Raw genomic sequence first — 115,343 nt, 5'->3', positions numbered from 1 at the left:
GATGGGCACCGACACCACGCCCAGCCCTTTCTCGCGCGAAGCGGCGATAAGGATGGCCGCCTCGAACACGAAGTTCTCCGCCGGCAGGTCCACCAGGTCCAGTGCGGCGCGCGGATACCAGCGCTGGCCGCTCTGCGTGTCGGCCACCGGCTGCGCGCAGGCCCACGAAATGCCCCAGTCGGCGACCGCATTGGCGCGGCGGCGCGCCTTGGGCTGCTGCTCGCGTTCGAGCAGGCGCGCGCCGATGATGATGTGGTTGGGATAGCGCTGCGCGGCGGCCGCGATGCGCGGAATGTCGCTGGCCAGATGCTGGCCGTCGCCGTCCATGGTGAGCACGGCGTCGTAGCCCTGGCGCAGCGCTTCGCGAAAGCCCGTGCGCAGCGCCTCGCCCTTGCCGCTGCGTTGCGGGTGGCGCAGCAGCGTGACGGGAAGCTCGCGCACGATATCGGGGGTGCGATCGTCCGAGCCGTCGTCGACCACGATCACGGGCACGCCAAGCGCCAGGACGGACTGGACGATCCTGCCGATCGCGGCCTCTTCGTTGAGGCAGGGAATCAGCACGCACCAGCGGACATCGGACGTATTCAAGCAGGTGTCTCCACGGCAACCCTCAACGCCAGGGTTTCGGCGGCGGCAAGGGTGCAGTCACCTTCGCCCGTAGCGAGATTTTGCATCAGCGGCCAGGCGGATGCGGCAATCGGGTTGCCTTCGTACCACGCGCCTGTGGCAGGCGCGGGGCGCAGTGCGTCGATGGCATGGGGCACCAGGTCCAGCTCAAGGCAGGCGATCGAACGGGCCGTGGCGGTGGGCGCCAGCACCAGCGCGATGCCGAACGCCTGGCGCGTGCCGGTCATCTCGCCCAGCGGGCCGTGACCGGCGATGTCGCTGCACACCAGCAGCACGGGGCGCTGCTCGGTCGCGGCGAGGGTGGCCGCTTCCAGCAGGCCGGCGCCGAAGCTGGCGTGGCCAGCGGTGATGGCGCTGGACGTCGCATGGCAGCCGGTGGCGATGGTCCAGTAACCGGCCGGCGCGTTGTGCACCGAGTTGTGGAAGCGCGTGGGCGACAGTTCCACCGGCGCGCTGGCCAAGGTCGCGCACATGTAATCGGAGATGTGCTGGTCGCCGAAGGCGGAGCTGAAGACGCACGGCAGCTCGCGCGCTTCCTGGCCGCTCATGGCCACCGCCTGCCCAGCTGCTTCCACCGCGAGCAGCACGCTTTCCGGCGCGCGGCGGCGCTCGTTCGGCGGCAGCACGGCGGCCGGCGGACGGGCGGGCGGCGCGGTCACCGGCTCGCCGGCGAGCCACGCCTTCAGCGCGGCGAAATCGGCCAGTTGGGGCGACCACAGCCCGATGCCTTCCACGTAAACCTGCAAGCCACTCATGCGGGCGCCCTCCCGAAGGCCAGGCAGGCGTTGTTGCCGCCAAATCCGAACGAGTTGCTCAGGGCCACGTTGACCGTGCGTTGCTCGCTCTGCAGCGCGAGTTGCGGTCCGCAGGCGGCGTCCGGGTGCGTGCAGCCGAGATTGCCGGGAACCAGGCCCTCGCGGATCGCCAGCAGCGCGAACGCGGCTTCCAGAATGCCCGCCGCGCCCAGCGTGTGCCCGGTGAAGCCCTTGGTGGAACTGGCCCGCGTGCTCGCGGGAAATGCGCGCGCCACCAGGGCGGCTTCGACTTCGTCGTTCTTCAGGCTGGCCGTGCCGTGCAGGTTGATGTAATCGACCTGTTCCGCGCTCAGCCCCGCGCGCACCAGCGCATCGCGCAGCGCGAGTTCCGCGCCCAGGCCCTCGGGATGCGGCGTGGACATGTGGTGCGCGTCGCTGGATTCGCCATAGCCAAGCAGGCGCGGCGCATCCGGTGCGGCGTCGACGCGCTCGAGCAGCGCAAAGCCGGCCGCCTCGCCGATGGAAATGCCGTGGCGAGCCTGGTCGAACGGGCGGCAGGGCTCCGGCGAGACCAGCTCCAACGCGTTGAAGCCGAACAGCACGCTGTCGCACAAGGTATCCACGCCGCCGACGATGGCGGCATCCGCAAGGCCGAGGCGAATCAGCCGCTCGGCGTTGGCGAACACCTTGGCGCTGGACGAGCAGGCCGTGGACACCGTCAGGCATGGCCCTTCCAGGCCCAGCGCCTCGGCCACGAAACCGGCCAGCGAATGCGGCGCATGGATCAGCGGCCGGCGCAGTTCGGCCGGCATCTGCCCGTGTTCGTCGAGGTGGCGATAGGCTTCCTCGCTGGCGCCGATGCTCGCGGTGGACGTGCCCAGCACCAGCGCCACGCGCGCGGCGCCGTAGCGCTGGCGGGCATCCAGTGCGTGTTCGAGGAAACGGTTCTGGCGCAGGCCCAGCCAGGCCAGCCGGTTGTTGCGGCATTCCCAGGCGGCGTGAGCGGCGGGCAGCTCGGCCTCTTCGACGCCATCGACACGGCCTATCCAGCACGCCAGCGGGGCGCTGCTGAAGTCGTTTTCGCGGAGACCGCCGCGGCCCGAGGACAGGGCCGCGAGATGGCTTTCAAGGCCTTGGCCAAGCGCCGACGTCGCCGTGTATGCGCTGACGGCAAGGGGGTGGATCGGTACTGACATCGCGCGAGCCTAACGACCGGCTGCCCTATTTCCTAGTCTGGACAATTGCGGGGGAGCGACCTTGTTCATCTTGCCGGCCTGCGCCATACGCCCGATTGCGCGCCATTCACGGGCTGCGCACACTGCGCTACCGGCCACCCTGGCCCTGCGCCGTACGACCGTGCCACCCTTTTTCGCTCCGTTCAAACGCGGCCCCTGGCGCTATCTCAGCGATCGTGACGTGCTGCATGCCGCCGTGGTGACCAGCGTGGCCGTCGTGCTCAGTCTCGGCCTGGTCTGGGTCGGCTACCTCGTTCATGTATGGCGGGTGGCGGCGCGCAGCCCGGTGACCCTGGCCGAGCCGATGACCACCCTCGTGTTCGGCCGCCGGTTGGTCGGCGATGCGCCGGAGAAGGACTACCAGCAACGCCTGTCGCGGGCGTTGGCGCTGATGCGTTCGCAGGCCACGGAGCATGTGCTCCTGCTGGGCGGGCGCAGCGGCGGCAGCCTCCTCAGCGAAGCGGAGGCCGGGCGGGCGTGGCTGGACCAGCACGACGTGCCGCCGGGCGTGGTGCTGCAGCTGGAGCAGGCCTCGGTCGATTCGCTGGAAAACCTGCGCCATGCACGCAGCCTGCTGCAGGAAGACGGCCCCGTGATGCGCACCTTGCCGCCGGTGGCCCTGGTGACCAGCCGCTACCACCTGGCGCGCTGCTTGCTGCTCGCGCGCCGGCTGGGCTTTCGCAGCGTACCGGTGGCGGCGGAGCCGGCCCTGGTGCTCAACCGCCGATACGTGGTGCGGTTGCTGGCCGAATCGGGTTACCTCATGTGGATCGACATCGGCTTGCGCTGGGCCAGGTTGATCGGCCACCGGCGCATCGCCGAACGCCTCAGCTGACCGCGCGACGCGCCGCCGCAGCGGGTCATCGCGCATCGCTTGCTAAGCTTGCGGCGTTTCGAACCACGATGGACCGCCCATGAGCCAGCAAGCCGACCAAGCCGAACTCTTCCTGCGCGAACTGCAGGACCGCATCTGCGCGGCGATCGAGCAGATCGACGGCAAGGCGCGTTTCGAGGAAGACGCCTGGACGCGCCCCGCCGGTGGCGGGGGCCGCACGCGCGTGCTGCGCGATGGCGCGATCTTCGAGCAGGCCGGCGTCAATTTCTCGCGCGTCTACGGCAACCAGCTACCTCCCAGCGCAACGGCGCATCGCCCTGACCTTGCCGGCGGCGGCTTCGTCGCCACCGGCGTGTCGCTGGTGCTGCACCCGCGCAATCCGCACGTGCCCACCACGCACGCCAACGTGCGTTACTTCGAGGCGAGCAAGGAAGGCGCCGAACCGGTGTGGTGGTTCGGTGGCGGCTTCGACCTCACGCCGTTCTATCCGCGCGAGGAAGACGTGGTGCACTGGCATACCGTCGCGCGCGACCTGTGCGCGCCCTACGGCGACGACGTGTACGCGCGCTATAAGAAGTGGTGCGACGAGTATTTCTATCTCAAGCATCGCGCCGAGACGCGCGGCGTCGGCGGCTTGTTCTACGACGATCTGAACGAGGGCGGCTTCGAGCGCTGCTTCGCGTTCACGCGCGACGTGGGCCAGGGTTTCCTCGACGCCTACCTGCCCATCGTCGAGCGGCGCAAGGACGAGCCCTACGGCGAGCGCGAGCGCGAATTCCAGCTCTATCGTCGCGGCCGCTACGTGGAATTCAACCTGGTCTACGACCGCGGCACGCTGTTCGGCCTGCAGTCGGGCGGGCGCACCGAGTCCATCCTGATGAGCCTGCCGCCGCGCGTGCGCTTCGAATACAACTTCCAGCCGGAACCGGAATCCCCGGAAGCGCGGCTGGCCGATTACCTCAAGCCGCGCGACTGGCTGGGGAAAAGCGAGGAGTGAGGAACTAGAAGTGAGAAGCGAGAGATGCGCGCTTGCTCCTCTCTCACTTCTCACTCCTCTTCACTCACTTCTCATTCTTTACCCACTTCTCATTCTTTCGGAGCGTCGCCGCTGAACTTCACCGGCGTGGCGCCCTTCACGGGGCCGATCTGCGCGCTGTCGCTGACCTGCAGCACCACGTCGCGGCGGAATTCCAGCGTGCCCTGCACCACGGCGTGGGGGCCGATCACCACGTGCGGCAGGCGGTTGTTGCTGTTCCAGTTGAACCAGCCGCCCGGCTTCTCCATGAGGATGCCGCCTTCCACGTGCGAGTTGGCGCCCACCAGGATGTCGCCGTTGGACGTCTGCAGGCCGCCGCCCACGTGAGCCGCGTCCAGGTTGATGGTGCCGTTCACCGTGCCGACCTTGCCGGCCACGTCGGCGCTCTTGCCCAGGTGCACGCCGCCATTGGTGGTGCTGACCGTGCCGGCGACGCGGCTGCTGGAACCCACGGTGACGCCGCCGTTGACGGTGTCGATGGCGGCGGCCTGCACGTGGTCGCCCAGCTCCACCGCGCCATTGACCGTGCTGGCCTTCTGTACCACGGCGTTGTCGCCGATGTGCACCGCCCCGTTGACGGTGCTGACATTGCCCGCGTGCTGGCCGGCATCCACGTGGACGGTGCCGTTGACCTTGTCGATGTCGCCGTCGGCGGCCTGGGCCAGGGCGGGCAAGGTCAGGGCGAGGGCGATGGCAAGCAGGTGACGACGCATGGCGAACTCCGTATCGGGTGGGTAATGCACCTAAGATGCGCCCGCGCGGGTCGGGGTTTAGCATGACCTTCGACAGGGTCGGCGGGTGATTTGACGGAGCCGGGGCGGGGCCTCACCATCACGGGTTTCCCGCCGCGAAATCCCGCCATGTACAAGCTCGTACTCATTCGTCACGGCCAGTCCCAGTGGAACCTCGATAACCGCTTCAGCGGCTGGGCCGACGTGGATCTCACCGAACAGGGCCTGGCCGAAGCCGCCGAGGCGGGCCGACTGCTCAAGGCCGAAGGCTATCGCTTCGACGTCGCGCACACCTCCGTGCTCAAGCGCGCCGTGCGCACCCTGTGGGGCGTGTTGGATGCGATGGACCAGATGTGGCTGCCGGTGGTCACCGACTGGCGCCTCAACGAGCGCCACTACGGCGGCCTCACCGGCCTCAACAAGGCCGAGACCGCGGCCAAGTACGGCGAGGACCAAGTCAAGGTATGGCGCCGCAGCTACGACATTCCGCCGCCGCCGCTGGACCGCGCCAGCAACGAGTCGGTGACCGACCCGCGCTACGCCAACCTCGATCCCTCGATGATCCCGGACACCGAGTGCCTGAAGGACACCGTGGACCGCGTGGTGCCCTACTGGCACGACGTGCTGGCCCCGGCCATCCGCTCCGGCCAGAACGTGGTGGTGGCCGCGCACGGCAACTCGCTGCGCGCGCTGGTGAAGTACCTGGACAACGTCTCCGACGAAGAAATCGTGGAACTCAACATCCCCAACGGCGTGCCGCTGGTGTACGAGTTTGACGAGAACCTCAAGCCGCTGCGCCACTACTACCTGGGCGACGCCGACGCCATCGCCGCGAAGATGGCCGCCGTGGCGAACCAGGGCAAGGCGAAGTAAGGCAAGGCCGATCGCGGATGACAGCCGTCATCCGCGATGGTTGTGGGCCGTCAGTCGTGCGGGCCACGCCAGGTCGCTAAGCTGCGCTCATCCCACGACGAGGCGACCGCGATGACCCCGAACATGATCTATGCGCTCATGATTCCGCTGATGGCCTTCGCCGTCTGGCGGCGCGTGCGCGGCAGCTTCGGGCCGCAGCCGATCCGGCGCAAGCGCATGATCGCCCGCATCGCCATCTTCAGCGTCATCGCCGCCCTGCTGGCGCTGGGCGGCCTGCACAACCTGCGCCTGCTGGAAGGTCTGATCGGTGGCGCGCTGGCGGGCGCCGCGCTGGGCGTGGCCGGCCTGCGCCTGACGCGCTTCGAGCGCGACGCCGCAGGCCAGGACCTCTACATACCCAATGCCTGGATCGGCGGCCTGCTGACCGTCCTGCTGATCGGCCGCCTGGCCTGGCGTTTCCTGGTGGCCCTGCCGCAGCTGCAGGACCCGGCGACCGCCCACGCCACGCCCGCCATGGGCAACAGCCCGCTGACGCTCGCCATCTTCGGGCTGATGATCGGCTACTACGTCTGCTACTTCGCGGGGCTGCTGGTGCATCACCGCCGCTTCGAGCGGGCGCAGCTGGCGACGTGACGCCTTAACGCCTTAAAGTGCGTCGCCGTCCATCTCACCGGTGCGGATGCGGATCACCTGTTCCAGCGGGCTGACGAAGATCTTGCCGTCGCCGATCTTGCCGGTCTTGGCCGACGCCTGGATGGCTTCCACCACGCGGTCCACCTGGTCGTCGCTGACGGCCACTTCCAGCTTGATCTTGGGCAGGAAGTCCACCACGTACTCGGCGCCGCGGTAGAGTTCGGTGTGGCCCTTCTGGCGGCCAAAGCCTTTCACCTCGGTCACCGTGATGCCCTGCACGCCCACTTCGGCCAGGGCCTCGCGCACATCGTCCAGCTTGAACGGCTTGATGATCGCAACCACCAGCTTCATGGGTTTTCCTCTCGACTTGGGGACGCCCGCCAAGGCAGCGGGTCAGGGAGCGGCATTTTGCCTGCCAGAGCCTGCAGCTGTCGCCTTTCGGTGCACTGTAGGAAAATGCCTACAAGTAGAAGTGGAGCAAGCCGATAGTGGCAGCAAAAGCTATGAACCTAAACTTTCATCCGACGAGTTCGAGGTGCTGTCCATGATGGATAGGCAGGATATCGATCAACTTGCCCAGCGTCTTGTTTCGTTGGTTCCAAATGGATTGGCTCAGGCGCATCAGGATTTGCGCACCAACTTCGGCGATGTCCTGGCGCAGGGATTGCGCCGCCTTGATCTAGTCACCCGCGAGGAGTTTGAAGTCCAGAGCCAGCTCTTGGCACGCACCCGTGCCAAGGTCGAGGCCCTGGAGAAGCGAATCGCAGATCTCGAGGCTGGTGCGGGCACCTGACTGACGAGGTGCGGCACGGGCCCACGTCCCGGGAGCCGCCCCCGATCCGTCACCCTCACCCCGAGAACGATCGGGGGCGGCTATTTTTCTTTGCAGGCTGCGTGAGGGAGTTGCTCCGTGTTTCAAACTGGCAGCTACTCCCGCGCCCGGCTTGTGCGAGCGCCATGAGCCTTGCCGTCACCCTCAGTCGAGCCCAGGAAGGCGTAGCGGCGCCCCAGGTCATGGTGGAAGTCCACCTGTCCGGCGGCCTGCCGGGCACCAATATCGTCGGTTTGCCCGAAGCGGCCGTGCGCGAAGCGCGCGACCGCGTGCGCGTGGCCATCCAGAACACCGCGTTCGAATACCCCAACCGCAAGGTCACGGTGAATCTCGCCCCGGCCGAGCTGCCCAAGGACGGCGGCCGCTTCGACCTCGCCATCGCGCTGGGCATCCTGGCGGCGGGCGGGCAGGTGCCGCGCGAAAAGCTCGACGACTGCGAATTCCTTGGCGAACTGGCTCTATCCGGCGCCCTGCGCGGGGTATCGGGCGTCCTGCCGGCGCTGTTGCGCGCCCGTGCGCGCGGCCGGCGCGTGGTGGTGCCTCGCGCCAACGCGGCCGAAGCCGCCCTGGTTTCCGATGCCGAGGTGCTGGTCGCCGATACCCTGGCCGATGTCTGCGGCTGGCTGCGCGGCGCGCAGGACCTGGCCCCGCCGGGCGAGGCGTCCGGCGTCTACGACGAAACCATCGGGCCCGACCTGGCCGACGTGCGCGGCCAGCTGCAGGCGCGCCGTGCGCTGGAGATCGCCGCCGCGGGCGGCCACCATCTATTGCTGCTTGGCCCTCCAGGCACGGGCAAGACCATGCTGGCCGAGCGCCTGCCGGGCATCCTGCCGCCGCTGAGCGAGTCTGAGGCGCTGGAAACCTGTGCCGTGCTTTCCGTGGCCGGGCAATCGGTGGACCCGAAACTATGGCGGCGCCGCCCCTTCCGCGCGCCGCACCACACGAGTTCGGCCGTCGCCCTGGTGGGCGGCGGCGCGGTGCCCCGACCCGGCGAGATCTCGCTGGCCCACAACGGCGTGCTGTTCCTCGACGAGCTGCCGGAGTTCGGCCGACACGTGCTGGATGTGCTGCGCGAGCCGATGGAGTCGGGCCATATCGTCATCTCGCGCGCGGCGCGCCAGTCGACCTTCCCGGCCCAGTTCCAGCTGGTGGCGGCGATGAACCCCTGTCCCTGCGGTTATGCGGGTGATCCGCGCAACCGTTGCCAGTGCACGCCCGACCAGATCCAGCGCTATCGGGCGCGCATTTCCGGTCCATTGATGGACCGCATCGACCTGTGCATCGAAGTGCCGCGCGTTCCCCTGGGCGAGCTTGGCACGTCGCGCGGCGCCAACGACGAGGATTCGGCCACCGTCCGCGCCCGCGTGGTGAAAGCCCGCCAGCACGGACTGATGCGCGCCGGCCGCGCGAACGCCGAGATCAGCACCCGCGAACTGGAACGCGATTGCGCGCTGGGCCAGGCCGAACGCCATTGGTTTGAAGGCGCGCTGGAGCGCCTTGGCCTGTCGGCGCGCGCCTATCACCGCACCCTGCGCGTCGCCCGCACCATCGCCGACCTGGACGGCGGCGCCGCCTTGCTGGACCGCACCCACCTAGCCGAAGCCCTGATGTATCGCCGTTTCTGAGACGGCGGCGTAGGCCTTATGGCCCTTGCGGGTAATTTTTGAACTGACGGGTATTGACTTGGTTCGAGCCAGGCGTATTATCTGTACCCGCTAGTTCTGCATTGAACTATGCCAGCCACCCCGGTATCGGTACTCCCTCCCCCCCTCCCCCGTCCGATACCGGGGCTTGGCCCTCTCTCCTTCCCCCTGTGTTCTTGGCCGATTCGCTCCATTGCCAATGGACGATGGCGCCGCGCGCGTGGTCCGATAGCTCCATTGCGATCGCTCGAAGGACCGTGCATGACGCTCGATCTCGGACTGCTGCTGGTTTGCATCCTGGGTGTTGGTTTCCTCTGCCAGTGGCTCGCCTGGCGGGTGAAGCTGCCGGCGATCCTGTTCCTGCTGCTGGCGGGCATCCTGATGGGGCCGGTCGGCGGCGTGCTGAAGCCGGATCGATTACTGGGCCCCTTGCTGTTCCCCGTCGCGGCGCTGGCGGTGGCGGTGATCCTGTTTGAAGGCAGCCTGACGCTGCACTTCAGCGAACTGCGCGAGATCGGCCGCGGCGTGCGCGGGCTGGTGACGTATGGCGCGATCATCGCCGTGTTCCTGCTGGGCGTGGCTGCCCATTACCTGGCGGGCTTGAGCTGGGAAGTCGCCTTGCTGTTCGGCGCGCTGACCTGCGTCACCGGTCCCACGGTAATCGCGCCGATGTTGCGCACGGTGCGTCCGAACGCGCGCATCGCCAACACGCTGCGGTGGGAAGGCATCGTGATCGATCCGCTGGGCGCGTTGTTCGGCGTGCTGATCTACGAGGCCATCGTGTCGCGTCACCAGGGACACACCATCGGCGTGTTTCTAGCGGTGATCGCCAGCGGCGTGCTGATCGGCCTGCTGGCGGCGGGGCTGCTCGCCTTCCTGCTGCGCCGGCAGATGATCCCGGAGTATCTGCAGAACTACGGCACGCTGTGCGCGGTGCTGTTGGCCTTCACGCTTTCCAATGCGATCACGCACGAATCGGGGCTGCTCACCGTGACGGTGATGGGCATGGCGCTGGGCAATATGCGCGGCATGCACATCGACGACATTCTCGATTTCAAGGAAAACCTCACCACGCTGCTGGTGTCGACCTTGTTCATCCTGCTGGCGGCACGCCTGCACTGGCCACTGCCGGATGGCCTGCTGTGGTCGGGCATCGCCATCTTCGTGGTGGCGCAGTTGATCGTGCGGCCGGTGACGGTGGCGATCGCCAGCGTGGGCAGCAGCCTGAGCTGGCGCGAGCGCGCCCTGATCGCCTGGATAGCGCCGCGCGGCATCGTGGCGGCGGCGGTGTCCGCGCTGTTCGCGCTGAAGCTCGAAGCGCTGGGCATGCAGGGCGCGGGACAACTGGTGCCGCTGGTCTTCATCCTGATCATCGGCACCGTGGTGCTGCAGAGCGCGACGGCGCGTCCGCTGGCTCGTTGGTTGAAGGTGGCCGAGCCCGATCCCACGGGCGTGCTGATCTACGGTGCCGACGAGGCGGGACGCGCCGTGGCGCGCGCGCTGGCGGATGCGGGTTTTCACGTGGTGGTGGCGGACGAGCACTGGGAAGGCATCAAGCGCGCACGCATGGAGGGCCTGCAGACCTTCTTCGGTTTTCCTGCGTCGTCGTATGCCGAGCGGCATCTGGATCTCACCGGCATCGGCCGGTTGCTGGCCATGTCGACGCATCGCGAGCGCAATGCGCTTGCCTGCGTGTATTACCGGCAGGAATTCGGGCGCGGCAAGGTCTATCGGCTGAGCAACGAGGATGGCCAGGACACCGGCAGCCGCGTGCGCCTGGGCGGCGATCTTTCCGCGCCCAGCCTGTTCGAGGCGGACATGACGCACGAGCGCTTCCTCGAGCGTCTTGCCGAAGGCTGGCGCATCAAGTCGACGCGGCTCACCGCCACGTTCGACTGGCCCCACTTCATCGAGCAATACGGTTCGCCGACAGTGCTGCTGTTTGGCGTGGAGGAGAAAGGCGCGCTGCGCGTGGCATCGGTGAAGCGCGAGCTGGAACCGCGTCCGGGCTGGACGGTGATCGCGCTGGTGCCGCCGGATTCGGCGTCGTAGCGAACGCATTCCCTGCGTGCATGCGTGGGGGCGCTGGACAGGGCCGCGCTCCCCACGCACGCGCCGACGTCCCTGTCGGCTTACGCGAGGCAGGCAACGATCAGGCCGCGCTGGCCTGACGCGAGGCGTGGAACTGCGCCTCTTCGGTGGAACCCTTGAGCGCGGTGGTGGACGACTGCCCCTGCTGGATGGCCTGCGTCACGGCATCGAAGTAACCCGTGCCCACTTCGCGCTGGTGCTTCACCGCGGTGAAGCCGCGCTCGGCGGCGGCGAACTCCTTCTCCTGCAGCTCCACGAAGGCGCTCATCTGACGACGGGCATAACCATAAGCCAGATCGAACATGCCGTAGTTAAGACTGTGGAAGCCGGCCAGGGTGATGAACTGGAACTTGTAGCCCATGGCGCCCAGTTCTTTCTGGAACTTGGCGATGGTGGCGTCGTCCAGGTTCTTCTTCCAGTTGAAGCTGGGCGAGCAGTTGTAGGCCAGCAGCTTGCCCGGATAGCGCGCGTGGATGGCCTCGGCGAACTTGCGTGCCTCCTCCAGGTTGGGCTTGCTGGTCTCGCACCACACGAGATCGGCATACGGCGCATACGCCAGGCCGCGGCTGATGGCCTGGTCCAGGCCGGGACGCACGCGGAAAAAGCCTTCGACCGTGCGCTCGCCGGTAACGAACGGCTTGTCGTTGTCGTCGATGTCGGAGGTGAGCAGGTCGGCCGCGTCGGCATCGGTGCGCGCCACGATCAAGGTCGGCACGCCGAGCACGTCGGCGGCGAGACGTGCGGCGTTGAGCTTGTCCACCGCCTCGCGCGTCGGCACCAGCACCTTGCCGCCCATGTGGCCGCACTTCTTGACCGAGGCAAGCTGGTCTTCGAAGTGAACGCCGGCGGCGCCCGCCTCGATCATCGCCTTCATCAGCTCGAACGCGTTGAGGACGCCGCCGAAGCCCGCTTCCGCGTCGGCCACGATGGGCACTATCCAGTCGATGTCGTCCTGCCCTTCCGCGTGATGCAGCTGGTCGGCGCGCATCAGCGTATTGTTGATGCGCTTGACCACCTGCGGCACGGAGTTGGCCGGGTACAGCGACTGGTCGGGATACATCTCGCCGGCGAGATTCGCATCGGCCGCCACCTGCCAGCCGCTCAGGTAGATGGCCTGCAACCCGGCCTTCACCTGCTGCATGGCCTGATTGCCGGTGAGCGCGCCGAGCGCGTTGACGAAATCCTCCTTGTGCAGCGACTTCCACAGGCGTTCCGCGCCGCGGCGGGCCAGCGAGTGCTCCACCGGCACGGTGCCGCGCAGGCGCGCCACGTCGTCCGCGCTGTAGTTGCGCTGGATGCCGCTCCAGCGGGGATTGTTCTTCCAGTCGAGCGCGATCTGTTCGGCGGTGGGCAGCGTGTTCTTCATGGTGATGACTCCTGCATGCGTGATGACAGAGCGGACTTCAAAGCTGCTGGTAAGCCGCCAGGGTGAGGAAGTCGCCGAGTTCGTCGGCGTGCGTAAGCTGCCTGAGCAGTGCCGCCGCCTGTTCGGCGCGATGCGCGTACGGGCCCTTGCTTTCGATCAGCCGGTGCGTGTGTTTGGTGAGCGCGTGATCGAACAAGGCAAAGTCGATCGGTGCGTGGTCGGTGAATTCCAGCGGGCCGCGATGCAGCCACTGCCAGATCTGCGAGCGCGCGATTTCGGCGGTGGCGGCGTCTTCCATCAGGTGATGGATGGGCACGCAGCCCTGCCCGTCCAGCCACGACGCGGTGTAGCGCAGCGCCACTTCCACGTTGTTGTCGAAGCCGGCGCGCGTAATCGTGCCGCTGCACGGTGCGATCAGCTGGTCGCGGCACACCTTCACGTCGCTGCGCGTCACGTTGAGCTGGTTGGGCGAGGGCATGTACTTGTCGAACACTTCCTGCGCCACCGGCACCAGCGCCGGATGCGCCACCCACGTGCCGTCGTGGCCGGCCTGCACCTCGCGCAGCTTGTCGGCGCGCACCTTGGCCAGTGCGGCTTCGTTGGCTTCGTCGTCACCCTTGATCGGAATCTGCGCGGCCATGCCGCCCATGGCGAAGGCGCCGCGGCGATGGCAGGTCTGGATCAGCAGTTCCGAATAGGCCTTCAGGAAAGGCACCGTCATCAACACCTGGCTGCGATCGGGCAGCAGGCGGTCGCGATGGCTGCGGAAGGTCTTGAGGTAGGAAAAGATGTAATCCCAGCGGCCGCAGTTGAGGCCGACCGCGCGGCCGCGCAGCGCGTGCAGGATCTCGTGCATCTGGAACACGGCCGGCAGCGTTTCGATCAGCACCGTGGCCTTCATGCAGTCGGACGGCAGGTCGAGCGCGGTCTCGGCGGCGGCCATCACGTCGTCCCACAGCGCGGCCTCTTCCATCGCCTGCAGCTTGGGCAGGTAGAAGTAGGGGCCGCGGTCGCGAGCCTGCAGCGCACGGGCGTTGTGGAAGGCGAACAGGCCGAAGTCCACCAGCGCGCCGGCCATGGGCTCGCCATCGACGGTGATGTGACGCTCCGGCAGATGCCAGCCGCGTGGACGCACGATCAGCACGGCCGGGTTGCCGTTGACGCGGTAGTGCTTGCCCTCCGGCGAGGTGTACTCGATCGAGCCGTTCACCGCGTCGCGCAGGTTGATCTGGCCGTCGATCTGGTTGTCGAAGGTGGGCGCGGAGGAATCCTCGAAGTCCGCCATGAACACCTTTGCGCCGGAATTGAGCGCGTTGATGATCATCTTGCGCTCGACCGGGCCGGTGATCTCCACCCGGCGGTCGCGCAGGGCCGGCGGGATCGGCGCCACCGTCCAGCTGCCCTCGCGGATGGCGGCGGTGTCGGCGCGGAAGTCCGGCAGCTCGCCGGCGTCGTAGCGGGCCTGGCGCGCCTCGCGGGCGGCCAGCAACTCAAGCCGCCGGGCGTCGAACTGGCGGTGCAGCTCGGCCAGAAAGGCCAGGGCCTCCGGCGTCAGGATGGCGGCATGCTCGGGGCGTATCCCGCCCGGGGCCTGGACCTGGGCCGGGGAAAGCGCAACGCGTTCCTTGGGAACGGCCATGAGGAATCTCCGTGATGACGATGGGATGACACTAGGTCACGGAAATTTGCTTTGACAAAGCAAATGTTTCAATTTTTGCTATTGTCTTTCTTAATGCAATGGGCAACTCATTGAGTTGATGGGCATTAAAATGGCCGCCAAACCCCTGAACAAGCCAAAAAAGACCCGTTCCGCCGCCGGCAAGCGCCGTACGGCAGCGCATGGTCGGGCCGACGAATCGGGCCGGTTCTATTACAAGGGCAACCGGCAGAAGCAGATGCGGGCCTTTGTCTACACCGTGAAGCTGGGCACCCTGACCCGTGCCGCCGAGGCGCTGTTCCTGTCTCAGCCCACGGTGAGCCTTCAGCTTCAGGCGCTGGAACGCGAGCTGGGCGTCAGCCTGCTGGAGCGCCGCCGCCGCCGCATCAACCTCACCGATGCCGGCGAGGCCCTGTACGAGCTGGCCCGCCCGCTGGTGGAGGGCTGGGAGAACCTGGACCGCGACTTCCACGCCAAGGTGAAGGGCATGCAGGGCGGGCGCCTGACTATCGCCGCCGGCACCTCGACCATCCAGTACCTGCTGCCGGATCTGGTGCGCCGTTACCGCGAACGCTTTCCCGAGGTGCAGTTGCAGCTCGCCAACGTGACCGGCAAGGACGGCCTGGCGCTATTGCGCGCCGATGAGGCGGATTTTGCCGTGGGCTCCATGCTCGACGTGCCCAACGACATCGCCTGGGCGCCAGTGCATCACTATGACCCGATGCTGATCATGCCGCCCGACCACCCGCTGGCGGCGAAGGCGACGATCACGCTGCAGGATCTCTCGCCCTACGGCCTGATTCTTCCGCCGCAGCGCCTGTCCACGTATCGACTGGTGGACCTTGTGTTCCAGCAGCAGCAGGTGCCGTACCGCGTCGCCATCGAGGTGGGCGGCTGGGATGTGATCAAGGAATACGTGGCGATGGGGCTGGGCATTTCCATCGTCACCGGCATCTGCATCACCGAGGCCGACCGCGGACGTCTGGCCGTCCGAAACATGAAGCAATACTTCCCCCAGCGCAGCTACGGCGTGGTGATGCGCAAGGGCAAATTCCTGAGCCCGGAGGCGAGGGCGTTCATCGATCTGGTGAAGCCGGGCATGCTCACGCATCGCGACTACGACGAGTCGGGGCATTCCGAGCGCTAGGCTCGATGCGTTTGTCAGGCTGGGCGCTGCAGTGCCAGCTTCACGCCGAAACCCAGCAGCACCGTGCCGCAGACGCGATCCATCCATTGCCCGACACGCGGGCGCGTGGTCAGCAGGTGATGGATCTTTCCGCCTAGCAGGGCGAGCACCATCGACCACACGGTTCCCGTGCCGATAAAGCTCAGGCCCAGCACCAGCAGGCCAAGCTGCGGATGCGTCGCCTGCATCGACACGAACTGCGGCAGAAACGCCAGGAAGAACAGCGCCACCTTGGGATTCAGCACATTGGTCAGCATGCCCTGGCGGAATGCGGCGCCGAGCCCACGGCCGCGCGTCTCCGCGGATTTACGCGCACCGCCAGGCGACAGCAGCATGCGCAGGCCGATCCACACCAGGTACGCCGCGCCCGCATACTTCAACACGCTGAAGGCAAGCGCGGACGTCATCAGGACCGCCGAAATGCCAAGCACCGCCGCCAGCGTATGCACGATGCATCCCGCATTGATGCCCAGCGCCGCCGCTACGCCCACGCCACGGCCCTCGCGGCCGCTGCGGGTGAGGATGTAGAACGTATCCAGCCCCGGCGTGAGGTCCAGCGCGATGCACGCGAGCAGGAAGGCGTCGAAGTGCTGGATGCCGAGTGAGCCCATGATCGATCAGTCGTTCGCGTTACGGTGTTTGCCGCGATAGGGCGTGAACAGCGCGCGGATGCGCGCCATGTCGGCATCGGGATCGTCCGTGGCGCGCACCACAGGGCCAAAGGTAAACGTCTTGGACGGGTAATCCAGGAACAGCGTCTGGATCGGCACGTTGGCGTCACGCGCGATGCGCAGGAAGCCGGACTTCCAGTTCTTGACCTTCTTGCGAGTGCCTTCGGGCGTGATGCCCAGCCACATGCGGTCCTTCTCGCGGAAGCGCTGCACCATCTGGTCCACCACGTTGAGCGCGGCGCTGCGGTTGATCGGGATCATGCCGATGGGGCGCAGGATGATGCCGAGCGGGCCGTCCAGCACCTCGCGCTTGATCATGATGTTGATGTCCACGCCGATGCCGATCTTCATCAGCAGTCCGTAGTAGCCGTCCCAATAGGAGGAATGCGGCGCGCCGATGATGATCAGCTTGGGCTCGTTCGGCAGCTGGCCGATCAGTTTCCAGCCGGACAGCCGCAGCAGGCAGCGGGCGAACCACGGCCAGAATTTGCTCTTGAGTTTGGGGGCTTCGGGTGGGGCAGGGGGGAGCATCGGCGTGCTCATTCGCGACTCCAGTCACGCGACCGTGTTTGCTTGATCTTGCCGCGCTGTTGCTTGCCGGCGAGGCGCCGTTCCTGCGAGCCGCGGGTGGGTTTGGTGGCGATGCGCGCCTTGGGCACCACGAGCGCGGCGCGGATGATCTCCACCAGCCGCTCGCGGGCGTCTTCGCGGTTGCGGCCCTGGTCGCGGAAGCGGCGCGCCTGGATCACCAGCACGCCCTCGTCGGTCAGGCGGCGGTCGCGGCGGGCCAGCAGGCGTGCGCGCAGCGGTTCGGGCAGGGAAGGCGAGCGCGCCACGTCGAAACGCAGCTCCACCGCGCTTTCGGTGCGGTTGACGTGTTGTCCGCCGGGGCCGTCTGCGCGAAGGAAACGCTCAGTCAGCTCGGTCTCGGGCAGGACGATGGATCGGCTGATCGTGAGCATGGCGCAAAGTTTAGCGGGCGCAGGTGACAGGCCGCCACGACGCAGCGCATCAGAGCGTGGGCAGCGTCCAGCCGAAGCGCACGAGCAGGGCGGCGTACGCCGCGTCCAGCGGCGCCTGCAGCCGCATCGGCTCGCCGCTGACGGGGTGCGCGAAGCTCAACCGCCAGGCGTGCAGCAGCATGCGGTGGCAGCCGAAATACTGCTTGTATAGGCGGTTGTGGTCGCTGCGGCCGTGCTGGCAGTCGCCGATGATCGGATGGTGGATATGCGCCATGTGCTTGCGGATCTGGCGAAAGCGGCCGGTGTGCGGCTCGGCCAGCACCATCGCGTAGCGCTGCTGCGGGTAGCGCCCGAGCGCGATGGGCACTTCCACCGTGGCGAGCCGGCGATAGCTGGTGCTCGCCTCGCGGCGCGGCCCGGTGTCGCGCGAGCCGGGCAGGGCGTAGTCGATCAGCGCTTCCTCCGGCTCCGGCCAGCCGCGCACCACGGCCAGGTACTGTTTGTGCACGTCGCGCCCCATGAACTGCTCGCCGAGCGCAGCGGCGATTTCCGAGGAACGGGCGACCAGGATCACGCCGCTGGTGGCGCGATCCAGCCGGTGCGCGAGATAGGTCGTGCCGCCGACCTGTTCGCGCAGCACGTCGATGAGGAACTCCTCCGCGTTGCCGACCATTTTGGAGCGGTGCACGGCCAAGCCCGCAGGTTTGTTGACCGCGATGATGGCGTCGTCTTGGTGGAGGATGTCGAGCACTGTCATTGTCCAAAGTGGCGCGCAAAGGTCTCGCGCCATACAACGAAGCCGTCATTCCGGCGTAGGCCGGAGGCGCTTTTCAACAGCCGAAAGGCTGGTCATCCAGTGGCGTAACCGCCTGTATGTGCCCTGAGGCCCTGGGTCCCGGCCTGCGCCGGGACGACGTTGAGGCAGGTTTAACGCCGCGGCCAGCCCACTACGAAAGCAATCAGACCTGCCACACCGACCACGGCCGCATGCCACGCACCATGCTCCGGCGCCAGCGCCCACACCACCGCACTACCGATCAACAGGCTGCTGCCTAGCAAGCCAAACGACACCACGCGGCGCGTGCGCTGCGCCTCGTCGCGTTGCTGCTCCAGTGCGCGCGGATCGCTGATGGTCTGGCGTTCGCCCTTGGCCACCTGCTGCAGCGCGTTGCGCACCAGTTCCGGGAATTGGGGCGCGGCGTGGAACCATTCCGGCAGATGCTTGCGCAGTTCGCGCAATGTGCGGCGCGGGCTGTAGCGTTCGCGCAGGATGCGCTTGAGCACCGGATGCGCCACGGCCCAGATGTCGATCTCCGGATCGAGCATGCGGCCCACGCCTTCGATATTGAGCAGGGTCTTCTGCAGCAGGATCAGCTGCGGCTGCAGCGTCAGCTCATAGCGCCGTGCGGTCTGGAACAGTTTCACCACCAGCTCGGCCAGCGAAATCTGCGACAGCGGGCGGGTGAAGTACGGCTCGCACACGGTGCGTACGGCGGCGGTGAGCTCGTCCAGGCGCACGGTCGAGGGCATCCAGCCCGCGTCCACGTGCAGTTGCGCGATGCGCGCATAGTCGCGCTCGAACAGCGCGATGAAGTTCTGCGCCAGCCAGTACTGGTCCTGCTCCGGCAGCGAACCCATGATGCCGAAATCCAGCGCGATGAAGCGCGCATCGTTCGGCCGCGACGTGTCCACCCAGATGTTGCCGGGGTGCGCATCGGCGTGGAAGAAGTTGTCGCGGAACACCTGTTCGTAGAACAGCCGCACGCCCTTTACCGCGAGCGCCTTGCGGTCGATGCCGGCGGCGTCGAGCGAGGCGATGTCGTCGCAGCTCACGCCGTAGACGCGCTCCAAGGTGAGCACGCGCGCGCTGGTCAGGTCCCAGTGCACCGCGGGCACGTAGAGGTCCTCGCCGCTCTGGAAATTGCGGCGCAGCAGGCTGGCGCTGGCGCCTTCGCGCTGCAGGTCCAGCTCGTTCTCCAGCATTTTCTCGACTTCGGCGACCACGTCGAGCGGGCGGATCTTGTCGGCATTCGGGTGCCAGCGCTGCGCCAGTTCGCCCAGCGAGCGCAGCAGCTTGATGTCGCGTTCGATGCGCTGGTCGATGCCCGGACGCAGCACCTTGACCACCACCGCGCTGCCGTCTTCCAGCGTGGCCGCATGCACCTGCGCGATGGATGCGGAGGCCAGCGGCGTCTCGTCAAAACTCGTGTACAGCGAAGTGACCGGCGCCTTCAGTTCCTGCTCAATGATCGCGCGTGCCTCGGCGCCCGGAAACGGCGGCACCTGATCCTGCAGTTGCGCGAGTTCGTCAGCGATATCCGCCGGCACCAGGTCGCGGCGCGTGGACAGCACCTGGCCGGCCTTGACGAAGATGGGGCCCAGCTCGGTGAGCGCCAGGCGCAGGCGCGCGCCGCGGGAAAGCTGCGTGATGTCGGTGCGCGGGCGCGCCACGAACGGGCGCACCAGCTTCAACGGGCGGAACAGGTGCGCGTCGTCCACCAGCTCGTCGAGGCGATAGGCCAGCAGCACGGAAGCCACGCGTATCACGCGCGGTACGACCTTCAGGGGAACCCTCACGCGACCGGCCCCTTCTTCAGGCGTTGCTCCAGCCGTGCCAGTCGCGCCTCGAGGCGATCGGCGCGTTCGCGCAGATCGTCCACGCCATCCAGGAAACCTTCCACTTCGCCCGGCGCTGCCGCCACGCGCGCTTCATCGCGCAGCCAGTCGGCGGTATCGGCGGTGAGGTGGCTGGCGGTTTCCTTGGCATGCGCCAGGCCTTGGCGCACGGCCTTGGCCAGCGGCACGCCGAGCACCTCGCCGAAGGTGCGCGCAAAGGCCTCTTCAAAATCGGGGGCGAACTTGCTGGCGAGTTTTTCCAGGCGGCGGGCGAGGTCCGCATCGCCCGCGATCTCCACCTTGCCCGGCGCCACGCCCTCGTCATCGCGCTTCACCAGCATGGCGAGCAGGCTGCCCGGCGTGGCGGCGACGCGCAGGTGGTTGTCGTCCTGTGCGGGGCCAACCTTCAGCCGGTCACCTTGCACCGTCACCGACAGCGCGAGTTCCGGGCCGCGCAGATGCAATTGCACGCTGCGGCCATCGAGCGCGGACAGCCGGCCCTGCGTTTCCGGGTCGAGCGACAAGGTGTGGTTAAGCGCGGTTTCCAGCGCGCGGCCGGCGAGGGCGCGCAGCGGGCGAGGGAGCAATGACTGGAGGGATGGGGCGGTCATTGGGCGATTGTAGCCGCTCGCGTTGCGCGGCCGGTGCGGGCGGTTTTGTCGATGTCGACAGCACGCGCGATCTTCGGGTGTGGGCCGCGCCCGCGCACGCCATCACCGCGCCGCGCCGACAAACCCCATCTGCCGCCACGCCTCATACACCGCCACCGCCACGGTATTGGACAGATTGAGGCTGCGACTGTCCGGCCGCATCGGCAGCCGCAGGCGCTGCGCTTCGGGAATGGCGTCGAGCACCTCGCCGGGCAGGCCGGCGGTTTCGCAGCCGAACAGCAGGGCGTCGCCTTCGGCGAAGCGGGCGTCGACATGGGCCACGCGACCGCGCGTGGAGAAGGCGAACACGCGTGGCTGGCCGATGCGCTCGAGGCAGCTGGCAAGGTCGTCATGCACGGCCAGCTGCGCGTATTCGTGATAGTCCAGGCCTGCGCGGCGCAGGCGGGCATCGTCCAGCTCGAATCCCAGGGGGCGGATCAGGTGCAACGAGGCGCCGGTGTTGGCGCACAACCTGATCGCGTTGCCGGTGTTGGGGGGTATTTCCGGTCGAAAGAGGATGACATGCAGCATCCGGCCATTATCGGGGTTCTCCCATCCCCCGCGTAGTGGCCGCCCAACGGCGAGCGTCCTTGCTCAGCCGTTGGTGATGCGGGGGCACACCACGCCATCGGGCGGCAAGGCGCACGCGGTGGCGGCGGGCGTGGCGATCAACTGGCCGGCGCTGCCGGCGGCGGCGAGGCGAATGGCCTGGGGAGTCGCGTTCACCATGGCACCCAGCACGAGTCCGCAAACCAGCAGGCAGGCAACGAAGAGGCCGCGCAGCATCAGGGTTTCGAATTTCATGATCATGTCTCCGATGAAAGTGGGGTAGGTCCTGCACGGTAGATATGGCAAGCGCCGTGCCAACGGCTGCTTGTGGCTCAAGTGGCTGTCTTTTCGGGAATTTCTGTTTTTCAGGGAAGGCGCTTCGCTGTCCGCGGACAGCGACCGGGCGTGGCCGGACAGGGCGCGGACACTGTCCGGACGGGGTGCGTTCTGGTTATGGCGCCGTGGCGACGAACGAAGCGGCCCGCGGGTGGTCCACCATGCCATTGGTCATTTGCCAAAGCCCCTGGGGCGTGGCTAGCCTCGATTCGCTCATCCATCAAAAACAGGAGTGTCGTGATGGCAAGAAAGCCCCTCGCCCTGCTCGTCGCAGGTGTACTCAGCATGTCGGCCGGCTTGCCCGCGATCGCCGCGCCCCAGGCGGCGCCCGTCGAGTCCACCCAGGCCGTGCCGGACATCGCCTTCACGCGCTTCACCCTGCCCAACGGCCTGACCGTGGTGGTGCATGAGGACCACAAGGCGCCCGTGGTGGCCGTGAGCATCTGGTATCACGTGGGCTCGGCCGACGAACCCAAGGGCAAGACCGGCTTCGCGCACCTGTTCGAGCACCTGATGTTCTCCGGCTCGGAGAACCACAAGGGCACGTACTTCCAGCCGTTCGAGCTGGCCGGCGCCACCGACATGAACGGCACCACCTGGTTCGACCGCACCAACTATTTCGAAACCGTGCCCACCACCGCGCTCGACATGGCGCTGTGGATGGAGTCCGACCGCATGGGCCACCTGCTGGGCGCCATCGGCCAGAAGGAGCTCGATACCCAGCGCGGCGTGGTGCAGAACGAAAAGCGCCAGGGCGAGAACCGCCCGTATGGCCGCGTGGACCAGAACATCCTGTCCAACACCTATCCGGCCAACCATCCGTACCAGCACGACACCATCGGCTCGATGGAAGACCTCAACGCGGCCTCGCTGGCCGACGTGAAGCAGTGGTTCCACGATTACTACGGCGCGGCCAACACCACCCTGGTGCTGGCGGGCGACATCACCGTGGCGGAAGCCAAGGCCAAGGCCGAGAAGTACTTCGGCGACATCCCGGCCGGCCCGCCGGTGCCGCGCCAGCAGGCGTGGATCACGCCGCTGGAAAAATCCACGCGCGGCATCCAGCACGACCACGTGGCGCAGCCGCGCATCTACCGCACCTGGGTGGTGCCGCAGCTGGGCACCGACGATTCCGTCCTGCTCGACCTTGCCTCCACCGTGCTCGGTGGCGGCAAGACCTCGCGCCTGTACCAGCGCCTGGTCTATCAGGACAAGCTGGTGGATGACGTGTCCGCCAGCATTTCGCCGTTCGCGCTGGCCAGCCAGTTCCAGATCCAGGCCGACATCAAGGAAGGCGTGGATCAGGCCAAGGTCGAGGCGGTCATCGCCGAAGAGCTGAAGAAGTTCCTGGCCGACGGTCCCACCGCCGACGAACTGGAGCGCGCCAAGATCGGCAACCGCGCCGGCTTCGTGCGCGGCCTGGAAAAGGTCGGCGGCTCCGGCGGCAAGGCGGTGATCCTGGCGGAAGGTCAGGTCTATCGCGGTGACCCGGCCGCCTACAAGAAAGACCTGGAGCGCGCCGACGCCGCCACGCCGGCCAGCGTCAAGGCCGCCGCCGACAAGTGGCTGATCAAGGGCGACTACCTGCTGACCGTGCTGCCGGCCGGCCCCAACGACAACCTCGACGCCGAGGACGCCAAGGTCGCCGCGCTGGGCCCGCAGGAAGGCCGCCCCGCCGCCAGGATGCCGGCCAGGCACGAGTACACCGTGGGCAAGAGCCAGGTGGACCGCAGCAAGGGCGTGCCCGAGGTGGCGCAGTTCCCGGATCTGAAATTCCCGGAGCTGGAGCACGGCAAGCTCAAGAACGGCATCGAGGTGATCCTGGCGAAGCGCCACACCATCCCGGTGACGCACATCCAGCTGCTGTTCGATGCCGGCTACGCGGCCGACCAGGGCCGCAAGCTCGGCACCGCCAGCTTCACCACCACGCTGATGAACGAGAGCACCAAGGATCTCGACTCGGTGGAAGTGGCCAAGCGCAAGCAGCGCCTGGGCGCGATCACCCGCGTCGGTTGCGGCCTCGACGCGTGCTCGGCCTCGCTCAACGCCTTGAACGACCAGTTGCAGCCCTCGCTGGCGCTGTTCGCCGACATCGTGCGCAACCCGGCGTTCAAGTCCGACGACATCGAGCGCATCCGCGGCCAGTGGCTGGCCGGCATCGCGCAGGAAAAGACCCAGCCCACCGCGCTGGCGCTGCGCACATTGCCGCCGCTGCTGTACGGCGCCAACCACGCCTACGGCATCCCGTTCACCGGCTCGGGCACGGAGGAGGCCATCAAGTCGATGCAGGCGTCGGACCTGTCCGCGTTCCAGCGCGACTGGCTGCGCCCGGACAACGTGAAGATCCTGGTCGCCGGCGACACCACGCTGCAGCAGATCATCCCGCAGCTCGATGCCGCCTTCGGTGACTGGAAGGCGCCGTCCAGCGCCGTGCCGAAGAAGAACGTCGCCACCGTGGCCGCGCAGTCCAAGCCGCGCGTGTTCCTCATCGACAAGCCGGATGCGCCGCAGTCGCTGATCCTTGCCGGCCTGCTCGCGCCTTCGAGCAAGGCGCCGAACGAGCTGGCCATCGATGTGGCCAACGGCGCCTTCGGCGGCAGCTTCACCTCGCGCCTCAACATGAACCTGCGCGAGGACAAGCGCTGGGCCTATGGCGCCTTCAGCTTCATGCGCGATGCGATCGGCCAGCGTCCGTTCCTGATGTACGCGCCGGTGCAGACCGACAAGACGGCCGAGTCCGCCAACGAAGTGTCCAAGGAAGCCAACGCCGTCATCGCCGCGCGTCCGCTCACCCAGCAGGAGGTGGACAAGATCAAGGACTCCAATGTGCGCGGCCTGCCGGGCAGCTTCGAGACGGCCTCTGAAGTGCTCGGCGCCATGACCGAGATCGTCCAGTACAACCGCCCGGAAGACTACGTGCAGACCCTCAAGGCCCGCACGGAGGCGGTGACCCAGCCGCAGGCGGAGGACGCGATCAAGGAGATCATCAAGCCGAACGCGCTGACCTGGGTGATCGTGGGCGACCTCAAGAAGATCGAAGCCCCCGTGCGCGCCCTGAAGCTGGGCGAGGTGCAGGTGATCGACGGCGACGGCAAGGCGGTGTCGGAAAAGCCGTCGAAGTAAGCGCGCGATCTTGAGCTCGAGGGGGCGGACGTTCACGTCCCCGGGTTAGGATGGAGGCCGGGCGGGAAACCGTCCGGCCTTTTCATGTTTCATGTCACCGCGGAGTAATCCATGCGCAAGACCCTGCTGTTGCTCGTTCCCATCGCGCTGCTCGGCGCGTGCACCTATGGCATCACGCTGGACGATGCCGGGAAGAACGTCCGCACGGCCTGGAGCGGCGATGTGTCTTCCTGCCGTGACCTGGGCAAGGTCACCGTGTCCGTGATGGACCATGTCGGCCCGATTGACCGCAACGACATCAAGGTGCGCGACGAGCTGGAAGTGATGGCGCGCAACGAAGCCGCCAAGATGCACGCCGACACCATCAAGCCGCTGGCCGACCCCAAGGACGGCTCGCAGCCCTGGGGCGCCTACCAGTGCGGCAGCGCCCAGCTGGCGCCGTCGGCACGTCCGGCCAATCCGGCAAACCCGGCCCCGACCCAGCCGAACACGGCGACGCCCAGCGGGTTCGAGACGTATCCGGTCAAGGGCAACTGACCGGAACCGCCGGCGAACCTGCGCCACCGCCCCGGGCTCCGCGGGCGGCGGGCGTACCACTCCCGCAGTTACCCCGAAGGCGCCCTCGTGGCGCCTTTTTCACGCGCATGGGTCGACGCTCTTGCAAGCCCATCGGTGCGGGCATAAAATTCACATGCATATATTACATATATGTACTAACTGGGCCGCGCGCCATGAGCAGCTTCCATCCCACCGAGCAGCGACTGGCGGTCACGCGCCAGCGTTATCCCGCGTTTCCGCGGGACGCTGCCGTGCTCATCCGCCTGATCAAGCACATCTACAAGCGCGTGCATGACGACGCGAACGCGATGCTGCGCCCGTACGGCATCAATCACCCGGAATACAACCTGCTGATGATGCTGTACGGCACCGAGGGCTACTCGCTGCATCCCACCGAGCTGGCCGACGCGGCGGGCGAGAAATCCGCCAACATCACGCGGCTCACCAACGAGCTGGCCGACAAAGGTCTGATTGCGCGAAACGCCAGCGAAGAGGATCGTCGCAAGGTCACGCTCACCCTCACCAAGGACGGCGTCGCGCTGATCGAGAGCTTCCTGCCCGATGTCTGCGCCTTGCTGGAGTGGCAGGTCGGTGAGCTTCCCCAGCGCGACGTCGCGCAACTCGAGCGCCTGCTCAAGAAATTCCTCGATCAACTGGAGCGCTAGGGATGCCCTGTTCTATTCAGCGCGGGTGGCATGGTGCCCAGCCGGTGCGCAGGGCATGGAGCGCGGCGCGGAGCTGCGGCCATACAGCAACGGTGACGCCTGTGCTGAATAGAACGGGGCATCCCTAACCATGTCGGCCGTACCCACCGACCTCCCGTCCTGGCGCCATCCGCCGTGGCTGCGCGAGTTCGCCACGGAAGAACGCCAGGCATGGATCTTCGTGGTCAAGTGCATGCTGGCGTTCTACATCGCCGCGTGGTTCTCCATGCTGTTCCAGCTGGAGCAGCCGTCGACTACGATGATCACGGTGTCCATCGTGATGCATCCGCACAGCGGCATGGTGCTGGCGAAGAGCTTCTACCGCGCCATCGGCACCTGCGCGGGTAGCCTGGTCGGCGTGCTGCTGATGGCGGCGTTCCCGCAGCAGCGCGAGCTGTTCCTGCCGGCGCTGTCGCTGTGGGTCGGCCTGTGCGCAGGCGGCGCGGTGCTGTACCGCAACTTCATGTCCTACGGCTTCGTGCTGGCGGGCTACACGGCGGCCATCGTGGCGCTGCCGGCCATCAACGATCCGTACAACGTGTTCGACTCGGCCATGATGCGCGTGAGCGAGGTGATGCTCGGCATCGTCGTGGCCGGCCTGGTCAGCGACGTGGTGCTGCCGGAACGCCTGCGCCAGCTGCTGCGCCGCGTCGCGCGCGAACACTATTCGCACTTCATCGATTTCGCGCGCGGCAGCCTGGGCGGCGCCATTCCCCGCGCGGAGATGGAGAAGCTGCACCTGCGCTTCGTGCGCGCGGCCGTGCAGATCGAGGACATGCGCGCCTCGGTGATCTTCGAAGATCCCGAAGCCCGCGCGCGCAGCAGCCGCATGCAGCTGCTCAACCTGCGCTACATGGCCGCCGCGACCAGCTTCCAGTCGCTGCATCACCTGATCAACCGTCTGCAACGCAACAACCATCCGCGCACGGCGGCCGCGTTGATCCGGCTGTATGCGCCGGTGGGCGTGGCGTTGTCGCCCGAACCCAGCGAACAAACCAGGCCGCGCCTGCTCGCCACGCGGCTCGAAGCCTGCGAAGCCACCTTGCCGGCGCTCGCCGCCCAGCTGCGCGAAGAGCTGCGGCAGGATCCGGAACTGCTGCTGGAATTCGACAGCGGCACCATGATCCTGCGCCGCTTCGTGAGCGAGCTGCGCGATTTCACCTCGCTGGAAGCCACCCTGCGCGAAACCCAGGGCGTGCTCGGCGGCACGGTGGAACGCGTGGATTTCAAACGCGCCAACGACTACGCCTCGCCGGCCATCGCCGTGCTGCGCACCTTCCTCACCATGATCACGCTGAGCGTGTTCTGGATCGCCACCGGCTGGCCGTTCGGGCCGAGCGCGATGCTGCTGGCGACCATCTTCAGCGGGCTGCTCGCCACCTCGCCGTCGCCGCTGGCGGCCACGGCCAACACCTGGATCGGCTACGCGGTCGGCATGTTCGCGGCGTACTTCGTGGTGTTCTGGATCATGCCGGGCAGCGACGGCTTCGTGATGTTCATGCTGGTCACCGGCCCGTTGCTGGCGATAGGGCCGTACCTCACCACGCGCAACGCCACGCTGCCGGGCATCGGCGCGGGCTACACGCTGGGCTACGTCTACATTCTCGCCGTGAAGAACCCGATGGTCTACGCGCCGGAGCGCTTCTTCAACGACGCCATCGCGTCGTTGTTCGGCCTGATGATGAGTGGCGCGGCCTTCATGGTCATTCCCACCGTGATCGGCACCGCGTGGATGCGCCGCCGCCAGCTGGCGCAGCTGCGCCGCCAGGTGGTGTTCGCCGCGACCGCGCCGATGGAAGGCATCCTGTATACCTTCGAGAGCGTCAATCGCGACCTCTATCACCAGATCGTGCAGTTCACCCAGCAGGGCAGCGCGGAGTCCCGCGACCTGCTGAGCTGGGCGCTGGCCGTGCACGACTGCGGCCGCGCGATCATCGAGCTGCGCCAGGACATGGCGCACGCCGAACTGCCGCCGCCGCTGGTCGATGCCATGCAGCGCGTGCTGGACGGCATGGCCCGCCTCTACGACGCGCCCGACAAGGCGCGCTGGCAGCAGGCCGATGCCGCCGTTGACCACGCCATCACGCTGACTTCCCAGACACTGCCGCAGGCGCGCGCCAGCTGCCAGCCGGCCCTGGGTCACCTGCTGCAGCTGCGCATTGCGCTGCGCGATGATGAATCCGCACTGGCGCCGTACATCGTCAAGGTTCCGGAGAACACCCATGCCGCGTGAAATAGCCCTTGCCGACGCGCTCGTGCCCGGCATCCTGCTGGTGTACGCAGGCTGCCTGCTGGTGCTCTGGCTGATCGACACCATCGTCGGCCGCTACGGCCTGTACCGCTACGTGTGGCATCCCTCTCTGTTCCGTGTCGCCGTGTTCTTCGTGCTGTTCGGCGCAGCCGGCCTGCTCCTGTACCCATGACCATGAAACTGCAACCTCAAGCCCTGCTCCGATTTGCCATCACCGCGGTCGTCGTGATCGTGGCGCTCGTGCTCTGCCACATCCTGTGGCGGCATTACATGTACTCGCCGTGGACGCGCGACGGCCGCGTGCGCGCCGAGGTGGTGCGCATCGCGCCCGACGTCTCCGGCCTGGTCACGCGCGTGCCGGTGATCGACAACGCCGAAGTGAAGAAGGGCGACGTGCTGTTCGAAATCGACCCGCAGCGCTACCAGATCGCGCTGGCCCAGGCCGAGGCCAACCTCAACTCCGCCAAGGCCGCCGCGCGCGCCGCCGGCGCCAATATCGATGCGGTATTGGCCAGCGCCGCCGCGCGCAAGGCCGAGTACGAGATGCGCCAGGAGCAGGCCCAGCGCCGCCAGGAACTGGCCGACGTGGTGCCAAAGGAAGAACGCACCGACGCCAAATCCGCCGCCACGACCGCCCGCGCCATCTGGGAACAGGCCCAGGCCAGCGGCCACCAAGCCAACGCCTCGCGCGAGCAGGCCGAAGCCGCCGTGGTGCAGGCGCAGGTCGCCGTGGATCGCGCCAAGCTCGACCTGGAGCGCACCGAAGTACGCGCGCCGGTGGACGGCTACGTGACGAACCTCGACGTGCGCGTGGGCGACTACGCCTCCACCGGCAGCCCGCGCCTGGCGCTGATCGATCGCCACAGCTACTACATCTACGGCTATTTCGAGGAAACCAAGCTGCCGCACCTGCGCATCGGCGACCCGGTGCAGATCCGCCTGATGAGCGGCGGCACGCACTTGAAGGGCCGCATCATCGGCGTGGCGCGCGGCATCACCGACCGCGACAACCCCACCGGCCGCGACCTGCTGGCGGACGTCAATCCCACCTTCAACTGGGTGCGCCTGGCGCAGCGCGTGCCGGTGCGCATCGAGATCGAAGAGAACAGCATCCCCAAGGGTTTGATCCTCGCCGCCGGCATGACGGCCAGCATCGACGTGCAGCCGCATGCGGTGGCTGACAATGAGCAGGTGCAGCGGTAGGGCGAAGCAGGCCGTGGGGAGAACTTGCGCGGCCTGAGGCGTGGACAAGCGCAAACAAGCGCCTGTTCAAAATCTCGCGTGAGTACACATTTCTCCTCACCGTCATCCCCGCGAAAGCGGGGATCCAGTGTCTTTAAGCTCTCTCGCAGCGAATAAAGTCGCTGGATCCCCGCTTTCGCGGGGATGACGGTGAGGGGATACGCACGCTCATGCGAGGTTTGTGCGGGCGCCTATTTGCAGCGGGGTGCGCACGGCCACTCCACGCCTTCAGGAGCGGATTGCTACCATGACGCCCCATGAATCGACCGCTTCCCTCGCCACGCAGCCTTGCCCGCCGACTGCTTTCGCTGCGTCGGCGGCGCGGGCCCGATCTGTCCGCGCACGTGAATTTCGCCGTGCCGGCGGAGGCGATCACCACGCTGTCGGGACCCGCGGCCTTCCGTGAAACCCTGCTGTCGCTGATCGCCAGCGCGCAGCAGCGCATCGTGCTGGTGGCGCTGTACCTGCAGGATGACGATGCCGGCCGCGAAGTGCTGGAGGCGCTGCACGCCGCACGCGCGGCGCGGCCCGGCCTCTCCGTGGAGGTCTATGTCGACTGGCATCGCGCCCGCCGCGGCCTGATCGGCAAGGGCAACAGCGAAGGCAATGCCGCCATGTACCGCCAGTACGCCGAACGTTTCGGCGAGGGCGTGGTGATCCGCGGCGTGCCGGTGCAGACGCGCGAGCTGTTCGGCGTGCTGCACCTGAAGGGTTTCGTCATCGACGACACCGTGCTCTACAGTGGCGCCAGCCTCAACGATGTCTACCTGGCGAAACATGGCCGCTATCGGCTCGACCGCTACCACGTGATCCGCCACCAGCCGCTTGCCGACAGCATGGTCGCCTTCGTCGACGGCCAGTTCCGCGACAGCGACGCCGTGCCGCGACTGGATCGCCTGCCGCAGCCGCGCCCGCGCGAACTGCAGGAACCGATCCGCCGCCTGCGCCAGTCGCTGCAGGAGGCGCAGTACACGGGCGAGAGCGAGGTGCCGCGCCACGGCGATGTCGTCGTGATTCCGCTCGCCGGTTTCGGGCGCGCCGACAACGTGCTCAACGAAACCCTGCTGGACCTGCTGCGCGGTGCGCAGCGACGCGTGATCCTGCTGACGCCTTACTTCAACCTGCCGCAACCGGTGCGCGCTGCGATTGGCCAACTGCTGCGACGTGGCTGCCGGCTGGACATCATGGTGGGCGACAAGACCGCCAACGATTTCTACATTCCGCCCGAGCAGCCGTTCAACCGCATCGGCCTGCTGCCATACCTGTACGAAGCCAACCTGCGCCGGTTCGCGCGCACGCACCAGCGCGCCATCGACAGCGGCCAGCTCAATCTGTGGTTGTGGCGTGACGGCGACAACACGTATCACCTCAAGGGCCTGTTCGTGGACGAGGAGATTGCCGTGCTCACCGGCAACAACCTCAATCCGCGCGCGTGGGCGCTGGATCTGGAAAACGGCTTGCTGCTGCGCGACCAGTCGCGCCAGCTGCTCGCGCAGCACGATGCGGAGTGGCAGTCGTTGCGCAGCCATGCGACGCGCGTGACGCACTATCGCGATCTGCCAGGCGCGCGCAGTTATCCGCCGGAAGTGCGCAAGCTGCTGCGCCGCCTGCGGCGCGTGCGGCTGGATCGCCTTATCGGCCGATTGCTCTGACGGCGACGCGAGGCTTCAGCCCGCCAGCCGCTCCAGCCGCATGGCCAGCCAGCGCGCCACGTCCGGCCATTCGCTGTCGATCACACTGAAGCACACGGTGTGGCGCAGCGTGCCGTCGGGGCGGCGCTTGTGGTTGCGCAGCATGCCTTCGCGCACCGCGCCGAGGCGCTCGATGGCGCGTTGCGAGTCGAGGTTGCGATGGTCGGTGTGCAGCTCCACCGCCACGCAGCCCAGCGTGTCGAACGCGTGCTGGAACAGCAGGCGCTTGCAGGCGGTGTTGAGGTGGCTTTTCTGCCAGCGCTTGGCGTACCAGGTGTAGCCGACGGCGACGCGGCGCGGGTCGTTGACGAAGTCGTAGAAGCGCGTGGTACCGACGATGTCCCCGCTGCTTTTCTCGCGCACCGCGAAGGGCAGCATCAGGCCGGCCTTCTGCCCTTCCAGCGCCTTGGCGATGTACGCCGCCGCTTCGCCCGGCGTGGGCGCGCTGGTGAACCATAGGTTCCACAGTTCGCCGTCGGCCGCGGCGGCCTCGAGGGCGGGCGCGTGTTCGGGCGTCAGGGGTTCGAGGGCGACAAAGGCGTCTTCCAGCAGGACTGGCGTCAAGGCGGACATCGGTGCTCCGGGAGAGAGGACGCTCAGGCGTCCAGGTCGGGGATCAGCCTGCTTTCCAGCCGCGCGATGTGGTCCTTCAGCAGCAGCTTGCGCTTCTTCATGCGGGTGAGCTGCAGCTCGTCGCGGCTGAGCGACGAGGCGAGGTGCTCGATGGCCACGTCGAGGTCGCGGTGCTCGACGCGCAACTCGGCCAGCAGATGGGCGATCTCGGCTTGGTCCTGGACCTGCATGACGGCGAAGGGCTTGGGAGGGAACCCCGCCAGTGTACCGCCGCCGGGGCCGCGGGTGGGCTGCGCCGTGCGGCCGGGGCAGCCCGGCGACTGGCCCGCTACAATGGGAGGCCGTCCCGCCCAATCGCGTCCATGTCCGCCCAGCCCGAAGCCACCCGCAAGCAGCACTACGAGGCCGCCAAGCTGGCCAAGCGCCTGCGCCATCAGGTGGGCCAGGCCGTGGCCGACTTCAACATGATCGAGGACGGCGACAAGGTGATGGTGTGCCTGTCCGGCGGCAAGGATTCCTACACCTTGCTCGACATCCTGCTGTCGCTGCAGGCCAAGGCGCCGGTGCGCTTCGAGATCGTGGCGGTGAACCTGGACCAGAAGCAGCCGGGGTTCCCCGCGCACGTGCTGCCGGAGTACCTGACCGCGCGCGGCGTGCCGTTCCACATCATCGAACAGGACACCTACAGCACGGTCACCCGCGTCATTCCGGAAGGGAAGACCATGTGCAGCCTGTGCTCGCGCCTGCGGCGCGGCGCGTTGTATCACTGGGCGGCGGCCAACGGCGTCACCAAGATCGCGCTGGGCCATCACCGCGACGACATCCTGGGCACGTTCTTCCTGAACCTGTTCTACCAGGCGCAGCTCAAGGCCATGCCGCCCAAGCTGCGTTCGGACGATGGCCGCCACGTGGTGATCCGCCCGCTGGCGTACTGCCGGGAAAGCGACATCGCCGCCTACGCCGAGGCGCGCGCGTTCCCGATCATTCCCTGCAACCTGTGCGGCTCGCAGGAAAACCTGCAACGCAAGGCGGTCAAGCGCATGATGGAGGACTGGGAGCAGACCCAGCCCGGCCGCGCCGAAAACATTTTCCGCGCGCTGGGCAACGTGGCACCCTCCCAGCTTGCCGACCGCAACCTGTTCGACTTCGCGTCGCTAGGCGCGCGCGAAGGTGTCGCTCGCGCCGATGCGCACCAGTGGCTTGCCGGCACGCCGGACGAGTCGTGAACCTTTCCACTTCCGAATCGAGTAAAGCCGTGTCTCTTTTTTCTAGCGTTGAAATGACCCCGGGCGATCCGATCCTGGGACTCACCGAGGCCTATCTGGCCGACAGCCGCCCGGGCAAGGTCAACCTGGGCGTGGGCATCTATTACGACGAGCAGGGCCGCATCCCGCTGATGCGCGCCGTGCACGAGGTGGAGAAATCGCTGGCGCTGGAAGCCAAGCCGCGCGGCTACCTGCCCATCGACGGCATGCCGACCTACAACATCGCCACGCAGAAGCTGGTGTTCGGCGAAGATTCCCCACTGCTGGCCGCCGGCCGCGTGGCCACCTCGCAGACCATCGGCGGCAGCGGCGCGCTGCGCATCGGCGCCGACCTGCTGAAGAAGGTGCTGCCCAAGGCCAAAATCGCCATCAGTAACCCGAGCTGGGAAAACCACCGCGTGGTGTTCAGCGCCGCCGGTTTCGAGGTGGTCGACTACGCTTACTACGACGCCGCCACGCACGGCCTGGATTTCGCCGGCATGCTGGCCGACCTCGGCAAGCTGGAGCCGGGCACCGTGGTGCTGCTGCACGCGTGCTGCCACAACCCGACCGGCGTGGATCTCACCGCCGAGCAGTGGCAGCAAGTGGTGGACCTGGTGAAGGATCACGGCCTGCTGCCGTTCGTGGACATGGCCTACCAGGGCTTCGACGAGGGCATCGACGCCGACGCCACCGCCGTGCGCCTGTTCGCTGCCTCGGGCATCGACGCCTTCGTGGTCGCCAACTCGTACTCCAAGTCGTTCTCGCTGTATGGCGAGCGCGTGGGCGCGCTGTCTATCGTGGGCAAGGACCGCGACGAGGCACTGCGCGTGCAGTCGCTGGTCAAGCGCACCATCCGCTCCAACTACTCCAGCCCGGCCACGCACGGCGGCGCGCTGGTTTCCGCCGTGCTCAACAGCAAGGAGCTGAAGGCGCTGTGGGAGCAGGAGCTGGGCGAGATGCGCGAGCGCATCCACGCCATGCGCGCCGGCATGGTGGAAAAGCTCGCCGCCGCCGGTTCGCCGCAGTTCGGCTTCATCCAGGAGCAGGCGGGCATGTTCTCCTACTCGGGCCTGTCCAAGGCCCAGGTGGACCGCTTGCGCGAGGAGTACGGCATCTACGCCGTGGGCACCGGCCGCATCTGCGTGGCCGCGCTCAACCGCGCCAACCTGGATACGGTGGTGAACGCGGTGGCGGCGGTCAGCCGCTGAGTTCCACACTTCCCTCACCGTCGTCCCCGCGCAGGCGGGGACCCAGTGACTTTGGCGCGCCTGAAGTCGCTGGAACCCCGCCTGCGCGGGGATGACGACAAAGAAACAAGCACGGATACCGAATGTTCTTCCGCAATCTCACGCTGTTCCGCTTTTCCCCCGCCGTTGCCGATGACCTGAACCGCCTCGACGAGGTGCTGGGCGACTATCGCCTGCGCCCCTGCGGCCCCATGGAAATGGGCACCAAGGGCTTCGTGCCGCCGGTGGGCCGGGGCGATGAGGCCCCGCTCACCCACGCCGTGCACGCCTGCACCATGGTCACCGTGGGCAGCGAGGACAAACTCCTGCCCGGCGCCGTGGTGAACGACGAGCTGCACCGCCGCGTGCAGAAGATCGCCGAAGAGGAAGGCCGCAAGGTCGGCGGCCGCGAGCGCAAGCGCCTGAAGGAAGACGTGCTCAACGAGCTGGTGCCGCGCGCCTTCATCCGCAGCTCGCGCCAGCGCGCCTACGTGGACAAGAAGAATGGCTGGCTGGTGCTGGACACCTCCAGTCGCAAGTCCGCTGAGAACACGCTCACCCAGATGCGCGAGGCGCTGGGCAGCTTCCCGGCCGTGCCGCTGGCCCCGGAAGAGGGCCCGCGCGTGCTCATGACCGACTGGCTGGCCAACGGCAACCTGCCGGCCGGCCTCGCCCTGGGCGACGAAGTGGAGCTGCGCGACCCGGCCTCGGCCACCGGCGCCATCGCCAAGTGCCGCCGCCAGGACCTGGACGGCGAGGAAGTGAAGGAGCACCTGCGCAACGGCAAGCAGGTGTTCCAGCTCGGTCTCATCTTCGATGAGCGCATGAGCTTCGTGCTCGGCGAGGACCTGATCGTCCGCAAGCTCAAGTTCCTCGACATAGTGACGGACGAACTGGGCGACAGCCACCCCGACGCCGCCGCCGAGGCCGACGCCACCTTCGCCCTGCTCACCCTGGAGCTCGAGCGCCTGCTCGGCAAGCTGGAGGAATGGTTCGGCCTGCCGCGTCCCGCCGAAGCCTGAGTCGCTTCGTTCAGCCTGGGCCGCCCCCGCCGTATGGTTTTGGGGCGGTCACAGCGCCGTCTTGCGAAGCCTGCATGCTCCCCCCACATTCCCTTTGGGACACTGATGGGCCTGGACGCCACGTAGTCGTAGTAGGGCGGGGAACATGACGCAGCACCTCGAAGGCGATTGGCTGGAACTGGCCACCGCAAGCGGTAGCACTATCCGCGTGCTCAAGGCCGCGCATCCGCGCGCGCGCCGTTTACGCCTCACCGTGACGCCCAAGGGCGCGCGCGTGTCGTATCCGCACGGCACGCATCCGGCGCAGGTCAGCGCCTTCCTTCGCCATCACGCCGACTGGCTCGAGCGCAAGCTCGACGAGCTGCATCTGGTCGTCAAACCGCTGCCTCCCTTGCGCGTGGGCACGCCCACGGAATTTCCGCTGCGCGGCGAAACCGTGCAGCTCGACTGGATGGATGGACCGTACCCCAAGGTCGAAGCCGGCGAAGGCACGCTCACCCTGGTGATTCCACGTCCGCACACGCGTGCCTTGCCCGTGGCGCGCGGACTGCTCGCCTCGTACTTCGAGGCGCAGATCCGCCGCGACGTATCGCGCTGGCTCGCCGGCTACGTGCCACAACTCGGCCTGGCACCCACCGCACTGCGCGTGCGCCCCATGAAAAGCCTGTGGGGCAGCCTGGACACACGCGACCGCATCAACCTCGACCTCGCCCTCGCGCTCGCGCCACCCAACGCATTGAAGTACGTCCTGGCACACGAGCTTTGCCACCTGAAAGTACGCAGCCACGCCCCCCGCTTCTGGCAGCAGGTCGAAGGCCTGTTCCACGAATGGCGCGAACAACGCGACTGGCTGCGCCTCAACGGCGCGTGGCTGAAGACGGAGCTGGATCGGTTGATTGCCGACGTGGCGGATTGAGCGCATCGTCGGACCGTTCGAGCCACGGCCAGGCAACTGCGCCGGTGACACACAAGCCGGATGACAACTGCCACTTGTTGCGTGCCCATGGCGGGCGGACGCTATCGCCACGACGATCAGGTGGAGACTCCTCATGGCATTGTCGATCGAGCCGGTGATCAAGGCATCATGGATGCTGTTCGTGCTGTACTGGCTATGGGGCTGGCGCCGCGTGAAGGATGCCAGGCGCAGCGAGCCGGTGTTGCCGCGCCTGCTGAAGTACTGGCTGCCGTTGATGCTCGCGGCGCTGCTGATCGGTCCCGAACCATGGTTTCATGGCACATGGCTGGGATCGCGCGTGTATCCGGCGACGCTGGCCGGCGCCGTGTCGGGCGCCTTGCTCACCATGTTGGGTGTTGCCTTTGCCTGTTGGGCGCGCCAGGTGCTCGGGCGCAACTGGAGTTCGGTGGTCCAGGTGAAGCAAGACCACGAACTGATCCAGGCCGGTCCTTACCGTTGGGTGCGCCATCCCATCTACACCGGCTTGTTGCTGGCTTTCCTGGGAACGGCTGTGGCGATCGGCGAGTGGCGCGGCGCGCTTGCGGTGGTGATCGTGGCACTGTCGTTCTGGTTCAAACTGAGGCTGGAAGAGCGCTGGATGCGCGAGAATTTCGGCGCCTCTTACGAACAGTACATGCAGCGGACCAAGGCCTTGATTCCTGGCGTGCTATAGCCGCGAGTCCGCAGGCCTGACGGCCATCGTGTGCGGAGTGTCGATGCATGTGATTCCCGGCTCCCGTTAACCCCATTCCGGCATTCCCGGCGATCATGGAAGTATCGCCAACGGAAAGAACGCCATGTCGGCCACCCTCACACTGCCCCTGGACTGGACGCAGGCCTGCGCAAGCGCGCTGGCTCACCTGCAAGAGCCGTGGGCGCCTTCGCGTCCGGAGACCGCGACGGAATCATTGCCATGGAGCGACGCCGAGTGCATGAGGCGCTATCGTCGTGGCGATGCCCAAGCCTTTCGCGTGCTCTACACACGCTATCGCGACAAGCTGCATCGCTACGCCTTGCGTCTGGCTGGCCGGGCCAGCGAAGCGGATGAGATTTTCCAGGACGTATGGATGGCCGTGGTGCACGGCAAGGACCGCTACGAGCCGCAGGCATCGTTCGCTGCCTGGCTGTTCGGCATTGCCCATCGGCGCGCCGCGGACCGCTGGCGCGTACTCGGCCGGCATGCGCCGGACGCGATCGATGCGTGCGGCGACGAGGAAGCGCTTGAGCATCACGCCGGATCGACCCTGCATGCACCGGACCGGCTGCTGCACAACGACGCCCTGGGTCGTGCGCTGATCGATGCCGTACAGGCGTTGCCGCTGCCGCAACGCGAGGCCTTCCTGATGAAGGCGGAAGGCGAGCTGAGTCTGGAGGATATCGCGCTCGCCACGGGTACCACGCGCGAAACGGTCAAGAGCCGTCTGCGCTATGCGCAGCAGAAATTGCGCGATGCATTGGAGGCCTGGCGATGAGCGACGACGCCATGGACGAGGTGCTGTCGCTCTATCGACGTTCAGCCCGGGAAACGCCGGCGGCGCAGGTGGACGCGCGCATCCTGCGCGCCGCGGATCGCGTGGCTGCGCTGCGCCGCATCGGCCATCGCGCAGCATGGCCTCTGGCCGCTGCAGCCTTGTTGCTGATCTGGGTCGTGGCGAGCGGGCCCCGGCATGCCGACGACCTTGCGCTCACTGCGAACGCAGGGCTGGACGTCGGCCGTACCCGGGCCGAGTTGCTGCGCATGGATGTTACGCCTCCGCCTAGCGAGACGGATCGCTTCTTGATGAACACGCCACCCGTTAACCCTTTCCCTGACACAAGGAACTCGCCATGAAAAAGAGCTTTACCTGCATGTTGCTGCTGAGCAGCCTGCTTGCCAGTGGCGCCCATGCGGCGGTGCCAAAGGGCTGGTTTGTCACCGGTACGGCAGCCAGCAGCTATGACGTCGGTACGGAAAGCAGCGCGCGGGTGTCGGGTGGCACCAGCGTCTATCTCCGTGCGAAAGAAGAGAACGCGGGCTTCGGCAGCGTGATGCAGACCATCGATGCGGATGCCTATCATGGCAAGCGCGTACGTCTTTCCGGCTATCTGCGCACGAAGGGTGCGGGCAAGGGACAGCTATGGATGCGCGTCGACGGTGCCGATCGCAAGAGCGCGGCGTTCGACAACATGGAACTCCGCGCACCGCAGGGCGATCATGACTGGCAGCGGTACGACATCGTGCTGGACGTGCCCAACGATGCGCGGGACATTGCCTTTGGCGTGCTTCTGCAGAACAAGGGCCAGGTTTGGGCCGACGGCTTGAAGTTCGAAGTGGTAGGCAAGGATGTGCCAGTGACCGACGACGCGGCGCACACCTTGCCTGGCGCACCGGTGAATCTCGGATTCGCGGATTGAGGAAAACCAGTGCGCGCGGCCGCTCATGCGGCGGCGCGCAGGTGAATCAGGCGGCGACCGTGTTTAAGCTGCGCCCATCGATATCAGTGCGACAACGCAAACTGCGTAATGATCCGCGCCGTTTCCTCCGGCTTCTCGACAATCGGCATGTGGTTGCAGCCGGTCAGCATGCTGGTGCTGATGCCGCTGGCGTTCTTCAGGCCGTTGCGCAGGCTGTCGAGCGCGGAGATGTCGATGATCTTGTCGTCGTGGCACCACAGGCCGAGCACCGGCATCTGCAGCTTGTCCAGGCGGCTCTGCAGCGACAGGTATTGCGAGGGGTCGCGCAGTTCGTTGAAGGTGTGTTCGAGGAAGGCGCGGTCCTTCTGGTTGCGTGCGATCAGCACGTCCTGGAAGCGGCCGGGAATGTTCAGCGGCTTGGCGAATGCCCATGCGGTGGCTTGGGCGAATTGCTCGCGGTTGTCGAAGAGGAACACATTCTTGCCGGACATCGCCGTGCGCGAGAAATCATTTTCGTTGGCCTTCAGGCCGAACGAATCGAGCAGGGCGAGCTCGGCGACGTGTTCGGGATGCTCGGCGGCGTAGACGCCGGCGATGGCGCCGCCCATGGAATGTCCGATCAGCACCACCTTCGGCAGATGCAGCGCTTCGATAAACGCTTGCAGGCGTGACGCCTGCGCATCGATGTTGTAGCTGGCGCCATCGACGCGGCTGGATTCGCCCCAGCCGGGCAGGTCCGGCGCGATCACGTGGAAGTGCGGCGACAGCTGCTCCATCTGCTTCATCCACACTTCCTTGCTGGCGGCGAAGCCGTGCAGCATGAGCAAGGTGGGGCCTTCGCCGCCTTCGTAGTACACCCAGTTCGTGTCGCCCACCTGTACGGAGTGCTTGTCCACGTGCGCGGCCATGGCCTGGCGCTTGATGTCGGCGCTCAGCAGCCATTGCGGTGCGAACAGGTAGGAGCCGCCGAGCACGACGGCGAGCACGATGGCGACAAAGCCGAGGAACTTGAGCCGGCGCAAGGCGAGCCGCTGCCAGAGCGGGCGCGTGGAAGCAGGCGTGACGGGCGTCGTTTTCTGGGTGGCCATGGGGAAACCGTCAGTGGGAAGCGCAGCTATCGATGGCGTCGCGCGCCTTCCTTTGCAAGGAGGCGCGCGCGGAATTTACTTGCTCGTGCCCTTCTTCGCCTTGGCGAACAGCGACTCCACCGCGTCCTGCGTCAGCGGGTGGTAGCCGCTCTTGGCCTTGGCGTAGACCTGTTCGGCGTAGGCCAGGCCGTCGGGCGTCTTCACGAAGGCGCGGTACAGCGGCATGGTCAGGTACAGGCGGCCGATGCGCGTCATGTGCTCGGCGGCGGCCGGCCACACGTCCTTGTCGCCCGCGGCGATGGCGTGGCTGTACCAGCGCATGCCGATTTCCGCATTCGGCGTGCCGGTGAGGTGCCACGCGGCGTCGATCTGCTTGATCTTGTCCAGCGGCGTCACGTCCGGCAGGCCGTCGAGGAAATACATCCACTCCTGCGTGTTCCAGCTCTTCGCGTCGAGCTTGCCGGTGGCAAGCGAGCCGGCGAGGAAGGCGGCGCGTTCCTTGTCGATGGCGTTGAAGCGTGGCGAATCAGGCAGCGGCGCATTCTTGGGCACGCCCGGCTCGTACACCCACTGCTGCACTTCATCCCAGCTCATCTTGCCGGGGTTCTTGTCGAACAGGTTGGCCTTCAGGTAGTCGAGCATCTGCTCCGTGGTGATGCTCTGGAAGGCGAAATGCGCGAAATAGCCCTTGAGGTAGGCGTCGAACGTCTCGCGGCCGAAACGCGCTTCCAGCGTGCGCAGGCACCAGCTGCCCTTGTCATACGGCACCTCGGAGATCGAATCGTCCGCGCCGATGCCGGGCTTCGGCGCCAGGCGCTGCGCGTTCTCCGGCATGTCCTTGAGGTTCTTTTCCAGGCCGCGCGCGGAGATCAGCGCTTCTTCGTCCGCCAGCGTCTTGCCGTAGACGGCCTCAGTGATGCGGCCTTGCACGTAGGTGGTGAAACCCTCGTTGAGCCAGATGTCGCGCCACGCGGCGCTGGTGACGAGGTTGCCCGACCACGAATGGGCCAGCTCATGCGAGATCACCGACACCAGGCTCTTGTCGCCCACCAGCAGGGTCGGCGTGGCGAAGGTCATGTTGGGGTTTTCCATGCCGCCGAACGGGAACGAGGGCGGCAGCACCAGCAGGTCGTAACGGCCCCAGGCGTACGGGCCGTACAGCGACTCGGCGGTCTTGATCAGCTTTTCGGTGTCCTCGAATTCCTTCGCGGCCTTGCCGACGATGCTCGGTTCCGCATAGACGGCCGAACGCGGGCCAGTTTCCTTCGCCGCGATATCGCCCGCAGCAATGGCAAGCAGGTACGAGGGAATCGGGTGCGGCTGGCTGAACCTGAAATCACCATCCAGCGGATGGCCGGCGTCGTTCAGTGCGCTCATCACCACGCGCACGTCCTTCGGCGCGGTGACGTGCGCGTCATAGGTGAAGCGGATGGCCGGCGAATCCTGCAGCGGCACCCACGAGCGCGCGTGGATGGATTCGGACTGCGAGAACATGAAGGGCAGCTTCTTGTCCGCGGTCTGCTCCGGCGTCAGCCACTGCAGGCCTGAGGCGGTCGGTGCGGTCGTATAGACAATGCGCACCTGTGCCGGATGCGCCGGCGTGTCGATGGTGAGCTTGCTGCCCAGTTCCTTGTCGCGCGGCGCCAGTGCGTACTTCAGCGCGCTGGCCTTGCCGGCCGCGTCGATGCCCTCGACGCTGGCGATCTTCAGGTCGCGCGTGTCCAGCACCAGCGACTTCGCCTTGGCGTCCTTCCAATCCAGCTTCAGCGTGGCCTGGCCGTCCAGCTGCTTGTGCGGAAAGTCCACCTTCAGGTCCAGGTCCAGGTGCGTCACGCGAACCTGGTCGGGCTGGGCATAGGAATGCGGATCGGCGGCGAAGGCGCTCAGCGGCAGCGCAAGCGCGCCGATGGCGAGAAGGTGGGACGGGCGCATCGGGGTCACTCCAAAAGCAGGAACGCCGAGTATGCCATTGGCGGGTGGCTGGCCGCGGGTGTGGATGGTCACGCTGGGTTTGTCGGGCAAGGCCTCAGTCCAAGGCTCGTCATCCCGGCGAAGGCCGGGATCCAGTTTCGTCGGTTCATGGTTGTCGCGATACGCCAACGTGTTTCTTTGGCGGGCAATGGGCGACAGCCGGCCACAGCGGAGACTGGATCCCGGCCTGCGCCGGGATGACGGTGAGGGGTAGCTGTCTTGGAGACGAAGCCCTCGCCAGCGCACCCTAACTCAGTGCGTCGACCCCGCCGACGCCGGTGCCGCCTGCGGATGCTGCAGCGACTGCACGTAGTCGATCACGTCCTGCTTGGATACGGCGCCACGATGGCTCTTGTCGATGGCGTCGAAATGCGCGCGGATAAAGGGCACCGGGCCCTTCTCGGCTTCTTCCTTCGTCAACAGGCCATCCTTGTTCTTGTCGGCGATGTCGAAGTTCTTGAGGTTGTTCTGCGCCTGGTTGGCGATGGCGCCCAGGCCCGTCTGCGCGTGGCTGGCGCTGGCGGCGAAGACGGCGAGTGCGGCGATGATGAGGGCAGTGCGGCGCATGGTGAATCTCTCTCCCTGAAAAGGCGGGCGGAGTATGTCACCGCGGATGTGAGCAGATCGTTCGGGCGCAGCCCGGCGCGGTGCCGGGCTGCTTCAACGCAGCGAGATCAGGTGCCCAGTTCCAGGGCGTTGGTGAGGTCGCCCGGCGGCGGGCCGCCGGCGGCCACCATGGCCTCTTCGCGCAGGGTCAGGCCGGGCAGCTTTTCCAGCCCGAAGCGGCGCGTGAGGAAACGGGCGATGGAGCCGGTGTCGTAGATGGTGTGGTCCACGTAGCCCTTCTTCGCCAGCGGCGACACGATGAGCGCGGGAATGCGCGAGCCTGGCCCCCAGCGGTCGCCCTTGGGTGGTGCCACGTGGTCCCACCAGCCGCCGTTCTCGTCGACGGTGATGATGACCACCGTATGCTTCCACGCCGCCGATTTCTGCAACGCGTGGACGATGGTCATTACGTGGCGGTCGCCCGCATCCACGTCCGAATAGCCGGCGTGCATGTTGAGATCGCCCTGCGGCTTGTAGAAGCTCACAGCGGGCAGGCGGTTGGCCTGGATGTCGGCGAGGAAACGGTTGGTCTTCGGTGTTTCGCCCACGCCAGCGTCGCGCAGGTGTTTTGCGCGCGCCTGAGTGTTGGGCGCGAAGCTCTTGAAGTAGTTCAGCGGCTGATGGTGGATCTGGAAGTTGGGCCGTTGCGGGAACTGGTGTTCGTCGCCGTCGCCCTTGCCGTCCAGCGCCAGTTGCCACGCGCCGGCGTACCACGCCCAGTCCACACCTTTCTCGGAAAGCACATCGCCGATGGTCTTGTGTTCCTGCGGCGGCAGCGTGCTCGGGCTGTCCTCGGCGGCGAGCGTGGGGTCCTCGCCCGATTGCGTGCTGGTCGGCTGGTACGGCGGCATCATCGTGTTCACCGCCCAGAAATCGGGCGTGAGCTGGCTGCGCGAGGCGAACTTCGGTCGGCCCTGCATGGCGCTGGCGGGGGAATCGTCGGCCAGCCGCAGGCGCGGATCATCCGCCTTGCCGCTTTCGGTGATGGCGATGTTGAACTTCGCGGGGCTCTTGTCTGCATCCGGATAGAACGGCGGCTGCGCAGCGACCAGATACTGATGATTGAGGAACGAGCCGCCGAACGCGCCCATGAACCAGTTGTCGCACAGCGTGTATTGCCGCGCGAGCTGCCACAGGCGCAGGTTCGAGGCGCTGTCGTCGTAGTGGCCCATCACCATCGCGCCGGTGTCGCCCCAGGCCACGAAGCCGTCGTTCTTGCCGCCGTTGATCTGCCGCTGGTTCTCGTAGAACGCATGCACCAGGTCGCGCGTCACCACGCCGTGCGGCAGCGGGTCGCCGCTGCCCGTGCGCAGCGCCCATGGTGCATTCGGCAAGTCGGTGATGTCGTCCTGCATCACCTGGTAAGTGCGATGGTTCACCGTCTGCTTGTGCGACGCCAGGCCGTGCCAGATCGGCGGCAGCTTGGCGAGCACTGTGCCGTCGCGGTCGCGCTGCAGGTACTCCTCGGGCTTGAGCGCGCTGAGCGGCTTCTCCACGCCGGGGAAGTTGGCGAACAGGTTGTTGAAGCTGCGGTTCTCCAGATAGATCACCACCACCTTCTGCACCTGCGCGCGCAGCGCCTCGTCGATGCTGGCCGGCGCCACCGGCGAAGGTGCGCCGGTGGCGCCACCAGCCAACGCCTCGGTGCCGCCGATGGCGAGCGCCGCGCCGCCCAGCGCGAGGCCGCCCAGCAGACGGCGTCGCGCGGGATCGACAGGTTGTTCTTCAGCGATGTCGGGGAAAGGCGGGGGAGGGAGTTTGCTCACGGTGCTGCGTCATCATAGAAACGGGACAGGTCCGCCTTGGTCTCCTGCAGCGAGGTCGGGTCGAGATAGATCATGTGACCGGACGGATAGAAGCCGTAGGAGATGTTCTTGCGTTCCGCCGGCTCCAGCCCGAGGTGGGTGAGGTCGAATTCGGTCGCGTAGAACGGCGTGGCCAGGTCATAGTACCCGTTTGCGGAGAACACCTTCAGGTGCGGGTTGCGGCGCATGGCATCGCCCAGGTCGTCGCCCACGTAGGTGGCCTGCAGCCAGCCGCCGTTCTTCTTGCGCTTCCAGTCCCAGTTCTTGCCGATGGCGGCGTAGTTGTTGGGCAGGTACGGGCGATCGTCGGTGAACTTGAGTTCCGTCGCGGCGTACTGGTTGAACGCCGCCACGTAGGCGCCGGTGATCGCATCGCTGGCGGTGTCGCCATCGGGCGTCTCGCCGGCGGCGTCCGGGTCGATGCCCTGGAAACGGCCGTCCAGACGTCCCACGGTCAGGCGCTGGTCGCGCAGCAATTCCTTGCGGAAACGGCTGGGGCTGACGCGCAGGTTGGCTTCCTTGATGTACTGTGGCGAGATGCCCAGGTAGCGGCTCATCTGGTTGGCCACGCGATCGGCTTCGGCCGGGTCGATGGCATCGCCCTTGGCCAATGCCAGCGTGTAGTCGCCCGAGGCGAAGCGGCGCACTTCGTCAAGGAAGGTTTTGATGTCCGCCGGCTTGTTCGGCACCTTGTTGTGGTACCAGGCAATCGCCGCTTCCGTCGGCAGGTTCACGATGTAACCGTGATCGATGCCCGGCGCGGCGACGGAGAAATCGAGAATGGACGACATCAGGATGACGCCGTTGAACTCCATGCCGCTTTCCTGCAGCGACTTCACCAGCACGGCGGAGCGCGTGGTGCCGTAGCTCTCGCCGAACAGGAACTTGGGCGAGTTCCAGCGGTTGTTCACGCTGACGTAGCGGGTGACGAACTTGTTGAATGCCTCGGCATCCTGGTCCACGCCCCACACGTCCTTGCCCTCGGTCTTGCCCACCAGGCGCGAATAGCCGGTGCCCGGCGCATCGATGAATACCAGGTCGCTCTTGTCCAGCAGGCTCTGGTCATTGGGTACCCAGTGATACGGCGCGGGCGGAATCGGCTTGTCGCCATCGTTGGCCACGCGCACCGGCCCGAACGAGCCCATGTGCAGCCACATCGACGAAGAGCCTGGGCCGCCGTTGTAGAAGAACGTCACCGGCCGCTTGCTGTTCTTGCCGCCGTCGGTGGTGTAAGCGACGTAGAAGAAGCTCACCGTCGGCTTGCCCTTGTCGTCGCGGATGGTGAGGCGACCGGCGGTGGCGGTGTAGCTGATGCTGCGATTGCCCACGCGTACGCTGTGCCTGGTTACCGACGCATGTTCGGGCGGCGCGGGCTGCTCGTTTTCGTCGGCCTTCTTGTCCTTGTCGCCCTGTTCGGACTTGGGCGCGTCCTTGGGCGTATCGGCGGCGTGCAGCGGCAGGGTGCCCAGCGCGAGGATCGTGGCAAGGGCGAGTGATGCGAAGGGGAAGTGGCGCATGTCAGTGGTTTCCTTGGAGCCAAATCAGGGCTGTCGATGCGTATGTCGTTTCCTCACCGTCATCCCCGCGCAGGCGGGGATCCAGCGCTTTTGGGCCGGCACGAAAGTCACTGGATGACCAGCCTTTCGGCTGTTGAAAGACGCCTTCCGCTTTCGCGGGAATGACGGTGAGGCAGGATGGAAGTCCGCACTGAGCACTACGAATGCGTCGTCGCGTCGTAATACCGCGCCAGATCGCTCTTGAGCTGCTGCAGCGCTTCGGTGTTGAGGTAGATCATGTGCCCCGACGGGTAGTACAGGAAATGCACGTTGCCGCGCAGCGACGGCTCCAGGTTCATGTGCGCGATGTCGTACTCGGTGTTGAAGAACGGCGTGGCGAAATCGTAGTAGCCGTTGATCGACAACAACTGCAGGTGCGGATTGGTGCGCATGGCGTGCGCAAGGTCGCCGGCCACGTAGGCCGTCTGCAGCGGACGTTTGATGCCCGCGGCCTGGTGCTTCCAGTCCCACGCCTTGCCGGTGTCGCCAAACGTCGGGCGATAGTCCAGGTCGCTGTGATAGTTGAGCTGGTTGCTCACGTAGTCGTGGAACGCGGTGACGAAGGCGCCGCTGATGCCCGTGTCCGACGCATCGTAATCGGGCACTTCACCTGCGGAATCCTCGTCCACGCCCTCGAAGCGAACGTCATAGCGGCCAATGGTGCGGCGTTCGTTGCGTAGCAGTTCCTTGCGGAAGCGCGACGGGTCCACGCGCAGGTTCGCCTCCTTGATGTACTCCGCCGAGAGGCCGGTGTAGGCGGCCAGCTGGCGCGCCACGGCATCGGCTTCCGCGGGCGGCACGTCCTGGCCCTTCGCCAATGCCGTGGCATACGGGCCACGAGCGAACGCACGCACCTGGTCGAGATAGGCCTTCAGGTCCGCAGGCTTGTTGGCGAGCTTGTTGTGGTACCACGCGGCGGCCGCATAGCTCGGCACGTAGCCGATGAACATCTCGTCGTAGCCCGGCATGCGCATGCCATAGTTGAGGATGGAGGACATGATGATCACGCCGTTGAACGACATGCCCTTGTCCTGCAGCGCATCCACCAGCGCGCCCGAGCGCGTGGTGCCGTAGCTTTCGCCGTAGAGGAACTTCGGCGAGTTCCAGCGGTTGTTGAGCGTCACGTAGCGCTGGATGGCGCGCGCAAACGCCGACACGTCCTGGTCCACGCCCCAGAAATCCTTGCCCTCGGCCTTGCCGAGCGGCCGCGAATAGCCCGTGCCCACCGCATCGATAAAGACCAGGTCGGTCTTGTCGAGCAGGCTGTCGCTGTTCGCCACCAGCTTGTACGGCGCGGGCGCGGTGGCGGCCGGGCTGTCGGTGGCGATGCGCACCGGGCCGAACGAGCCCATGTGCAGCCACATCGACGACGACCCGGGGCCGCCGTTGTAGAGGAACGTCACCGGCCGCTTCTCCGGCTTGCCGGTGTCCACCGTATAGGCCACGTAGAACACGCTAGCCTGCGGCTCGCCCTTGTCGTCGCGGATGATCACCGTGCCGGCCGTGGCGGTGTAGGACACCGAATGGCCGTTGATGCTCACGCTGTGTTTGGTGCGCACGGCGGTTTCGGTGCTGGGCGCTTTGACCTCGTCGTCCTTGCTGGCATCGGCTTGTTTGTCGGCTGGCTTGTCCTTGGCCAGCGTCATGGAAAACGGCGACAGCGCGAGGCTGCCGGCCATCAGCAGGGTCAGAAGGCGACGCATGGAGCTCCCCGGGGTTGGATCGATGTAAGCCCCGAGTATGCAAACGGGAGCGCGCCGGCGACCGTGACAAAAGTACTGGTTGGCTTGCTTTTGGCTGACGAATTTCGCGGTGAGATGCTGGTCAGCCCAGTGCGGACGCAGGGAATTGCGGGTACATCGATCGAACGCGCGGTCGCTTCGTCGTGTTCCGCCGCGTCGCAAAAACAAAACCGCCGCGATCCGTGAGGACGCGGCGGTCAGAGTCTTGCGCTGATTTCCTGCGAATCAGGGCGACGCGGCGGGCGGCTGCTGGGGCTGCGCGGCCGGCGTGGCGGTGGTGCTTGCCGGGGCGGGCGCCGGCGTGGGCAGCACCAGCGCGGGGTTGGCCTGCATGGCTTCCAGCGCGCGCACCTGCTGCTTCACCGCTTCGAGCTGCGCATTGGTGTTGTGCAGGTCGCTGCTGAGCGTGACGGCCTGCTGACGGGCCTGCTCCTGCGCTTCGGCCACCTGGCGGGCCTGCTGCTGCTGGTTGTTCGCGTCCTGCTGCAGGCTGCGCAGCTTGGCCTCGTTCACCGCGATCATGTGCTCGGCGTACTTGTTGCCGGCATCCAGGCGCGTGGTGTCGATCTCCACCTGGCCCAGCGTCTGCGTCTGCGACACGAAGGTGCGGTAAAGGCTTTCGGCCTCGTCGAAGGAATCGGTCTGCATCACGCGCCAGAATTCCTTGCCGTGGAACAGCACCACGTAATAGCCCAGCGTTTCCGGACGGAACAGCAGGCTCGCGCCATAGGTGCTGTTGTACGTCGTGCGCATCTCGGTGAGCTGATGGTTGTCGATCAGCTGGCGCAGGCTCTCCACCGTACTCAGCGGCACCCGCGGCTGGGCAGCCGGCGTGGCCTGCGCGGCCGTCGCCTGGGGCAACGGGTTGTTGGTGGTGGCGGGTGCGCTGGCGCAGGCCGACGTGGCCATCAGGACCATGGTGCCGATCGCGAACAGCACACGCCGCGGGCTCGCGCTGCGAGTCAAAGCCTTCATCCCGTCATTCCCCTCTGATCGTGGCCGGCCCCGGGGCGCGCTGGGCGCGCATTCCCCTCCATGGCCGAGCCATCCGGGACAGTCTAAGGGTCTGCCGGGGAGGGTCAAGGGGCGCGGGCCTACAACTAGTAGACCAACTGCACACCGTGGCATTGCAATGACTGCAACGTGACGGTGCTGACGCCCAGGTTGATGCCCAGCGCATTGGTGAGCAGCGGCGTGAGGACCTGCGAACCGAGGTTGTTGAGCGGCCCTTGCAGCGCCTGTACGACGAAACCAAGCACGGCCACGAGGCTATTGGGGAGCGCCGTCGTTCCACCATTCATGGCGGTCTGGATGGCCGCGATGCAGGAAGACTGTCCACCCAGCGCGCACCCTGTCTGGGTAACGATGCCGCCGAGCAGATTGACCACCCCGCCCAGCACGTTGCTGGTCCCGGTGAGCAGTCCCGGAACATTGAGTGTCAGGGTGCTTCCCAGGATGTTGCCCACCTGGCTCGTGGTGTTCTGCAGGAAGCCCTGCAAGCCCGCCGTGCTGCTCGACAGTTGGTTCAGCGCTGCCTGCAGCTGATTGAGGTTGGGAGTGAGCCCCGTGTGGGCAGCGGCGTTGTTGTTCCACAGGTCCGTGGCCAGAGGCAGCGAGATCGTGGATGAGTTCGATGGCGTGGTCGACTGCGTGATCAAGGCGGTCGTCAGCGCGGTGAACAAGTTGCTCACGGCCGAGCCGATGTCGAGCGGCGTGCCATCGGAGGGAATGTTGGCGGACTGGCCGGCGGCGAGCGTTCCTGTTCCTTGGGATGTCAGGCCAGTCAGCGTGAAAGGGTGGCCCACGCTCGCGAGTGTGGCCGTGCCCGTCTTCACCGTCAGGAGCGGATTGTTGTTGGTGATGGGAATCTGCGCGCAGCTGCCCGCCGTGCTGAAGGCGCTGGCCTGGCTGATGCCGCCCACGCACATCTGCAGGATGGAGGACTTCACGTTGAACGTGGCCGTTTCCGGGCTTCCATCCGTCTTGGTGCACAGGCTGGCTACCGTCGCCTGCGCATTGACCAGATCGATGGCGATGGGCAGGTCGAGGCTGATCGTCGCAAGCGGGCTCAGCAGCGTGCCGATCAAGGGCACGCTGCTGGAACTGAGTTGTACATGGACGAAGGCGCGCACCTGCGCGGTCGAGGCCGTGGCACCCACGCCGCCAATGCCGATCTGCGGCGGCTCGATGACGGCAAACGCCGTGCTGATGTTGAGTCCGGGTATTGCATTGGCTGGCGTGGACAGGTTGCCACTCAATGCATGCTGCCCCGACGCCACGGCGATGGCCGTGCTGATCAGTTGCAGCGCGCTCACCTGCGCGTTGAGCGCGGATTGCAGACCCGCCGAATCCGGCGCCGTGATCTGTGCGAACAGCCCCGATGTGGTTCCGTTGGAACCCAGCGTGACCTGTCCCGGCGCGCTGCCAATGGCGGCCGTCACCGCGTTGACCAGTGTCGCGTTGGCATTCACCAATTGCTTCTGGCCGGCGGCGATCACCGTGGCATTGAGCACGTCGATCAAGGCGTGCGCCTGCACCGACGAGGCGAGAAACTGGTTGAGCCCGCCAGCGGTGAGGTTGGTGGGCAACTGCACGCCAAGCTGGTTGAGCAGCCCGGATGGCGTGATGGTGGCATTGGCAAGGCCCTGGTAGCCCACCAGCGATGCCTCAGGGATATTGAGTCCGACCGCCGCCAGCGCCTGGCCCAGCGGGGACTTGCCGCTCACCGTGGCCAGCGTGCTGCCGATGCTGAAAACCGCGGTGGGTTCCTGGCCCGCTGCCACCGCTTCGGCGCTGACGCTGGGCAACGCGCCGGCGAATCCCCAGATGGGCAGCACTGGCCGCTGGGCGACGACCTTTACCGCATTGGGCGTGCTGCCGGCGGCCGTCGCGCTGAAGTGATCGCTAACGCCCGCATTGGCTACCGGGTCCCATGTGCCGCACTGGACCGACAGCGTTCCCTTGGTGAATTTATTTTCGGTATAGGCGTTGCCATAGGCGGCGGTGTTGTTCGCATTGCCCGGCGTGCACGCGCTCAGTTGCTGCGCCCCCGCCAGCGCCGCCAAGTCCGCCACCTTCTGCGTATCGCGCTTGGCCCAATACAGATAACCCACCTCGACGATGCCGAGCATGCTGATCATGAACAGAAGCATCAGTAGCATGCCGACGGCGGTGGCGCCGCGCTGTGTGCGACGCGAGGGGCGCGTGGCAGAGGTGAAGGGCATGGGCATCATGGCGAGCCGGACGTGCCGGAGGTATTGCCGCCTGCGCCGATATTCTTCGATACCGCCCCCTCGTAGAACTCGGGGATCGGATGCTCGAAGCTCTTCAAGTAGCGCAGATAGCTGGCCGACGCCTCCTGGCCGGGTATGGGCAATGCCTTGCCGGCATGCGTGCCTTGCCTCTGCATGACCAGCAATTGCCTGGTGACGTCGCCCACTTCGGTGTCCGCAGGCGCGGCGTCGGCGTTCGGCGCCGGCTGCGCAGCGGCTGCTGGTGTTTCGGCGGAAGGCTGCGTAGCTGCCGGTGGCGATGCCGGTGCTCCCATCTGCCCGGTGATCGGCGTCTGTTGTGCATGGGCACCCAAGGGCGCCGCGCACGCGATCAAGGCGGCGAGTGCGAACCGGTAACGGCGGTGCGAAAGCATCATGGCCGTGCCTCGTAAGCGGTGGCGTCGGTAGTGAAGCGTTGCAGCATGCTGGCGGGTACGTCCGTCGGTGCGGGTGCGCTGTTCGTGCGCTTAGCAGGCGTCGAAGGGACAGGGCTCGCCGCCGCCGTGCGCGGCTTGCGCGAAGCCAGCTGCACGGCGAGTCGGCGCACATCGTTCTGGCTGTCGGCCGGCAGCTGGCCGCGCTGCATGATGGCGTCCGCGCGCGTGGTGTCGCCGGTCAGCATGGCCCACAGCGCGAGATTGGCGATCACCTTGGCATTGGTGGGATCGAGCTCGGCGGCCATCGCCAGCGGGTCTTTTGCGGTCGCGGTCTGTCCGTCGCACAGCCGTGCGTAGCCGAGGTCGCTGAGATACGCCGCATTCACCGGCTCCAGTTCGGTCGCCTTCAGCAGCGCTTCGTCAGCGGCCACGGCATTACCCGATTGCGCCTCGACCAACCCGAGTCCGTGCCATGCCGCGGCTGCCTGTTCGCCGCTGAGCAGGCTGCGGTAGATGGTGCGCGCCGCATCCAGTTGCCCCGTGGCGCGCAACGCATCCGCCTGGCGGCGTCGCAGTTCGGGCGTGGCGCCGTAGCGCTGCCGGTAGGCATCGATATGCGCGAGCGAGGCGTAGTACGCGCCTTGCTGCTGCATCTGGCGGATCAGGTCCATGTACACCGTCTTGTCGTCGCGCGCGCCGGTGCTCGGCGCGACCAGTGACGCGGTCGGTGCATGGTTGGGATAGCCACCCAGCGTCTTGCCGCAGGCGGCGAGCAGCACGCAGGCCGTGGCGGCAAACATCAGGCGTTGGAAAGGAGTGTGGAGATTCATGCTCAATGTCCCTTGAATGTCGCCATGCTCGCGACCAGCGAGATGACGGCCGGCCCGGCCAGCACCACCATCAAGGCCGGTATCAGCGTGATCATCATCACCACGGTCATCTTCACGGAGAGCTTGCCGCTCTGTTCCCGCATGCGCAGTTTGCGTTGCTCGCGCAGGCGGTCGCCGAACTGGCGCAGCGGCTCCTGCACGGCGCCGCCGTGTTCGTGCACCTGCACCAGAATCTGCACCAGGCTCTTCAGTCCGTCGTTGTCGAACTCGCACAGGCGGTGCAGCGACTGCATACGCGAGCGGCCGCGCAGGTACAGCGCGTTGGCGTCGCCCACTTCGCGGCTCAGCAGCGGCATCGCTTCCTGAAAGCGGTCGGCCACCATCTGCAGGCTCTGGTCCACGCTGAAACCCACGCCTTGCAGCAGGCGCAGCAGGTCGATGAGCAGCGGCAGTTCGTCATCGGCGCGCTTGCGCAGCCGCTTGGCCCACATGCTGAGCACCAGCTTGGGTGCGATGAGTCCAAAGGCCGCCGCGCCGATAAAGACCACCACAGCAGTGGCGCCGTCCGGCGCAAACCAGAGGATGGCGGGCAGCGGCACGGCCATGGCCAATGCAAGGCGAAGGCCGAGGAACATCGCGCGCCCTTCACCGGTGTTGCGGTTGATCTGCCCCAGCAGCAGCCGGTCTTCCGGGGTAATCAGCGCCTGGCCGATCCGGCTGCTCTCGAAACGCTTGCCCAGCAGCGCCAGCCATTGCATCACCACCTTCCAGCCGTGGGGCTCGCCTTCCTCGGCTTCCTGCGCGCCGCCCGCGGGCGGCACGAGCAGGGCGCGGTCGATCAGGCGGCTTTCCAGCCGACGCTGGCGAACGTGGCGCACCGCTTCGTTGGCTAGCAGGGCAAGGCCTGCCACCAGGGCCACGATGGCCATCACCATGATCCAACCGGTTTCCACGGCATACCCCCTGTGAACGAATCCGTCGCTGTGCGGCTAGAGCGACTTGGCCAATCGATAGAGCAACAAGCCTCCGCTCACTTCCAAGGCCAGCGCGATGAGCAAAAACCGGTGCCCCAGCGGTTCGTGGAACATTGGCTTGAAGAACGCCGGATCGACCATCGTCATGAACACCGACACGGCCACCGGCAGCAGGGCCAGCACCCAGGCGGACATGCGCGTTTCCGACGTGATCGCCTTCAACTCCGCGCGTGCATGCGCGTGGTCGCGCATGAAGTCGCTCATGCGCTGCAGGATGTGATCGGCCCGGCCACCCACGCGCATGCCGATGCCAAACACGGCATGCAGCAGCGACAGCTCTTCGAGGTGATATGGGCGCGAGGCCATGGCCAGCGCCTGATCCAGGTCGGCGCCGGCATGCATGGACGACAAGGTGCGATCCAGCACGCGGCGCAGCGGCATGGCCACGGATTTGGTGGTGCTCTGGAAAGCCATCGGCAGGCTGTTGCCCACGCTGGTCATGCGGATCATGCCGTCGAGGAAATCCGGCAGCTGCGCCAGCAGCTTCTGCTGTTGCTTCTCGATGCGGCGGCGCAGCCACAGCCACACCAGCGCGCCATACAGGCCCAGCACCAGCGGCATGGCCAGTGCGCTGCCGATGCGCCACCACGCCACCAGCGCGAGCAGCACGCCGCCACCGGCGATGACGGCATAGATGGCGCGGTTCGCCGGCAGGTCGGCGCGCATCAGCAGGCCATCCGCCCGCTGAAGCAGCGCGCGCTTGCGCTGGCCAGGCAAGCGCGGCGGCATGGTTCGCCGCTCGGCCGGCGCATGGGCAACGAGGCGCTGCTCGATGTTCTCCATGCTCTTCCTGTGCTGCAGGCGCAGCGCGCTGCCCCACCACAGCTCGATGGCGCCGGCGAGTAGCAGCAGGGCGAGGGCGGCAAGGGCGAGTGCCTGGATCATGCGAAGGGTCCGCTCGATTCGCGCAGCATCTGCCGGAACGGTTCCAGCTTGGTGGTGTGCGGCTGCAGGCCCAGGCTCATCCAGCGGTCGACGTCCTTGCCGTCGCGATCGACGAACGGGTCGTGCCGGTACATGTCCTGCGTGGTGATGATGTTGTCGCCCACGCCGGTGACTTCGGTGATGGAAGAAATCACGCGGCGCCCGTTGCTGAGGCGCGCGATCTGCACAATGAAATCCACCGCGCTGGCGATCTGCCGGCGCAGGCTGTTCTCGCTGCCCTGGAAGCCGGCGAAGCCAGCCAGCATTTCCAGGCGGTACAGCGCGTCGCGCGGCGAGTTGGCGTGGATGGTGGACATGGAGCCGTCATGGCCCGTGTTCATGGCCTGCAGCATTTCCAGCACTTCGGTGCCGCGCACCTCGCCCACCACGATGCGGTCGGGACGCATGCGCAGGCTGTTGCGCACCAGGTCGCGGATGCTGACCGAGCCCTCGCCATCGAAGCTGCCGAGGCGGCTCTCCAGGCGCACCACGTGCGGATGGTTGAGCGAGAGCTCCGCCGTGTCCTCGATGGTGATCACGCGCTCCTGGTGCGGAATGAAGCTGGCCAGCGCGTTGAGCAGCGAGGTCTTGCCCGAGCTGGTGCCGCCGGACACGATGATGTTGCAGCGGCCCAGCACCATGGCTTCGAGCAGCGTGCGGATGGCGCGGTCGAAGGTGCCCTTCTCCTGCAGCTCGTCCGGCGTGAACGGATCCTTGCGGAACTTGCGGATGGAGACGCATGGCCCCGTGACCGACAGCGGCTCGATGATGGCGTTGAGGCGGCCGCCGTTGGGCAGGCGCGCGTCCACCATGGGGTTGGAGTCGTCCAGGCGGCGCCCCAGTGGCGCCAGGATGCGGCGCACGATGCGCAGCAGGTGATGGTTGTCGCTGAAGCGGATGTTCTCGCGACGGAGGATGCCGCCGCGCGATACGTACACGTCATCGTGTCCGTTGATCAGGATGTCCTCGACCTCCGCATCCAGCAACAGGTCGTCCAGCGGGCCGAAGCCGGTGAGTTCCTTCACCAGCGCACCGGAGACCTGTTGCATTTCCGTCTCGTTGACCGGAATGCGCCACTCCTGCACGAAGCTCGCCGTTTCCGTCTCCACGTACTTGGTGACGGTGCTGCGCGACCAGGAAGCGATGTCGATGCGCTGGTCTTCGATGCGGTTGAGCAGGAACTCGTGCGCGGCGGAGAGCACGTCCTGGAACTGTTGGGTCTGTTCGAACGGAAGGTCCGGCCCATCCAGTCGCGCCGACACGTCCGCGCGACGCAGCGCGGCCGCCAGCAGCGCGCTGGACGAATTCAGCGGCGTTTCCATAGGGTGCTCCCCACTCGGTTGAGCAACGCTCCCAGGGCGCCCCGGCCCTGCTCGCGCTTCACGCGCAGGCGGAAGCGGGCCAGCAGGGGCGAGAGCGCGCGGATGTACGCATCGTTCGGCAAGGTCTCGTGCAACAGGGAGCCACGGTTGGCGGCGGCGCGCAGCGGGCGCGAGCGCTCCGGCAAGGTGGCCAGCAGCGGCAGGCTGAAACGCTCGGACATGCGCGCGGCGGTGATGCCGCAGGCCTCGTCGTAGCGGTTCACCACCAGCGACACGCGCAGGTCGCGCGCCTGCGCCCGCTCCAGCTGGCGCAGGCACGCATCGAGCGCCACCATCGAGCCGATCGACTGGTCGGTGACCAGCCAGATCTCGTCGGCAAGCTTGAGCAGCGAATGGGCGACATCGTCGAGCGCGCGGCTGTCGAGGTCGCACAGCACCAGGTCGAACATGGAGAGCAGGCGCTCCATCAGCGGCGCCACCTCCGCGCCGGCCAGACTGATGCTGCGCTCGCGCGGCTGGCCCAGCACGGCGGCGCCGCTGCCGTGGCGCGGCACGGCGGTGCGCACCAGCGTGGCGTCGATGCGGCTGGCATTGCGCAGCGCGTCGTCCAGATGGAAATCGCCGCCGGTGCCCAGGTACAAACCCACGTCGCCGCTGGAGTGACCCAGGTCCAGCAGCATCACGTTGTTGGAGTCGGCCTGCGATTTGGCCGAGGCAGCGAGCGAGCCGAGATGGGCCGAGAGCGTGCTGCTGCCCAGACCCGGCCGCACGCCGCACACCAGCACGAGCTGGCCGCGCCGGGTGGCGCGTGCCGGTTGGCCCGATGCCGCCGACTTCAGCTCATCGAGCGCGGTTTTCAGCTGCTCGAGGATTTCCTCGTCGCCCGCGTCGATGTCGATGAAATCCTTCAGGCCCGCGCGCATCGCGCAGCGCACGCCGGTGCCGCGATCCGATGCGGCCGCGCCGATGCCCAGCAGGGCCAGCCCCGGATCGAGCGCCATCAGCTGGCGGGCGATTTCCGCGGAGGCGTCGGTATGGCCCTTGGAGAAATCCAGCAGCACCAGGCGCGGCTGGTGCTGGTCGAGCACGCGGCGGCTGGCGGAGAACTGGTTGCTGTCGCACCACGACAAGGTCACCAGGTTGCGCAGGCGCGCGGAAAAACGCTGCGCGTTGTTCTCGTCGGGCGAATACAGCAGCAGCGTCGGCTCCAGCGTGGGTTTGGCGAGGGTGACCACGGTGGGATGCGTGTTCGCGGGCATGGCCATGTCCTCAGCGCGAAAAGCCAGGCAATTGGTCGGAACCTGCGGGGTTGAGCAGCCACGAGCCCCACACCGGCAGGTTGTTTCGCTGTTCGCGCTCGCCGGGCAGTGCAAGCTTGGTATCCCTGGCGATCGGACGCACGAGGTGCGGCGTCACAATCAACACCAGTTCCTTGTCCTGGTGGCTGTACTTGAGATCGCGGAAGAACGATCCGAGGATCGGGATGTCGCCCAGCAGCGGAATCTTGTCCACCTGGCTGGAAATGTTCTGGCTGACCAGCCCGCCGATGACGAAGGTTTCGCCGTCGCCCAGCTCCACCGTGGTGTCGGCGCGCCGCGTGCTGATGGCCGGCACGGAGACACCGTTGAACACCACGGCGTTGGTGTAGTCGAGGTCGCTCGCTTCCGGCGCCACCTTGAGCGCGATGCGATCCGGCGCGAGCACCGTCGGCGTCACCGTGAGGCCGATGCCGAAGGGCTTGTACACGATGGTGGTGGTGCCCAGGCCCTGCGGTTCGGGAATGGGCAGTTCGCCGCCGGAGAGGAAACTCGCGCTCTGGCCCGACAGCGCCACCAGCGTGGGTTCGGCCAGCACGCGCGCCATGCCGTCGCTCTGCAGCAGGTCGAGGTTGGCGTTCCACGCATGCAGGCCGTTGGCGCTCTTGTGGCCCATGACCAGGTTGAAGGCGGAAGAGATCGCGCCGCCGGTGGTCGTCGTGCTGCTGGTCAGCGGCGAGGTGAAGCCGTAGCTGAAGCCGTTGTTGGTGGCGTTGAAGTTGATGCCGATCTGGCTCATCACGGTCTTGTCGAACTCGACCACCTTCACTTCCACCTGCACCACGCCGCCGCTGGAAACGCTGGAGGCGTCGATTACCGAACCCTTCTCGCCCACCGCGTTCGTTGCCGCGGCCACGCCGCGCTCGTGTTCGAGCATGCTGTCGGCCTGCCCATGCAGCACCGCTTCGTTGTCCTGCACGGCAATCTGCAGGCCGCTGTCGTTCTGCAGGGCGGCCTGCCCGGCGCTGCGCACCTGCACGGCCAGGCGTTGCGGCGAGGCATCGCCGCGCCGCCACAGCAGCAAGGTGGTTTCGCCCGGCTTCTTGCCGACCAGCAGCGCGTCGCGCTGGCCCTTGAGCATGACGATGTCGGTGACCGACGGGTCGGCAATCGCCACGCGCTCGATGTCGCCGGGCAGATGCCACGGCCGCTGCTCGTGCACCTGCAACGCGATGGCCGCGTCATTGACGCTGGCTGCCTGGCTTGCGGCCCAGGGCAGCGCGGCGCACAGCAGGGTGATCCCGAGGCGCCAGCTCATGGATTCACCGCCAGCGAGGTATGCGAGGACGCCGCGGAGGACGAGCCGCGGATGATCTCCAGCCCGGCCGGCGACGCCGCGCGCGATGCGGGGCGCGGTGCCGCCATCTTCGAGCGTCCGACCAGTCCCGGCTCATCCACGCCCGCATAGGCACGGTTTTCCGGCGAGGCCAGCCAGCCGCGCTGTTCGCCGGTGAGGTCGCCGCGTGGCGCCAGCACCGTGGACGGCAGCGGGAACAACAGGTTGCTCGGCATGCCGTCGTCGCCAGGGTGGCGCAGCGCAAGCGAGAGCTTGCCGCTCTGCGCGCCGAGCACCAGCGGGTCGATATCGTCCAGCGGCACGGCCAGCACGGCCATCTTCGGTGGCGGTTCGGTCGTTTCGGTCTTGGTGGATGCCGGCGCCGCCACGCCCAGGCGCGGCAGGTCGCGCACGCCGTAGGCCAGCACGCGCAGGCGCGAGGCGAGCAGGCGGCTTTCGGAGTGCTCCTTGCCGATGGTCATACCGTTGGCCGACGGGTCGGCGATCTTCAGCGTCAGCACCACGTCCACGTAGTCGCCGGGCTGCACGCGATAGCCCACGCCGCTGATTTCATCCACCGGCACCGCCAGCGCGCGCTCGCCCGGGCGAAGCTGCATGGCGATGGGGTTGGAGAGCAGCGAGGCGGTGATCACGGTGCCCTCGGGAATGTTCACGCGCGGCACTTCGCCCACCAGCAGCTCGGGCTGCTCGTAGCTGCCTTCGGGCGCGCTCGACACCGCCACTTCACGCAGCGACGTGGCGCTGATCACTTCGCCGCCCAGCAGCATCTGTGCGGCGACGACGACATGCGCAGTCTTGGCCGGCGCCACGGGCGCGGCGGGTGCGGCCGCCACCGGTGGCGCGGCCGGCGGTGCTTCCTGCCGGCGCTTGCCGAGCGAGAAGGCGGCCAGGGCCAGCACCGTCGCAAGGACGACCAGCAGGATGGCGGCGATGCGTGACACGTTGTGCATCTGAAACGTCTCCGTTGCGCGGTGGCTCGTCAGCTGCCCGAGAGATCCAGCTGCACGGTGGCCGTGCTGCTGAGGTTGGTGCCCAGCACCCAGCCGTACAGCGCCTTGGTGCCTGGAATGAAGGGGTGGTTGTTGTAGTCGAACGACGCCACCACGGTGATGCATTGGGCGGATGCATTGGTGGGGCAGGTCGCGGCGGCGGAGACGGCGATGGGCGCATAGGTGCTGCCCGGTGCCGTGGGCGTCGTGCAATTGGCGCTTTCATTGGCGAACTTCAGCAGCCAGGCCATGGAGCGCTGCGCGGCGTTGCAGGCATTGACCTGTCGCTGCGCGGGCGTGCCGTACTGAAGCGCGGCCCGCGCACCTTCGGCGGAGGCCAGCGACAGCGACTGCTGGGCGGCAAAGATCATGACGCCGGTAAGCGAGATCAACAGCAGCGGCAAGATGCCGAACAGGAACACCAGCGCGAACTCGATGGCCGCCACGCCGCGCTGGCGCGAAGGACGCGAGCGAAGCTGCCGGGCTTTCACGCCTGCCCCCAGTGCATCAGCTCCGGATGCAGCACGACCAGCAAGGTGGCGATGCCGAGGTAGGTCGCATGCGGCTGGCCCATGCGGCCCTGGCGTGCCTCCATGGCGCGACGCCAGAGCGGCATCGCATAAAGATGTTGCCGGGCCGTCACCAGGCCCGGCGCATAGGCGAAACGCGGCGTACGCAGCACCAGCACGACAAAGGCATGCACGCCCGTCAGCAGGCAGGCGATGGCCCAGATGGGCAGCAGTGCGCGCGCACCGAGCAGTAAGCCCAGCGTGGCGAAGAATTTCACATCCCCCGCGCCCATCCAGCGGATGGCGTAGAAGGGCAGCATGGTGATGAGGCCAATAGCAAGGCCGGGAACGGACGGCCAAACCGGCGAGGCGCCCACGACCCACTGCAACCCTGGGGCGGCGATCGCCGCCAGCAGGGCCGCTGCCAGCCACGTGTTGGGCACGCGGCGGGCATACAGGTCGCTCAGCGCGACGAACGCGCTGAGTATGACGGCAAGCGTTGGAAGCAACGCGGTCATGACGCCCCCGAATGATGTATGGCTATCCATAGCCACCCCGGTACCAGGTGTCGCGTTCTCGATCTCGCTGGCTCAGGTCGTCGCGGATTTCACGGCGTCGCTGAGTGCGGTGATAACGGAGGAGTAGATCGACTTGATGCCGCCGGTTCCGCCAAACACGGCCACGACCGCGGCGGCAACAAGCGCCGCCAGAATCCCGTACTCAATCGCCGTGATGCCGTCTTCCTCAGCCAGGAACTTGCGAATCATGGTGTTCATGGGTTGCCTCCTCGAAGAGCCTTCGCTCTCACTGTCGGTGTTTGAACGACCCGCCTTGGGTTATCGACTGCAACGTCGCCCTCACTGAGCGGCCCGCGACTAGTCCATTCGGACTACGGTCGACAATGCATGCCCTGTGCCTTTGATCGGTCTAATAATCCGAATGGCCGATGGAGACGGCGAAAAACAGCCGCCCCACCGCCCGAAATCGATTATTTAGATCGATAAAGCGGAATGGGCCGTGAGAAGTCGTGAATTATGTGAAGAGATATTCACGTCCATTAAAGGCAATAAACTGACGCAAATGATCACTTCGCGTGCCGCGACATTCATGAAATCCCCCGTGCTTGTACGTTCCGGCCGTCCTGGGCGGAGTGAGGTACATCCACAGTCTTGTGCGGTCCTGCGTGACTGCTTGCACAAAAACGGCAGATATGAAAATCGATTATGTGATGTAAATCACAAAATGATGGGTGGCAATTCAGCCAAATCGTTTCTTGCCGAAAATGTGCATGGGGTCAGGTGCGCGAATTCTTTAATTCACCTCATCACCATGAAAAATCGGGTATTCGATTAATAAGGACGTATCGGCTTGGATGCCTCAGGGGGGCAATCAATGGCTGTCGAGAACGACATCGGACCGGAGTCGCCCGATCTCGTCACGCTGTGCGGCATCCTCAAGGTCTGCGAGCTCGAGCTGGTACTGCTCGGCAAGCAAGGCCCGAAGGCGCTCGTCGATTCGTTGGCCTCCGAGCGCGCCATCTGTTTCAGTGGCGAGGTGAACTTCGCCTTCCGTGGCCGCTTCGCGCTGCCCCCCGGCTGGTGCCTGTTCGGCTTCCTGCATCTCACCTCGCAGGACAGCTGGTGCCACGGCACGCCGCTGGCGTCGGGCATGGCCTTCACCGTGTTTCCCGAAGGCATCAGCGAGTTCGTGCTCAGCATGGGCAGCCGCGTCACCGGCGTGCTGGTGCCGCAGCAGCGGCTGGTGGACAAGTACGTGGAGCTCAGCCCACACCAGCCCGACGTGCCGGTTCGCGCCATTTCGCTGTTCAACCTTTCCGATGACGAACGGGCGCGCGCCTTGCGCGCGAAGTTCGACGCCGTGCGCGAGCGCGTGCTGCATGCATCCCATCAGGGCCCCGCATCGGATGCCGAAGTGGACGCGCTGATCGAAACGCACCTGATCGCGGCGCTGTCGGTAAAGCCGGAAGACCGGCCCGCCTGCTCGCGCGGGCGGCGCACGCACTACCTCGCCGTGCAGCGCGCCGAGGAATTCATGCGCCGCAACCTGCGCCGGGACATCTATATCACCGAGCTGTGCAACGCCGCCGGCGTCAGCGAACGCGCGTTGCGCTACGCCTTCGACGACCTGCTGGGCGTGTCGCCCAACCGCTACCTGTCCATGCTGCGCCTGTGCACGGCGTGCAAGAACCTCACCTTGTCCGACGCCAGCCGCCGCTCGGTGAAATCGGTCGCGCTCAGTTGCGGCCTGTGGGATCTCTCGCGCTTTGCCGACCACTATCGCCGCGTGTTCGGCGAGCTCCCGCGCGACACGCTGATGCGCGCGCCGCCGTTCGAGGCCGCCTGAGTATCCTTTGGTCGGTGGCGTCGCCGCCGCATTCTTCACGCCGTTCCCACGACCTGCCGGATTTGTGCAGGGTGCTGCCGGTTTTGCCCAAGGCCTTGCCGGATTGGCTTATGCCGTTGCCGGATTGGGACATCAGAGACGCGATGCGATCGTTGTAATGAACCCCAGCGTTGCCGGTTGCGCATGACGCGCGCCGGCACAGCTCGCATGGACCTGTATGCGCGGACACACGACGTGACCCGCGCCGGCCAAAAGGGGACTCGTCAATGAACCGTATCTATCGTCTCGTGTGGTCCGAGTCGCGCCGTGCCTGGGTGCCGGCCTCGGAACTCTCCGTGCAGCGTCATCGCATCTCCCGCCAGGTGGGCTTCCTGCCCTCGGCGCGCATTCTGCTGCTGGGAGGCCTGGCGCTCTGCGCGCTGGCCTATCACCCGGCATCGCACGCACAAAGCGCCGACGACGCCAAGCTCAACGACCTCATGGGCCTGGCGTCCAAGTACGACAGCCCCGCGCCGCAAGCTGTGGCGCCGGTGTCCGCGAGCGTCAGCGCGCAGCCGGTGCTCAACCGCGTCGCGGTGGCGCTGCCGTCCGGCAGCGCGGCGACGGCGTCGTCCACGCCGGTGATCCGGCACGGCAACGTGGCGCATGCGCGCGCTGGCATCCGCATTCCGATCGTGCCGACCAGCCAGCAGATGGGTTCGGGCGTCGCCATTCCCAGCGACCTCGCTTCGCGCGTCGGCGCAACCGCCGGTGGCGCGAAGGCCGACGTGCTCGGGCAGGGCGTGGTATCCGCCGTATTGCCGGGCGCGAACGATGTCGCGGACCGCAACCGCTCCGTCGTGCTCGCCACGCATGCGAACGTCGCCAGCACGCTGGTGAACAACAACGCGCCTGGCGCGCTCGGCGCCGATGGACTGGTTCATCTCGGTACGCCGGCCATTCCCGTGGCCAATACCGGCGCTGCCGTGTCGCCGGTCGACGCCGCGGTAGGTGCGCGCGCCGTCGTGCTGGCCAGCAACGGCGACCTGGTCGACGCGCATGCGCATGTCGGCTTGGCCGTGCCGGGCGTGTCGAGCACGCCGCTGGTCAACGCCAACGTCGACCTGCATGCCGGCGGGCAACTGGTTTCGTCGCTCGGCTCCGTGGTGCAGCCGGTGGTCGGCGGCCTGGGTGTTGGCAACATCGGTGGCGTCGTGAGCGGCCTTCCGGCCACCGTCAATGGCGTGAGTGGTGCGGTGAACGGCATCGTCGGCGGCGTCACCGCCGGCACGCCGCTCGCTGGCGTGACGAACAGCGTGCTGCCGCCGGTGGAATCGACGCTGCATAACGTGGCGACCACGCTTGCTGGCACGGCGACCGGTTCCGGTAGTGGGCTCGGCGGCGTGCTCGGTACAGGCGGTTTGATTTCCACGCTGCCTGCCACGGTGAGTGGCGTGAACGGTGCAGTGAATGGCATCGTCGGCGGCGTCACTGCTGGTACGCCGCTCGCCGCTGTGACGAACAACGTGCTGCCGCCGGTGGAGTCAACGCTGCACAACGTGGCAACTGCACTCGCCGGCACGGCAACAGGATCGGGTAGCGGCCTTGGCGGCGTGCTCGGTACAGGCGGTCTCATTTCCACGCTGCCGGCTACGGTGAATGGCGTGAACGGCGCAGTGAACGGCATCGTCGGTGGTGTCACCGCCGGCACGCCGCTCGCGGGCGTGACGAACAACGTGCTGCCGCCAGTGGAGTCGACGTTGCACAACGTAGCGACGGCGTTGGCTGGCACCGCGACGGGTTCCGGTAGCGGGCTCGGCGGCGTGCTCGGCGCGGGCGGTCTCGTCTCCACGCTGCCGGCTACGGTGAATGGCGTGAACGGTGCAGTGAATGGCATCGTCGGCGGCGTCACTGCTGGTACGCCGCTCGCCGGTGTGACGAACAACGTGCTGCCGCCGGTGGAGTCGACGCTGCATAACGTGGCGACCACGCTTGCTGGCACGGCGACGGGTTCGGGTAGCGGACTCGGTGGTGTGCTCGGTGCAGGTGGCCTCGTTTCCACGCTGCCGGCTACCGTCAATGGCGTAAATGGTGCGGTGAACGGCATCGTCGGTGGTGTCACCGCCGGCACGCCGCTCGCTAGCGTGACGAACAACGTTCTACCTCCGGTGGAATCGACGCTGCATAACGTAGCGACGGCGTTGGCTGGCACCGCGACGGGTTCCGGTAGCGGGCTCGGCGGCGTGCTCGGCGCGGGCGGTCTCGTTTCCACGCTGCCCGCTACGGTGGACGGCGTGAACGGCGCAGTGAACGGCATCGTTGGCGGCGTCACCGCCGGCACGCCGCTCGCTGGCGTGACGAATAGCGTGCTGCCGCCAGTGGAGTCGACGCTGCATAACGTAGCGACCACGCTCGCCGGCACGGCGACGGGTTCCGGTAGCGGCCTAGGCGGCGTCCTCGGTACAAGCGGCTTGATTTCCACGCTGCCTGCCACGGTAGACGGCGTGAACGGAGCAGTGAACGGTATCGTCGGCGGCGTCACCGCTGGCACACCGCTCGCCGGTGTGACGAATGGCGTGCTGCCTCCGGTGGAATCGACGCTGCATAACGTGGCGACCACGCTCGCCGGCACGGCGACGGGCTCCGGTAGCGGCCTTGGTGGTGTGCTCGGTGGCGGCAATGGTCTCGGCGGCGTGGTGTCCGGCGTCACTTCGACGGTCAATGGCGTCCTGTCCGGTGTGGCGGGCGTGGGCTCGGGCAGCGGCCTTGGCGGACTGGGTGGCGTGCTGGGTGCGGGGAATGGCCTGGGCGGTGTGGTGTCCGGTGTGACATCGACCGTCGGCAACGTGCTGAATTCCGGCGCGGGCGGCACCGGGGCAGGCAATCTCGGCGGCGTGGTCTCCGGGCTTACCTCAACCGTCAGTCAGGTGCTGAATCCGGTGACGGGTGGCACCGGCGGCCTCGGCAATGTCGGTGGCCTCGTGTCCAACCTGCCTGCCACGGTGAAAAGCGTGACGAACACCGTGACGGGCGTGGTCGGCGGCGTCACCGCCGGTACGCCGCTCGCCGGCACAGTGACCGGTGTGGTGAATCCCGTCGTGTCCACCGTCAACGGTGTGCTCGGCGGCGTGGGTTCGGGCAGCGGCCTTGGCGGCGTGCTCGGTTCGGGTAATGGTCTGGGTGGCGTCGTGTCGGGTGTGACCTCGACCGTCGGCAATGTGCTGAATCCCGGAGCCGGCGGCAGCGGAGGCCTCGGCAATGTCGGTGGCCTCGTGTCCAACCTGCCAGCCACGGTGAAAGGCGTGACGAATACGGTGACGGGCGTGGTCGGCGGCGTCACCGCCGGTACGCCGCTCGCCGGCACAGTGACCGGTGTGGTGAATCCCGTGGTGTCCACCGTCAACGGTGTGCTCGGTGGCGTGGGTTCGGGCAGCGGCCTGGGCGGTGTGCTCGGCTCCGGCAACGGCTTGGGTGGTGTCGTGTCGGGTGTGACGTCGACCGTCGGCAATGTGCTGAATCCTGGAACGGGCGGCACGGGCACGGGCGATCTGGGCGGGCTGGTGTCCGGGCTTACCTCGACGGTCGGCAGCGTGCTCAATCCCGTCACGTCCGGCACAGGCCTGGGTGGTGTGCTGGGCTCGAACGGTTCCTCGCTCGGCAAGGTCGTGCCCGACGTGAACAAGACGGTGGGCGACGTCACCTCCACCGTGGGCGCGGTGCTTGCGCAGCCCAACGGCACGGGCCTGGCGAACGTGCTCGGCCAGAACGGCACGGCCACGTCGCTGCTCGGCAACCTGACCAACACGGTGGCCGATACGGTGAACAGCGTGCCGGGCGTGCAGGTGGGCGCGACGGGCAACGGCCAGTCGTCGGGACAGAATCTGATCGGCGCGATTCCCGGTGCTTCCGGCCTCGTTAACCAGGCGCTGCCCAGTGTGGCGTCGCTGCTGGGCATTACGCCCGCGGCATCGGGCACGGGTGGCACCGGCGGCGGCAGTTCCGCCGGCGGCGTGCCCGTGGTGCCCGCGCCGTCGGCCACGCCGACGGGACTCATCGTCGGCAACGGCGGCGTGGTCGGCACGGCCGGCCAGCTGCTGGGCACGTCCACCAACGCGCTGTTCAACAACACCAATGGCTACGTCACCAACGGTGGCCTGCAGGTGAATGCGGCCAACTTCACGCAGGGCTACTCGGTGACCAGCGTGGCCGGCATTCCGTTGGTCAACGCCACGCCGGTGGGCACGGTGCTCACCACGGTGGGCGGCGCCACGCTCGGCGGCACGGGCAGCAATTCGCACCTGACGCTGATCGGCGCGGTGAAGTCGGACAGCTACATCACCAACGTCAACAACGGCGCCCCGGGCGGCCTGCTCGGCCTGGTGCTGCCCAATAGCGCGCCTGCGTGGGCCTCCACCTGCGCCAACGTGCTCGGCGTGGTGAACACCTCGTGCTGGGCGGTGAATGCCGCGCAGGACTATCAGGTGCTGATGGGTGACGGCGCCACCGCCAACGGTTCGAAGGAAGTGGTGATCGGCACCAACGCCAGCCACAACCTGCCGGCGCAGACCGCGGCCAGCGCCTTCCCGGGCAATGGCGCCAACGATCCGAACAATCCAAGCGGCGTGCCCACCGCCGATTACGCGGCGCGCCTGGGCCACTCCGTGGTGATCGGCGACAGCGCCACCGGCACGGCGAATGCGCAGACCATCATCGGCGCACAGGCTACGGCCACGGTCGCCAACAGCGTGGCCCTGGGCTACGCCTCCACCGCCACGCGCGGCGCGCAGACCGGCTACAGCGCCTATGGCCTGAGCACGCCGCAGAACTCCGCGGGCGAAGTGTCCATCGGCGCGCCGGGCCAGGAACGCCAGATCACCAACGTCGCCGCCGGTTCCGCTGCGACGGATGCGGTGAACCTGGCGCAGCTGCAGGCGGTGTCGTTCGTCGCGGGCAACGCCGTGCAGTACGACGACGCCACGCACGCCACCGTCACCCTGGCCGGCACCGCCAGCACCGATGGCGGCGCCACCAACGGCACCACGCTCGCCAACCTGCACCAGGGCGCCATCAGCTCGAGCAGCACGCAGGCCATCAACGGTGCGCAGATGTGGCACTGGACGCAGGACACCACCAACGTCTACAGCAACACCAGCCTGTACAACGCGATCCAGAACATCAAACCCGGCGGTCCCACCAACATCACCAACGTCAAGTACTACAACGTCAACTCCACGCTGGCCGACTCCAGCGCCACGGGCACCAATGCCATCGCGGCCGGCCCCACGGCCTCGGCGAGCGGCGCGAATGCGGTGGCGGTGGGCAGCGGCGCCAGCGCCACGGCGGACAACGCGGTCGCGCTGGGTTCGGGTTCGGTGGCGGATCGTGCGAACACCGTGTCGGTGGGCAGCGCCGGCAACGAGCGCCAGATCACCAACGTCGCCGCCGGTTCCGCCGCGACGGATGCGGTCAACCTGGGCCAGATGCAGGCGAGCATCAACAGCTCCACCCAGGGCACCGTGCGCTACGACACCAACACCGACGGTTCCACCAACTACAGCAGCGTCACGCTGGGCAACGGCACCGCGGGCGGCACGGCCATCCACAACGTGGCAGCGGGCAGCGCCACCACCGATGCGGCCAACGTGGGCCAACTCAACGCCGGTATCCAGCAGGCGCAGAACTGGGCGCAGAACTACACCGATGCGCGCTTCAACCAGCTCAACGGCCAGATCCAGAACGTGAGCAATCGCGCGAACGCAGGTGTTGCCGCGGGCATGGCGATGGCTGGCCTGCCGCAGGCCTACGAACCGGGACGCAGCATGGCGGCCGCGTCGGCGGGCACGTTCCGCGGCGAATCGAGCCTGGCCATCGGCGTGTCCACCATCTCGCAGGGCGGGCGCTGGGTCTACAAGCTCACCGGCAGCGTGGACACGCGCGGCGACGCGGGCTTCTCGGTCGGCGCGGGCATGCAGTGGTAAGCGCGAACGTCGGATAACGATCAAGGGGAATCGTCATGCGAAACGACAACACACACGCCAGGCGGTTGCTGTGCATGCTGGTGGCGGCGACCGTGGCCATGGCCGGCGCGGTCGCTACCAGCCACGCGCAGACGGCGGACGCAGGCCCGGACTTCCCGGACCCGTCGCGCGCCACCATGCCCGAAGGCGCCTTCGTCAACGTGGAGAACCTGCGCAAGCTCGCGCCCGGCATGACCAAGCACCAGCTGTATGACCTGCTTGGCGCGCCCCACTTCAGCGAAGGCGTGTTCGGCGTGCATCGCTGGAACTACATCTTCGCCTTCCGCGAAACCGGCGGCGGCGTGATCAAGTGCCAGTTCCAGGTGGCTTTCGACAAGAACCACCTCGCACAGGCGTACTACTGGAAACCGGAGTCGTGCAAGGACCTGCTCGCGCCGCCAGCGGCGCCCGTCGCACCCGCGCCCAACGCCGCGCCGATGATGGCGATCACCTTGTCGTCCGACGCGATGTTCGGTTTCGACAGCGCCACGCTCACGCCGCGAGGCAAGGCCAATCTCGATCAGCTGCTGTCGCGCGTGCAGGAAGCCAGCCGCATCCAGGACATCATGATCACCGGCTACACCGACCGCATCGGAAGCGCGCGCTACAACCAGGCGCTGTCGGAGCGGCGCGCCGGCGCCGTGCGCGACTACCTCGCCACGCACGGCGTGTCACCCGCGGCGATGCGCGTGACGGGACGCGGCGATGCCGATCCGGTCGTGCAATGCAACGACAAGCGGCGCGATCGACTGATCGCCTGCCTGGCACCCAATCGCCGCGTGGAACTGAAAGGTACGGCCAAGGCATCGATGTGACGCGTGGATGAGCCTGTCGCAGTCGGCACCGTGGCGGATCACATGGAAACCGGTGACCCTCTACGGCGCCACCCCCTAGCGCCGACCGCCGTCACGGTGCCGACTACGACAGGTTCAACACGCGAGTGAGCAGAGGGCAGGCGCCGCGTGATTCGCAGCGCCCATGGAGCAGGAGGAAAGCGATCATGAAATCCGTCTATTCCGTTTGCGAGCGCGAAGGCCGCCAGTGGTGCATCACGCTGGGCCGGCGCATGCTGCGCAGCCAGTTGTGTCCGGCGATGGCGATCCAGCTGGCGCGTCGACTGGCGCGCGAACACCATGACGCCACCGGTGTTCCGTCGCGCGTCGAATTCCTCGGTGGAAAGATGCCCATCGTGCTGGGCAGCTACGGCATGCAGTGAGCCGGGGTTTGGCCGTCCAAAAAAGCCCCCGGCCATGCAGGCCGGGGGTGCGGAAAAAGCGGCGACCAGGGTATATCGCCGCTGCGTGCTCGTTACAGGTCGATGCCGAAGCCCGCGCCCACCGACGTCTGCGATCCGCTGGTGGTGGCGCCCACGCTGATATGGGCCGCCGTGCCGATCGGCGCGGCGTAGCCCACCGAAAGCGCCGACCGCGCGCCCTGGTAGCCCACGCCCGCCGAGATGCGGCCGATGCCCGTGGCGCCCGCGGCGTTGATCGCCATCTGCGTCGATGCCGCGCCCATCGCGCCCTGGTCGTTGATCTTCTTGTTGATTTGGGTGAACTGGTCGTTCATCTGCTGCCGCAGCGCACCGATGCCGGAGTTGGCGTCGTAGTTGGCAATCGCCTGGTTGGTGTACGCATTGGCAGAGTTCAACGTCTGCTGCGCGGAGGCATCGGTATAGGTCTTGGCCGTCTGCAGCGCCTGCGTGACCTGCGCGCTGACCTGGCCGACGTTGGCGGCGTCGGTGGCGGCTGTGCCCGCCGCTACGTTGTGGATGGCCGTACCGTTTGCGCCGCCGTTGCCCAGCGTTACGCTGCTGTAGTTGGTGCTGCCATCGCTGTTGGTGTCGTAACGGACGGCGCCCTGCGCCGAGCTGTTGATGCTCGCCTGCATCTGGGCGAGGTTCACCGCATCGGTGGATGCCGTGGCGGCGGCGACGTTGGTGATCTGGCGTTCGTTGCCGACGCTGCCCACTGAAACCGTGTTCGCGCGATCCGCCACCGAGCCCTGGCCCAGCGCCACCGCATTCGTCGCGGTGGCTTGCGCGCCCTGGCCGATGGCCGTGCCCGAGGCCGCCGTGACGGAGGCACTCTCGCCCACTGCCACCGCATTGGTCGCCGCTGCCGCGATGGTGCTGTTGGCGCCCACGGCGGTACTGCCGTCCGCGTTCACCTTGGCGTTGCCGCCAAAGGCGGTGTCGTTGGGGCCGTGCGCCAGTGCGCCGCCACCGACCGCGGTGCCGTTGTCGCCGGCCGTGCCCACCGCTGCTCCATTGCCGATCGCCACCGCATTGCTGCTGTTGTTGACGCTGGCCGCAGCGGCGCCGCTGGCGGCGAACGTCGTCGGCATGCCGCCACCGCCGGACGGCAGTGAGGCGATCTGCTGGCTGAGCGAGTTGTACTCGTTGTTGAGATTGGACACGCTGCTGCTGAGCGAGGACAGCGTGCCGTTGATGGCGTTGGTCGCGCTGGACAGCGCAGTGTTCATGCTGTTGGTGGCGTTGGTGAGCTGGCTCATGTTCACCGCATCCATCGCCGCCACCCCGTTGGCAACGTTGTGGAGCTGCGTGCCGCCATTGCCGGCCAGCGTGATGCCGGCCTTGGTGTTGTCGTCGTAGGCCACCGCCAACGGATTGCCGCCGCCGGACACGCCGGCAATCGCCTGGTTGAGCTGCGAGACGTTCACCGCATCCGTGTTCGCCGTGCCGGCGGCCACGTTGATGATCTGCCGCTCGCCGCCCGCCGTGCCGACCGACACCGCGTTGGCGCGATCGGCCAGCGAACCGGCGCCGAGCGCGACGGCGTTGCTGGCGGTCACCGAAGCCGCCGTGCCCAGCGCCGTGCCCTGCGCAGCGCTTACCTGCGCGGTGGCGCCGAGTGCGATGGCGTTGTCCGCCGTGACATAGGAACCCGCGCCGACAGCGACGGCCTGCGTGCCGGTAGCGACGGCGGCGAAGCCGTTGACCACCGCATAGTCGCCGTTGGCGCCTGCGCCAAGGCCTACCACCGTATCGCCGGTACCGAGCGCCTGTGCCTGCAGGCCAACGGCCGTGGCGTAGGTGCCGGCGGCATTGGACTGCGCGCCGATGGCGACGGCAGCGTCACCTGTCGCCTGCGCGGCCGTGCCCACGGCAACCGCATAGTCGGTGCCTGTCGCGTTGGCGCTGTTGCCGATAGCCACCGTGTTCTGCTGCGTTGCCTTCGCGCCCACGCCAAGCGCCGTGGCGCCATGGGCGATGGCTTGCGCGCCAGGGCCTACGGCGATCGCATAGTCGCCCGAGGCGACGGCGGCCACCGGGTTGTTCGAATTGTCGAATGACTTGACGTTGCCGCTGGAGTCCACCACGTAGCCGCCGATGGCCACGCTGCTCAGGCCAGTGGCCTGTGCGTTGGCGCCCGAGGCGATGGCGTAGTAGTTGCCGGCATTGGCGCTGAAGCCGATGGCCGTGGCGTAGTTGAAGCTGCCGCCCAACGAGAAGCCCGCCGTCGCACCGTTGCCGAAGGCGGACGAACCGATGCCGTATGCCAGCGCGCTTCCGCCCACGGCGGTAGCGTAGTCGTCGTTGGCATAGCTGGCATAACCCATGGCCATGCTCTGCACGCCCATCGCGGCGCTATAGGCGCCGGCCGCCACGCTGTAGCTGCCCATCGATTGCGCCGAGTCGCTGCCGTCACCGGCGCCGTCGGCGGAGAAATACGGGTCGGCCGGGCTGGACACCTGCGTGGTCTGGCTGGCCGCGATTCCGGGCATGCCGAGCATGAGGGCCGCGAGCGCGACACCCACCGCGAGCGTCCGCGCGCCACCCGCCGGACGCCGGGCAAGTTCGCTCGCCACGACCAGCCGGCCCAACGTCCTGTTCCAGATCTTGCTGTATACCTTGTTCATGATGCTCCCCGATGATCTTCGTCCGGCGTGCGTCGATCCCCGAATCCAGCGCATGCGGATCATTCGGACGGATAGACGTCCATTCCGGTTCTTATGGATGACCGGCCTGCCTCTCTCCCGGGATGCAGGCCGGAGAAACTCTTTCTGCGCGTGCCTGCGCGAAGCGCCGCTGCCTTACTGGTAGGAACCGAGCAGGGCGACGCCGGTGAACACGCCGGGACTGGTCAGGGTCACGTAGTAGACGCCCGCCGTGGGATTGCGCACGACTACGCTTTCCGTGTTGCTGTTCGGGCGGGCGGACATGTAGTCGTACGAGCTCGCGCTCGCGGCGCTTCCGCGCTTGACGTACATCGACACGTCGCCGCTGCCGCCTGCGGTGCGGAACGACAGCGTCGTCGTGCCGCCCGGAACCACCAGCATGAACTGCGTGCTGGCGCCTGCCTGGCCCTGCGCCGAGACGGTGACGCCATTGGTCAGCGCGGTCGGCGTCACCGGCGGATTGGTGGTTGCCGGACTGCCATTGCCCCAGGTGAAGGCGAGCTGGTTGAACTTGCCGATGTCCAGCGAGCCGTAGCCGGTGGTGAAGTCCCAGCCGGCCGCGGCGTTGTAGCCGTATTGCTTGCCCTGGTAGGACACGCCGTTGTTGCCGGAGGTGACGTCATGCAGCACTGCGGCGTTGCCGGGGAAATCGCGATACATCAGGCTGACCGGGAAACCGATGCTGTTGTTCGCATACGTCTGCACGCGCGCGAACACGCCCACGAAGATCGGCGAGGCGAGGCTGGTGCCGCCGACGGTGTAGCGCTGGCCGCCGATGAAAATCTGCGCGCCGGTATAGGAGGATGCATCGAAGGCGATGTCCGGCACCTGGCGCACCGAGGCGCCAAGCTGCTGCGCCTGCCATGCGGGCGCGGTTTCGAACAGGCTCTTGCCGCCGGTGCTGGCCCAGATGCGGTTGTTGCCGTCGCCGGCATCCTGCACGCCGTCGTTCCAGGTGGTTTCGCCGGCCCACGCACCGCCATTGGTGGTGAGTTCGGTGCCGCCCACGGCGATGACGTAGGGCGAGGTGGCCGGCTCGCTCACGGAATACGTAGCCGGATTGAAGCCCGCCAGCGGGCCGCCGGCGTTGGTCTCGAATTCGCCGTTGGTGGTGACGTACACGCCCTGGTCGCCGGACGCGACGGAGAAAGTCTGACCTTGCGCCACGGCCTGGGCAAAGATGGCGTCGTCCGCGGCCTGCGTGCCGGTCTGGTTGGCGATGGTTTCGTCCTCGCCCAGCGACACGTTGATCACCTTGGCGAGATTGTCGACCACGGCCTGGTTGTAGGCCGCGGTGATGCCCGCGTCGGTCAGCTCTTCATCCGCCGCGCCGTACTTGCCGTTGGCCGCGGTGTAGAACACGAGCTGCTTGACGCCGCCCGACGTGCCGATGATGGACTGGGAGTCAAGGTTCCATTCCGTATCGGAGTTCGGATCGTCGGAGAAATCGACTTCGCCGAGATTGCCCAGTGTGACCGGCACCACCTTGACGTTGACCGGCGCCATCGCCATGGCCGAGGTCATGGTGTTGAGATCCTCCCGCGTCTGCGTGAGATCGCCCCAGGTCACGATGCCCACCGTGGTGTTGAACGCGGTGGGCGTGCTGCCGGCGTTGTAGATGGTTGGGAACTCGGTGGGCGTGTGCGTCACGTTGACGGGCGTGCCCTGCGTGGTGGCCTGGGCCGTCTGCGTCACGGGCCTGCCGAGGAAGTTCATCGGATGCCTGTGCTCGATGTTCTGCAGTCCGATCACCGAACCCACGATGCCGCCGAGCGCCTGCGGAACCATCACGTCGCTGTCGTTGGCAAAGCGCTGCTTGCCGTTGTCGACGTAGGTCTTCATGGTGGTGTTGAACGCGGTGGAGGCCGCGGACGCATTGCCGTCGGCAAACACCAGCAGGTTGTTCGGCGACACCGATACCTGCGTAAAGCCCGACTTGCGCAGATGCGCGACCACCGCCTGTACCTGCGCATCGGTCGGCGCATAGGCGGCCTTGAACTGCGCCGGCGTGAGGAACTTGCCGAACGACGGATTGCCTGGTGTGTTCACGTTCTTGATGAAGGCCTGCAGCTGCTCGGCATTGCGCAGATTCAGGCTCACCGCCACATGCAGCGCCTTGGTGTTGTCCAGCGGCGTCACCGCCGACTGCACCTGCGGCAGGCCGTGGCGATTGATGGCGTAGCTGGTGCGCGTCACGGCCGCACGGCCCGCGGCAGCCGGCGATGTGGTGACGGTCTTGAGCAACGCGGCATGGCTGCGCGTGGGCGCCCAGTCGGCTGTCGCCGCGTGCGCCGCCAGCGGGCCGAAGGCCAGCGCAAGCGCCATCGGCAGAATGGATTTTGCGTGGGTGTTGCGAATGCGGCTGGACATCTTGGTTCCCCGGAATGCGTGGAGCCGGCGTGGCTCCGGATTCGAATCGCGCCGGTCGGGCGCTTCACCAGGCACGGTCAGCTAGCGACGATCCCGAGTTCCCCATGCCTCGTTGCGCGAGACATCCCCTGGTCTGCAGCGGCGACGTGCCAGCCGGACGACGGCTTGAACTCAGCTTTCACCAGACGCACCGCACAACACACGCACCTACCCCCACTGTTCCTCACACTTGCTCACGCAGCCCACGCACGCGCACGCAAGTCCTTGTGCGCCAGGCAGCGAAATGAAAAAAGATCGCGCAACGCTGTTGACGGAACGGATGTCGCGACCGCAGAGTGTTGGAAGAATCTCAGCCCTGCCGACGCCGTACTGCATGAACGATGGAGCCCCGAAAATGACCGCCCGAACGCTCGACCGCGCATGGCATGTCGGCGTACTGGAAGACGATGCGCAGCTGCGCGAAGGCATCATCATTCCGGGCCTGCGCTACTTCGGCTTCCAGATCACGGGTGCGGGATCGGCGGCGGAGCTGTACCGCCACATGCTCACCCGCCGTTTCGACATGGTGGTGCTCGACATCGGCCTGCCGGACGAAAGCGGCCTCAACGTGGTGAAGCATCTGCGCGAAATCTCCACGCTGGGCATCGTCATGCTTACCGGCAACACCGGCATGGACGATCACGTGACGGCGCTTACGCGCGGCGCCGACGCGTTTCTCAACAAGCCGGTGAACATCGAAGTGCTTGCCGCCACGCTGCACAGCGTGGCGCGTCGCCTCGCGGGTGCGTCCGGCGCCGGTGGTCCGGTGGCGCCATCGGCTGGACTGGGGCGCTGGCGCCTGGATACGGATGACTGGTGCCTGGTGACGCCCGCAGGGCACGCCTTGCCGTTGACCGCGCCGGAGCGCTGCATCCTGCGCGTGCTCATGGCCGTGCGCGGCGAGCCGGTATCGCGCGAAAAACTCATCAGCGCGCTCACCTCGGACATCTACGAGTTCGATCCACACCGCCTGGAAATGATGGTGCATCGCCTGCGCCGCAAGGCGCAGGACGCCGCGGGCCAGCCGCTGCCGCTGCTTACTTCGCGTGGTCAGGGTTACCTGTTTGCGGGGGATTCTTGAGGTTTTGGCGCGGTCGGAGCTTTCAAAGTCTCCGCGTCTCCGCAAAGTTCATTCCCCTCACCGTCATTCCGGCGCAGGCCGGAATCCAGTGGCGAAGAGACCGGTTATCGCACGATGTCTAGGCATTTGGTGTTCTCGCGAAAATCGCACGATAACGTCACTGGATTCCGGCCTACGCCGGAACGACGGTGAGGGACACAAACGTTTACGCGAGTTCTTGAACGGGCGCTTATACAGACGTCTGAAAATCCATCGCCCCTGACACCGCCGCCTCGCCAGCATGAATCGGCAGGCGAATGACAAACGCCGTCCCCTCCATGGGCGCGCTGTTCACCTCGATGCTGCCATGCGCGTTGGCAATCATCGTCGCCACCACGGAAAGCCCCAGGCCCGTGCCGCGTCCGAAGGGCTTGGTCGTGTAGAACGGCTCGAATACCTTCGCGCGCACCTCCTCGCTCATGCCCATGCCCGAATCGGCCAGGGTGAGCTTGAGCATGTGCGCGTCGCTGTCGATGTCCAGGTGAATGGAAAACTTGCCGCCCTCCGGCATGGCGTCGCGCGCGTTCGCGGCGATATTGAGGATCATCAGCTCGAACTGGCTGCGATCGAGCTTGAGCAGCGGACCTTCGGGCGGAGTGCGGATCTCGAGCTGGATATAGATGCCCAGCAGCTGGTCCAGCATGGGTGTCAGTTCGGTCACCGCCGCGGATGCATCGAACACCTGGCTCACGCCCACTTCCTGCCGGCTGAAATTGAGCAGCTTGCGGCTGATGGTGAGCGCTCGCAGCGCCGCCAGTTCGATGCCCTGCATGGCGTTGAGCAGGGCCGGTGTGCCGAGGTCCGCCAGCTGTTCGCGCTGCGAGGCGTAGCCCAGCACCACATTGAGCACGTTGTCGAAATCGTGCGCCACGCCGCTGGCGGCGCGGCCGATGGCGTCGAGCTTCTGCGAGTGGATCAGCTGGTGCTGGGTGCGCTCGCGCTCTTCCATTTCGTTTTTCAGCAGCACGTTGGCCTGCGCCAGCGCCTCGCCGCGTTGCAATGCCTCGGAGAGCATCTGGCGCAGCGCGCGCGTCGTGCAGTCGATGGCGAAAGCCACCATCAGGTAGGCCACCACCAGCATCGGCAGTGCGTGGAAGTACCACCAGAAATTCTGCTTGGTTCCCGGCAGCCACCATGCGTCGCCGAGCTGGCCAAGCGCGAAGCAGGCGATGATGGCGAAGTAGACCGTCCACAAGGTGCGTCGCCCCAGCACCACGCCGCCAATGGCCAGCAGCAGGGTCGGCGTGGGATCGGGCGGCGCGTGGCGGTAGCCGGTGGTGGCGAAGTTGGCCGCCAGCGTGAGCAGGTAGACGCACAGGAAAAACTGGATGCCGCGATTGAAGCGGCCACGCCGGATCATCATCACGCCAATCCAGGCGCCGAGCAGGATGCCGATGTCCGCGCCGAGGTCGGCCACGTCCGCGATGGACCACACGGCGGGAAACGCCGCTTCGGGTTCGGCGAGCATGTAGTACACGCGCACCAACAGCGCCTGCAATCCAGTCGCGATCATCAGGATCTGGATGAAGCGTGCATTCAAACGGTCGACAGGGTCCTTTGTCGGTGCACGGTCCAGCCATTCCCTGATGGTCCGTAGTGCTGGAACGGTCACTCGCTCCCCCAAAAACTGCCCACTGCCAACGCGTTTTTTTCCGACTTCCATCGGAGGACGCGACCTGTCGAGCATTCTTCCGCGCCTGCGCCGCGTGAGCAAGCGCAAATTTCGGTGAGGTTCGGGAGCTGCGTGCTGCTGGTGTGGGAGCGTGCGTGACTTGCCCGTGGCGCTCGCTGAATCTCCGGACGGCATCAAGGCAACGGGACGTCTGCACGTCCTATTTCAAGGCTTGTCGCGGGTGAGCGTTGGCGTCATCGGCCGTGGGGAGGCTGGGTGGCGTGTGCCGTGGGAGCGGCGGCGCAACCAGCGGCCATTGGGGAGAAAATCGGGTGAATACGATTTACAGCAAGGTCTGGAACGCGGCGCTCGGCGCCGTGGTGGTAGCTTCCGAACTCGTGCGTATGGCGGGCAAGGGGCGGCAGCGCAGCGCGCGCAAACTCGCCGTGGTCGGCGCGCTGGCGCTGGGTATCGCCGGCACGCACGCGGCCCATGCCGCGGTGACGCCGCCCGCCGCCACGCCGCCCACGCCGACGGCGGCCACGGGCAGCACCACGGTGGTGGTCGATCCCACCGGCGCGGTGGCGATCTCCGGTCCCGCCAGCGGCGGCACCACGAATGCCGCGGTCAACGGCAGCAACGACGCGGCGGTGGGTTCGGGCGCGGTGACTTCGGGCAGCAACGGCACCGCCATCGGCGCGGGCGCGCAAGAGCAGGGCGACAACGGCACGGCCGTCGGCAGCGCCGCCAATGCGGTGGGTAACAGCGCGGTGGCGCTGGGCGCCAATGCCACGGCCAATGGCGCCAACAGCACGGCCCTGGGCACCGGCGCGAAGGCGCAGGGCGACAACGGTGAAGCGGTGGGCAATGGCGCGAACGCCGTGGGCAATGCGGCCACCGCCGTCGGCACGTCAGCCGTGGCGACAGGCACGAACAGCGTGGCGCTGGGCGACGGCGCCAACGCCGCCACCGACACCAGCATCGCGGTGGGCCAGGCGGCGCAGGCCACCGGCGCGGGCGCCATGGCGCTGGGTACGGCGGCCAACGCCAGCAACACCAACGGCATCGCGCTGGGCCAGGGTGCGCAATCCACGGGCAATTACGCGACCGCCATCGGCAGTGCGAATTCAGCGGGCACGGCCACCACGGCGAGCGGCGCCAACAGCGTGGCGCTGGGCGACGGTGCGCAGGCAACGGGCAGTGGCTCGATGGCGCTGGGCAACAGTGCCTCCGCGACTCTCTCCAACAGCATGGCATTGGGCACGGGTGCGACGACCACGGGCTCCGGCTCGGTCGTTGTCGGCAACTCGGCATCCGACACGGCGATTTCCAACAGCGTGGTGATGGGCTCCGGCGCGAGCATCACCAATCTTTCGTACGCGGGCACGACGTTATCCGGCTTCTACCGGCAGGACACGGCGATCGGCCAGGGTGTGTCGATGTATGCATCGACGCAATCCACGGCCGTGGGAGCGACCGCGTTCGTGGGTAGCATGGCGGCGACGCCGACGGTGATAACGCAGGGCACGGCGATGGGTTATGGCGCCAGCGTGCAGGCGTCCTACGGCTCGGCGATCGGCGCCGGTGCGATAGCCTCCGGCAGCAATGCCGTGGCCGTGGGTTCTGGCGCACTCGGCGCGAGTGCGGGTTCGACCGCGCTCGGTGCGGGTGCGCAGGCGCAGGGCGCCAACAGCGTGGTCATCGCTGCGGGTAATGGCAACGGCGGCGGTGCGTACTCGGGGCCTAATTCTTCCGGGACCGTGGTGATCGGCAATGCCGCTGAAGCAGTGGAAACAACGGGCAGCGGCGGTGTTGCACAGCTGGTGAGCAATAGCGTGGTGATTGGCAACAACGCCATTTCCTACGGAGGCTCCGCGGGTGTTGCCATCGGCAGTGGCGCCGGCGTGGCGCAGGGCAGCATCAATGCCATCGGCATCGGTACGCGTGCCATTGGCTATAACGATGGCTCCATTGCCGTGGGCGCCAGTACCTACGCGGTAGCTGCGGGCGCCATCGCCATGGGTAGCGCGTACAGCAAGGGCAATGGCAGCAATCCGGCATGGGCATTGGGCGCTGCCTCGGTGTCCCTGGGCTCGGGAGCCTATACGTTCGGCGACTACACCGTGGCCCTCGGCGCTGGCGCCTATGCCAGCGGCAATGAATCCCAGGACGGGCTGGGCGAAGACTCCACCATCGGCGGCGGCGTCGCCGTAGGCAACAAGGCGATTGCCGGTGGCGACGGCAGCGTGGCCATCGGCAAGCATGCGCTTGCCAATCCGCCGGGGCAGTCGCAGGCCAATGCCACCGCCGTCGGTGTGAACAGTGTGGCGTACGGCACCGATGCCGTGGCGCTGGGCAACAGCGCCATTGCGCAGAACACGCAGGACGTCGCGCTGGGCACCAATGCATGGGCGGGCGGCGGCTTTGGCACGCGCAACATGGCCATTGGCAATGGCGCGACGGCCGGCGATGCGCAACGCGGTACCGAAGCGGTGACGAGCTACCCGACCATCAGCGACACCATGGCCATCGGCGCCTCATCCAGCGCCACCGCCAACCAGGCCATGGCGCTGGGCGTGAGCGCGTCCGCAGCGGGTGCGCAATCGCAAGCGTTTGGCAACAACGCCATCGCCAATGGCGTGCAGAGCCTGTCCAACGGCTACAACGCGGATGCGGAAGGGGACTATGCCGTCGCCACCGGTTCCGGCGCGTACGCCGCAGGCGCGGGTGATGTGGCGATCGGCAGCGGCGCAGTGACGTCGACCGCCAACGGCTATGCGATGGCCCTGGGTTACGGCGCCACGGTAACGGGCGACAGCGGCGTGGCGCTGGGCACCAATGCCGTCGTCACTGCCAGCAACGCCGTCGCGCTCGGCGCCGGGTCCTTGGCCGATCGCGCCAACGCGGTGTCGGTGGGCACGGCGGGCGGCGAGCGGCAGATCATCAATGTGGCCGCCGGCACGGCGGACACGGATGCGGTGAACATGAGTCAGCTCGCCAGCGCTACAGGCAGCATCAATAGTGCGCTGTCGAACGCAACGAGCACCATCAACAGCACGCTGTCCACGCTCAGCAGCAGCGTGTCGAACCTCAACACCGAGTACAACACGCTATCTCAGCAGATTGCCTCACTGCCTTCCGGCGGTGGCGGCATGCCGACGACGTTCGCTGCCAGCGGCGCCGGTGCAGCCAGCGTCAACAACAGCAGCAACGCGGTGGCGATCGGCAATGGCGCGGCGGTGGGCACGGGCGTGGCCGGCGACAACGGCACCGCGGTCGGTGGCGGCGCACTGGCGCACGGCCCCAACGACACCGCCTTCGGCGGCAATGCCAAGGTGAACGCGGATGGCAGTACCGCCGTGGGCGCCAACAGCACCATCGCGGCAGCGGCGACCAATGCGGTGGCGGTGGGCGAGAGCGCTTCGGTAACGGCAGCTTCGGGCACCGCCCTTGGCCAGGGCGCGCAGGCCACTGCGACGAATGCGGTGGCGCTGGGTCAGGGCTCGGTGGCGAATGCGGCCAACACGGTGTCGGTGGGCACGGCGACCAACCAGCGCCAGATCGTGAATGTGGCCGCCGGCGTCAACGCCACCGATGCCGCCAACGTGGGACAGGTGAGCGCACAGGTCACGCAGGCGCTGCAGACGGCCAAAACCTATACCGATGCCTCCGCGCAGCAGACGTTGAACTCTGCCAACGCCTATACCAACCAGGCCATTGCCAACTACGACGCCAACTCCGGCATCGGTGCGCTGCGGCAGCAGATGAACGACCAGTTCAACAACGTCAACCAGCGCCTGGACCGCGTGGGTGCGATGGGCTCGGCGATGGCGCAGATGACCGCGAACACTTCCAACCTCGCCGGCGACAACCGCGTCGGTTTCGGTGCCGGCAACTACAACGGCCAGGGCGCGTTCGCGGTCGGCTATCAGCGCGCCTTCAACAGCAACCACGCCAGCGTGTCGGTGGGCGCGTCGGTGTCGGGTTCCGAAACATCCGTCGGCGTCGGCGGCGGTTTCAGCTGGTAACGGTCGGCGCGTAACGCAACGGGGCGCCCGGCCGGGCGTCCCGGCCTGCTCACACATCCTGTCGGGAGTCGTGCATGAACATCCGTAATGTCTGCCGCGTGGCCGTACTGGCCGCGGCACTGGGTTTTTCCGCGGCGCAGGCCGCATCCATCGTCACCAGCACTGGTGCGACCATCAATGCGTCCACCCTGGGCGCCAATGACACCATCGACGCTTTCATCGTCACCTACCGCAACGGCACCACCGAGCGCAGCAGCGGCAAGGCGGTCGAACAGAACGTTGGCGTGGCCGTGGCGCGGGCGAAGCTCGATGCGGCCTCGCTGAAGGCTACGCCGTCGAAGGCGGTGAACGTGCAGTGGAAGCGCAAGCTCGGCATCGGCGCCGATGTGGTACGCACCAGCCGCAAGCTGAGCCGCAGCGAGGCCCTGGCCTTGATGCAGCAGATCGCTGCCGACCCTGCTGTTGCCCACGTCGAGCCCGACGTGCGCATGCATATCGTCAAGGACATCCCGCTCAGCGCGATCAAGGCCTCGGCCGTCGGCACCAGCACGCCGAACGATCCGTACTTCTCCTACCAGTGGCATATGCGCCCGGGCACGGGAACGGTGGAAACCATTGGCCGCGACACCACCGGCTATGCCAACTACGGCGGCAGCAACGCGTCCGCCGTATGGCCGAACTACGACGGCACCGGCGTAGTGGTGGCGGAGATCGATACCGGCGTGACGCAGCATCCGGACCTCAACCTGGCGCTGGCCAACGCGGGCTACGACTTCATCACCGATGCCGCCACCTCCGGCCGCGCCGCCGATGGCCGCGTGCCCGGCGGCTGGGACACGGGCGACTGGACCACTGCCGCGATGAACTGCCAGCTCGTAGAGAACAGCAGCTGGCACGGCACGCATGTGTTCGGCACCATCGCCGCGATCACCAACAACGGCGTGGGCGTGACGGGCGCGGCGCCGGGTTCGCAGGTGTTGCCGCTGCGCGCGCTGGGACATTGCGGTGGCGCGACCTCCGACATCGCCGATGCTATCACCTGGGCATCTGGTGGTTCGGTGCCCAACATGCCGGCCAATCCCAACCCCGCGCAGGTGATCAGCATGAGCCTGGGCGGCCCCGGCGTGTGCGAGGCGACGGACGCCTTCGGCACCGCGATTGCCGGCGCCATCGCGCGCGGCGTCACGGTGGTGGTGGCCGCGGGCAACGACTCCGACAACACGGCCAAATACTCGCCGTCGAGCTGCCCGGGCGTGATCACCGTGTCGTCGGTGGGTATCACCGGCAAGCGCGCGTTCTATTCCAACTACGGCAGCCTGGTATCGCTCGCGGGCCCGGGCGGCGGCATCTACGCGAACGACGATCCCAACCAGGGGACGAAGCCGGACGCGGGCTTCGTGTGGTCCACGCTCAACACCGGCACCACGACGCCGGTCGATCCCACCTACGGCGGCATGGCCGGCACCTCGCAGGCGACGCCGCACGTCTCGGGCGTGGTGGCGCTGATGATCAGCGCGGTGAAGGCCGCCGGCCTGCCGGCATTGACACCGTTGCAGATCCAGGAGGCGCTGATCTCCTCGGCGCGCGCGTTCCCGGTGAACGAAGGCGTGGCCTTCGGCAGCGGCATCGTCGACGCCAATGCCGCGGTGCAGGCGGCACTGAACGCATCGATGACGGCACTGCCGGTCACGCTGACGTCCGGTACGCCGGTCTCTGCTTCAGGCAGTGCGGGCACGTCGTTGATCTACAGCATCACCGTGCCGGCCAACGCCACCAACCTCACCATCCGCACCCTCGGCGGCACCGGCGACGTGTCCCTGTATGCGAAGGCGAACGTGCCGGTGGCGGCCAATGGCTCGAATGCCGACTACTCGTCGGTGAAGCCCAACACCAACAACGAGACGATCATGCAGACCACGCCCACCGCGGGCACGTGGTACGTGCGCGTGAACGGCGTGAAGACCTTCGCCAACGTGCAGCTCACCGCGAGCTACGTGGCGCACTGAGAGGGGGCATGTCGCCCGGTTTCCAGGCTGGTCCAGAACAGTTTGGGGGCCGGGCGCGTGTTTTTGGTAAAGGGTCATTCATCCGAAGGCATCGGGTTTCCCTCACCGTCATTCCCGCGTAGGCGGGAATCTAGTGTCTTTGCCTTTGGATTTTGCGGTGAAAAGCAAAGTCGCTGGATGACCAGCCCTTCGGCTGTTGAAAAGCGCCTCCCGCTTTCGCGGGAATGACGGTGAGGACTATCGGGCTGGACGTGGATGGGGACGGTCCGCGCCTCGACAGTCAGGCATTCGGCCCGTTGAGATAATCCAGCGTCGCCTGCAACATCGACTCCATCCCGATCTTCATCGCGCCCTCGTCCATGAAGAACTTCGGCGAATGGTTGGCCGGTGCCTTCAGCGCATCCTGTCCCGCTGGCGTGGCGCCGACGAAGAAGTACACGCTGGGCACTTCCTTGGCGAAATAAGCGAAATCTTCTGAGGCCATCCACGGCTTGGCCTCGATCACATGGTCGCCGCCGATGGCCTTGGCGATGCTGCCGCGCACGCGCGCGGCCAGCGCGGGATCGTTGACCAGCACGGGGTTGCTGTCGCCCACGGGAATCTGCGCATCCACCGTGGCGCCATTGGCTTCGGCAATGTGCCCGGCGATGCTTTTCAGGTTGTCGATCGCCTGCTGGCGCATGCCGGCATCGAAGGTGCGCAGCGTGCCTTGCAGTTCCACCTGGTCAGGCACGATGTTGTAGCGGGCGCCGCCTTCCACGATGCCAAAGCTGAGCACGGCGGGAAGATCGCCGATGTTGAGCTTGCGGCTGACGATGGTCTGCGCGGCGCTGATGATCTCGGCGGAGGTGACGATGGGGTCCACGCCGTTCCACGGCATCGCGCCGTGCGTCTGCTTGCCGTGCACCACCAGCTTGAACCAGTCCGAGCCCGCCATGGTCGGGCCGGGGCGCACCGCCACCGTGCCGACGTTGAGCGAGCTGACCACGTGCATGCCGAACATGGCGTCGGGCTTGAAGTCGCGGAACACGCCCTCCTTCAGCATCAGCGATGCGCCGCCTTGTTCGCCGGCCGGCGCGCCTTCTTCGGCGGGCTGGAACACGAACATCACCTCGCCCGGCAAATCCTTCTTCATGCCGGCCAGCACCGTGGCCAGGCCGAGCAGCATCGCCGTGTGCGAGTCATGGCCGCAGGCATGCATCACGCCGACCTGCTTGCCGCGGTATTCGCCCTTGGCTTTCGAGGCGAACGGCAGATCCACTTCTTCGGTGACGGGCAGCGCATCCATGTCGGCGCGGATGGCGAGTTTCGGCCCCGGCTTGCCGCCCTTGAGAATGCCGACCACGCCGGTATGCGCGATGCCCGTGTGCACGTCCAGCCCCAGCTTTTTCAGCTGCGCGGCGACCAGGGCGGAAGTGCGCGTTTCGCGGTTGCTGAGTTCCGGATGCTGGTGGATGTCGCGCCGCCATGCGGTGACCTGAGGAAGTTCGCCCTGCACGAGTTGCGTGGTGTCGGCGGCGTGGGCGGTGCCGGCGAGGGCAGTGGCGAGGGCCAGGGCAAGCGAGGTCAGGCGCATGGGATGTCTCCGCGAGTGGTGGTTCGATCCTAGCAAGCCCGCGTTGGCGAAGCGCAGCGGATGGGCCGTTCAGCGGGCCGCTTCCGACCAAGGTCGATAGCGCCGCCGCCGCCGCAAACCCGGTGCTATGCTCGATTTCCGCTCCCAGGAAACCCTGCCATGCCCGCTGCGAGCTACGTCCACGGTGTGAGTTCTCAGCCGCTGCTGGGCGACACCATCGGGGTGCTGCTGGACCGCATCGCGGCTGCGTATCCGGAGCGCCCGGCGCTGGTGGTGCGATCGCAGGGTGTGCGCATGAACTACCGGCAATTCCACGCCGAGGTCGAGCGCGTCGCCGCGGGTTTGCTGTCGCTGGGCCTGGAGCGCGGCGACCGCATTGGCATCTGGGCGCCCAATCGCGCCGAGTGGGTGCTGCTGCAGTTCGCGGCGCCGAAGGCCGGGCTGATTCTGGTCAACATCAACCCTGCGTATCGTTTGCACGAACTGGAATACGCACTCAACAAGGTGCGTTGCCGCGCGCTGGTGCTGCCGCGACGCTTCAAGGCATCGCATTACCTGGACATGCTGATGGAGCTGGCGCCGGAACTCGCGCTGGCCATGCCCGGCGATCTGCAATGCGAACGCTTGCCGTCGTTGCGCGAGGTCATCGTGCTGGACGAGCAAGCGGCGCCGGGCACGCGCACGTGGCACGCACTGGCGACGCGCGCCGATGCGCAGGCGATGGCGCGCCTGCGCGAGGTGGAAAGCCAATTGAGCTTCGACGACCCGGTGAACATCCAGTTCACTTCCGGCACAACCGGGGCACCGAAGGGCGCGACGCTCACGCACCACAACATCGTCAACAACGGCTTCTTCATCGGCGAGGCCATGCGCCTCACCGAGCAGGACCGGCTGTGCATTCCCGTGCCGTTCTATCACTGCTTCGGCATGGTGCTGGGCAACCTGGCCTGCGTCACGCACGGCGCGTGCATGGTGATTCCGGGCGAGGGCTTCGACGTGCTCGCCACGCTCGAAGCGGTGCAGGAGGAGCGCTGCACCGGCCTGCATGGCGTGCCGACCATGTTCATCGCGGAGCTTGAGCATCCCGAGTTCGGCCGCTTCGACTTGAGCTCGCTGCGCACCGGCATCATGGCGGGCTCGCCATGCCCCATCGAAGTGATGCGCCGCGTGTTGAGCGACATGCACATGAGCGAGATCACCATCGCCTACGGCATGACGGAAACCAGCCCGGTGAGTTTCCAGTCGACCACCGACGATCCACTGGAGCGGCGCGTCGACAGCGTCGGGCGCATTCATCCGCATGTGGAAGTGAAGCTGGTGGACGAGCGCGGCCAAGTGGTGCCGCGCGGCATGCCGGGCGAGCTGTGCACGCGCGGCTACTCGGTGATGCTGGGCTACTGGGAAGACGAAGCGCGCACGCGCGAGGCCATCGACGAGGCGCGCTGGATGCACACCGGCGATCTCGCGGTCATCGACGAGGCCGGCTACTGCACCATCGTCGGCCGGCTCAAGGACATGATCATCCGTGGCGGCGAGAACATCTATCCGCGCGAGATCGAGGAGTTTCTCTACACCCATCCCAAGGTGCAGGACGTGCAGGTGTTCGGCGTGCCGGACGAGAAGTTCGGCGAGCAGGTGTGCGCGTGGATCCGCCTGCGCGAAGGCTGCGAGGCGAGCGAGGCGGAGATCCAGGGCTATTGCCGCCATCACCTGGCCTACTTCAAGGTGCCGCACCATGTGCGCTTCGTCGACGCGTTCCCGATGACGGTGACGGGCAAGGTGCAAAAGTACCTGATGCGCGAGGCGATGGTGGAAGAGCTGGGCATGCACGCCACTTGACGGTGACGGCGACCGTTGCGGCTACCTTATTCGCCCCAGCGCACCGCACGCCGCGACGGCATGCCCTGATGCGCCGCCAGCCACGCCGGCACGTCGCAGGAGGGCATCGGATAGGCGATATGGAAGCCCTGCGCCTCGTCGCAGGCCATGCCCAGCACGCTGTGGTAGATGCTTGAGGTTTCCACGCCTTCCACCACCACGCGAAAGCCCATGTTGCGCGCCAGGTCCGCCACGGAGCGCACGATGGCTTCGTCGTGCGGGCTGGTGCCCATGCCGCGCACGAACGACTGGTCGATCTTCAGGCTGGTGGCCGGCATCTGCCGCAGCGCGGCGAGGTTGCTGTAGCCCGTGCCGAAATCGTCGATGGCGATGCCCGCGCCAAGCTGCCGGATCGCGGCGAGATGCCGGCGCGTGACCGCGCTGTGTTCCATCAGCGTGCTTTCGGTGAATTCCAGTTCGAGCGCATCGAGCCCGATCTTGTGGCGCTCGGCCACGTTCTGCAGGCGGCCCACGAGGTCGGCGCCAAGGTCGGTGCTGGAGACATTGAGTGACAGCTTGATGTCGTGGCCGGCGCGATGCCAGGTGGCGAGCTGCGCCACGCTGCGCTCCATCACCCATTGCGTGAGCGAATGCATCAGGCCGGCGCGTTCGGCCAGCGCCACGAAATGCGCGGGCGGCACCGGGCCGAGCGTGGGATGGTGCCAGCGCGCCAGCGCTTCCAGTGCCACGCAGCGGCCGCTGTCCAGGTCGATGCGCGGCTGGTAATGCAGGTCCAGTTCCGCGCCTTCGTCCAGCGCTGCCGCCAGTTCGGTCACCAGCAGGAATTCCTGCCGCTGCTGTTCGTCCTGCAGGCGGTTGTAGACGGCCCAGCCGCGCGGACTCTGCTGCGCCGCATAGGAGGCGTTCATCACCAGCCGCAGCGGATCGCCGCCGCGCAATTCGGCGGCGTTGATCTTCAGCAGGCCCACGCCGGGCTGGATGGTGAGCGGGATGCCCAGGCAATCGAACGGCTGGCGCAGGCGCGAGACCAGATCATCCAGGCGCGAGGTGTCGTCGAGCAGGTGGTGATCCGGCAGCACCGCGGCAAAGCGTGTGGTGCCCACCTGATAGAGATGCGTGTCGGCGGGAATCCACGCCAGCACGCGCGCGGCGACGGCGCGCATCAGCTCGTCCGCATACGCATGGCCCATGGCGCGGATGAAGGCGTTGAAGCGCTGCACCGGCGCCACGTCGACCGCCATCACCCAGGCGTGGTGCGCGCCGTCGTGCAGGTGCTTGCGTAGGTCGTCGAAGAACGCATAGCGGTGCGGCAGCTGCGTGATGGGATCGGTGCGGCCCAGATAGCTGCGCAGCACCACGCCGGTGCCAATCAGCGAGGCGGCATCGCGCAGCGCGGTCTGCTCGCTTTCGCTCAGCGCCGCGCGCGGTTGCGCATCCATCACGCACAACGCGCCGATGTGCTGTCCGGTGAGCGTGCCCACCGGTTCGCTGGCGAAGAAGCGGATGGGGCCGGGCCCCGCCGTCAGCGGCGGCACGGCATCGCGCAGGCGTTCGTCGTCCAGCGCGTCGAGCACCACGTGCGGCGACAGGCTGCGCGCCGCCTGAAGAAACAGGGGATGCAGGGCGCGCGGTCCGCTGGCGGGCACCTCGTTGCCGTCGGCGAACCAGTACGCCGCGCCGCTGTTGAGCACCAGCGCCACCAGGGGCACGCCGAGCGAACGCGTGACCAGGCGCACGACGGCATCAAAGCCGGGCACGGCAAAACTGTCGGCCGAGGTCGTCTGCCCCGAACGCAGGTCAACGGCAGGCACGCTTGCCTGATGCCCAGCCGCGTGCTGCCCCGGACCGCATTCCGTGGTCGTGCGCATCACGTCTTGCCCCCTACGGGACCGTGTGGTCCCGATCAGGTGCGAGGCTACTCCAGCCGCTCCGCCCATCGCAATGAGGCCAATGTATGTATGTCGCGTGTCGCGATGGCTTGCGACAGGCGATGGTCACGGCTTGATGCTGAAGTCGATCTCGATGGGATAGGGCGCGGGTTTGCCCGGCGGCGCGGGCAGGGCGAGGCCGGCGAAGTGGCTGGCCATGCACCGGGCCACCGGGCTCTCGGGCTGGACCGCGATGCCGCCGAGGCGGCCATCCGGCATCACGTTGGCGACCAGCGTGAAGGGCGACTTGTCCGGCGGCTGCGTGCCGGCCAGGCAGGCCTTGTAGGCGTCCGTGGTCGCATCGCCGATGCGTTCCCACATCTGCTTCTGGTACGCCGGACCGGTGGCCGCGCCCTCGGCCAGCTTGGCCTGGGTGACGCGCGCATGGAAATCCGCGCCGGCGGAGGGGCTCAGTTGCAGGGCGATGGCGAGCAGGAGCGGCATGGGGAGTCCATGGGCTGGGGTGGGGGCACCTTAGCAGTTGTGGTGGGTGAGCGCGGGGCGCTGACTTTGCTCCTTCTCCCCTCCGGGGAGAGGGTTGGGGTGAGGGGCGGGTGCTCGCGGTACCGTTTCATTCTTTGCCTGTCATTCAAGCGAAAGCAGGCATGACGGTTCTTTTGGAATGGCGAGGCAAGATTGGCCCCTCACCCCAGCCCTCTCCCCGGCGGGGAGAGGGGAGTGGACTGAGGCCAGTCCAAACACCACTCAACTACGCCAAATGCTCACTCGCGAGATACTCCTCGCTCTGCATCTCGATCAGCCGCGACTCCGTGCGGCCAAACTCCGCGCGCAAGCGCTCGCCGTCGTACAGCTCGGTGATCGGCGCCGCCGCCGACAGGATCAGCTTCACCTTGCGGTCGTAGAACTCGTCCACCAGCAGCACGAAGCGGCGTGCTGCATCGTCCGTGTACACGGTGAACTGCGGTACGTTGGAAACGATGACGGCGGGCCCGGCCTTGGCCAGTTCGATGTAGTCGGACACGGCGCGCGGGCCTTCGCACAGCGCGGCGAATTCGAACCACAGGATGTTGCGCGCGCGCTTGCGCACGGGAATGGGGCGGTCGTTGACGATGATGTCGCCGCCGTCCTGCACCGGGCCTTCGGCCTGCGTGGTGAAGATGCGCGCGAGCGCGCGTTCCGCTTCCGCTCCCGGCGGTGTCTGGTACACCGCGGCCTGGGTGAGCGCGCGCAGGCGCCAGTCGTGCGAGGAGATCATCTGCACCACGCGGCAGTGCTTCTCGATCAGCGCGATGGCCGGCAGGAAGCGCGCGCGTTGCAGGCCGTCCTTGTACAGGTTGGCCGGCGCGGTGTTGGAGGTGGTCACCAGGGTCACGCCGCGCTCGAACAAGGCCTGCAGCAAGGTGCCTAGGATCATCGCGTCGCCGATGTCGTTCACCAGGAACTCGTCCAGGCACAGCACGCGGCAGCGCGAGGCGATGTTGGCGGCGACTTCGAGCAGCGGATCCTGCCGCTCGCCGAGTTCGCGCAGCTGTTCGTGCACCTCGCCCATGAAGCGGTGGTAGTGGCGGCGCAGTGCCATGCCCTGCGGCAGGCTGGCGACGAACATATCCATCAGGAAGGTCTTGCCGCGGCCCACGCTGCCCCACAGGTACAACCCCGTCACGCCTTCGCGCGCGTCGTTGCCCAGCAGGGATTTCAGACGTCCAAACAGGCCGCTGCCGTTGCCGTTGGCCGCCGCCGCGATGAGTTCGGCGTGCATGCGGTCGAACTCGGGCAGCAGCGCTTGCTGGGCAGGATCGGCTTCCCAGCGGTGCGCGCTGACGCCTTCGTGATAACGCGCGCTGGGCGCGAGCAGGACGGAGTTGCTCATGGGTACGGCGGGCTCTACAGACGCTCCGTGGGGACGCGGGGCATCGAACGGGGAAGGAAAGGGCGGGGCATCAGTCCTGGCGCAGCGGCGGCAGCCACGGCTGCACGGCGTGCTTGATCGCGCCGCGCAGGTCCATCAGGCGGCGGTGGAAGAAGTGGCTGGTTTCGGGCATGCGGACCAGCTCGGGCTTGTGCGCCATGCCATCGATCCAGTCGAACACGGCCTGCGGGTCGACCACTTCGTCTTCCTCGCCCTGCACCACCAGCCAGGGGCAGGCGGGCAGCTGGATGTCTTCGAACGGCCAGCGGCCCGCCGGCGGCGCGATGCTGATCAGGGCATCCGCGTGCAGGCGCACGGCGTTGCGGATGGAGACATAGCTGCCGAACGAAAAGCCGGCCAGCCACAGCGCGTCGTGCGGACGCAGCCGCCGCACCCAGGCCGCCACGGCGGCCAGGTCGTCGCCTTCGCCGTTGCCGTGGTCGTAGGTGCCCTCGGACTCGCCGGTGCCGCGGAAGTTGAAGCGCACCGTATCCAGCCCCGACTCGCGCAGCGAGCGCTCCACCATCGTCACCACCTTGTTGTGCATGGTGCCGCCCTGCAGCGGGTGCGGATGGCAGATGATGGCGGTGCCGCGGCGCGCCTCTTCGGGCACGGCCACGTCGCTCACCGCTTCCAGCTTGCCGGCGGGGCCGTCCAGCGCGAAGCTGGCAGCCTGCTCCGGGAAGTGGTCGGGTTGGGTGGGGATGATGACGGGATTCATGGACAAGATGATAACCGCCATGCGGCCCCGGCGTTCGGGCGAACGGCGATGAACCATCTGGCGCACACGCTGCTGGCGGGCGACGACGAGTTCCTGCGGCTGGGCGGGCTGATGGGCGATTTTGTCCACGGCACGCCAGATGCGGCCTTGCCGGCCAGAGTGATCGCCGGCATCCGCCTGCATCGCGCGATCGACGTGTATACCGACAGCCATCCCGTGGTGGTCGAGGCGCGCGCGCTGTTGCCGGTGCCGTACCGCCGCTATGGCGGCATTCTGCTCGACATGTGGTTCGACCATCTGCTCGCGCGCGATTTCCCGCGCTGGAGCGATCATCCGCTGGATGCGTATTCGGCCGGCGTGCGCGAACTGCTTTACCGCCATGAATCGCTGTTGCCGCCGGGCCTGCTGCGTTTTCGCCATTACATGGAAGCGCACGCGCTGCCGGCGGGCTATGCGCGGCCGGAGGAAATGGGCGCGGCGTTCGATGGCATCTCCCATCGGCTGCGGCGCGCCAACCCCGTGGCGGAGGCATTGCCGGTGCTGGTGGGGCTGGACCGGCCGCTGCAGGCGGCGTTCGAGGCGTTCTTTCCGCAGTTGAGGCAGTTCGCGGCGCAGTGGATCGAGGCGAACTGACGGGAGTCTTCGCGCAGGCATGGGGGATGGCCCCAAAGAAAACGCCGCCCGAAGGCGGCGTTTTCGGAAACCTGAACCCTCAGGCCATTACTTCGCCTGATCCACGATCCAGTGCACCGCGGCCTTCACCTGGTCGTCCGTCAGCGCCGGGTTGCCGCCCTTGGCCGGCATCATGTTGCCGTCCGGGCCCTTGTAGCCGTCCGTCGCGTGCTTGATCAGGGTGTCGATGCCCTGGGCGATGCGCGGACCCCAGTTGGACTTGTCGCCCAGCTTCGGCGCGCCGGCCACGCCGGCGGTGTGGCAGCTGTGGCACAGGTTGTCGTAGATGGTCTTGCCGTCGGTGGTGCCCCCGTAGGCCACCTGCGAGGCGGCGGCCTTGGCGGCGGCTTCCTGCGCGGCCTGCATGGCGGCGCGGCCGGTGTCGCCGGCGTAGACGGCGCCGGCGGGCGCGATGCGCGCCTCGGTCTGCGCGGCGGTCTGCGGGTTCACTTCCTTCGGCTCATGGTCGTAGATCAACCAGGCGCCGCCGATCAGCACCAGAGTCAGTACAGACAGGCCCGCGATCAGCAGGGAAAAGCTGCGCATGAAGCTCTGGTCGGATTTGGTCAGGGAACCGCTCACGCAATGACTCCAATTCAATGGACAGATCAAAGGACAGCCCGGTGGGCCGGATTAGCTTTGGTTCAGACAGCAATTGGCCGAGTATAGACGAAGGCCGCGGCAAGTTTCAGTCGGGTGCAGCGGCGCTGTGTCGCGGGCAAGCCCTGCCTAAGGCGGCTCTGATTTCATGCAAGTTTCTTTATTTTGACGCGATAAGCTGGCAAAACCCTGCCATCGGTCATAGGGCACCCATGTCAACTGGCATTGTCTATTCCCGTTGATCTGACCCTATGCTTTCACTCGACACATAGGTCAGGCGCGCGGAGCGCACCGGTGGGGTCGGGTGGCCTGTCTTTCTTTCTGGGAGTTTTTCATGTCGCGTTTTTGGAAGATCGCGCTGATCGTCGTGGCTGTGATCGTGGTGGGGGCCGTGGGCTTCCGTTTGCTGCACAAGCCCGCCGCCGAGGAAGGCGCGCAGGGCGAGCACCGCGGCCAGCACAAGGGTCAGGGACAGGGCGATGCCTCGGCCCAGGACAAGGACGCCGCACCGGTGCCGGTGACGGTGGAGCCGGTGGTCAAGCAGGACGTGCCGGTCTACCTCACGGCGCTGGGCACCGTGCAGGCGCTCAACACCGTCACGGTGAATCCGCAGATCAGCGGCCAGATGCTCAGCATCAATTTCAAGGAAGGCCAGGAAGTGAAGAAGGGCGACCTGCTGGCGCAGATCGACCCGCGCCCGTTCCAGGCCGCCTATGACCAGGCCGTGGGCAAGCAGCAGATGGACGAGGCGCAGCTCGCCACCGCGCAGAGCACGCTCAAGCGCAACGACGCGCTGGTGGCCAAGGGCTACGTGGCCCAGCTGGACATGGACACCTACCGCAACAACGTGGCCAACCTCGCCGCCAGCGTGGCGGCCGACAAGGCGGCGGTGCGCGCGGCCAAGGTCAACCTGGACTACACCCGCATCGTCTCGCCCATCGACGGCGTGGCCGGCATCCGCCAGGTCGATCCGGGCAACGTGGTGGTCACCACCACCAACGTGGTCACGCTGACCCAGATCCACCCGATCTACGTGATGTTCAACCTGCCCGAGCAGAACCTGGAAGCGGTGCGCTCGGCCTCGGGCGGCGGCGATCCGCTGGAAGTGCTGGCGCTGGATCGCGCCGATGCGCACACCATCGCCGACGACGGCCAGCTCAACGTGGTGGACAACCAGATCGACACCACCACCGGCACGTTCAAGCTGCGCTCGGTGTTCCAGAACGCCAAGGGCGACCTGTGGCCGGGCCAGTTCGTCAATGTGCGCCTGAAGGTTCGCACGGTGGCCGGCGGCCTGGTGATCCCGGCGCAGGCGGTGCAGCGCGGTCCGGACGGCGACTACGTGTACCTGCTGCAGCAGGACCAGACGGTCAAGATGCAGCCGGTGAAGGTGGCCAACGAAGTGGGCGACAGCCACGTGATGATCGCCTCGGGCCTGGCGCTCAACGATCAGGTGGTGACGGAGGGCCAGTTCCGCCTCAAGCCGGGCAGCAAGGTCAAGGCGCTCAAGCCGGGCGAAGTGCCGGCGGCGCCGACCCCGGCCGAGATGGACAAGGCCAAGAAGAATGCCAAGCAGGGCGGCGGCGGTCGCCGCGGCGGCTGAGCGGACGCATGGCAACAGGGCGGCGCAGGCCAGGGGCTTGCGTCGCCGGTGGCAGGGCAAGGACGCGCCGCGTGCCGTCGCCGCCACCCCGACAACGCATTGCGCGAGCAAGCTGACAGCCACTTATTGACGGCAAACCTATGGGCTTCTCCACACTCTTCATCCGACGACCGATCGCCACTTCGCTGCTGATGGTGGCGGTGCTGCTGCTCGGCATCCTCGGCTACCGCGAGCTGCCGGTGTCGGCGCTCCCCGAGATCGACGCGCCCAGCCTGGTCGTGACCACGCAGTATCCGGGCGCCAGCGCCTCCACCATGGCGTCGCTGGTCACCACGCCGCTGGAGCGCAACTTCGGCCAGATCTCCGGCCTGTCGATGATGACCTCCGACTCGTCGGCGGGCCTGTCGACCATCGTGCTGCAGTTCGCGATGGACCGCGACATCGACATCGCCGCGCAGGACGTGCAGGCGGCGATCAACCAGGCGCGTGGCACGCTGCCCAGCACGCTGCCGTATCCGCCGGTGTACAACCGCGTGAATCCGGCCGACGCGCCGATCATGACGCTCAAGCTCACCTCCGACAGCCTGCCGCTGCGCGACGTGAACAACTACGCGGACTCCATCCTCGCGCAGAAGCTCTCGCAGGTGCAGGGCGTGGGTCTCGTCTCCATTGCCGGCAACGTGCGCCCGGCCGTGCGCGTGCAGGTCAATCCCTCGCAGCTGGCCAACCTTGGCCTGACCATGGAAGACGTGCGCAGCGCGCTCACCGAGGCCAACGTCAACGCGCCCAAGGGCACGCTCAACGGCGCCACGCAGTCCTACAGCATCGGCACCAACGACCAGCTGGCCGACGCGGCCGAATACAAGAACACCATCATCGCGTACAAGAACAACGCGCCGGTGCGCCTGTCCGACGTGGCCAGCGTGGTCGACGGCGTGGAGAACGACCAGCTCGCCGCATGGGCCAACGGCAAGCCGGCCGTGCTGCTCGACATCCGTCGCCAGCCGGGCGCGAACATCGTGCAGACGGTGCAGCAGATCCGCAACATCCTGCCGCAGCTGCAGGCCGTGCTGCCGGCGGACGTCCATCTGGACGTGTTCGCCGACCGCACCATCACCATCCGCGCCTCGGTGGAGGACGTGCAGTTCACCCTGATCCTCACCATCTGCCTGGTGGTGGCGGTGATTTTCGTGTTCCTGCGGCGCCTGTGGGCTACGGTGATTCCGTCGGTGGCGGTGCCGCTGTCGCTGATGGGCACCTTCGGCGTGATGGCCTTCACCGGCATGTCGCTGGACAACCTCTCGCTGATGGCGCTGACCGTGGCCACCGGCTTCGTGGTGGACGATGCGATCGTGATGATCGAGAACATCGTGCGCTACATCGAGCAGGGCAAGGAGGGCAAGGAAGCGGCCGAGATCGGCGCCAAGGAAATCGGCTTCACCGTGCTGTCGCTGACGGTGTCGCTGATCGCCGTGTTCCTGCCGCTGCTGCTGATGCCCGGCGTCACCGGCCGCCTGTTCCATGAATTCGCCTGGGTGCTCACCATCGCGGTGGCCATCTCCATGCTGGTGTCGCTGACGCTGACGCCGATGATGTGCGCCTACCTGCTGCGCCCGGACGCGCTCCCCGAAGGCGATGACGCGCACGAGCGCCACGCCGCCGCCGGCAAGAAGACCTGGTGGTCGCGCCTGGTCAACGTGTACGAAGGCTCGCTGGACTGGGTGCTCGGCCATCAGCGCCTGACCATGCTGATCGCGGGCGCCACCGTCGTGCTCACCGTGTTCCTCTACATCGTGATCCCCAAGGGCCTGCTGCCCGAGCAGGACACGGGCCTGATCACCGGCGTGGTGCAGGCCGACCAGAACGTCGCCTTCCCGCAGATGGAGCAGCGCACCAAGGCCGTGGCCGAGGCGCTACGCCGCGACAAGGCCGTGACCGGCGTGGCCGCCTTCATCGGCGCCGGCTCGATCAATCCCACGCTCAACCAGGGCCAGCTCAGCATCGTGCTGAAGGACCGCGGCGACCGAGACGGCCTGGACGACGTGGTGGCGCGCCTGCAGAAGGAAGCGGCCGGCATTCCGGGCGTGGCGCTGTACCTGAAACCCGTGCAGGACGTGACGCTGGACAGCCGCGTGTCGGCCACCGAGTACCAGTACTCGATGTCCGACGTGAACGCGACGGAGCTCTCCGGCTATGCCACCAAGATGACGCAGGCACTGCGCCAGCTGCCCGAACTGGCCGACGTGGACAACAATCTCGCCGACCAGGGCACCTCGCTCAAGCTCACCATCGACCGCGAAAAGGCCAGCCGCCTCGGCGTGCCGGTGCAGACCATCGACGACACGCTGTACGACTCGTTCGGCCAGCGCCAGATCTCCACCATCTTCACCCAGCTCAACCAGTACCGCGTGGTGCTGGAAGTGGCCCCGCAGTTCCGCACCAGCACCGCGCTGCTCAACCAGCTCACGGTGAAGAGCAACGGCAGCGGCGCGCTGACCGGCAGCAATGCCACCAGCTTCGGCCAGGTGGCGTCGAGCAACTCGTCCACCAGCACGGGCCTGGGCGTGGCCAACACCGGCGTGATCATCGGCGCGGGCGGCACCATTCCGCTGGCCTCGCTGGCGACGGCGGAAGTGACCACCGCGCCGCTGGTGGTGAGCCACCAGCAGCAGCTGCCGGCGGTGACCATTTCGTTCAATCTCGCGCCGGGCTACTCGTTGTCCGAAGCGGTGAAGGCCATCCACGGCGTCGAGCAGCAGCTCAACTTCCCGCCGCAGGTGCGTGGCCAGTTCATCGGCAAGGCGGCGGAGTTCTCCACCTCGCTGACCAACGAAGTGCTGCTGCTGGTCGCGTCCATCGTGGTGATCTACATCGTGCTGGGCGTGCTGTACGAGAGCTACATCCACCCGCTGACCATCATCTCCACGCTGCCGCCCGCGGGCGTGGGCGCCTTGCTGGCGCTGATCCTGTGCGGCATGAGCCTGTCGGTGGACGGCATCGTGGGCATCGTGCTCCTGATCGGCATCGTGAAGAAGAACGCGATCATGATGATCGACTTCGCCATCGAGGCGCAGCGCGAGGGCATGAAGCCGCACGAGGCGATCCGCCGCGCGTGCCTGCTGCGCTTCCGCCCGATCATGATGACCACCGCCGCCGCCATGCTCGGCGCGCTGCCGCTGGCGCTGGGCAACGGCATCGGCGCGGAGCTGCGGCGTCCGCTGGGCGTGTCCATCGTCGGCGGCCTGCTGCTCTCGCAGCTGGTCACGCTGTACACCACGCCGGTGATCTACCTGTACATGGAGCGTTTCTCCGACTGGCTGCGCGAGCGTCGCGAACGCCGCGCGCTGGAGCGTGCGCAGACGCGCGGCGCGGTGTGAGAACGTACCGGCCCGGCATGCGCAGGGGCGGTGGCTGGACCATGCGAGGGGCGCGGCCGTCACGGCGCGCCCCTCGCGTTTTTATCGACGCCTGAAAGGCAAGGGAGCGACATGGACATGGCGAGGAAACCCCAGGTATGCGTGCTCGGCAGCGCCGAGCCGGGCTCGAAGGCCTACGAGCTGGCCGGGCAGGCCGGCGCGCTGCTGGCGCGGGCGGGCATCACCCTGGTGAGCGGCTGCGGCAGCCCCGCCACGCGCCATGCGGCGCAGAGCGCGGTGGATGCCGGCGGCCTGGTGGTCAGCATCATCCCCAGCGGCACCATGCCGGCGGTGGATTGGCCGGCGACCGTGGTGATTCCCTGCGGCATGGGCGATGCGCGCAACCTGTTGATGGCGCTGGCCGGCGATGCCTGCCTGGTGATCGGCGGCCGCGCGGGCACCATTTCGGAAGTGTGCCTGGCGTGGCTCCATCATCGCCCGCTGCTGCCGTTGACCGGCTGCGGCGGCTGGTCCGACGGACTGCTGCAGAACCCGCCCGACGAACGCGCCAATTCGCCGATCCTGCCCTGGCATTCCGTCGATACGCTGCAATCGCAGCTGACATCGCTGGGCTTGGTGCGGATTTAGACGTCTAAGAAACAACTAAGGGACGTCTAAGGGCACTGCCTATACCGTCCACGCTCATAGCCTCACCGACATTCCCGCTTCCGCCGGAATGTCGGTGAGGCTTGTTCCGCATTGACGGGAACGACCGAACGAATCAACCAAATCCGCCGTCATGCGTTCAGCCACCAATGTGCGGTATATACGACACTTCGTACGTGCGCCCTGAGATGGTGTGCGGCTCTCTGAACACCTTCGCGCCTGGCGCGTCGTTCCTGGTTTCCTGACGGCATGAACATTTCCGGCCCCTTCATCCGCCGCCCGATCGGCACCTCGCTGCTTGCCATGGGCGTCTTCGCGGTGGGCCTGATCTGCTATGCGCTGCTGGGCGTGGCGGCGTTGCCGAACATGCAGTTCCCGGTGATCTTCGTGCAGGCCAGCCAGGCCGGCGCGAGCGCGAGCACCATGGCCTCCACCGTCGCCGCGCCGCTGGAGCGGCACCTGGGCCAGGTGCCAGGCATCGACACCATGCGTTCGTCCAGTTCGCTGGGCAGCACGCAGGTGTTCCTGATGTTCGAGGCGGGACGCAACCTCGACTCCGCCGCGCGCGACGTGCAGGCCGCCATCAACGCCGCGCAGTCGGACCTGCCCAGCGGCCTGAACGCGCCGCCGAGCTACCAGAAGGCCAATCCCAACGACGACCCGATCATCGCGTTCGCATTGACCTCCGAAACGCAGTCGGCGCGCGAGCTCTACGACGTGGCCGACTCCCTGCTCGCGCAGCGCCTGCGCCAGCTCGATGGCGTGTCGGAGGTGGACATCCTCGGCGCGGCGACGCCGGCCATCCGCGTGGACGTGAACCTGCGCCAGCTCAGCGCGCTGGGCCTGTCGCCCGACCAGCTGCGCAATGCGCTCACCGCCGCCAACGTCACCTCGCCGCAGGGCTTCCTGTCCGACGGCAAGACCACCATGGCGGTGACGGCGAACGACTCGCTGCACAACGCCGACGACTTCGCGAACCTGGTGATCGCCTCGCACGCGGGCGTGCCGGTGCGCCTGTCGGATGTGGCCAAGGTCTACGACGGCACGCAGGACGCCTACCAGCGCGCCTGGTTCCAGGGCAAGCCGGCCGTGCTGATGTACGTGTACCGGCAATCCAACGCCAACATCATCGGCACGGTGGATCGCGTGAAGGCCGCCGTGCCCCTGCTGCGCGCCTACCTGCAGCCCGGCACCACGCTCACGCCGTACTTCGACGGCACGCCGACCATTCGCGCCTCGCTGCACGAAGTGCAGGCCACCTTGCTGATCAGCCTGGCGATGGTGATGCTCACCATGGCGCTGTTCCTGCGCCGCCTCGCGCCCACGTTGATCGCCACCGCGGCGGTGCCGCTGTCGCTGGCCGGCGCGGCGATGGTGATGTACATCCTCGGCTTCACGCTCAACAACCTCACCCTGCTGGCGCTCGTGATCGCCATCGGCTTCGTGGTCGACGACGCCATCGTGGTGATCGAGAACGTCGTGCGCCACATCGACCAGGGCATGACGCGCATGGAGGCGGCGCTGGCCGGCGCGAAGGAAATCGGCTTCACCATCGTGTCGATCACCGCCTCACTGGTGGCCGTGTTCATCCCGCTGCTTTTCATGAGCGGCATCACCGGCCTGTTCTTCAAGGAATTCACCATCACGCTGGTGGCGGCCATCATCGTCTCGGCGCTAGTGTCGCTGACGCTCACCACCTCGCTGTGCGGCCAGTTCCTGAGCAGCCACGAGCAGGACAAGCCGACCACGCGCATCGGCAAGGCGCTGGAGGCCTTCCAGGCCGGCATGCTGGGCGTGTATTCGCGATGCCTGAAGTTCTCGCTCAAGCACGCCCTGGCGTTCTCGCTGACGCCGCTGGTGCTGATCGCCATCACCATCTTCCTGTTCGGTCAGGTCAAGGCCGGCCTGTTCCCGGCGCAGGACACGGGCCTGATCCGTGGCCGCGCGACCTCGGGTGCGACGGTGTCATTCCAGGATGCGGTGGCTCGCCAGCAGCGCCTGATCGACATGCTGCTGAAAGACCACGACGTCGCGCGTGTCGGTTCGCGCCTGGGCAGCAGCCGCCAGGGTGCGGCGGGCACGTTCGACATCGAGTTGAAGACGCACGCGCAGGGCCGCAAGGACGACACCTTCGCCGTGCTCGCGCGATTGAGCGCCAAGGCCGCGCGCTATCCCGACCTCAACGTGCGCCTGCGCCCCATCCAGGACCTGCCCAGCTTCGGCGGTGGCGGCGGCACCAGCCAGGGCGCGCAGTACCAGGTGTCGCTGCAGGGCGACGACCCCGACGAGCTCACTCGCTGGCTGCCCAAATTGGTCGCCGAGCTGAAGAAGAACCCCAAGCTCAAGGACGTGGGCAGCGACGTCGACGACGCCGGCCTGCAGCAGAACATCGTGATCGACCGCGACAAGGCCGCGCGCCTCAACGTGGGTATCGGCACCATCGACGGCGCGTTGTACAACGCCTTCGGCCAGCGCCAGATCAGCACCATCTATTCCGACCTCAACCAGTACAAGGTGGTGGTGAACGCGCTGCCCAACCAGACGGCGACACCCGCGGCCATCGACCAGGTCTACGTGGCCAGCAGCAGCGGCAAGATGGTGCCGCTCGCCGCCTTCGCCCATCAGGAGCCGGGACTCGCGCCCACGCAGATCTCGCACGAAAACCAGTACACCGTGATGAGCATGAGCTTCAACCTTGCGCCCGGCGTGAGCATGGGCGAGGCGTTGCAGATCATCCAGCAGACCGGTTCGCAGATGCGCCTGCCGGGCGACATCCGCATCAATATCGGCGGCGACTTCCGGCGTTTCCAGCAATCGCAGAGCGGCATGCTGTGGCTGCTGCTCGGCGCCGTGGTGGTGGTCTACATCGTGCTGGGCATGCTGTATGAGAGCCTGATCCATCCGGTGACGATCCTCTCCACCTTGCCGGCCGCCGGCGTCGGTGCGCTGATGGCGTTGTGGATCACGGGCACGGAGCTGTCGGTGATCGCGCAGATCGCGCTCGTGCTGCTGATCGGCATCGTCAAGAAGAACGCGATCATGATGATCGACTTTGCGCTGGTGTCGCGCCGCGAGCATGGCTTGAGCGCGGCCGATGCGGCCTACGAGGCGAGCATGGTGCGCTTCCGCCCGATCATGATGACCACGATGGTGGCGATCCTCGCCGCCGTGCCCATCGCCATCGGCCTGGGCGAAGGCTCCGACCTGCGCCGCCCGCTGGGCATCGCCCTGATCGGCGGCCTGCTGATCTCGCAGAGCCTGACCCTGCTCAGCACACCCGCGCTCTACGTGATCTTCTCCTGCCTGGCCGATCGCTTCGCCGCCTGGCGCGGGCGGTTCCGGCAGCCGCGCCGACTGCCGGCAGGGGAGAATGTTTGAGCGCGTCGGGCGCATCAAAATTGGCCGTCATTCCCGCGAAGGCGGGACGAGCGCGTAGCGCGAAGAACGCCCGCAGGGCGGCCCCATAGGGGCGAGCGAAGCGAGTCATCCAGTGCCTTTGCTTTTCGACCGCTGAGGCGAACTCAAAAACCTGAAGGCGCTGGATTCCCGCCTTCGCGGGAATGACGAGCAAGAGCTGGACGCTGGTTTAGCGCGACGCTTGTCCAGGTCCGGCGCCAAAAAAATCCTGCCGAACCATACCCTTGCGCATTGTCGGCCCCCGCGCTTTCGCGTCCGCGCCGAAATCGTGACAATGAGGGGCTTTCGTCCGCCCGTTTCGTCCCCATGTCGGTCGGCTCCGGACGTTTGGTGCGCCCGCGCTTGGCCCTGTCCGCGCGTCGCATCGTCCCCTTGGTAATGCCGCAGCCAGCGAGGTCATAGCAGACAATGTCGAACACGCCGAAGATCATCTACACGCTCACGGACGAAGCGCCGTACCTCGCCACCCATTCGCTGCTGCCCATCATCAAGGCCTTCACCGGCACCGCCGGCATCGCCGTCGAGACGCGCGATATCTCGCTGGCCGGCCGCATCATCGCCCAGTTCCCGGACATCCTGCCGGACAACCAGAAGATCGCCGACGACCTTGCCGAACTCGGCCAGCTGGCGACCACGCCGGACGCCAACATCATCAAGCTTCCCAACATCAGTGCCTCGATGCCGCAGCTCAAGAGCGCGATCAAGGAACTGCAGTCGCAGGGTTATCCGCTGCCGGACTACCCGGAAGATCCGAAGGACGTCAGCGAGTGGAACGTCAAGGCGCGCTATGACAAGGTCAAGGGCAGCGCGGTGAATCCCGTGCTGCGCGAAGGCAACTCCGACCGCCGCGCGCCGCTCTCGGTGAAGAACTACGCGCGCAAGCACCCGCACAAGATGGGCGCGTGGTCCAAGGATTCGAAGACGCACGTAGCCCACATGGACGGCGGCGACTTCTACGGCAGCGAGAAGTCCACCGTGGTCGACAAGGCCACCACGGTGAAGATCGAGTGGTTCGGCAAGGACGGCACCCGCAAGGTGCTCAAGGAAAAGACCGCGCTGAAGGACGGCGAGATCATCGACGCCGCCGTGATGAGCAAGAAGGCGCTGACGAGCTTCATCGACGCGCAGATCGCCGAGGCGAAGAGCCAGGGCATCCTGTTCTCGCTGCACCTGAAGGCCACCATGATGAAGGTCTCCGACCCCATCATGTTCGGCTTCGTCGTCAACGAGTTCTACAAGGACGTGCTGGCCAAGCACGCCAACACGCTCAAGGGTGTGGGCTTCGAGCCGAACAACGGCATCGGCGACCTGTATGCGCGCCTGGGCCAGCTGCCGCAGGCCAAGCAGGATGAGATCCTCGCCGACATCGCCGCCGAGTACGCCAAGCGTCCGGCGCTGGCCATGGTCAATTCCGACAAGGGCATCACCAACCTGCACGTGCCCAGCGACGTGATCATCGATGCATCGATGCCGGCGATGATCCGCGACTCCGGTAAGATGTGGAACACCGAAGGCAAGCTCGAGGACACCAAGGCGGTGATCCCCGATCGCAGCTATGCCGGCGTGTACCAGGCCGTGATCGAGGACTGCAAGGCGCACGGCGCGTTCGACCCGGCCACCATGGGCAGCGTGCCCAACGTGGGCCTGATGGCGCAGGCCGCCGAGGAATACGGCTCGCACGACAAGACCTTCCAGATCGCCGGCGACGGCGTGGTCAAGGTCATCGACGAATCCGGCAAGGTGCTGCTGGAGCAGCCGGTGGAAGCTGGCGACATCTGGCGCATGTGCCAGACCAAGGACGCGCCGATCCAGGACTGGGTGAAGCTCGCCGTCACGCGCGCGCGCCTGTCCAACACGCCGGCCGTGTTCTGGCTCGATGCCAACCGCGCGCACGACGCGCAGGTGATCAAGAAGGTCGAGCGTTACCTCAAGGACCACGATCTGTCGGGCCTGGATATCCGCGTGCTCTCGCCGGTGGAGGCCACCAAGTTCTCGCTGGAGCGTATCCGCAAGGGCCAGGACACCATTTCGGTGACCGGCAACGTGCTGCGCGACTACCTCACCGACCTGTTCCCGATCATGGAGCTGGGCACCAGCGCCAAGATGCTCTCCATCGTGCCGCTGATGGCCGGCGGTGGCCTGTTCGAAACCGGCGCGGGCGGTTCGGCGCCCAAGCACGTGCAGCAGTTCCTGGAAGAGGACTACCTGCGCTGGGATTCGCTGGGCGAGTTCCTCGCCATCGCCGCGTCGCTGGAACACCTCGCCAACCGCTACGACAACGCCGACGCTCGCGTGCTGGCCAAGACGCTGGACGAGGCGAACGGCAAGATCCTCGACAACAACAAGTCGCCGGCCCGCAAGGTGGGCGAACTGGACAACCGCGGCAGCCACTTCTATCTCGCCATGTACTGGGCCCAGGCGCTGGCCGCGCAGAACGACGACGCCAAGCTCAAGGCGAAGTTCGAACCCATTGCCAAGGCGCTCACCGAGAACGAAGCCAAGATCGTGGGCGAACTCAACGGCGCGCAGGGCAAGGCGGTGGACATCAAGGGCTACTACCACGCGAACGTCGACCTGATCACCCAGGCCATGCGGCCGAGCAAGACCTTCAACGACGTGCTGGCTTTGCTGGGTTAAGCGTTGATCGGTGATGTTGCAGAGAGAAGGCCGCGCAAGCGGCCTTCTTTCGTTAGGGCGTTTGGCGCGGCGCTTCTTGTTGCTTTGTCATTGAGGCGCTGGGCGCCTCATCAAAATCTCGCGCGAACGTTCATACCCCTCACCGTCATTCCGGCGAAAGCCGGAATGACGGTGAGGGAGTTGGGCCCTGTTCGGTGATTTCGAACAGACACTAAGCCATTCGCAAAAGCCTTGAGCTAGGCTCTCGCGCATGCCCCCTTCCCACGCCAACGACAACGCAACATCGTCACCCGGAGACGCGGCGGAGGTCTTTCTCGCCTTCCTCTCGCTCGGGCTGCGTTCCTTCGGCGGACCCATCGCGCACCTTGGCTATTTCCGCCGTGCCTTCGTCCAGCAACGCCGTTGGCTGGAAGACGCGCAGTTCACCCAGCTGCTGGCGATGTGCCAGTTCCTGCCCGGACCGGCGAGCAGCCAGCTGGGTTTCGCCATTGGCCTGCACCGCGCCGGTTGGCGTGGTGCGCTGGCGGCCTTCGCGGGGTTCACCCTGCCATCCGCCTTGCTCATGTTCGCCTTCGCCGGATGGGCGCCTTACCTGCACGGCGTCTGGGGACAGGCGCTGCTGCACGGGCTGAAGCTGGTGGCGGTGGTGGTGATCGCGCAGGGCGTGCTCGGCATGTGGCGTTCACTGGCGCCTGACTGGCCACGGCGCGCGCTCGCCATCGCGGCCTGTGTCGTCCTGCTGTGGCAGTCGCAGGCGTGGATGCAGTTGCTGGTCATCGGTGCGGCCGCCGCGCTGGGGCCATGGCTCTGCCGTGGCGTCGAGGCGAATCGTGGCAGCACGCTTGTCCTGGGATACGGACATCGCACAGGCATCGTGCTGTTGCTGATCTACGCGGTATTGCTGTTTGTGGCGTTGACGCTGGGCGCGCGCGGGGACCTGTGGGTGCAGACGGGCGCGGCGTTCTATCGCGCGGGCGCCCTGGTGTTCGGTGGCGGGCATGTGGTGTTGCCGTGGCTGCGGCAGGCGCTGGTGGATCCAGGCTGGATCGATGAGGGCAGTTTCCTCGCCGGCTACGGCGCGGCGCAGGCGATGCCGGGGCCGATGTTTTCGCTGGCGGCGTATCTGGGCAGCCGCATGGCGGGTGGGCAGGGCGGCGCGCTGGATTCGCTGGTGGCCTTGCTGGCGATCTTCCTGCCGGGCTTTCTGCTGCTCGGCGGCGTGCTGCCGTTCTGGCAGCGCCTGTCGACGCGCGCGGGCGCGGTGCGCGTGGTCGCGGCCATCAACGCCGCGGTGGTTGGCCTGTTGGCTGCCGCGCTTTATCGGCCGGTGTGGACGGTGTCGATCGGCTCCATGGCGGATGTCGTGATCGTCGCCTGCGGATTCGTCATGCTGGTCGTGGCGAGGCAACCCGCATGGGTGGCCGTGGCGTGGTGTGTCACGGCCAGTTGCGCGGGCCGCTGGCTGGGATTTTGAAGCGCGGCGCTCAAGGTGGGGCGGTCATCCGTGGCTGGATCGTTGGGCCATAGCCTGAATGTCGCGCAACCCGGCGGGCAGGGTCGGCTATCAACTTTTGGCGCCGACAACTGTCATTTCCAACGCGGCTAAGGCGCGGATGAATGCTGCACCGCCGCCGCGGGGCAGGCGTCACGGCCCTGTCGGATAATGCACCCGTCAAACGTTTCGTTTTCTGGAGCCACGCATGCGCTCACCGCTGTTCGCCGCTTTGCTTGCCGTCGTCGCAAGCGCACCTGCTTTTGGACAGTCCGCGCCGGCGGTGCCGTCGACGTCGGCGGCCGTCAACCTGGAAGCAGTCAGCGTCAGCGGCGTGCAGCCCGGGCCGGGGCTGTGGAAAGTCAGCAAGGGCGACCACGTGATGTGGGTGCTCGGCACGCTGTCGCCGTTGCCGGACAAGATCCAGTGGAAGACCGACGAAGTGGAGCAGACCATTGCCGCGTCGCAGGAGGTGCTGGGCCCGCCGTCGATCGCGCTCAAGCCCAAGACCAATTTCTTCGGCAAGCTGTTCCTGCTGCCCTCGCTGGTGGGCGCGCGCAAGAATCCGGACGGGCAGACCCTGCAGCAGATGGTGCCGGCGCCGGACTATGCGCGCTGGCTGACGCTGAAGCAGCAATACATCGGCAATGATCGCGGCATCGAAAGCTGGCGGCCGATCTTCGCGGCGGTCGAGCTGTACGACAAGGCCATCAAGCGCTACGGCCTGACCTCGTCCGGCGGCGTGAAGGACACCGTGCGCGACCTCGCCAAGAAGCACAACGTCAACTTCAACACCGTCCGCTACACCCTGCTGGTGGAGGAACCGCGCAGCGCGGTGAAGACCTTCAAGTCCTCGCCGATGGACGACCGCGAATGCTTCGGCCGCACGCTGGACACGGTGGAGCGCGACATGGGCCGCATCACCGAGCGCGCCAACGCCTGGGCCACCGGCGACATCGACCTGCTGCGCAGCCTGCCGATGAACGACCAGCGCGAAGCCTGCCTGTCCGCCGTCACCGAAGCGGGCTTCGCCAGGCAACTGGGCTTCAGCGACGTGAAGCAGAAGGCCGAGGCGATGTGGATAAGCGAAGCCGAAAAGGCCCTCGCCACCAACACGCAGACCTTCGCCATGCTGCCGATGGAAGCCGTGCTGTCGCCGAAGGGCCTGATCGCGCAGCTGAAGGCAAAGGGATATCAGGTAGAGGCGCCGGATGGCAGTGACGCGGAAGGCGTCGGCTCCGCACAACCCTGAGTGTTCCGGCGAGCGCATCCGGTGCAGATGCGCGCCAAAGAGAAAGGCCCCTTGCGGGGCCTTTCCATCAACGGTGATTGCATTTGCCGCATTGGATATGGCGCGGGCCGCAGAGCTTGAGCGTCCCCACGCACATGTACCACGACAGCGGGCCATGGGCCTCGTGCTGCACGGCAGGCGACGTGGCCGCGGTGCCGTTCGGGTCGTCCAGGTTGTACGGGGCGGTGGTGGCCAGCGATGCGCCGGCGCAGAGCAGCGAAACGGCGGCAAACGCAATCGACAGGATGGTCCTTTGCATGGCATGTCCCTCTCTAAGTGATGGGTGTTATGCCAGCCGTCATCCCGCGGAAGTCCCATGCGCTGACGGAAATCCGCCGAACCTGATGGTTATTCCGGGCAGTGATGAACCACCACGCGACGCAGCTGGCGTTGTTGCGCGCCAGCGTGCGGTTGGCGCGCCGTTGCAGTGTGCGCGCACGACTTTCGGGATTTCTGTAGGTCTGCGCCGCCGCCTTCGTAGCGCAACGGATCGACCTGCCTAACTCAGGCGCTGGCCTGATCCAGCGTGGCGATCTCATCCTTGCCCAGTTGCAGCTCCACGCCCTTGATCAGCTCCTGCAGCTGCGGAACGCTGGTGGCGCTGGCGATGGGCGCCGTGACGCTGGGGCGCGCGATCAACCACGCCAGTGCCACCTGCGCCGGCGTCGCGCCGTGCGCCGCGGCCACCTTGTCCAGCGCGGCGAGCACGCCGAGGCCGTGCGGGTTGAGGTATTTGCGCACCGAGCCGCCGCGCGCGGCGCTCTTGGCGAAGTCGGCTTCGGTGCGGTACTTGCCGCTCAGGAAGCCGCTGGCGAGCGCGTAGTAGTTGATCACGCCGACGTTCTCGGCAATGACCAGCGGCTCCAGTTCCTTCTCGTAGCCCTTGCGGTTGACCAGGTTGTATTCCGGCTGCAGGGTTTCGTAGCGGGGCAGGTGATATTCGGCGGAGATCTTCAGCGCCTCGCCGAACCGGTCGGCGCCGTAGTTGGAGGCGCCGATCACGCGCACCTTGCCCTGCTCGATCAGCTTGCCGAACGCGCCCAGCGTCTCGTGCAGCGGCACGGTGGCGTCGTCCTCGTGCGACTGGTAGAGGTCGATGTAGTCGGTCTGCAGGCGCTTGAGCGAACCTTCCACGGCCTGGTTGATGTTCATCGGCGACAGCCCAGGATGCTCGGCCCACTTCGCCACCTTGGTGGCGATCACCACCTTGTCGCGCTTGCCGCTGCGCTTGAGCCATTTGCCGATGATGGTTTCCGATTCGCCGCCGCGATTGCCGGGCACCCACGCCGAATACACGTCGGCCGTGTCGATCAGGTTGAAGCCCGCGTCGACGAAGGCGTCGAGCAGCTCGAACGAGCGCTCCTCGTCCACGCTCCAGCCGAAGACGTTGCCGCCGAAGGCGAGCGGCGCGACGGAAAGGGAAGACCGGCCCAGGGGACGCAGTTGCATGGATGTGCTCCGGATTCGCTGAAGGGGAGGTGGGGTTGGTGCATACTCGGGGACCCGAGCGAGTATACGCGCCGCCTGTGTGAGGCCGACGCGTAGCCGCGCCGACACTGGAGGCATGAGGATGATGAGCAAGGCAGCGGCGCCGCGGCGCGTGTTTCTCACCAGCGCGATTCTCACGAGCGTGATTGTGATGGGTTTGTGCACGGGTGCAGGGATGGCATCGGCACAGACATCGGCCCGCCCGTGGAACGACACCACGCTGTCGCCCGATGCGCGCGCGAAACTGCTGCTCGCGCAGCTCACGCAGGACGAGAAGTTCCAGCTCATCCACAGCTATTACGCCGGCCCGGATCGCCCCGCCGACAAGCCGTTCCCCAAGGGTGCGATGGCCTCCGCGGGTTATGTCCCTCCGATCGATCGCCTGGGCATTCCCGCGCTGGAGGAGAGTGATGCGGGCCTGGGCGTGGCCAGCTCCGACCGCATGCGCCCGGGCGACCACGCCACGCCGTTGCCGGCTGGGCCGGTGACCGCGGCCAGTTGGGATCCGCAGGTGGCCTACCGCGGTGGCGCGATGATCGGCGGCGAAGCGCACAGCAAGGGTTTCAACGTGCTGCTGGCCGGCGGCATCAACCTCACGCGCGAACCGCGCAACGGGCGCAATTTCGAGTACGCGGGGGAAGATCCCCTGCTCGCCGGCACCATCGTCGGCGAAGCCATCAAGGGCATCCAGGACCAGCACGTCATCTCCACCATCAAGCACTTCGCCTTGAACGACCAGGAGACGGCGCGCGACAGCATCAACGTGCAGATCGGCGAGCAGGCCATGCGCGAGTCGGACCTGCTTGCGTTCGAGCTGGCCATCGAGCGCGGCAAGCCCGGTTCGGTGATGTGCTCGTACAACAAGGTCAACGGCGACTGGGCGTGCGAGAACGATTACCTGATGAACCAGGTGCTCAAGCGCGACTGGAAATACCCGGGCTTCGTGATGTCCGACTGGGGCGGCGCGCACAGCGCGGCCAAGGCGGTGAACGCGGGCCTCGATCAGGAATCGGCTGGCGAAGTGTTCGACAAGGCACTGTATTTCGACGCGCCGCTGCGCGCCGCGCTGGCCAAGGGCGAGGTGAAGCAATCGCGCATCGACGACATGGTGCAGCGCATCCTGCGCAGCATGTTCGCGGCGGGCGTGTTCCAGTATCCCGCGGGCAAGGCGCCGATCGATCCGCAGGCCAACCTGAAGGTGGCGCGCCAGACGCTGGAGTCGGGCGCCGTGCTGTTGCGCAACGAGCACGACACCTTGCCGCTGGACGTGAGCAAACTGCAGTCCATCGCCGTGATCGGCGCGCATGCCGACAAGGGCGTGCTGGCCGGCGGCGGTTCGTCGCTGGTCACCGCGATGGGCGGCAACGCCGTGCCCGGCATCGCGCCCACCACGTGGCCGGGCCCGGTGATGTATCACCCTTACTCACCGCTCAAGGCGCTGCGCGATGCCGCGCCTAAGGCCAATGTGCAGTTCGCCGAGGGCAACGACGTGGCGGCCGCCGCCGCGCTTGCGGCGAAGTCGCAGGTGGCCGTGGTGTTCGTGCAGAAGTGGCAGACCGAATCGCTGGACTCGCCGGACCTCTCGCTGCCGGACAACCAGGACGCGCTGGTCGATGCCGTGGCCAAGGCCAATCCGCGCACCATCGTGGTGCTGGAGAACGGCGGCCCCATCGCCATGCCGTGGCTCGACCGGGTCGCTGCCGTGCTGGAAACCTGGTACCCCGGCGGCGACGGCGGCAAGGCCATCGCCAATCTGCTCTCGGGCAAGGTGAACCCCTCCGGCCGCCTGCCGGTGAGCTGGCCGGCCGATCTCTCACAGCTGCCGCGCAAGGAGCTTCCCGGCGCGGGCGGCGGCACGCCGCCCACCGCCGTGGACTACACCATCGAAGGCGCCAACGTGGGCTATCGCTGGTATCAGTCCAAAGACATCAAGCCGATGTTCCCGTTCGGCTATGGCCTCTCGTACACGCAGTTCAAGCACGGCGAGCTGAAGATCGACGCCAACGGTTACCAGCTGAAGGCCACGGTGGAGGTCACCAACACCGGTTCACGCGCCGGCGCGGACGTCGCCCAGGTCTACGTGCGCGTGCCCGGCGCCAAGGCATCGCGCCTGGCGGGCTATGCCAAGGTGTTCCTCAAGCCGGGCGAGCACCGCACGCTGAGCATTCCGCTGGAGCCGCGTTTGCTGGCGGATTTCGACGTCGCCAAGCATGGATGGGTGATACGCGGCGGGCAGTACAGCGTGGCGGAAGGGGTTTCGTCCGAAGCGCTCGGGACGCCGGTCAGCGTGCAGCTTGCGGGTGGGAGGCTTTAACAGAGCCCGTTCAAAATCTTCTGAGCAATGCCCGTTCCCTCACCGTCATCCCCGCTTTCGCGGGGATGACGGTGAGGGGAAACATGCGTTCATGAGAGATCGTAAGCAGGCTTGAATCGGACATGCTGGCCAACCAAGCCAGCGTCTTCATTCATCAGCCGCATCCACTATGCGCCAGCTTGGACGGCGCCACGTTCTTGCGAACAGCCTCCATCAGCCGCGGCGTACGCTCGCGCTTGCCCGTGGGGCGGGACGTGGGTTCAGGTGTATTGGCCAGCCGGCGGGCTAGCTCGGGGTCCGTGATGTGGCCGTGCAGGAACAGCAGGTTCGTGAAGAGCGAGCTCATGACATCCTCCCATTGTGCCTTGGTTTGAGCTTGCGCTCAACTTAGAGCCATCACGGGTGGCGAAAAAGCGATATATTCGCAAGCCAGCCTTGAGAGATATTCAAGATGGCCCGCGTCTCGCTGGATCTTCTCCAACAGTTCGTCCAGGTGGCCCGGCTGGGCAACCTGTCGCGTGCCGCCGAGCAGGCCAATCTCACCGTCAGTGCGCTCAGCCATCAGGTGCGGCAGCTGGAACAGCGGCTGGAGCGCAAGCTGTTCGAGCGCGGCCCACGCGGCGTGCAGCTCACCAACGAAGGCCGGCGGCTGTTGGAGGCGGTGGGGCACCATTTCGAAGGCATCGATCGCGCGATGGCCGGCTTCCGCTGTCGCCGTGACGACGTGCTCACGTTGAGCGCGATCCCCGGCGTGATGTCCAGTTGGCTGGTGCCGCGCCTGGCGCGGCTGGTGGCGGCGCATCCGGAGTTGCAGCTCAACCTGCAATCCAGCGTGGAACTGGTCAACTTCGAGCGCGATCCGGTGGACGCCGCCGTGCGTTACGGCCGTGGCCCTTGGCCCGGCCTGATCACCGAGCGGCTGTTCGGCGAATGGATCGCACCGGTGGCGTCGCCCGCCTTGCTCGAACGCATGGGCGAGGCGGACCCCAGCGACCTCGCGCGCTGGCCGCTGCTGGGCGACCCCGGCGACCGCTGGCGCGACTGGTTCGCGCAAGGCAGCGGCGAGTTGCCGCTACGCTACGTCGCACACTTCGACAACACCGATGCCCTGCAGCGTGCCGCGCTGGAAGGCATGGGCGTGGCGCTGGGGCGCATGGTGATGGCGCGGCCGCTGATCGAGGCCGGCCTGCTCAAGGTGCTCGGCCATCGCTACCAGCAGATTCCCGAGTCGTATTTCCTGGTGTATCCCGAGCACGCGAAGGATCACGCCGGCCTGCGTACCTTCCGCGAATGGCTGCTGTGCGAGGCGGGCAAGTACGCCGAGGCCATGTCCTATGCCACCGGCCACAACGGCGACGATTCGCCGTAGCAGCGCCTACGCGTCGGCGCGCGAAAGACCCTCTCCAGCTTCGCGTGCTCCACTAGGCCGGATGGCAAGAGACGCCGTTCGCCATCCACCATTTGTATACATGGTGGCCGGCAAGCTCCGCCCGTTATGCTTTGCGCGTCGTTTCGTGGTTTTCGCTAGGGGTTTTCGATGAAGAGCCGTGTGTACCTGGGGCTGGCGGCCGTGCTGCTGGCGGCGTGCAGCAGCCAATCCGCGCCGGCCAGCGCGCAGGTGCAGGACCAGCCGGCGGCCCTGGTGCCGCCCACCAGCGCCACCGACTTCACCGCATCCCAGCTCGACCAAATGATTGCCGGCGACTGGCGCTCGCCCGAGCACAAGGCGCGCGACGTCTATCGCCATCCCAAGGCCACCTTGCAGTTCTTCGGTATCCGTCCGGACCTCACCGTGATCGAGATCACCCCGGGCGGCGGCTGGTATACGGAAATCCTTGCGCCCCTGCTGCGCGACAACGGGCATTACATCGCCGCCACGCCCAAGCCTGCGGCCGATGGCGAGGCCAGTCGCGACCTCAACGGGCTGAAGGCGAAGTTCGCCGCCGACCCCGCGCATTACGGCAAGGCGCAATTGGAAGAGTTCGACCCCAAGGCGCCGTCGTTCGGCGCGCCAGGATCGGCCGACATGGTGCTGACCTTCCGCAACGTGCACAACTGGGTCGAAGCCAATACCGCGCCGGCCATGTTCAAAGCCTTCTTCGCCGTGCTTCGTCCCGGTGGCGTGCTGGGCGTGGAAGACCATCGCGCCGCCGACAACGCCAGCCTGGAGGCGGTCAAGAACAGCGGCTACCTGCCCACCAACGTGGTGATCAAGCTCGCCACCGATGCGGGTTTCCAGCTGCAGGGTTCCAGCGAGATCAACGCGAACCCCAAGGACACCAAGGATTACCCGCAGGGCGTGTGGACGCTTCCGCCCACCTTGACGCTGGGCGACCAGGATCGCCAGAAATACCTCGCCATCGGCGAATCGGATCGCATGACGCTGCGCTTCGTAAAACCCGATGCGTCCGCGACGCCGTCGCGTCACTGAGTCGAGCGGCCGCCCGCCCGTGGCGGCCCACGTTGCATGCTTATCCTGCTCAACAAACCGTATGGCGTGCTCTGCCAATTCAGCGATGCGGACGGCCGTCCCACGCTGGCGCACTACGTGCGGCAAAAGGACGTCTATCCCGCGGGCCGGCTGGACCACGACAGCGAAGGCCTGCTCCTGCTGACCGACGACGGCCGCCTGGCGCACAAGCTCACCGATCCGCGCCACAAGGAACCCAAGACCTACCTCGTGCAGGTGGATGGGCAGATCACCGACGAAGCCATCGACACGCTGCGTCGCGGCGTGCAGCTCAACGACGGGCCCACACTGCCCGCCCAGGCGGAGCACGCGATCGAACCGGAATGGTTGTGGCCACGCGACCCGCCCGTGCGCTTTCGCAAGCTCATTCCCACCAGCTGGTTGCGCATCACCTTGCGCGAAGGCCGCAACCGGCAGGTGCGCCGCATGACGGCCTCGGTCGGGTTTCCCACGCTGCGGCTCATTCGCGAGCGCATCGGGCCATATGCGCTCGACGGCCTCGCACCGGGTGACGTGCGCGTCGTAGGTTGATGCCGAAAACGCCTTGATTCCAGGCTTTTCAGACTCATCCACCGCAGGCCTGCCGATAAGGTAAGCGGACACAGGGAAAGCAGGGCCACGTCGCCCTGCTGCCCGTGCATGTTCGTTACCACGTCGAAGGAGCAAGACATGAAAGTCGTACGAATGGCCGTGCTGGCCTGCGCGGTGGCCGCCGCGGTGGGCTGCGTATCCGAAGGCACGTACAAGAAGGAAGTGGCGCAGGCCAACCAGTACCAGGCCGACGATGCCCAGCTCACCGCGATCAACAAGCAGCTCTCCGCCAAGCTCGGCAAGGACGACGCCACCATCAAGCAGCTGAAGGGCGAGCTGAAGGTCACCGTGGTCGACCAGATCCTGTTCGCCGAAGGCGGCTACACGCTCAACGCCAATGGCGAAAAGACGCTGGACAAGATCGCGCCCACGCTGGCCACGCTGAGCAAGCAGCGCGTGGCCGTGGAAGCCTTTACCGACAACGTGCCGATCGGCGAGGCGCTGAAGGCGCGCTTCCCGTCCAACGTGGAGCTGTCGTCCGCCCGCGCCGACGAAGTGGTCCGTTACCTGGCGAAGAAGGGCGTGCCCGACCGCATCATGTCCGCCCAGGGCTACGGCGAGCGCCACCCGGTGGCCAGCAAAGACACGCCGGAAGGCCGCGCGCAGAACCGCCGCGTGGAAATCGTCATCACCAACGCGCCGTTGCAGTAAAGCCTGCAGCTGCCGCCACGACAAAGGCCCCGCCACGGCGGGGCCTTTGCTTTTAAAGGCTGTTCAAAATCTCCGGGCAGGGTCCAATGCCCTCACCGTCATTCCGGCGCAGGCCGGAATCCAGTAGCGGAAGTAACCGGTTATCGCGTGACGTCAAAGCATTTGGCTCTTCGGCGAAAACCGCACCATGAAGCCACTGGATTCCGGCCTGCGCCGGAATGACGGTGAGGGATATCGGCACTCGTACGAGATTTGAACAGACCCTCAGGCCGAAGGCAGGCCGAAAAAGGCCCGCGCCGTCGCCGTGCTGTGCATTGCGGTTTCCTGCGGCGACTCACCACGATCACGTGCGATCTCGTCGCAGATATGGCGCAGATACATCGGCTCGTTGCGGCGATGCGACGGCTGCGGCCGCACGGTGCGTGGCAGCAGGTAGGGCGCGTCCGTCTCGATCAGCAGGCGGTTGGCCGGGATCTCCTTCACCAGCTCGCGCAGGTGCGTGCCGCGCCGCTCGTCGCAGATCCAGCCGGTGAAGCCGATATGGCAGTCGAGCGCCAGATAGTCGCGCAACGCCTCGCCGGTATCGGTAAAGCAGTGCACCACCGCACCCGGCACCTTGTCGCGGTACCGGCGCAGCAGCGCGATGAAGTCGTGGTGCGCATCGCGCTGGTGCAGGAACAGCGGCTTCTGCACGTCCACCGCGATCTGCAGCTGCTTCTCGAACACGGCCAGCTGCACATCGCGCGGCGAGTAGTTGCGGTTGTAGTCCAGGCCCGTCTCGCCCACCGCGCGCACCTCCGGATGCGTAGCCAGCTCGCGCAGCAAGGCATCCGTGGCGTCGTCGTACTCGATCGCATGGTGCGGGTGCACGCCGGCGGTCGCATAAAGCAGGCCCGGATGCGCCTGCGCCAGGGCCAGCGCATGCGTGCTGCCATCCTTCGACGCGCCGGTGACCATGAGTTGCACCACCCCGTGATCCTTCGCGCGCTGCAGCACAGCATCGAAGTCGTGGCGAAACGACTCGTGGGTAAGGTTGGCGCCGATGTCGACAAGCTGCATAGCGAGGGGAAGGCCTAAAACCTTGATTGTCTCAGAGATATCCGGGCTGGGAAACGCGCCGGGCGGTTTCCGGCGCAAGATGTCGCGGACGGGCCGTGGGTACCGGCAAGGCGGCTCGTCATGGACCGCCTTTACGCTGTGGCCATGGAACGTTGCGCATCGAACGGTGTCCGAAACCAATGAACCGAGGTGAGAAACCGTGCTCGCGCATTCGCGGGCGGGTGTGTTAACAATGCGGCTTTGGTGTCGTTGGGGGCGGCATCGAAGGGATCGAGCCATCAGGAAACGGGGTGAAGCATGTCGGCAGTTGCCAAGCCGGCGGCCAATGCGGAGGGTGCGGCGACGGAAGGCCGCGAGGCGGCGGTCTGCGCGCTGCTGGTCTCCCGTGGGCGGCTGAAGGACACAGATCTCGCCCGCGCGCGCCGCCTGCACGAGGAATCCCCCGACGGCACGCTGACGGCCTTGATGGCGCGGCTGGGCCTGGTGTCGGAGCGTGACCTGGCGGAAGCCTGGTCGGAGTTGCTCGATACGCCCTTGTTGTCGGCGCGCGAGGCGCCGGACATGCCGCCGGCGGAGTTGGATGTGTCGGTGCGTTTCCTGAAGCAGCAGCACGTGGTGCCGGTGCGGGTGGGGGAGGAAGGGTTGGCGCTGGTGGTGTCGGACCCGGCCGATCCGTATCCCTTGCAGGCGATGCAGCTGGCGGCGGGGCGGCCGGTGGCGATGCGCATTGGCTTGCGT

93 protein-coding genes and 1 pseudogene (1 of these 94 running past the window's edge) are annotated in these 115,343 nt (G+C 66.9%); 45 read left to right on the top strand and 49 right to left on the bottom strand.

The genetic code is table 11. The annotated features are described in order from the left end of the window. The 3 genes in view from BDW41_RS17670 to BDW41_RS17660 are tightly spaced (each overlapping or abutting the next) and all read right to left on the bottom strand, a layout consistent with a single transcriptional unit that may run on beyond the window. Positions 1–588 carry the 5' portion of a glycosyltransferase family 2 protein gene (locus BDW41_RS17670; protein ID WP_074550179.1) on the bottom strand. 171 nt of this gene lie to the left of the window's left edge, so only the first 588 of its 759 coding nucleotides appear in the window; the start codon lies at positions 586–588; its stop codon lies off the left edge, out of view. Then, entirely contained in the window at positions 585–1,382 is a 798-nt protein-coding gene (locus BDW41_RS17665; RefSeq protein WP_074550182.1) for a beta-ketoacyl synthase chain length factor, read from the bottom strand. Before BDW41_RS17665 ends, BDW41_RS17670 begins: the two co-directional genes overlap by 4 nt. Further along, positions 1,379–2,578: a beta-ketoacyl-[acyl-carrier-protein] synthase family protein gene (locus BDW41_RS17660; protein ID WP_199535366.1), complete on the bottom strand. Its 1,200-nt coding sequence runs from the start codon at positions 2,576–2,578 to the stop codon at positions 1,379–1,381. The genes BDW41_RS17665 and BDW41_RS17660 overlap by 4 nt, the downstream gene beginning before the upstream one ends. Before the next feature lie 160 nt (positions 2,579–2,738). On the opposite strand from BDW41_RS17660, the gene BDW41_RS17655 reads away from it, so the two are divergent. Continuing rightward, positions 2,739–3,452: a YdcF family protein gene (locus tag BDW41_RS17655; protein ID WP_074550365.1), complete on the top strand. Its 714-nt coding sequence runs from the start codon at positions 2,739–2,741 to the stop codon at positions 3,450–3,452. A gap of 79 nt (positions 3,453–3,531) precedes the next feature. After that, positions 3,532–4,449: an oxygen-dependent coproporphyrinogen oxidase gene (gene hemF, locus BDW41_RS17650; protein ID WP_074550183.1), complete on the top strand. Its 918-nt coding sequence runs from the start codon at positions 3,532–3,534 to the stop codon at positions 4,447–4,449. Positions 4,450–4,538: 89 nt separating this feature from the next. Here hemF and BDW41_RS17645 read toward each other — a convergent pair whose 3' ends face one another. Continuing rightward, positions 4,539–5,201, bottom strand: coding sequence for a hypothetical protein (locus tag BDW41_RS17645; RefSeq protein ID WP_074550184.1), 663 nt, complete (start codon positions 5,199–5,201; stop codon positions 4,539–4,541). Positions 5,202–5,348: 147 nt separating this feature from the next. Between BDW41_RS17645 and gpmA the strand changes: the two genes are divergently transcribed. Then, positions 5,349–6,092: a 2,3-diphosphoglycerate-dependent phosphoglycerate mutase gene (gene gpmA, locus BDW41_RS17640; protein ID WP_074550185.1), complete on the top strand. Its 744-nt coding sequence runs from the start codon at positions 5,349–5,351 to the stop codon at positions 6,090–6,092. A gap of 111 nt (positions 6,093–6,203) precedes the next feature. After that, positions 6,204–6,725 carry a DUF1453 domain-containing protein gene (locus BDW41_RS17635; RefSeq protein WP_074550186.1) on the top strand — a complete coding sequence of 174 codons (522 nt, stop codon included), beginning with the start codon at positions 6,204–6,206 and terminating at the stop codon, positions 6,723–6,725. A 12-nt stretch (positions 6,726–6,737) separates the two neighbouring features. Here the strand turns inward: BDW41_RS17635 and glnK are convergent, their stop codons facing one another. Beyond that, positions 6,738–7,076: a P-II family nitrogen regulator gene (glnK, locus tag BDW41_RS17630; RefSeq protein WP_074550187.1), complete on the bottom strand. Its 339-nt coding sequence runs from the start codon at positions 7,074–7,076 to the stop codon at positions 6,738–6,740. Between the two features lie 193 nt (positions 7,077–7,269). On the opposite strand from glnK, the gene BDW41_RS17625 reads away from it, so the two are divergent. The 3 genes from BDW41_RS17625 to BDW41_RS17615 all read left to right on the top strand — a co-directional run bounded on the left by BDW41_RS17625 (position 7,270) and on the right by BDW41_RS17615 (position 11,252). Continuing rightward, complete coding sequence (locus tag BDW41_RS17625) at positions 7,270–7,518, top strand: accessory factor UbiK family protein (protein WP_074550367.1); 249 nt, start codon at positions 7,270–7,272, stop codon at positions 7,516–7,518. 164 nt (positions 7,519–7,682) lie between these two features. Further along, a complete protein-coding gene (locus BDW41_RS17620) occupies positions 7,683–9,182 on the top strand; it encodes a YifB family Mg chelatase-like AAA ATPase (protein WP_074550189.1) in 1,500 nt (499 codons plus the stop codon). Between the two features lie 279 nt (positions 9,183–9,461). Beyond that, a complete protein-coding gene (locus tag BDW41_RS17615; protein ID WP_074550190.1) occupies positions 9,462–11,252 on the top strand; it encodes a sodium:proton antiporter in 1,791 nt (596 codons plus the stop codon). Between the two features lie 100 nt (positions 11,253–11,352). On the opposite strand, the gene aceA is transcribed toward BDW41_RS17615, so the two are convergent. After that, entirely contained in the window at positions 11,353–12,657 is a 1,305-nt protein-coding gene (gene aceA / locus BDW41_RS17610) for an isocitrate lyase (protein ID WP_074550192.1), read from the bottom strand. A 37-nt stretch (positions 12,658–12,694) separates the two neighbouring features. Further along, positions 12,695–14,296 (bottom strand): malate synthase A, encoded by a 1,602-nt coding sequence (gene aceB / locus BDW41_RS17605; RefSeq protein ID WP_074550194.1) that lies wholly within the window; start codon positions 14,294–14,296, stop codon positions 12,695–12,697. Between the two features lie 124 nt (positions 14,297–14,420). On the opposite strand from aceB, the gene BDW41_RS17600 reads away from it, so the two are divergent. Beyond that, the gene (locus BDW41_RS17600) at positions 14,421–15,461 is read left to right on the top strand and encodes a LysR family transcriptional regulator (RefSeq protein WP_074550369.1); all 1,041 of its coding nucleotides are present in this window, start codon (positions 14,421–14,423) and stop codon (positions 15,459–15,461) included. A 14-nt stretch (positions 15,462–15,475) separates the two neighbouring features. Here the strand turns inward: BDW41_RS17600 and BDW41_RS17595 are convergent, their stop codons facing one another. The 8 genes from BDW41_RS17595 to BDW41_RS17560 form a co-directional block, all read right to left on the bottom strand. Then, positions 15,476–16,111, bottom strand: coding sequence for a LysE family translocator (locus BDW41_RS17595; protein WP_074550196.1), 636 nt, complete (start codon positions 16,109–16,111; stop codon positions 15,476–15,478). Positions 16,112–16,117: 6 nt separating this feature from the next. Then, the gene (locus tag BDW41_RS17590) at positions 16,118–16,702 is read right to left on the bottom strand and encodes a 1-acyl-sn-glycerol-3-phosphate acyltransferase (protein WP_233496921.1); all 585 of its coding nucleotides are present in this window, start codon (positions 16,700–16,702) and stop codon (positions 16,118–16,120) included. Between the two features lie 8 nt (positions 16,703–16,710). Beyond that, entirely contained in the window at positions 16,711–17,133 is a 423-nt protein-coding gene (gene arfB / locus BDW41_RS17585) for an alternative ribosome rescue aminoacyl-tRNA hydrolase ArfB (protein WP_019465507.1), read from the bottom strand. A gap of 49 nt (positions 17,134–17,182) precedes the next feature. Continuing rightward, the gene (locus tag BDW41_RS17580; protein ID WP_074550371.1) at positions 17,183–17,884 is read right to left on the bottom strand and encodes a pseudouridine synthase; all 702 of its coding nucleotides are present in this window, start codon (positions 17,882–17,884) and stop codon (positions 17,183–17,185) included. Positions 17,885–18,060: 176 nt separating this feature from the next. Then, a complete protein-coding gene (gene ubiB, locus BDW41_RS17575) occupies positions 18,061–19,698 on the bottom strand; it encodes a ubiquinone biosynthesis regulatory protein kinase UbiB (RefSeq protein WP_074550373.1) in 1,638 nt (545 codons plus the stop codon). An 8-nt stretch (positions 19,699–19,706) separates the two neighbouring features. Then, positions 19,707–20,360 carry an SCP2 sterol-binding domain-containing protein gene (locus BDW41_RS17570; protein WP_074550201.1) on the bottom strand — a complete coding sequence of 218 codons (654 nt, stop codon included), beginning with the start codon at positions 20,358–20,360 and terminating at the stop codon, positions 19,707–19,709. Between the two features lie 102 nt (positions 20,361–20,462). Further along, positions 20,463–20,930: a tRNA (cytidine(34)-2'-O)-methyltransferase gene (locus BDW41_RS17565; protein WP_074550203.1), complete on the bottom strand. Its 468-nt coding sequence runs from the start codon at positions 20,928–20,930 to the stop codon at positions 20,463–20,465. A 63-nt stretch (positions 20,931–20,993) separates the two neighbouring features. After that, the gene (locus BDW41_RS17560) at positions 20,994–21,203 is read right to left on the bottom strand and encodes a hypothetical protein (protein WP_074550375.1); all 210 of its coding nucleotides are present in this window, start codon (positions 21,201–21,203) and stop codon (positions 20,994–20,996) included. 321 nt (positions 21,204–21,524) lie between these two features. Here BDW41_RS17560 and BDW41_RS17555 point away from each other — a divergent pair, with 321 nt between their 5' ends. The 7 genes from BDW41_RS17555 (at position 21,525) to pssA (ending at position 30,814) form a co-directional block, all read left to right on the top strand. Then, positions 21,525–24,407, top strand: coding sequence for a pitrilysin family protein (locus BDW41_RS17555; RefSeq protein ID WP_074550204.1), 2,883 nt, complete (start codon positions 21,525–21,527; stop codon positions 24,405–24,407). A gap of 111 nt (positions 24,408–24,518) precedes the next feature. Next, positions 24,519–24,944 (top strand): DUF4156 domain-containing protein, encoded by a 426-nt coding sequence (locus tag BDW41_RS17550; RefSeq protein ID WP_074550206.1) that lies wholly within the window; start codon positions 24,519–24,521, stop codon positions 24,942–24,944. Between the two features lie 194 nt (positions 24,945–25,138). Then, positions 25,139–25,630, top strand: a complete 492-nt coding sequence (locus BDW41_RS17545; RefSeq protein ID WP_074550208.1) for a MarR family transcriptional regulator — start codon at positions 25,139–25,141, stop codon at positions 25,628–25,630. A 130-nt stretch (positions 25,631–25,760) separates the two neighbouring features. Continuing rightward, a complete protein-coding gene (locus tag BDW41_RS17540; protein WP_074550210.1) occupies positions 25,761–27,902 on the top strand; it encodes an FUSC family protein in 2,142 nt (713 codons plus the stop codon). Beyond that, on the top strand, positions 27,892–28,092 hold the full coding sequence (locus BDW41_RS17535; RefSeq protein WP_074550212.1) for a DUF1656 domain-containing protein: 201 nt from the start codon (positions 27,892–27,894) through the stop codon (positions 28,090–28,092). The genes BDW41_RS17540 and BDW41_RS17535 overlap by 11 nt, the downstream gene beginning before the upstream one ends. Before the next feature lie 2 nt (positions 28,093–28,094). Next, entirely contained in the window at positions 28,095–29,123 is a 1,029-nt protein-coding gene (locus BDW41_RS17530; RefSeq protein ID WP_074550214.1) for an HlyD family secretion protein, read from the top strand. A 296-nt stretch (positions 29,124–29,419) separates the two neighbouring features. Then, entirely contained in the window at positions 29,420–30,814 is a 1,395-nt protein-coding gene (pssA, locus tag BDW41_RS17525; RefSeq protein WP_074550216.1) for a CDP-diacylglycerol--serine O-phosphatidyltransferase, read from the top strand. 15 nt (positions 30,815–30,829) lie between these two features. Here the strand turns inward: pssA and BDW41_RS17520 are convergent, their stop codons facing one another. Continuing rightward, positions 30,830–31,426 (bottom strand): GNAT family N-acetyltransferase, encoded by a 597-nt coding sequence (locus BDW41_RS17520; protein WP_074550218.1) that lies wholly within the window; start codon positions 31,424–31,426, stop codon positions 30,830–30,832. Between the two features lie 23 nt (positions 31,427–31,449). Next, the gene (locus BDW41_RS17515; protein WP_074550220.1) at positions 31,450–31,656 is read right to left on the bottom strand and encodes a DUF465 domain-containing protein; all 207 of its coding nucleotides are present in this window, start codon (positions 31,654–31,656) and stop codon (positions 31,450–31,452) included. 132 nt (positions 31,657–31,788) lie between these two features. Here BDW41_RS17515 and ttcA point away from each other — a divergent pair, with 132 nt between their 5' ends. From ttcA to BDW41_RS17475, 8 genes are all read left to right on the top strand, one after another. After that, complete coding sequence (gene ttcA / locus BDW41_RS17510; protein WP_074550222.1) at positions 31,789–32,652, top strand: tRNA 2-thiocytidine(32) synthetase TtcA; 864 nt, start codon at positions 31,789–31,791, stop codon at positions 32,650–32,652. Between the two features lie 29 nt (positions 32,653–32,681). After that, complete coding sequence (locus BDW41_RS17505) at positions 32,682–33,881, top strand: amino acid aminotransferase (protein ID WP_074550223.1); 1,200 nt, start codon at positions 32,682–32,684, stop codon at positions 33,879–33,881. A gap of 122 nt (positions 33,882–34,003) precedes the next feature. Then, a complete protein-coding gene (locus BDW41_RS17500; RefSeq protein ID WP_074550225.1) occupies positions 34,004–34,921 on the top strand; it encodes a recombination-associated protein RdgC in 918 nt (305 codons plus the stop codon). 145 nt (positions 34,922–35,066) lie between these two features. Next, positions 35,067–35,837 carry a SprT family zinc-dependent metalloprotease gene (locus tag BDW41_RS17495; protein ID WP_074550227.1) on the top strand — a complete coding sequence of 257 codons (771 nt, stop codon included), beginning with the start codon at positions 35,067–35,069 and terminating at the stop codon, positions 35,835–35,837. A 133-nt stretch (positions 35,838–35,970) separates the two neighbouring features. Then, positions 35,971–36,549 (top strand): isoprenylcysteine carboxylmethyltransferase family protein, encoded by a 579-nt coding sequence (locus BDW41_RS17490; RefSeq protein WP_074550229.1) that lies wholly within the window; start codon positions 35,971–35,973, stop codon positions 36,547–36,549. Between the two features lie 124 nt (positions 36,550–36,673). Then, entirely contained in the window at positions 36,674–37,348 is a 675-nt protein-coding gene (locus BDW41_RS17485) for a sigma-70 family RNA polymerase sigma factor (protein WP_083337715.1), read from the top strand. Then, the gene (locus BDW41_RS17480) at positions 37,345–37,707 is read left to right on the top strand and encodes a hypothetical protein (protein WP_074550231.1); all 363 of its coding nucleotides are present in this window, start codon (positions 37,345–37,347) and stop codon (positions 37,705–37,707) included. The genes BDW41_RS17485 and BDW41_RS17480 overlap by 4 nt, the downstream gene beginning before the upstream one ends. Continuing rightward, positions 37,704–38,270: a hypothetical protein gene (locus BDW41_RS17475; RefSeq protein ID WP_074550233.1), complete on the top strand. Its 567-nt coding sequence runs from the start codon at positions 37,704–37,706 to the stop codon at positions 38,268–38,270. The genes BDW41_RS17480 and BDW41_RS17475 overlap by 4 nt, the downstream gene beginning before the upstream one ends. 83 nt (positions 38,271–38,353) lie before the next feature. Here BDW41_RS17475 and BDW41_RS17470 read toward each other — a convergent pair whose 3' ends face one another. From BDW41_RS17470 to BDW41_RS17380, 19 genes are all read right to left on the bottom strand, one after another. Further along, on the bottom strand, positions 38,354–39,358 hold the full coding sequence (locus BDW41_RS17470) for an alpha/beta fold hydrolase (protein ID WP_074550235.1): 1,005 nt from the start codon (positions 39,356–39,358) through the stop codon (positions 38,354–38,356). A 75-nt stretch (positions 39,359–39,433) separates the two neighbouring features. Further along, positions 39,434–41,290: a M1 family metallopeptidase gene (locus BDW41_RS17465; RefSeq protein WP_074550237.1), complete on the bottom strand. Its 1,857-nt coding sequence runs from the start codon at positions 41,288–41,290 to the stop codon at positions 39,434–39,436. Between the two features lie 291 nt (positions 41,291–41,581). Further along, positions 41,582–41,896, bottom strand: a complete 315-nt coding sequence (locus BDW41_RS17460; RefSeq protein ID WP_074550239.1) for an EF-hand domain-containing protein — start codon at positions 41,894–41,896, stop codon at positions 41,582–41,584. A 107-nt stretch (positions 41,897–42,003) separates the two neighbouring features. After that, positions 42,004–43,701 (bottom strand): acid phosphatase, encoded by a 1,698-nt coding sequence (gene acpA / locus BDW41_RS17455; RefSeq protein WP_074550241.1) that lies wholly within the window; start codon positions 43,699–43,701, stop codon positions 42,004–42,006. Continuing rightward, a complete protein-coding gene (locus tag BDW41_RS17450; protein ID WP_074550243.1) occupies positions 43,698–45,257 on the bottom strand; it encodes a peptidase S10 in 1,560 nt (519 codons plus the stop codon). Before BDW41_RS17450 ends, acpA begins: the two co-directional genes overlap by 4 nt. Before the next feature lie 197 nt (positions 45,258–45,454). Next, the gene (locus tag BDW41_RS17445; protein ID WP_074550245.1) at positions 45,455–46,999 is read right to left on the bottom strand and encodes a peptidase S10; all 1,545 of its coding nucleotides are present in this window, start codon (positions 46,997–46,999) and stop codon (positions 45,455–45,457) included. A 264-nt stretch (positions 47,000–47,263) separates the two neighbouring features. Next, positions 47,264–48,013 (bottom strand): DUF2968 domain-containing protein, encoded by a 750-nt coding sequence (locus BDW41_RS17440; RefSeq protein WP_074550247.1) that lies wholly within the window; start codon positions 48,011–48,013, stop codon positions 47,264–47,266. Between the two features lie 125 nt (positions 48,014–48,138). Beyond that, positions 48,139–50,262, bottom strand: a complete 2,124-nt coding sequence (locus BDW41_RS17435; protein WP_158537010.1) for a TadG family pilus assembly protein — start codon at positions 50,260–50,262, stop codon at positions 48,139–48,141. 5 nt (positions 50,263–50,267) lie between these two features. Then, positions 50,268–50,687 (bottom strand): DUF3613 domain-containing protein, encoded by a 420-nt coding sequence (locus BDW41_RS17430; protein ID WP_233496919.1) that lies wholly within the window; start codon positions 50,685–50,687, stop codon positions 50,268–50,270. Continuing rightward, a complete protein-coding gene (locus BDW41_RS17425; RefSeq protein ID WP_074550251.1) occupies positions 50,684–51,517 on the bottom strand; it encodes a hypothetical protein in 834 nt (277 codons plus the stop codon). Before BDW41_RS17425 ends, BDW41_RS17430 begins: the two co-directional genes overlap by 4 nt. Before the next feature lie 2 nt (positions 51,518–51,519). Further along, positions 51,520–52,470: a type II secretion system F family protein gene (locus BDW41_RS17420; protein WP_110301646.1), complete on the bottom strand. Its 951-nt coding sequence runs from the start codon at positions 52,468–52,470 to the stop codon at positions 51,520–51,522. Positions 52,471–52,506: 36 nt separating this feature from the next. Then, entirely contained in the window at positions 52,507–53,436 is a 930-nt protein-coding gene (locus BDW41_RS17415) for a type II secretion system F family protein (RefSeq protein WP_074550253.1), read from the bottom strand. Next, complete coding sequence (locus BDW41_RS17410; protein ID WP_110301645.1) at positions 53,433–54,797, bottom strand: CpaF family protein; 1,365 nt, start codon at positions 54,795–54,797, stop codon at positions 53,433–53,435. Before BDW41_RS17410 ends, BDW41_RS17415 begins: the two co-directional genes overlap by 4 nt. Continuing rightward, positions 54,782–56,056 carry a hypothetical protein gene (locus BDW41_RS17405; protein WP_074550255.1) on the bottom strand — a complete coding sequence of 425 codons (1,275 nt, stop codon included), beginning with the start codon at positions 56,054–56,056 and terminating at the stop codon, positions 54,782–54,784. Before BDW41_RS17405 ends, BDW41_RS17410 begins: the two co-directional genes overlap by 16 nt. Positions 56,057–56,066: 10 nt before the next feature. Further along, a complete protein-coding gene (locus BDW41_RS17400) occupies positions 56,067–57,371 on the bottom strand; it encodes a type II and III secretion system protein family protein (RefSeq protein ID WP_074550257.1) in 1,305 nt (434 codons plus the stop codon). After that, the gene (gene cpaB / locus BDW41_RS17395; RefSeq protein WP_074550259.1) at positions 57,368–58,360 is read right to left on the bottom strand and encodes a Flp pilus assembly protein CpaB; all 993 of its coding nucleotides are present in this window, start codon (positions 58,358–58,360) and stop codon (positions 57,368–57,370) included. Before cpaB ends, BDW41_RS17400 begins: the two co-directional genes overlap by 4 nt. A gap of 29 nt (positions 58,361–58,389) precedes the next feature. After that, complete coding sequence (locus tag BDW41_RS17390; RefSeq protein WP_074550261.1) at positions 58,390–58,890, bottom strand: TadE family protein; 501 nt, start codon at positions 58,888–58,890, stop codon at positions 58,390–58,392. After that, the gene (locus BDW41_RS17385) at positions 58,887–59,426 is read right to left on the bottom strand and encodes a prepilin peptidase (RefSeq protein WP_074550263.1); all 540 of its coding nucleotides are present in this window, start codon (positions 59,424–59,426) and stop codon (positions 58,887–58,889) included. Before BDW41_RS17385 ends, BDW41_RS17390 begins: the two co-directional genes overlap by 4 nt. A 72-nt stretch (positions 59,427–59,498) precedes the next feature. After that, positions 59,499–59,684 (bottom strand): Flp family type IVb pilin, encoded by a 186-nt coding sequence (locus BDW41_RS17380; protein WP_074550265.1) that lies wholly within the window; start codon positions 59,682–59,684, stop codon positions 59,499–59,501. Between the two features lie 616 nt (positions 59,685–60,300). Here BDW41_RS17380 and BDW41_RS17375 point away from each other — a divergent pair. The 4 genes from BDW41_RS17375 to BDW41_RS17360 all read left to right on the top strand — a co-directional run bounded on the left by BDW41_RS17375 (position 60,301) and on the right by BDW41_RS17360 (position 68,484). After that, positions 60,301–61,272: a helix-turn-helix domain-containing protein gene (locus tag BDW41_RS17375; protein ID WP_074550267.1), complete on the top strand. Its 972-nt coding sequence runs from the start codon at positions 60,301–60,303 to the stop codon at positions 61,270–61,272. A 266-nt stretch (positions 61,273–61,538) separates the two neighbouring features. Further along, on the top strand, positions 61,539–67,229 hold the full coding sequence (locus BDW41_RS23895) for an ESPR-type extended signal peptide-containing protein (RefSeq protein WP_074550269.1): 5,691 nt from the start codon (positions 61,539–61,541) through the stop codon (positions 67,227–67,229). Between the two features lie 35 nt (positions 67,230–67,264). Then, complete coding sequence (locus tag BDW41_RS17365) at positions 67,265–68,083, top strand: OmpA family protein (RefSeq protein WP_074550271.1); 819 nt, start codon at positions 67,265–67,267, stop codon at positions 68,081–68,083. Positions 68,084–68,268: 185 nt separating this feature from the next. Beyond that, entirely contained in the window at positions 68,269–68,484 is a 216-nt protein-coding gene (locus tag BDW41_RS17360) for a hypothetical protein (protein WP_074550273.1), read from the top strand. Positions 68,485–68,576: 92 nt separating this feature from the next. On the opposite strand, the gene BDW41_RS17355 is transcribed toward BDW41_RS17360, so the two are convergent. Then, the gene (locus tag BDW41_RS17355) at positions 68,577–71,150 is read right to left on the bottom strand and encodes an ESPR-type extended signal peptide-containing protein (protein ID WP_074550275.1); all 2,574 of its coding nucleotides are present in this window, start codon (positions 71,148–71,150) and stop codon (positions 68,577–68,579) included. A gap of 174 nt (positions 71,151–71,324) precedes the next feature. Next, positions 71,325–73,559: a protease pro-enzyme activation domain-containing protein gene (locus BDW41_RS17350; protein WP_074550277.1), complete on the bottom strand. Its 2,235-nt coding sequence runs from the start codon at positions 73,557–73,559 to the stop codon at positions 71,325–71,327. 394 nt (positions 73,560–73,953) lie between these two features. Between BDW41_RS17350 and BDW41_RS17345 the strand changes: the two genes are divergently transcribed. Continuing rightward, positions 73,954–74,679, top strand: coding sequence for a response regulator transcription factor (locus tag BDW41_RS17345; protein WP_074550279.1), 726 nt, complete (start codon positions 73,954–73,956; stop codon positions 74,677–74,679). Positions 74,680–74,908: 229 nt separating this feature from the next. Here BDW41_RS17345 and BDW41_RS17340 read toward each other — a convergent pair whose 3' ends face one another. Next, positions 74,909–76,258: an ATP-binding protein gene (locus BDW41_RS17340; RefSeq protein ID WP_158537009.1), complete on the bottom strand. Its 1,350-nt coding sequence runs from the start codon at positions 76,256–76,258 to the stop codon at positions 74,909–74,911. 404 nt (positions 76,259–76,662) lie between these two features. Between BDW41_RS17340 and BDW41_RS23415 the strand changes: the two genes are divergently transcribed. Both BDW41_RS23415 and BDW41_RS17330 read left to right on the top strand, forming a co-directional pair. Then, on the top strand, positions 76,663–80,358 hold the full coding sequence (locus BDW41_RS23415) for an ESPR-type extended signal peptide-containing protein (protein ID WP_074550282.1): 3,696 nt from the start codon (positions 76,663–76,665) through the stop codon (positions 80,356–80,358). Between the two features lie 74 nt (positions 80,359–80,432). Continuing rightward, a complete protein-coding gene (locus BDW41_RS17330) occupies positions 80,433–82,364 on the top strand; it encodes a S8 family serine peptidase (protein ID WP_074550284.1) in 1,932 nt (643 codons plus the stop codon). A gap of 280 nt (positions 82,365–82,644) precedes the next feature. Here the strand turns inward: BDW41_RS17330 and BDW41_RS17325 are convergent, their stop codons facing one another. Continuing rightward, positions 82,645–83,940 carry an amidohydrolase gene (locus tag BDW41_RS17325; protein WP_074550287.1) on the bottom strand — a complete coding sequence of 432 codons (1,296 nt, stop codon included), beginning with the start codon at positions 83,938–83,940 and terminating at the stop codon, positions 82,645–82,647. Positions 83,941–84,099: 159 nt separating this feature from the next. On the opposite strand from BDW41_RS17325, the gene BDW41_RS17320 reads away from it, so the two are divergent. Then, positions 84,100–85,779: an AMP-binding protein gene (locus BDW41_RS17320; RefSeq protein ID WP_074550289.1), complete on the top strand. Its 1,680-nt coding sequence runs from the start codon at positions 84,100–84,102 to the stop codon at positions 85,777–85,779. Positions 85,780–85,805: 26 nt separating this feature from the next. On the opposite strand, the gene BDW41_RS17315 is transcribed toward BDW41_RS17320, so the two are convergent. The 4 genes from BDW41_RS17315 to BDW41_RS17300 all read right to left on the bottom strand — a co-directional run bounded on the left by BDW41_RS17315 (position 85,806) and on the right by BDW41_RS17300 (position 90,298). Beyond that, positions 85,806–87,590 carry a sensor domain-containing phosphodiesterase gene (locus BDW41_RS17315; protein ID WP_233496918.1) on the bottom strand — a complete coding sequence of 595 codons (1,785 nt, stop codon included), beginning with the start codon at positions 87,588–87,590 and terminating at the stop codon, positions 85,806–85,808. A gap of 183 nt (positions 87,591–87,773) precedes the next feature. Continuing rightward, a complete protein-coding gene (locus BDW41_RS17310) occupies positions 87,774–88,151 on the bottom strand; it encodes a peptidase C13 (protein WP_074550299.1) in 378 nt (125 codons plus the stop codon). A 265-nt stretch (positions 88,152–88,416) separates the two neighbouring features. Next, complete coding sequence (gene zapE / locus BDW41_RS17305) at positions 88,417–89,538, bottom strand: cell division protein ZapE (RefSeq protein ID WP_074550301.1); 1,122 nt, start codon at positions 89,536–89,538, stop codon at positions 88,417–88,419. Positions 89,539–89,608: 70 nt separating this feature from the next. Further along, the gene (locus BDW41_RS17300) at positions 89,609–90,298 is read right to left on the bottom strand and encodes an alpha/beta family hydrolase (protein WP_074550386.1); all 690 of its coding nucleotides are present in this window, start codon (positions 90,296–90,298) and stop codon (positions 89,609–89,611) included. A 48-nt stretch (positions 90,299–90,346) separates the two neighbouring features. Between BDW41_RS17300 and BDW41_RS17295 the strand changes: the two genes are divergently transcribed. Next, positions 90,347–90,931 carry an ACP phosphodiesterase gene (locus tag BDW41_RS17295; protein ID WP_074550304.1) on the top strand — a complete coding sequence of 195 codons (585 nt, stop codon included), beginning with the start codon at positions 90,347–90,349 and terminating at the stop codon, positions 90,929–90,931. A gap of 87 nt (positions 90,932–91,018) precedes the next feature. On the opposite strand, the gene BDW41_RS17290 is transcribed toward BDW41_RS17295, so the two are convergent. Next, a complete protein-coding gene (locus BDW41_RS17290; protein WP_199535367.1) occupies positions 91,019–91,516 on the bottom strand; it encodes a c-type cytochrome in 498 nt (165 codons plus the stop codon). Positions 91,517–91,904: 388 nt separating this feature from the next. Between BDW41_RS17290 and BDW41_RS17285 the strand changes: the two genes are divergently transcribed. The 7 genes from BDW41_RS17285 (at position 91,905) to BDW41_RS17255 (ending at position 105,993) form a co-directional block, all read left to right on the top strand. Beyond that, a complete protein-coding gene (locus BDW41_RS17285; RefSeq protein ID WP_074550306.1) occupies positions 91,905–93,173 on the top strand; it encodes an efflux RND transporter periplasmic adaptor subunit in 1,269 nt (422 codons plus the stop codon). 140 nt (positions 93,174–93,313) lie between these two features. Then, positions 93,314–96,550: an efflux RND transporter permease subunit gene (locus tag BDW41_RS17280; protein ID WP_074550309.1), complete on the top strand. Its 3,237-nt coding sequence runs from the start codon at positions 93,314–93,316 to the stop codon at positions 96,548–96,550. A 117-nt stretch (positions 96,551–96,667) separates the two neighbouring features. After that, positions 96,668–97,177, top strand: a complete 510-nt coding sequence (locus tag BDW41_RS17275; protein WP_233496917.1) for a Rossmann fold nucleotide-binding protein — start codon at positions 96,668–96,670, stop codon at positions 97,175–97,177. Between the two features lie 267 nt (positions 97,178–97,444). Beyond that, positions 97,445–100,573, top strand: coding sequence for an efflux RND transporter permease subunit (locus BDW41_RS17270; protein ID WP_074550314.1), 3,129 nt, complete (start codon positions 97,445–97,447; stop codon positions 100,571–100,573). 447 nt (positions 100,574–101,020) lie between these two features. Beyond that, positions 101,021–103,249, top strand: a complete 2,229-nt coding sequence (locus BDW41_RS17265) for an NADP-dependent isocitrate dehydrogenase (RefSeq protein WP_074550315.1) — start codon at positions 101,021–101,023, stop codon at positions 103,247–103,249. Between the two features lie 250 nt (positions 103,250–103,499). Then, positions 103,500–104,723 (top strand): chromate efflux transporter, encoded by a 1,224-nt coding sequence (gene chrA, locus BDW41_RS17260; RefSeq protein ID WP_074550316.1) that lies wholly within the window; start codon positions 103,500–103,502, stop codon positions 104,721–104,723. A gap of 226 nt (positions 104,724–104,949) precedes the next feature. After that, positions 104,950–105,993: a TraB/GumN family protein gene (locus tag BDW41_RS17255; RefSeq protein WP_074550317.1), complete on the top strand. Its 1,044-nt coding sequence runs from the start codon at positions 104,950–104,952 to the stop codon at positions 105,991–105,993. A 67-nt stretch (positions 105,994–106,060) separates the two neighbouring features. On the opposite strand, the gene BDW41_RS17250 is transcribed toward BDW41_RS17255, so the two are convergent. Continuing rightward, a complete protein-coding gene (locus tag BDW41_RS17250) occupies positions 106,061–106,291 on the bottom strand; it encodes a hypothetical protein (RefSeq protein ID WP_074550318.1) in 231 nt (76 codons plus the stop codon). Positions 106,292–106,536: 245 nt separating this feature from the next. After that, on the bottom strand, positions 106,537–107,481 hold the full coding sequence (locus BDW41_RS17245) for an aldo/keto reductase (protein WP_074550319.1): 945 nt from the start codon (positions 107,479–107,481) through the stop codon (positions 106,537–106,539). 121 nt (positions 107,482–107,602) lie between these two features. Here BDW41_RS17245 and BDW41_RS17240 point away from each other — a divergent pair, with 121 nt between their 5' ends. Further along, positions 107,603–109,834 carry a glycoside hydrolase family 3 C-terminal domain-containing protein gene (locus tag BDW41_RS17240; RefSeq protein WP_074550321.1) on the top strand — a complete coding sequence of 744 codons (2,232 nt, stop codon included), beginning with the start codon at positions 107,603–107,605 and terminating at the stop codon, positions 109,832–109,834. A gap of 154 nt (positions 109,835–109,988) precedes the next feature. Here the strand turns inward: BDW41_RS17240 and BDW41_RS17235 are convergent, their stop codons facing one another. Then, entirely contained in the window at positions 109,989–110,180 is a 192-nt protein-coding gene (locus BDW41_RS17235) for a hypothetical protein (protein ID WP_074550324.1), read from the bottom strand. 105 nt (positions 110,181–110,285) lie between these two features. Here BDW41_RS17235 and BDW41_RS17230 point away from each other — a divergent pair, with 105 nt between their 5' ends. The 4 genes from BDW41_RS17230 to BDW41_RS17215 all read left to right on the top strand — a co-directional run bounded on the left by BDW41_RS17230 (position 110,286) and on the right by BDW41_RS17215 (position 113,546). Further along, positions 110,286–111,203 carry a LysR substrate-binding domain-containing protein gene (locus BDW41_RS17230; protein ID WP_074550326.1) on the top strand — a complete coding sequence of 306 codons (918 nt, stop codon included), beginning with the start codon at positions 110,286–110,288 and terminating at the stop codon, positions 111,201–111,203. A 168-nt stretch (positions 111,204–111,371) separates the two neighbouring features. After that, positions 111,372–112,265: a class I SAM-dependent methyltransferase gene (locus tag BDW41_RS17225; protein WP_074550328.1), complete on the top strand. Its 894-nt coding sequence runs from the start codon at positions 111,372–111,374 to the stop codon at positions 112,263–112,265. 36 nt (positions 112,266–112,301) lie between these two features. Then, a complete protein-coding gene (locus BDW41_RS17220) occupies positions 112,302–112,835 on the top strand; it encodes a pseudouridine synthase (protein WP_074550331.1) in 534 nt (177 codons plus the stop codon). Between the two features lie 138 nt (positions 112,836–112,973). Beyond that, positions 112,974–113,546, top strand: coding sequence for an OmpA family protein (locus BDW41_RS17215; RefSeq protein WP_074550334.1), 573 nt, complete (start codon positions 112,974–112,976; stop codon positions 113,544–113,546). A gap of 264 nt (positions 113,547–113,810) precedes the next feature. Here BDW41_RS17215 and BDW41_RS17210 read toward each other — a convergent pair whose 3' ends face one another. After that, positions 113,811–114,605: a TatD family hydrolase gene (locus BDW41_RS17210; protein WP_074550336.1), complete on the bottom strand. Its 795-nt coding sequence runs from the start codon at positions 114,603–114,605 to the stop codon at positions 113,811–113,813. Between the two features lie 297 nt (positions 114,606–114,902). Here BDW41_RS17210 and BDW41_RS17205 point away from each other — a divergent pair. Continuing rightward, positions 114,903–115,343 (top strand): annotated as a pseudogene (locus tag BDW41_RS17205) (type II secretion system protein GspE); the annotation flags it as partial.

Origin of the sequence: Dyella sp. AtDHG13, assembly GCF_003201105.1 — a bacterium.
GTDB classification, from domain to species: Bacteria; Pseudomonadota; Gammaproteobacteria; order Xanthomonadales; family Rhodanobacteraceae; genus Dyella; species Dyella jiangningensis_B.
The sequence above is the reverse complement of the archived record's forward strand: the minus strand, read 5'-3'. Positions and strand labels throughout refer to the sequence as shown.

Excerpts from the sequence above, each read along its gene's own strand:
- BDW41_RS17460 (WP_074550239.1), bottom strand. The coding sequence starts at position 41,896 with ATGCGCCGCACTGCCCTCATCATCGCCGCACTCGCCGTCTTCGCCGCC.
- BDW41_RS17270 (WP_074550314.1), top strand. The coding sequence starts at position 97,445 with ATGAACATTTCCGGCCCCTTCATCCGCCGCCCGATCGGCACCTCGCTG.
- BDW41_RS17410 (WP_110301645.1), bottom strand. The coding sequence starts at position 54,797 with ATGGAAACGCCGCTGAATTCGTCCAGCGCGCTGCTGGCGGCCGCGCTG.
- BDW41_RS17265 (WP_074550315.1), top strand. The coding sequence starts at position 101,021 with ATGTCGAACACGCCGAAGATCATCTACACGCTCACGGACGAAGCGCCG.
- BDW41_RS17595 (WP_074550196.1), bottom strand. The coding sequence starts at position 16,111 with ATGGGCTCACTCGGCATCCAGCACTTCGACGCCTTCCTGCTCGCGTGC.
- BDW41_RS17485 (WP_083337715.1), top strand. The coding sequence starts at position 36,674 with ATGTCGGCCACCCTCACACTGCCCCTGGACTGGACGCAGGCCTGCGCA.
- BDW41_RS17355 (WP_074550275.1), bottom strand. The coding sequence starts at position 71,150 with ATGAACAAGGTATACAGCAAGATCTGGAACAGGACGTTGGGCCGGCTG.
- BDW41_RS17535 (WP_074550212.1), top strand. The coding sequence starts at position 27,892 with ATGCCGCGTGAAATAGCCCTTGCCGACGCGCTCGTGCCCGGCATCCTG.
- BDW41_RS17465 (WP_074550237.1), bottom strand. The coding sequence starts at position 41,290 with ATGCGCCCGTCCCACCTTCTCGCCATCGGCGCGCTTGCGCTGCCGCTG.
- BDW41_RS17645 (WP_074550184.1), bottom strand. The coding sequence starts at position 5,201 with ATGCGTCGTCACCTGCTTGCCATCGCCCTCGCCCTGACCTTGCCCGCC.
- BDW41_RS17590 (WP_233496921.1), bottom strand. The coding sequence starts at position 16,702 with ATGCTCCCCCCTGCCCCACCCGAAGCCCCCAAACTCAAGAGCAAATTC.
- BDW41_RS17245 (WP_074550319.1), bottom strand. The coding sequence starts at position 107,481 with ATGCAACTGCGTCCCCTGGGCCGGTCTTCCCTTTCCGTCGCGCCGCTC.
- BDW41_RS17285 (WP_074550306.1), top strand. The coding sequence starts at position 91,905 with ATGTCGCGTTTTTGGAAGATCGCGCTGATCGTCGTGGCTGTGATCGTG.
- ttcA (WP_074550222.1), top strand. The coding sequence starts at position 31,789 with ATGTCCGCCCAGCCCGAAGCCACCCGCAAGCAGCACTACGAGGCCGCC.
- hemF (WP_074550183.1), top strand. The coding sequence starts at position 3,532 with ATGAGCCAGCAAGCCGACCAAGCCGAACTCTTCCTGCGCGAACTGCAG.
- BDW41_RS17225 (WP_074550328.1), top strand. The coding sequence starts at position 111,372 with ATGAAGAGCCGTGTGTACCTGGGGCTGGCGGCCGTGCTGCTGGCGGCG.
- BDW41_RS17515 (WP_074550220.1), bottom strand. The coding sequence starts at position 31,656 with ATGCAGGTCCAGGACCAAGCCGAGATCGCCCATCTGCTGGCCGAGTTG.
- BDW41_RS17430 (WP_233496919.1), bottom strand. The coding sequence starts at position 50,687 with ATGATGCTTTCGCACCGCCGTTACCGGTTCGCACTCGCCGCCTTGATC.
- BDW41_RS17520 (WP_074550218.1), bottom strand. The coding sequence starts at position 31,426 with ATGTCCGCCTTGACGCCAGTCCTGCTGGAAGACGCCTTTGTCGCCCTC.
- glnK (WP_074550187.1), bottom strand. The coding sequence starts at position 7,076 with ATGAAGCTGGTGGTTGCGATCATCAAGCCGTTCAAGCTGGACGATGTG.
- zapE (WP_074550301.1), bottom strand. The coding sequence starts at position 89,538 with ATGAGCAACTCCGTCCTGCTCGCGCCCAGCGCGCGTTATCACGAAGGC.
- BDW41_RS17660 (WP_199535366.1), bottom strand. The coding sequence starts at position 2,578 with ATGTCAGTACCGATCCACCCCCTTGCCGTCAGCGCATACACGGCGACG.
- BDW41_RS17435 (WP_158537010.1), bottom strand. The coding sequence starts at position 50,262 with ATGCCCTTCACCTCTGCCACGCGCCCCTCGCGTCGCACACAGCGCGGC.
- BDW41_RS17235 (WP_074550324.1), bottom strand. The coding sequence starts at position 110,180 with ATGAGCTCGCTCTTCACGAACCTGCTGTTCCTGCACGGCCACATCACG.
- BDW41_RS17325 (WP_074550287.1), bottom strand. The coding sequence starts at position 83,940 with ATGCGCCTGACCTCGCTTGCCCTGGCCCTCGCCACTGCCCTCGCCGGC.
- BDW41_RS17560 (WP_074550375.1), bottom strand. The coding sequence starts at position 21,203 with ATGAAATTCGAAACCCTGATGCTGCGCGGCCTCTTCGTTGCCTGCCTG.
- BDW41_RS17320 (WP_074550289.1), top strand. The coding sequence starts at position 84,100 with ATGCCCGCTGCGAGCTACGTCCACGGTGTGAGTTCTCAGCCGCTGCTG.
- BDW41_RS17530 (WP_074550214.1), top strand. The coding sequence starts at position 28,095 with ATGAAACTGCAACCTCAAGCCCTGCTCCGATTTGCCATCACCGCGGTC.
- BDW41_RS17280 (WP_074550309.1), top strand. The coding sequence starts at position 93,314 with ATGGGCTTCTCCACACTCTTCATCCGACGACCGATCGCCACTTCGCTG.
- BDW41_RS17400 (WP_074550257.1), bottom strand. The coding sequence starts at position 57,371 with ATGAGCTGGCGCCTCGGGATCACCCTGCTGTGCGCCGCGCTGCCCTGG.
- BDW41_RS17615 (WP_074550190.1), top strand. The coding sequence starts at position 9,462 with ATGACGCTCGATCTCGGACTGCTGCTGGTTTGCATCCTGGGTGTTGGT.
- BDW41_RS17250 (WP_074550318.1), bottom strand. The coding sequence starts at position 106,291 with ATGCAAAGGACCATCCTGTCGATTGCGTTTGCCGCCGTTTCGCTGCTC.
- BDW41_RS17475 (WP_074550233.1), top strand. The coding sequence starts at position 37,704 with ATGAAAAAGAGCTTTACCTGCATGTTGCTGCTGAGCAGCCTGCTTGCC.
- BDW41_RS17555 (WP_074550204.1), top strand. The coding sequence starts at position 21,525 with ATGGCAAGAAAGCCCCTCGCCCTGCTCGTCGCAGGTGTACTCAGCATG.
- BDW41_RS17550 (WP_074550206.1), top strand. The coding sequence starts at position 24,519 with ATGCGCAAGACCCTGCTGTTGCTCGTTCCCATCGCGCTGCTCGGCGCG.
- BDW41_RS17635 (WP_074550186.1), top strand. The coding sequence starts at position 6,204 with ATGACCCCGAACATGATCTATGCGCTCATGATTCCGCTGATGGCCTTC.
- gpmA (WP_074550185.1), top strand. The coding sequence starts at position 5,349 with ATGTACAAGCTCGTACTCATTCGTCACGGCCAGTCCCAGTGGAACCTC.
- BDW41_RS17440 (WP_074550247.1), bottom strand. The coding sequence starts at position 48,013 with ATGAAGGCTTTGACTCGCAGCGCGAGCCCGCGGCGTGTGCTGTTCGCG.
- BDW41_RS17230 (WP_074550326.1), top strand. The coding sequence starts at position 110,286 with ATGGCCCGCGTCTCGCTGGATCTTCTCCAACAGTTCGTCCAGGTGGCC.
- BDW41_RS17210 (WP_074550336.1), bottom strand. The coding sequence starts at position 114,605 with ATGCAGCTTGTCGACATCGGCGCCAACCTTACCCACGAGTCGTTTCGC.
- BDW41_RS17375 (WP_074550267.1), top strand. The coding sequence starts at position 60,301 with ATGGCTGTCGAGAACGACATCGGACCGGAGTCGCCCGATCTCGTCACG.
- BDW41_RS17540 (WP_074550210.1), top strand. The coding sequence starts at position 25,761 with ATGTCGGCCGTACCCACCGACCTCCCGTCCTGGCGCCATCCGCCGTGG.
- BDW41_RS17625 (WP_074550367.1), top strand. The coding sequence starts at position 7,270 with ATGATGGATAGGCAGGATATCGATCAACTTGCCCAGCGTCTTGTTTCG.
- arfB (WP_019465507.1), bottom strand. The coding sequence starts at position 17,133 with ATGCTCACGATCAGCCGATCCATCGTCCTGCCCGAGACCGAGCTGACT.
- cpaB (WP_074550259.1), bottom strand. The coding sequence starts at position 58,360 with ATGCACAACGTGTCACGCATCGCCGCCATCCTGCTGGTCGTCCTTGCG.
- BDW41_RS17565 (WP_074550203.1), bottom strand. The coding sequence starts at position 20,930 with ATGCTGCATGTCATCCTCTTTCGACCGGAAATACCCCCCAACACCGGC.
- BDW41_RS17425 (WP_074550251.1), bottom strand. The coding sequence starts at position 51,517 with ATGAATCTCCACACTCCTTTCCAACGCCTGATGTTTGCCGCCACGGCC.
- BDW41_RS17275 (WP_233496917.1), top strand. The coding sequence starts at position 96,668 with ATGGCGAGGAAACCCCAGGTATGCGTGCTCGGCAGCGCCGAGCCGGGC.
- BDW41_RS17450 (WP_074550243.1), bottom strand. The coding sequence starts at position 45,257 with ATGCGCCACTTCCCCTTCGCATCACTCGCCCTTGCCACGATCCTCGCG.
- BDW41_RS17445 (WP_074550245.1), bottom strand. The coding sequence starts at position 46,999 with ATGCGTCGCCTTCTGACCCTGCTGATGGCCGGCAGCCTCGCGCTGTCG.
- aceB (WP_074550194.1), bottom strand. The coding sequence starts at position 14,296 with ATGGCCGTTCCCAAGGAACGCGTTGCGCTTTCCCCGGCCCAGGTCCAG.
- BDW41_RS17545 (WP_074550208.1), top strand. The coding sequence starts at position 25,139 with ATGAGCAGCTTCCATCCCACCGAGCAGCGACTGGCGGTCACGCGCCAG.
- BDW41_RS17500 (WP_074550225.1), top strand. The coding sequence starts at position 34,004 with ATGTTCTTCCGCAATCTCACGCTGTTCCGCTTTTCCCCCGCCGTTGCC.
- BDW41_RS17365 (WP_074550271.1), top strand. The coding sequence starts at position 67,265 with ATGCGAAACGACAACACACACGCCAGGCGGTTGCTGTGCATGCTGGTG.
- BDW41_RS17405 (WP_074550255.1), bottom strand. The coding sequence starts at position 56,056 with ATGCCCGCGAACACGCATCCCACCGTGGTCACCCTCGCCAAACCCACG.
- BDW41_RS17295 (WP_074550304.1), top strand. The coding sequence starts at position 90,347 with ATGAACCATCTGGCGCACACGCTGCTGGCGGGCGACGACGAGTTCCTG.
- BDW41_RS17385 (WP_074550263.1), bottom strand. The coding sequence starts at position 59,426 with ATGACCGCGTTGCTTCCAACGCTTGCCGTCATACTCAGCGCGTTCGTC.
- pssA (WP_074550216.1), top strand. The coding sequence starts at position 29,420 with ATGAATCGACCGCTTCCCTCGCCACGCAGCCTTGCCCGCCGACTGCTT.
- BDW41_RS17495 (WP_074550227.1), top strand. The coding sequence starts at position 35,067 with ATGACGCAGCACCTCGAAGGCGATTGGCTGGAACTGGCCACCGCAAGC.
- BDW41_RS17380 (WP_074550265.1), bottom strand. The coding sequence starts at position 59,684 with ATGAACACCATGATTCGCAAGTTCCTGGCTGAGGAAGACGGCATCACG.
- BDW41_RS17330 (WP_074550284.1), top strand. The coding sequence starts at position 80,433 with ATGAACATCCGTAATGTCTGCCGCGTGGCCGTACTGGCCGCGGCACTG.
- BDW41_RS17300 (WP_074550386.1), bottom strand. The coding sequence starts at position 90,298 with ATGAATCCCGTCATCATCCCCACCCAACCCGACCACTTCCCGGAGCAG.
- BDW41_RS17220 (WP_074550331.1), top strand. The coding sequence starts at position 112,302 with ATGCTTATCCTGCTCAACAAACCGTATGGCGTGCTCTGCCAATTCAGC.
- BDW41_RS17215 (WP_074550334.1), top strand. The coding sequence starts at position 112,974 with ATGAAAGTCGTACGAATGGCCGTGCTGGCCTGCGCGGTGGCCGCCGCG.
- BDW41_RS17350 (WP_074550277.1), bottom strand. The coding sequence starts at position 73,559 with ATGTCCAGCCGCATTCGCAACACCCACGCAAAATCCATTCTGCCGATG.
- BDW41_RS17665 (WP_074550182.1), bottom strand. The coding sequence starts at position 1,382 with ATGAGTGGCTTGCAGGTTTACGTGGAAGGCATCGGGCTGTGGTCGCCC.
- aceA (WP_074550192.1), bottom strand. The coding sequence starts at position 12,657 with ATGAAGAACACGCTGCCCACCGCCGAACAGATCGCGCTCGACTGGAAG.
- BDW41_RS17360 (WP_074550273.1), top strand. The coding sequence starts at position 68,269 with ATGAAATCCGTCTATTCCGTTTGCGAGCGCGAAGGCCGCCAGTGGTGC.
- BDW41_RS23895 (WP_074550269.1), top strand. The coding sequence starts at position 61,539 with ATGAACCGTATCTATCGTCTCGTGTGGTCCGAGTCGCGCCGTGCCTGG.
- BDW41_RS17255 (WP_074550317.1), top strand. The coding sequence starts at position 104,950 with ATGCGCTCACCGCTGTTCGCCGCTTTGCTTGCCGTCGTCGCAAGCGCA.
- BDW41_RS17415 (WP_074550253.1), bottom strand. The coding sequence starts at position 53,436 with ATGATCCAGGCACTCGCCCTTGCCGCCCTCGCCCTGCTGCTACTCGCC.
- BDW41_RS17620 (WP_074550189.1), top strand. The coding sequence starts at position 7,683 with ATGAGCCTTGCCGTCACCCTCAGTCGAGCCCAGGAAGGCGTAGCGGCG.
- BDW41_RS17570 (WP_074550201.1), bottom strand. The coding sequence starts at position 20,360 with ATGACCGCCCCATCCCTCCAGTCATTGCTCCCTCGCCCGCTGCGCGCC.
- BDW41_RS17480 (WP_074550231.1), top strand. The coding sequence starts at position 37,345 with ATGAGCGACGACGCCATGGACGAGGTGCTGTCGCTCTATCGACGTTCA.
- BDW41_RS17490 (WP_074550229.1), top strand. The coding sequence starts at position 35,971 with ATGGCATTGTCGATCGAGCCGGTGATCAAGGCATCATGGATGCTGTTC.
- chrA (WP_074550316.1), top strand. The coding sequence starts at position 103,500 with ATGCCCCCTTCCCACGCCAACGACAACGCAACATCGTCACCCGGAGAC.
- BDW41_RS17470 (WP_074550235.1), bottom strand. The coding sequence starts at position 39,358 with ATGGCCACCCAGAAAACGACGCCCGTCACGCCTGCTTCCACGCGCCCG.
- BDW41_RS17290 (WP_199535367.1), bottom strand. The coding sequence starts at position 91,516 with ATGCGCAGCTTTTCCCTGCTGATCGCGGGCCTGTCTGTACTGACTCTG.
- BDW41_RS17240 (WP_074550321.1), top strand. The coding sequence starts at position 107,603 with ATGATGAGCAAGGCAGCGGCGCCGCGGCGCGTGTTTCTCACCAGCGCG.
- BDW41_RS17345 (WP_074550279.1), top strand. The coding sequence starts at position 73,954 with ATGACCGCCCGAACGCTCGACCGCGCATGGCATGTCGGCGTACTGGAA.
- BDW41_RS17310 (WP_074550299.1), bottom strand. The coding sequence starts at position 88,151 with ATGCCGCTCCTGCTCGCCATCGCCCTGCAACTGAGCCCCTCCGCCGGC.